Genomic DNA, 84870 nt, shown 5'->3' with positions numbered 1-84870 from the left:
GTCGTCGTCGAAGCCCACGATCATGTGGAGCTCGGCGATGGTCTCGTCGTCCAGCTCGATCGAGCGGAGCGTGTGGGGCATGGTGCGGGCGGCGTCTGCGATGATCGCCGCGTCGCGGGCGTCGGTCTTGCCCTCGCCGGGATAGAGGTCGGCGATCCGCCGCATCGTCAGGCCGGGCAGATAGGCGACCTCGCAGCCTGCGGCGCGGGCGACGGCCAGCGGCAGGGCGCCGATCGAGGCGGGCTGATCGACCACGACCAGAACCCGGCCGTACTTCGCCGTGAGCTTGTCGAGCATGGCCCGCATCTTCGGCTCGCTGTTGGGCAGCGGCTTGTCGATGACGTTCTTGCCGTCCGGCGTGAGGCCGGTGGCGTGGTGTTCGCCCTTGCCGACGTCCAGGCCGAGGAAGACGGCCACGTCGCGGGTGTCGATCACTTCACTCCTCCTGGGAGGGTTCGTTATTCCCGGCCAAGGTGCGGCACCGACATCCGGCAACCACGTTACGAAGAGCGTTGCCGGCAAACCGGCGCTCTTGCCCCTATTAGCGATCTACCGGCGCCTCCCGGCCCGGTGACACCACCCCCCGGGTCATGGTCGACAGGGGGCAAAAGTCATGCCGGGCCAGAAGGCCGGGAGCCTCATGATCGAGGCCGTCTAGAAGGTAACGGGGGGGACCGGGTGTCGGCCGACACCCCGGCCCGCACCCCGGCCGACACGGCGAACGGGGGTCCGCAGCCGCCGTCAGCGCACTCCGGGGGGCGACGGGAGCGGGTCCGGCGGGTCGACTACCGCGCCGGCGTGGGCGTACGGCGGCCCAGGGGGACCCAGCGTACGGAACCGCTCGGGAGGAAGGCCGGCCGGTGGGTGACGAACCCGTCGCAGACCGGGGCGGTCACGTCACGAACCGCCGGGGCGGTCACCTCACGGACCGCCGAGGTGGTCACCTCACGGACCGCGAGGTGGTCAACCGGCCCCCCGCACCAGGGCGTCCGTCCCGAGGCCGCTGGCCCGCCGCCCCGGTGTGACGTGCGACAGCCTGCGCAGCGCCGCCTCCGTTCCGGTGCCCGGGGCGGGCAGGTACACCGTCATCCGCACCGCGATGCGGCGGGTGAAGTCCAGTGTGGCGCGCTCGAAGTGGAGGTCGCCGACGGCCGGGTGGGTGAGCACCTCGGGTCCGCAGGAGTCCTCCAGCACCTCGTGCCGCTCCCACAGTCGCTCGAACAGCGGGCTGACGGCGCGGAGTTCGTCCACCAGCGCGGGAATCGCCGCGTCCTGGACATGCGGTGCGGCCTGGCCGCGGAAGCGGGCGACGACGCTCGGGGCGATCTCCTCCCAGTGCGGGTGGGCGGCCCGCACGTGGTCGCTGGTGAAGAACTCGCGCAGGAGGTTGTAGGGCCGACGGCCCGCGGGGAGGTCGCGACCGGGGCCCGCACCGAGGAGGTCGCCGTCGCGCTCCCCGCCCATGCCGAGCAGCGTCTCGGCCGCCGCGTTGGCCACCACGACGTTCCACGCGTGATCGGCGATGTACGCCGGGTTGGGCCACCAGTTGTCGACGAACGGGCGCATGGCCCCGGCCTCCGGCGGAGCCTGCGGCAACGGCGGTTCGGCCGGCACCCCGGCGAGCCGACGCAGGTACAGCCGCTGGTTCTCGCCGAGGAGCAGCACCCGGGCGATGGAGTCCAGCACCTCGCCCGACACGTTCTCGGCGCGGCCCTGTTCGATCCACGTGTACCAGGAGACGCCCACCCCGGCGAGCAGGGCGACCTCCTCGCGCCGCAGTCCCGGCGTCCGGCGCCGGCCGGCGACCGGCAGTCCCACCTGGGCCGGGGACACCTCGGCCCGCCGCGCCACGAGGAAGCGGCCGAGTTCGCGGAGCTGAGGAGGCGTCACGCGCCTCGTCGAAGCGCCGTTGCTCATCGGGTGCGGTCCCCTTCCGTGGCGGTGACGGAGCACGGGGGACGCGTCGACCGATGCGGCTCCCCCGTGCCGTGTTCACCCCAACAACCGCGCTTCCGGGTTTGTTTCCGCCGCGGGACCTGCTCGTCCCGCGGCGGAACCGGACAGCGGCAGCGGCGGGGTGCGCGCCCGGACAGTGGAGGGCAGCGCCCCCGCCCGGAGGATGCTCCACGCCTCCCCGCCACTCGGCGTCCTGCCGTGTCCCCGGTGAACCCCGGACCGACCGGGTGTCAGTGGAAGAAGTGGCGCGTCCCCGTGAAGTACATCGTCACGCCGGCCTTCTTCGCGGCCTCGACGACCTGCTCGTCGCGGACCGAGCCGCCGGGCTGGACCACGGCCTTCACGCCGGCCTCGGTGAGGATCTCCAGGCCGTCGGGGAAGGGGAAGAACGCGTCCGAGGCGGCGAAGGAACCGGCGGCGCGCTCGGCCCCGGCCCGTTCGACGGCCAGCTTCGCGGAGTCGACGCGGTTGACCTGGCCCATGCCGACGCCGACGGAGGCGCCGTCCTTGGCGAGCAGGATCGCGTTGGACTTCACCGCGCGGCAGGCCCGCCAGGCGAAGGCCAGGTCGGCGAGGTCGGACTCGCCGAGCGCCTCACCGGTGGCCAGCGTCCACTGCGCCGGGTCGTCGCCGTCGGCCTGGAGGCGGTCGGTGACCTGGAGCAGGACGCCGCCGTCGATCGGCTTGACCTCGACGGGCGCGGCCAGGGCGCCGGGGGCGCGCAGGACGCGGATGTTCTTCTTCCTCGTGAGGGCCTCCAGCGCGCCCTCCTCGTAGTCCGGCGCGACGATGACCTCGGTGAAGATCTCCGCCACCTGCTCGGCCATCTCCCGGGACACCGGGCGGTTGACCGCGATCACCCCGCCGAAGGCCGACAGCGGGTCGCAGGCGTGCGCCTTGCGGTGCGCCTCGGCGACGTCGGCGCCGGTCGCGATGCCGCACGGGTTGGCGTGCTTGATGATCGCGACCGCGGGCTCGTCGTGGTCGTACGCGGCACGGAGCGCGGCGTCCGTGTCCGTGTAGTTGTTGTACGACATCTCCTTGCCGTGCAGCTGCTCGGCCTCGGCGAGGCCGCCCGTGCCGGAGACGTACAGCGCGGCCGGCTGGTGCGGGTTCTCGCCGTAGCGGAGGGTGTTCTTGCGCTCCCAGGTGGCGCCGAGGAAGTCGGGGAACCGCCCCGCGGCGGAGCCGCTGTCGGCCGCAGCGTCGACGGGGGCGTAGTCGGAGGCGAACCAGCTCGCGACGGCGACGTCGTAGGCGGCCGTGTGCTGGAACGCCTCGGCGGCGAGCCGCTTGCGGGCGGTGAGGTCGAAGCCGCCGTCACGGACCGCGGCGAGGACGTCGCCGTACCGGCCGGCGCTGGTCACCACGGCGACGGAGGGGTGGTTCTTGGCGGCGGCGCGCACCATCGACGGGCCGCCGATGTCGATCTGCTCCACGCACTCGTCGGGCGTCGCGCCCGAGGCGACGGTCTCCCGGAACGGGTACAGGTTGACGACCACCAGGTCGAACGGCTCCACGCCCAGCTCGCCGAGCTGCTCCCGGTGGGAGTCCAGGCGCAGGTCGGCGAGGATGCCGGCGTGCACCTTGGGGTGCAGTGTCTTGACGCGGCCGTCCAGGCACTCGGGGAAGCCGGTGAGCTCCTCGACCTTGGTCACGGGGACGCCCGCGGCGGCGATCCTCGCGGCGGTGGACCCGGTGGAGACGAGCTCCACCCCGGCCTCGTGCAGGCCGCGCGCGAGGTCTTCGAGGCCGGTCTTGTCGTAGACGGAGACGAGCGCCCGTCGGATGGCCCGCTTGTTGCTCTCGGCGGTCACTGGATAACTACCTTTCGTCCCTCAATGCGATAGCCGTTGCGGGCGAGCCGCCCCACGACCTCGACGAGCAGCCTTCGCTCGACGTCCTTGATGCGCTCGTGCAGAGCGCTCTCGTCGTCCCCGTCCCGGATCTCCACCACGCCCTGCGCGATGATCGGACCGGTGTCGACGCCGTCGTCGACGAAGTGGACGGTGCAGCCGGTGACCTTGGCGCCGTAGGCGAGCGCGTCCCGCACCCCGTGGGCACCCGGGAAACTGGGCAGCAGCGCGGGGTGGGTGTTGACGAACCGTCCCCCGAAGCGGGCGAGGAACTCCTTGCCGACGATCTTCATGAAGCCCGCGGACACCACCAGGTCGGGCTCGTGGGCGGCGACGGCCTCGGCGAGCGCCGCGTCCCACGCCTCCCTGCTCGGGTGGTCCCGCACACGGCACACGAAGGTCGGCAGCCCGGCCCGCTCGGCGCGGGCCAGTCCCTCGATCCCGGCCCGGTCGGCGCCCACGGCCACGACCTCGGCCCCGTACGCCTCCGCCCCGGTGGCGGCGATCCCGTCGAGGAGTGCCTGGAGGTTCGTACCGGATCCGGAGACCAGCACGACGAGACGCCGGGGGCGTTCGGCCACGGGCTCGGCAGCCACGGTGGGGCCCTTTCTCGGGGAGCGTCTGCACGGTCGACGGCACAGCGCTTTGTTCATTCCTACGAATGCTTCGGGCCTCCGGATACGGGGAAGCCTACGAAGCGGCCGACCGTCAGCAACGATACCGGCACACCGGACGGCCCCCGCGGGACGGGGGCGTGGCCGGAAGGTAGCGTCTGGGAAGAGCTGATCCGGGAACGCCTGGGGCACACAGGAAACCCCGCAACGGGGGAACGCCACCCGCGCGCCGAGCGTTCACGGAGAGACGGACCCGGGCCGGAGTGCCGACGGGCACGCTCCAGCTCAGTCGTAGTCGATACGCCGTGCGCGGCCCCCAGCGCCGCACCACGCCGTACTTCATTAAGGGGAAGACGCTCACTTGATGCCGGACCGCAGCCCGCGACTCCTCACGTTCCCCACGTTCCCCCAGCAGTCGCCGCAGGGAGGGGAGCGTGGCGCCGTGCTGCTGCGGGAGCGCCCCTCCTCCCCGCCCGACGCGCCCCGGGGCGGGGGCGACGGCGACGACGGGCGCCGCGACTCCCGGGGCGGTCGGGACTCCGGGGGTTCCCACCAGGACAACCCGTTCGCGCCGCCGCCGGAGGGCGCTCCCGACCAGCCCTGGCAGCCCCGGCACCCGTCCGACGACGAGGGCCGCGACGACTCCCGCGGCGACGGCGGGCGTTCGCTGTGGGGGCGGCAGTGGAGCGACCGGCAGCCCGGCCGTTCCTCCGGCGGTTTCGGTGACCGGCCGCGCGGCCCGGAGAACCAGGGCGGCGGCCCGCAGGGCCCGTCCGGCATGCGCTGGGACCCGACCGACCCGGCCCAGCGCCGGGCGCGCTACGCCCTGCTGTCCGGCATGTGGGCCTTCTTCTTCGCCCTGTTCAGCTGGCCGTACGTCGCCCTGCTGCTGGGCTCCCTCGCCCTGTACTGGGGCATCAGCGCGCTGCGCGCGAAGCCCCGCTCCGGCGACCAGGACTCGACAGCCGCGGAGCCGCCCAAGGGCCGCCCGCAGACCACGGCCGCGGTGAGCGGCCTGGTCACGGCCTCACTGGCGCTCGCCCTGGTGGCCGCCTCCTTCACGGCACAGCTCGTCTACCGCGACTACTACACGTGCACCAACGACGCCCTCACCGAGGTCGCCAAGGAATCCTGCAACGAGCTCCTGCCGGACCAGCTGCGCGGGCTGCTGGGCCTGGAGGAGTGACGAGGCCAGGCGTCACGGCGTCAGGCGCCAGGACGTAGGGCGTCAGGAGGGCAGGCGGCACGGCGGCGTTCAGGCGTCAGGCGTACGCGCCAGGGCGTAGGGCGTCACGAGGTCAGGCGGAACGGCGTCAGGACGTGAGGTGCGAGGGCCTCCGACTCTCGGCCGCTCGTGGGCCGACGGGTCGCCGGCAGCGCCCACGCCCGGAGGCGTTCGACCCCGCCCTCGCCGGCCCTCCCCCGCCGGCTCTCGCCGGCTTCCTCGGCTTCCGCTAGCTCCCCGTGCCGTCCGGGGCTTCCCCGGGGCCCGACGTGTCCGAGGGAGCCGCAGGTGCTGCGGGAGGTGCGGGGGTTTCGGGGGCTCCGGGGTGCGGAAGCTCCGAGGGGGTCGGCGGGTACGAGAGGTCCGAGGCGTTCGAGGTGTCGGTGCCCGGCCGGGCTGCGGGACGCGGACGAGAGGGCGGCGGCGCCTGGCGCACCGGGGCCGTGTCGGACAGGGGGTTCGCGGGGACGGCACGGTCCGTGGCCGGTGTGCCCCAGGAACCGGAGCCGGTGCTGCCCGTGTCCAGGACACCCCCTGAGCCGGGGACGGCCCGCCCGGCGTCAGCGGCGTCGTCGGTGCGGGGTGAGGCGGGGGCCCGGTCCGTGCCGGAGGCCCGGCCGACGCTCCCGGGGGCCGACGGAATCCAGTCACCCGGGGACTGGACCCGGGACGGGTCCGGGGAGGGGAGTGGGTGCGCCTCCTCCCCGTACGGCAGGAGAACGGCGTCCTCCCACAGCCGCGCCTCCCGGTCCTTCGCGGTCACGGCGGTTCCGTGGGCGGTCGTCCTGTCGGCGTCGGACGGGCTCCGCGACCACGGCATCCGGAACGTGCGCCGGCCCGTGCGGCTCCGCTCGTCCGTGAGGGACTCCTGTGGGGTCCCGGTCCGCGGCCTGCCGATCCGGGGGCTGCTCGGCGCCTCCTCCGCTCTGGCGGCGCGCGGTGTACGGCCCCGCCAGGCCCGAACGGCCAGTGCCGTCACGCTCCCCACCAGTCCGGTCCACAGCAGGGCCGCCCCTCCGGCCTGCCACCACACGGGACCGAAACGGGAGAGCCGGTCCGTACCCAGTGGGCCACCCGCGAGGGCGGCGAGCACCGCGACCAGGAACCCGCAGAGCGCGGCCGCGAGCAGGGCAACGCCCACCGTCCACCGCACCGAGCGGACCCCGGCGGGCCCGTCCGCCGGCCGGGCCGCCGCACCCACCGTCCCGTGCGCCGCCGTGGACGACTGCTTCAACTGTTTGGACTGCCGGGACTGCTGGGAGTACTGGGACTGCCAGGACTGCTGGGAGTGCTGGGACTGCTTGGACTGCTTGGACTGCTGGGAGAGCCTCGTGTGGATCGCGGGCTCAGGTGACTCACCGGGGGCGCGCTCCGACGCCCGCACGCCGGCGGGCCCAGCCGCGTCCCGTCCGACGTACCACCCCGTCACCACCCCGGCGGTGAGGGGCACGGCCCCGGCCGCCCAGTTCAGCCAGGTGCCCGCCCCCGGGTCCGGAACCGCCGCCAGCAGCGGGAACGGCGGCAGCAGCGGCACCGGGGCGGAGGAGAGCGGCGTCACGGCGGCCCCCGCGCCGAGCAGGAACCCCGGGCCGAGGGCGTACGCCGCGGCCCACACAGCGGCGTTCGGCACCAGAGTGACCGCGAGCAGCAGCACCGCGAACCGGCCCGACCAGCCCTCGGTCACCCGCAGCAGCGCGCCCTGGGTCTCGGAGCCGTGCAGGGCCAGGGACACCGTCAGCAACAGGGCACCGCCCGCCACCAGGACGGCCGTCCCGGAACCGGCCGCCCGCGCGGCGACGCCGAGGCGCCCGTCCGGCCCGAGGACGAGATGACGCACCCGCCGGGGCACCACCGCCCCCAGCGCCCGCGCCGGCGGGCCGCTCGGACTGCCGTAGGCGGACCACACCCCCGCGCCCGCCGCCAGCACCGCGACCACGGGCACGCACAGCGCCACCGACTCCCACCGCGGCCCGAGCCCGCCGGCCCCGGCGTACAGCGCGGCCGGGGCGGCGACGGCGAGGTATCCGAAGACGACGCCCGCCCAGGCAGTCCGGCCGGGCACGAGGGGGGCCTCGGCGTCGGCGTCGTGGTCGGTGGCGTCCCGGGCCGCCCGGTGCAGCAACCACACCGGGAGCGCGAGCAGCAGCAGCGGGGGGAGTCCCACGGGGGCCGGGACCCCGGTGAGCGTGTCGGTGCGGACCAGGTCGGCCCCGTGGGCCAGCAGCCACAGCGCCGCCGCAGTGTGCAGGGCACCGTCGGGGCCGCTGTCCGGGTAGGGCGAACTGATCCACAGCAGCATCACGAGCACGGCGAACGCGGCGAGCCCCAGCCCGGCCGCGAGGGCGCCCCCGAGCATCCCACCGGCGAAGCCGGGCGAACGGTCCCGCAGCCGGTGGAGCAGCCGGACCCGCGGGGAGTGACGAGCAGTGGAGTGGATCACGCCCGCCATGCTCCCAACGACACGCGCTTTTCCGTCGTAACGGGCGAAGCCCGGCTGTGTCGCTCAATATACGTTTATGTCATTTTTCGTACGGAGGGATGGCGCCCCGTGCCGCGAAGTCCTGCCGCCCCACTTCCCGCCCCCGAGGAACGCCGACGCCTGCGTGTGTCCGGCTCCCTGACCCAGGCTCAGCTCGCCGCCCGTCTGGGCGTCAGCCGGGAGACCGTGCGCGGGTGGGAGTCCGGCCGCACGACCCCGCGCGGCCGGAAGCGCCGGCAGTACGCGAGCCTGCTCGCCGACCTGGCGGAGCGGTTCCGGCCGGAACCCGCGCTCACCTCCCCCGCCGCTTCGGACGGTTCGGGTGCATCGATGGCCGCGGGTGCGCCGGGTACGCCATCCGCTGCGGGTGCGCCGGACGCGGTGTCCGCTGCGGGTGCGCCGGGTGCTGCGGGCACAACCAGTGCCGCGAACACCACCCGCATTGCGGGTGTCGCAGGTGTCGCGGGTGTCGCGGGTGTCGCAGGTGCTGCCCCTGCTCCAAGCGGCACGGAGGCACCCGGAGTCGCGCCCGGTGACCATCGTCAGAGCGACCCGGTCGGCCGCGAGAGCGGGATGAACGGCGAGGACGGCGAGGACGGCGAGGGCTACCTGGACGGTGGGAGCAGCAGGAACGAGGAGGGGGCCACTCCGCGGGGGACACGGAAAGCACGCCAGTCCCGGAAGGACCGGCAGGACCGGCAGGACCGGAGGAACCGGAAGGGTCGACGCGGACGGGGCAGGCGCGAGGACGGGGAAGGGACGGAGGAAACCGGCGCGTCCAGCGGAGCGGTGACGGTACGTCCGGAGCAACCGGAACCGGCTGTCCTCGCAGCCGGCCGCAATGCCGGACCCGGCCGGCCCGGTCGAGGGCCCACACCCGCCTCGGAGCCCCGGTCGGACGGTGAGCGGAGCACCAGCAGTCTGACGAAGTCCGGTGCCGGTGACCGTACGTATTCCGGTGGCCCACCGAACACCGGTGACCCAACGGATACGGGTCACCCAACGGATACCGGTGGCAGGACGGGGACCAGCCGCGGGGCGGACCCCGGACCCGCCGGAGAGAGCGGTGCCGGAAGAGCAGTGGTCGCCGACGGCGCGGAGACCGCCGACGGGACCGGGTGGACGGAGCCGGAGGGGAATCGAGGACCGGGCCGTCTGCAGGACCCCGTGGTGGTGGAGCCGGACCCCGGTCCCGGCACCACCGGGGACGCGGAGCGGAACCCGCACGGGCTGACGCCCGCTCAGGCCTTCGACGCCCTGTACGCCTTCTGCGCCCCCGCCCTCGTCCGGCAGACGTACCTGCTCACCGGCCGCCGCGAACTGGCCCGCGAGTCCGTGGAACGCGCGTTCCAGCTGGCCTGGGAACGCTGGCCCGAAGTGGCCCGCGACCGCGACCCGGCGGGCTGGGTGCGCGCCTCCGCGTACGAGTGGGCGCTCTCGCCCTGGCACCGTTTCCGGCCCCGTTACCGGCACCCCGAACCGCCCCCCTCCGACGCGGCCGACCGCGCGTTGATGGACGCCCTGATGGCGCTGCCCGCCCCGCACCGCCGCACCCTCGTGCTGTACGACGGCGTCGGCCTGGACCTGCCCGAGACGGCCGCGGAGACCGAGGCGAGCACGCCCGCGGCGGCCAACCGGCTGCTGCACGCCCGTGAGACCGTGGCGCAGCGGCTCCCCGAACTGGCCGATCCGCGGGCGCTGCACGACCGGCTGGCCGAACTCGCCTCCGCCGAGCGACTGCGGGCCGCCCAGCCGCCCGCGGTGCGCGACGGCAGCGAGCGCAGGGCCCGCTTCTGGACCCGGGCCGCCATCGCCTTCACGGTCGCTCTGATCGGCACCACCGCGCTGACCCTGCGCACCGCCCCCACCCACTACGAGCCGCCGGTGCCGCCGGGCGAGACGGTGCAGGGCGTCCCGCCGCACGTGGCCCCGGGCCCGCTGTCGGACAAGCAGCAGAAGCTGCGCAGCAAGCTGCGCAAGGAACTGCTCCACGGCCCCGAACGGCTGGCCCCGCAGTCACGGTGACCCCGGGTCCCGGGTTTCGGAGTGCGGGGCCCGGCGTCCGGCGTCCGGGGTCCGGCGTCCGGAGTCCCGGAGTCCCGGAGTCCCGGGGTCCCGGGGTCCCGGGGTCTCGGCCGCACGGTGCCGGGAACGACGGTGGGCCCGTCCTCCCGAGAGGGGGACGGGCCCAGCCGTGTTGTCCTGCCGCGGGTCAGCCCGCGAGGATCTCCCGGGCCAGCTTGGCCGTCTCGGTCGGCGTCTTGCCGACCTTGACGCCGGCGGCCTCGAGGGCCTCCTTCTTGGCCTGGGCGGTGCCGGAGGAGCCGGAGACGATGGCGCCGGCGTGGCCCATGGTCTTGCCCTCGGGCGCGGTGAAGCCCGCGACGTAGCCGACGACCGGCTTGGTCACGTTCTCCTTGATGAAGGCCGCGGCCCGCTCCTCGGCGTCGCCGCCGATCTCACCGATCATGACGATCAGGTCGGTGTCGGGGTCGTCCTGGAACGCCTTCAGCGCGTCGATGTGGGTGGTGCCGATGATCGGGTCACCACCGATACCGACGCAGGTCGAGAAGCCGATGTCGCGCAGCTCGTACATCATCTGGTACGTCAGCGTGCCGGACTTCGAGACCAGGCCGATGCGGCCCGGCTTGGTGATGTCGGCCGGGATGATGCCGGCGTTCGACTGACCGGGCGTGATCAGACCGGGGCAGTTCGGACCGATGATGCGGGTCTTGTTGCCCTTCTTGCCGGCGTACGCCCAGAAGGCGGCGGTGTCGTGGACCGCGACGCCCTCGGTGATGACCACCGCGAGCGGGATCTCGGCGCCGATCGCCTCGATGACCGCGTCCTTGGTGAACTTCTCCGGGACGAAGATGACCGTGACGTCGGCGCCGGTCTTCTCGATGGCGTCCTTCACGGAGCCGAAGACGGGTACCTCGGTGCCGTCGAAGTCGACGCTGGTGCCCGCCTTGCGGGGGTTCACGCCGCCGACGACGTTGGTGCCCGAGGCCAGCATGCGCCGGGTGTGCTTCTGGCCCTCGGAGCCGGTCATGCCCTGGACGATGACCTTGGATTCCTTGGTGAGGAAGATAGCCATGGTGTTCTGTGACCTCGTCCCTTACTTCGCGGCAGCAGCCAGCTCGGCGGCCTTGTCGGCCGCGCCGTCCATGGTGTCCACGCGCTGCACGAGCGGGTGGTTGCGGTCGTCGAGGATCTTCCGACCGAGCTCGGCGTTGTTGCCGTCGAGACGGACGACCAGCGGCTTGGTGACCTCTTCGCCCTTGCCCTCGAGGAGCTCCAGCGCCTGCACGATGCCGTTGGCCACGGCGTCGCAGGCGGTGATGCCGCCGAAGACGTTGACGAAGACAGACTTGACGTCCGGGTCGCCGAGGATGATCTCCAGGCCGTTGGCCATGACCTCGGCCGAGGCACCGCCGCCGATGTCGAGGAAGTTGGCGGGCTTGACGCCCTTGTGCGCCTCACCGGCGTAGGCGACGACGTCCAGGGTGCTCATGACGAGACCCGCGCCGTTGCCGATGATGCCGACCTCGCCGTCCAGCTTGACGTAGTTGAGGTTCTTCTCCTTGGCGGCGGCCTCGAGCGGGTCGGCGGCGGCCTTGTCCTGGAGCTCCTCGAACTCGGGGTGGCGGAACTCGGCGTTGTCGTCGAGGGACACCTTGCCGTCGAGGGCGATGACCTTGCCGGAGGCGACCTTGGCCAGCGGGTTCACCTCGACGAGGAGGGCGTCCTCCTTGACGAAGACGTCCCACAGGGTCACCAGGACGTCGGCGACCTGGTCCGCGACCTCGGCCGGGAACTTCGCGGCGGCCGCGATCTCCTGGGCCTTGGCCTTGTCCACACCGTCGATGGCGTCGATCGCGATCTTGGCGACGGCCTCGGGGCGGCTGGCCGCGACCTCCTCGATGTCCATGCCGCCCTCGACGGAGGCGATGGAGAGGAAGGTGCGGTTGGCGCGGTCGAGGAGGAAGGAGACGTAGTACTCCTCGACGATCTCCGGAGCGGTCTCGGCGATCATCACCTTGTGGACCGTGTGGCCCTTGATGTCCATGCCGAGGATGTCCGTCGCGCGAGCAACGGCCTCGTCCGGGGTGGCGGCCAGCTTGACGCCGCCCGCCTTGCCTCGACCACCGACCTTCACCTGAGCCTTGACGACCGACTTGCCGCCCAGACGCTCGGTGATCTCGCGCGCCGCCTCAGGCGTGTCGATGACTTCACCGGCCAGCACCGGTACACCGTGCTTGGCGAAGAGGTCCCTCGCCTGGTACTCGAACAGGTCCACGCGCTTCCGTCCCTATCAGTGATCTCGCGGTTCGTTGGATGCGTGGGCGTGCCGCGAAGGGCAACGTGACGTCCGCTCTGTCACAAGGGAGGCGCACACGGTGTCCGAGCGCGCGGCATGTCCGCCTCGCAGGTTATCCCCGCATCCCTGGCCACCCTAAATCGCGGGTCACACGTGAGCGGTGATACCTGTCACATGATGCCATTCTGTACGGCACGCGGTGCCGCCGGCGAGGGGCCCCACCGGGCTGGGGTTGACCCGGTGAGGCCCGCTGTACAACCCGGAGGCGGCGGTGGATCCCCGCCCTCCGGGGTGCCGGGGACTCGGCACCCACCCCAATGGGAACCGTTCACCCCGTCCGCGGGACCCCGGCCCGACGGGTTCCGATGGCTTCGGCCGTTCGGGCTCCGGTGTCTCGCGGAACTCTTTGTTACCCGAAAGCCAGCCCCGCATCGCGTCAGGGGCCGGCGCGCGACTGCGGGAGAGCCTCGAAGGAGCCCGACCCTGCCGACCGTCCCGGCACTCTGACAGAAGAAGCCCGCGAGGGAGGGAGCGGTGCGGGAGGAGGGAGCGGTGCGGGAGGGGGAGCGGTACGGGGAAGGGAGGGCACGGAAGCGTTCGGCGCCGCGGGGAGGGTGGGGCGCGGAAGCGTGTGCGGCAGCGGCAGGGGCAGGGGTAGGGGTAGGGGCGGGCAGGGGCGGTGGAGGGTGTACGCGCCGGATGGTGCTGGGGCGGGGCGGTGTCGGCGGGACGTCGTGGCGCCGGCCGGTCGGTACTTCCTCGGGTGTGGATGCTGCCGGGCTCGGGTGGCGCCGGGGACGGTGCCGGTGACTCCCGGCGGGACGGCGGGACGGCGGCTCGGCAGGACGGCAGGACAGCGGGACGGCGGGACGGCGGGACGGCGGCTCGGCAGGACGGCAGGACAGCGGGACGGCGGGACGGCGGGACTTCTGTACGGGGCGGTCACCCCGGTTCTCCGGTCACTCGACGAGTCCTCACGCCGTGGCGGACACGCGCTACCACCCCGCCACCTCGGCCCCGGTCGACAGCCGGGCACGCTCTCTTCCGTCCGGACCCGCCCTCGGCCGACGCTCGTGCTTCCCGGTCCGGTCCCCTCATCCGTCGGGCTGCCTCCCAGGTCCGGCCCCGTTCCCCGTCCGACGCCGTTCCCCGTCCGGGTCCGCGCCCGGTTCGGATCCGCGTCCGGTCCGGTTCCGCGAGTGGTCCTACGCAGTCCGCCGTGGGGGAGGAACCCGGTTCCTGGGCGACGTCGTCCCGGCGCACCCGAGGACGACTCCGCCCGGCCGGGTCACCGCACGGACTCCGGTCACGGAGAACCCACCGCGTCCGGTATCGGGAGGGGCCGCTTCTCGATGGCCGCGGCCATCACGTCGGGGAAGAGGTCCGGGGTGCAGGCGAAGGCGGGCGTGCCCAGGGCGGCCAGGGCCGCCGCGTGCTCCCGGTCGTAGGCGGGCGCCCCCTCGTCGGAGAGCGCGAGCAGCGTCACGAACTGCACCCCCGACGCCTTCATCGCCGCCACCCGCTTGAGCATCTCGTCACGGATCCCGCCCTCGTAGAGGTCGCTGATCAGCACCACCACCGTCTCCGCCGGCCGTGTGATCCGCGACTGGCAGTACGCCAGGGCCCGGTTGATGTCCGTACCGCCGCCCAACCGGGTACCGAACAGCACGTCGACGGGGTCGTCGAGTCGGTCGGTGAGGTCGACGACCGCCGTGTCGAAGACGATCAGTCGGGTGTGAACCGCCCGCATCGAGGCCAGGACCGCGCCGAACACCGATGCGTGGACGACCGAGGCCGCCATGGACCCCGACTGGTCGACGCACAGGATGATCTCCTTGCGCGCCGACTGGGCGGCCCGGCCGTGGCCGACGAGGCGGTCGGGGACCACCGTGCCGTGTTCCGGCAGGTAGTGCCTGAGGTTCGCGGCGATGGTGCGGTTCCAGTCGATGTCGCGGTGGCGCGGCCGGCGTGTGCGGGCACTGCGGTCGAGCGCACCGGTCACCGTGGCCCGCGTCCGGGTCGCGAGGCGTTGCTCCAGTTCGGCGACGACCTTGCGGACCACCGCCCGGGCCGTCTCCCGCGTGGTGTCCGGCATGGCCTTCTCCAGCGACAGCAGGGTGCCGACGAGATGCACGTCCGCCTCCACCGCCTCCAACATCTCCGGTTCCAGCAGAAGGGAGGCGAGGCCCAGCCGGTCCATGGCGTCACGCTGCATGACCTGGACGACGGGGGTCGGGAAGTAGGAACGGATGTCGCCCAGCCAGCGCGCCACCGACGGTGCCGACGCGCCGAGCCCCGCCGCCCGGTCGTGGCCCACCCGCGGTGCCTCGCCCGTGCCGTACAGGGCGGCGAGCGCACCGTCCATGGCGCTGTCCTGGCCGGACAACGGATATCCGGTGCCGTCCGCGACGTGTCCGCCCAGCACCAGCCGCCACCTCCGCAGCCGCTCGTCCGCGGGGTCCTCGTGCGCTTCCATCGGGACTCTCCCTTCTGCCGGTCATCGCCGGTCCACCGTCCTGCGGTCCTGCGGGTTCCGTAGGTCATGCAGGTCCTACCGGTCCTGCCGGTCTCGCTGCGGGCCGCACGTCATGGCGTCACGCCCGCCGGCTCCGCGCGCGGGTCCTCGCCGCACGTGCCGCGCCCGACGCCCTCGCCGTCCGCGCCGCGCCCGCGTCCACCTCCTTCACCGTGCCTGCGTCCGCCCTCTTCACCGTGCCTGCGTCCACCCTCTTCGTCGCCCGGGCCGGGACTGCCGAGGAGCAGTCGGACGACCGGGAGCACGGCGTCGGCCCGTCCCCGGTCGAGGCCCGGTGTGCGCCCCGGAACAGCCGGTCCGGCCCCGGCAGCGGCCGAGCGGGCGGATGCTCCCGGACCGCGTCGGGCGAGTTCGCCGAGCGTGCGGCGTACTCCCGGCTCGTAGGCCGAGAACGTCCGTCTCAGCAGGGGCAGGACATCGGTGAACGCCTCCGCCGGCACGCCGGTCAGCCAGCTGTCGACGAGGGTGCGCAACCCTTCGTCATGGACGAGGAGCATGCCGCCGCCGGAGCCGCCGCCCAGGAAGCCCTCGATCCACCCGGCGGCACCGGTCGGAGGTGTGCCCGGGGACAACACGAGGCCCATCAGCCGTGCCGCCTCGCCGGACTCCAGGGCACCGCCGTCCAGCAGCAGACGAACCGCCCGCCCGCGGAGGAGGCCGGGCACGGCGTCCCTCCCCGAGAGTGTCCGCAGCACCGCCTGCCAGCGTCCGCGCAGGTCGCCGTGGCCCGGCGCGGCCCCTTCCCCGAGCAGGCCGAGCGCGCTCTGCACCGCTTCCAGATGGCCCCGCATCTCCTCGGCGGCGTCGGCGTCCAGGGCGTTGCAGGCCGGGGGCAGGCCGACGAAGACGCGCTCGGCGAGCCCCGCGGCGACCCCGGCCAGCGCCGCCGTGTCCGTGCCGCGGACGTCCCCGTAGCGCAGAGCGCGCACCAGCGCGGGCAGCGCCTGGGCGAGGTGGCCGACGTCCGTGTCGAGTGCGGCCCGGTCGGTCAGGACCCGCATCACCGTGGGCAACGCGTCGGGCAGTCCGGCGAGGAGGCACTGCTCGGCGAGACGGGTCACCTCGGCCAGCCCACGCGTGGCGACCGCGTCGGCCTCGGCCTTGGCACTCGCGGCGGCGAGCACGGTCGTCCCCCACATCCCGGCCTCGGCGACGCGCACGGACAGCTCGGGCTCCCAGCGCAGCCGCCAGCTCTCGCGGAAGGTGCCCGTGCTCCCGCGCGAGGCCGTCGGTTCGCCCCACCCGACACCGAGCAGCCGCAGCCGGTGCAGCATCCTGCTGCGGCCCGCGTCGGTGTCCTTGCGCAGATCGAGTTCCAGCTCGCGGACGGCCGCCTCGGGTTTCAGCCGCAGCCGTCGCTGGCTCCGGGTGAGGTCGCGTTGCAGCGGCACGGCGGGGGCCGCGGGCGGGACCGCGCCCAGCACGTCCCCGACGACCAGCCGGTCGTGCACCAGGGCCAGCGGTATGTCGGAGCCGTCGCACAGCACGGCCCGCACGGCGTCGGTGGTCTCGCTCAGGCCGGCCAGCGGCCGGCCGCGCATCGCCGCCAGGGCCCCAGCCAGCCGCGCGGCCTCGATGACGTGCGCGGTGGACACGATCCGGTCCTCGGCCCTCAGCAGACCGGCCACTTTGGTCATCCAGCGCTCAACCGGGCGGTCCTGGGCTGCGAACAGGTGTCCGTACCACCCCGGCGCATCGATGCCGGCCCCGTATCCGCTGCTCCGGGACAGCCTGCGGTGGGTCCACGGGATCCAGGTGAGGTCCACCTTCGTCCGGGGCAGCCCCTTCAGCAGGGCCCGGTCGGCGGCGACGGTGGTTCTCCGGCGCAGGGCGGGCACGTGCCATGCCCCGCACACCACGGCCACGTCGTCCCCGGCCTCCCGCCGGGCCGCCCGGATGCTCAGCCGCATGTGTGCCTCGCGCAGGAGGTCCCGGTCGTGTCCGCCGCTGCCGTGGGTCTCCCGCAGGGCCGTCATCGCCTCCTCGAGTGCGGTGAACGGCGCGAAGGGGTCCCCCTCGCTTCCGGTGCGGTGCCCGACGACGTCCTCCCACCACCGTTCGGCGTCGTCATACCCGGCGGCGCGGGCCAGCTCGCCCAGCGGATCGATACGTACTCGGTCCCCGGGGACCGTCTCTCCGTCCGGGCCGGGCCTGCTCCGCCCGGTCCCTCCGCCGCTGTCCCCGCCCGGGCCGGCGGCGTCCTCGCCGATCTCCCCGCCTCCCCCGTCCTCACGCTCCTCCGCGTCCACGTCCGCGTCCGCGTCGCTCCCGTCGTTCCTCTCGTTCTTCTCGTTCCAGTTCTTCGTGCTCTTCTCGCTCCTGTTCTTCCCGTTCCTGTCCTTCCCGTTCCTGTCCTTTCCGTTCTTGTTCCTCTCGGCCGCCTGGTCCTCGCTGCCGCCCCGGTCACCGGCCTCCTCCCGGCCGTCCGTACGGTCCTCCTCGTCGGCATCCCACGCCAGGGTGTGGGCGGCCGGCAGGTCGATGAAGCGGACGGGTACGCCGTGTTCCAGGGCCCACCGCAGAGCCACCCACTCCGGGGAGAACTCGGCCAGCGGCCAGAACACCGACCGCCCGGGCCCGTCCACGGCATGGGCCAGCAACGCGACCGGCGGGCGCATGTCCGGGTCAGCGGCCAGCGGGAGCAACGGGTCTGCCTCGGGCGGTCCCTCGATCAGGACGACGGCGGGCCGGGCCGCCTCCAAGGCCGCGCGCACCGCTCGCGCCGACCCCGGTCCGTGGTGCCGGACGCCCAGCAGCAAGGGTCCCGCTCCCGACCGGCCGAGGCCCTGCCCGTCGAGGCCCGGTCGGTCGAGACGCGGTCGCTTGAGGCCCTGTCGGCCGCCGCCCGTCATCCCGCCCCCCGACAGCCTGTCATCCCGCCGCCCATCGGTGTGTTCGCGCCCGACGGGGCGGCCGGGTGACGGCGTTCGGCGCGGGTGCCGCCGCTCATGCGCCGACCTCCCGGCATGCGCGGTAGAAGTCCTTCCAGCCGTCCCGTTCGCGGATCACGGTCTCCAGGTACTCCTGCCAGACGACCCGGTCGGCCGCCGGGTCGCGCACGACGGCGCCGAGCAGGCCCGCCGCCACGTCGCCGGCCCGCAGCACCCCGTCGCCGAAGTGGGCCGACAGGGCGAGCCCGTTGGTGACGACGGAGATGGCCTCCGCTGTGGACAGGGTGCCGCTGGGCGACTTGAGCTTCGTGCGGCCGTCGGTGGTGACCCCGTCGCGCAGTTCGCGGAAGACGGTGACGACCCGGCGGATCTCGTCGATGCCGTCGGGCATCAGCGGCAGGTCGAGGGAGCGTCCGATCTGGTCCACCCGCCGCGCGACGATGCCGACCTCCTCCTCGGGTGTGCCCGGGAGCGGCAGCACGACGGTGTTGAACCGCCTGCGCAAGGCACTGGACAGGTCGTTGACGCCGCGGTCGCGGTCGTTGGCGGTGGCGATGAGGTTGAAGCCGCGGACCGCCTGCACCTCCTCGCCCAGCTCCGGTATCGGCAACGTCTTCTCGGAGAGGATCGTGAGGAGACTGTCCTGCACATCGGCCGGGATGCGGGTCAGTTCCTCGACCCGGACGGTGGCGCCCCGCGTCATCGCGCGCATCACGGGGCCGGCCACGAGGGCGTCACGGCCGGGTCCGTGGGCGAGGAGCCGGGCGTAGTTCCAGCCGTAGCGGAGGGCTTCCTCCGGTGTGCCGGCGGTGCCCTGTACCAGCAGGGTCGAGTCGCCGCTGATCGCCGCGGCCAGGTGCTCCGACACCCAGGTCTTCGCCGTGCCGGGCACGCCGAGGAGCAGCAGCGCACGGTCCGTGGCGAGGGTGGTCACCGCGACCTCCACGATGCGCCGCGGACCCACGTACTTGGGGGTGATCACCATGCCGTCGGGCAGGGTGCCGCCGAGGAGGTAGGTGGCGACGGCCCACGGCGAGAGCCGCCAGTTCGCCGGCCGGGGGCGGTCGTCCTGGGCGGCCAGCGCGGCGAGTTCACCGGCGAAGGCGTCCTCCGCGTGGGGTCGCAGCACCGGCGTCGGCGGGTCCGGTGCCGAGGCGGGGTCACCGGATGCCGGGCCACTGCGTGTCGGGGCGGCGGGGAACGCGTCGGTGCGCGTGTGCGTTCCCAGGGGTGCGGCGCTGTTCCGGCGCGGGGCGCCGGACGTCGGTTCAACGGGTGTGGACATGGCTGAGTCGTCCCCCTCCAGCTCGGCCGGTTCGGATCTGTCACCACCGTGCACCACGCCACTGACAATCGCCCCGGCCTGTGGACAGTCCCGTGCACCACCTGTGGACAACCTCGCTTCTGGACCAAGCTCCCTATCAGGTCATGTTCCGCCCGGCCGGAGCCATGAGAACAGGTCCCGGCGACCGGACAGAACAACGGGGGGACAACCCAGCAGGGCGTCAGTCAGTGGCTGGGCCACGATCACCGGAACCTGAGTATCAGCATCAATGTCAGTGGTGGTGCGTACGGTCGGGTGCATGAGTCAGCAGGAGGTGAACCGCACCGCTAATCGGCGGGCTGCACTGGTTTCTGACCAGGCATCGGGGCCGATCGGCGGTGAACCGGACGCGTCCGGTGCATGGGCGGACACGGGGTGGTCGGACGACGGTGTGGTGTGGGGGCTGTACGGAGGGACGGAGCCCGGCGGCAGCGCGCAGCACCGGACGGCCGTCGACGTGGGGGCCGTCGCCGCGCCCGCGTACCGGTGCAGTTGCCCGAGCCGCAGTGAACCGTGCCGGCACGCGGCGGGTCTGCTGACGCTGTGGTCCGCGGGCGAGGGGGCGGTGCCGCGGGCGGATGCGCCGGGCTGGGCGGCGCGTTGGGCGGCGGACCGGCGCGGCCGGGAGAGTGGGCGGGGCACGGGTGCCACGGAGGGCGGAACTAGCGCGAAGGGCACGAGCGCCACGGACAGCGGGGGTGTCACCGAGGGCGGGAGCACCACGGAGGGCCGGGCTGTCGCGGCGGGGCCGGCCGATCCGGAGGCGGCGCGGCGCAGGGCTCAGCGGCGGGCGGAGCGCGTCACGGCGGGGGTCACGGAGCTGGAGCAGCGGCTGGCGGACCTGGTGCGCGGTGGTCTGGCCGCCGTCGAACAGGCAGGGTCCGGCCTGTGGGAGGAGACGGCGGCCCGCATGGTCGACGCCCAGGCACCGGGACTGGCCGCCCGGGTGCGGGAGCTGGCGGCGATACCGGGTGCCGGGCCGCAGTGGCCGGTGCGGCTGCTGGAGGAGTGCGCGCTGCTCCACCTCCTCGTCCGGGGCTGGCTTCGGCGGGAACTGTTGCCCGACGGCCTCGCGGCGACGGTCCGCTCCCGCGTGGGCCTGCCCACGTCGGCGGACGGGCCGGGGATGCGCGACCGCTGGCTGGTGCTCGCCCGGTACGACACGGCGGACGCCCGCCTGACGACGCGTCGGATCTGGGTCCACGGCATCGCGTCGGGCCGCACGGCCCTGCTCCTCTCCTACGGTGCGGCCGGCCGGGCGCCGGAACTGTCGCTTCCGGTGGGGCCGGCCCTGGACGCGGAGCTGGCCCCCTATCCGGGCGCGGGTCAGCTGCGGGCCGCGCTGCGCGAGCGGTTCGGGTCCCCCGAACCGACGACTGCACGGCCCCCGGGCGTCACCACGGCCGGGGCGGCCCGTCGGTACGGCGATGCGCTGCGGGACGACCCGTGGCTGGACGGGGTGCCGGTGGCCCTGGACCGGGTGGTTCCGGTCCCGGACGGCACCGGCTGGCAGCTCGCGGACGCCGACGCCGACACCGCCCTGCCGCTCACCCCTGCGGCATGCTCCCGCTCCGGGCTGTGGCGGCTGGTGTCCTTGGCAGGCGGGACGCCGGTGCGGGTCTTCGGGGAGTACGGCCACCAGGGATTCACTCCTTTGGCGGCATGGCCGGAGGGGCCCGGTGAGGTGGTCCCGTTGTGCTGACCCCGCCCTTTTCCGGCATGCACTCCCGGCCCATGCGCCTCAGGCATGGCACGCGCCACACGGGACACCCGGCACCCGTGAGTCTTCGACCGCTCCGGGACATCCGACGGAAGGGAAGCTCATGAGCAGGATCGCCGCCGCCGCGGACCCGGCCGGCCGCCCGACCGGTGCCCCGGCCGGGTCCCCCGCCCGGCTCTACGCCGACGAGGTTGGGGCGTCCGGGCCCGGTGGAGTGTCCTCGGCATCGCCCGCCGCTCCCGCCCCCGGGCCGGAAGCCTGGGACGCACTCGTCACCACCGCTCTCCTGGGGACCGACCGTCGCACGCCACCGGGCGTCCCACCCGGGCCGGCGGCACCGGCGGCCCTGCTCGACGCGGCAGCCGAGGCCACCCTGGGGCGGCGTGCCGGTCTGCTGCCCGTCAGGGCGGCCGAGCGGCCCTGGCCCGCGCCGCCGGACCCCCGGCCCGTACTGCCCCCGGCGGCCACCCGGCGCCTCGAAACGCTCCTGTCCGACCGTCCAAGCCCTTCCGGGGGCCGCCGCGGGGCCGCACCCGACCTGCGGGAACTCCTTCCCCAGTGGCTCGCCGCCGCGAACGACCGGGGCTTCGCGGCACCGCCCGCCCTCCTCCCCGCCCTGCTGGACGCCGCACGGGGACGGACGGACCTGCGCCCGGCGGCGCTGCGTTTCGCCGGCCCCCGTGCGCTGTGGCTGGCACGGCTCAACCCCGACTGGCGTTTCGCCCTGCGCGCGACACCGGGCGGAGCACTCGCCCGGTCGGGCCCCGAAGGTCCTGCGGGGTACCAACGGTTGTGGCAGGAGGGCTTGTTCGCGGAACGCGTCGCACTGCTCGCCACGCTGCGCTCCCGGCGGCCGGCCGCCGCTAGGGCCCTGCTGGCCGGAACCTGGAGCACGGAACGGGCGGAGGACCGCCTGATGTTCCTGGACTCGCTGCGCACCGGGCTCGGACCCGACGACGAAGAGTTCCTCGAACAGGCTCTCGGCGACCGCAGCCGCAACGTCCGGGCGACGGCGGCCGACCTGCTGTCGGCCCTGCCGGGGTCGGCGTTCGCGGGCCGGATGGCCGTGCGGGCGGCGGCCTGCGTGGCCATGGACCACACCCGGGACACGCCGACGATCGTCGTGGAGGCGCCCCACGCGTGCGACGCGGGCATGGAACGCGACGGCATCACTGCCAAGGCACCCGCCGGGCGGGGCGAACGGTCCTGGTGGCTCGGCCGGTTGGTGGAGTCGGCACCGCTCGCCACCTGGCCGCACCGGCTCGGCGGGCGGACCCCGCGGGAGATCGTGCAGCTGCCGGTGGCCGACGACTGGCAGGGGGAACTGCACGCGGCCTGGTGCCGTGCAGCGGTACGGCAGCGGGACCCCGACTGGTCACGGGCCCTGCTGGGCGACCCCTCGGCACCGGAGGCAGGCGGCCCGGGGGCGGTGTCGCTGGCCGAGCGCGCCCGGCTGCTCGCCGCCTTGCCCCCGGACGAACGGGCCGCGTGGGTGGCCGGGTTCATCGAGACCCACGGCCTGTCGGAGGCGTTCCAGCTGCTCGGGGTCTGCGCGGTCCCGTGGCACGAGCCGCTGGGGCGTGCGGTGGTCGACGCACTCGACATCGCCCGGGACGCGGGAAGCTACCCCTGGAGCTTCAGCGGGGTCATGGGGTTGGCCGAACGCTGCCTCGACCCCGGCGAAGCCGACCGGCTCGACGCGCTGCCGGCGATGCCGGACGAGTCCGAGGACGCTTCCCCGGGAGCCGGTGGTTACTGGACGGAGGCGTTCCAGCGGCTGGTCACCACGCTGCGCCTGCGGGCGGCGATGCTGCGGGAGCTGGGTCCGCCGCGGCCTGCCCCACCCGCGCCGGCCTCGCAGACGGGCGGCGCGCCGTGAACCGGCCACGGGGCGCACAAGCCGACGGGCCGCACGCCGAAGCCGCCCGCCGAGCACCGCTTCCGCCGGGGACGCCCGGCAGGACGCCCCCACCCGGCTCGGGAGGGCGCGGAGGGCCGGAGGAAGGGACCTCCGCGGACGACGTCGCCGGTGCCCCGACCGGCTCCGGGACCGTTCATCCGGTCCGGGGGCTACGCCTCGGCGGGCTGCCGTGCGTGCGCGCGCACCCAGTCCACGATGGATGCCGTCGTCGCGCCCGGGGTGAAGATCTCCGCGACGCCCTTCTCCTTCAGCGGGGCGATGTCCGCCTCAGGGATGATGCCGCCGCCGAACACCAGGATGTCCGCCGCGTCGCGCTCCCGGAGCCGCTCGATCACGGCGGCGAAGAGCGTGTTGTGCGCACCGGAGAGGATCGACAGCCCGATGGCGTCGGCGTCCTCCTGGATCGCGGTGTCGACGATCTGCTCGGGGGTCTGGTGGAGCCCGGTGTAGATGACCTCCATACCGGCGTCCCGCAGCGCCCGCGCGATCACCTTGGCCCCGCGATCGTGGCCGTCGAGCCCCGGCTTGGCCACCACCACGCGGATCGGACCGGCTGCCACACCCATCACTGCCTCCATGAACCGACTACATCCATCCGTACCGACAAGTACCGCACACATCCGCCATGCCGTACACCTCACGCACGTCGCGCTGATCGCACCGGTCGCGTGTGCCGCACGTGCCTCCGCCCGCTGCGCCGGGCGCACGACCGGGACACGGACGCCCCGGCCGAGCCCGGCCGGGGAGTGAACGAACGTTATCGCCAGCATCCCGCAACCGGCCGTTTCACGGTGCGGAGCGAGGGGGAAATCACACACAGGGACACGTTCACCGCGCAGCGTTCCCGAGCCGCCGGCTCCGGACTCCACGTGCTCGTGCGACACGCGGGCATCAGTGGGAACATGCGCATAAGGGATCCGCGACGAGGTCGCCGCCGTATCGCGACCGTCCGACGCGACGCGTGCGCGCTGCGTCGGCCCTGGTCGTCGCGTCTCCCCATGAGGGCACACGGGGGACACGGCTGTCCTTCCGCGTGCCGACAGGAGGTCGGCCCATGAAGGTCACCCAGGCAGCTCTCCCTCTGCTTCCGCTGTGCCGGCGTCTTCTGCCGACCCGGCTCGCGGATCTCTCCCTGGCCCTGTTGAAAGCCACCGCCCTGGAGCTCGCGATCCTCGCGGGCCACCTCCTCCTGTATCCCGCCGGCATCGTGCAGGAGCGCCGGGACGCACGCCCCGCCCTGCCGGCCCCCGAGGGCACCGCACAGCTGCCGGTCGAAGCCAAGCCGCCGGTCGTCCTGCTGCACGGGTTCATCGACAACCGCTCGGTGTTCCTCCTGCTGCGGCGCAGTCTCGCCCAGCACGGCAGGCAGCAGATCGAGTCGCTCAACTACTCCCCGCTCACGTGCGACATCCGCACCGCCGCCGAACTGCTGGGCCGCCACATAGAGGAGGTGTGCGAGCGCACCGGCAGCGACCGGGTCGACGTGGTCGGGCACAGCCTCGGCGGTCTCATCGCCCGGTACTACGTGCAACGGCTGGGGGGCGACACCCGGGTGCGCACCCTGGTCACGCTCGGCACCCCGCACTCCGGCACGCGTGTCGCCCCGCTCGCCAACGCGCACCCCATCGTGCGCCAGATGCGTCCCGGCTCGGAGGTGCTCGAGGAACTCACCCGGCCCGCGCCGGGCTGCCGCACCCGGTTCGTCGCCTTCTGGAGCGACCTGGACCACATCATGGACCCGCTGGAGACGGCCTGCATCGAGCACCCGGACCTGACGGTGGACAACGTGCGGGTGAGCGGCGTGGGACACCTCGCCCTGCCCGTGCACCCGGCCGTGGCGACCGGCATCCGGGAGGCCCTGGACACCGCGCAGCCGGGAGAACCGACGGCGGGCCGGGCCGGCAGCACGACGGTGGCCTGACGTCGGCTTCGGCTTCCCCTCTGCTTTTTTAGGTCTCGTGCTGCTTCGTTCGCTCCCGCGCTGTTCCGGCTGCTCCGACGGCGGGCCGAGGCCGACCGGTACAGGACCGCACACAGCACCTCACACGGGACCGCGTCGCACCGGAGTGCACCGGAGTGCATCGGAGTCGCACCGGCACAGGACCGCACGGGGATGGCACAGGGATGGCACCGAACCGGGGGCGGGCCGGTGCCGAACCGGGGGCGGACCGGTGCCGAACCGGGGTCGGACCGGTGCCGAACTGGGTCGGACCGGCGGCGTCGGACCGGCACAGGGCCCCACGTCGGACAGGGGCGGACAGGGACGGACCGGCCTCGACCCGGCGCGGGACCACACCCCGGTCGCGCCCCGGTCTCATGCCGGCCCCACCCGGACCTGACGCCGACCACTTGACGCTCCGCACCCCGGGCGCCCGACACGCCCGAGGCACATGCCACCCGGCGGTGGCATCCCGTCCGGCCCGGCGTTCGGACAACAACCGCCCCGTAGGGCCGACTTGTCACCACCGACACCACCCTCGACTCGAACGTATTTCGAACGCAGAGCCAAGACCTCGTGTGGGCGCCGCCAAAACGCAACCGAATGCCCGTTTCCTGCGAGCCTGAAACCTGCGGAAGATTGTCGCGCCCGCATACCGCCGGGTACAGTCGCCGCACTGCTCTGGCAGCCACCGTTGTCGAGGCGAAAGAGAAGTTGGTGAACGACCGTCACCCGTCGGGGACCATCCCCCCGGCTCCGGCTTCCGACGCCACCTCGGTGCCCTACGCGCCGTACGGCACGCAGGAGGGCCAGTACGGCGACTTCACCACGTACGGCGGCTACGACGCCACCGGTTTTGCCTCCGCACCCCCTGCCACCGGCACTTTCGCCACCGATCCGCTCTTCGGTGACCTGCCCGGTGCAGGTCCCGTGGCGGACGTCTACGACACGGGTCAGTGGACCGGCGAGGCCCAGGGCAACGGCTCCTACGACGCCTACGCGGCCCAGCACTACGCCGCCTACGACACGGGCCTCCACGACACGACCGGCTGGGCCACCGGCGGGCAGCAGACGGCCGTGATCCCGACGCAGGCCGACGCCCCCGACACCAGCGGCCAGTGGGACGCCTCCACCTGGCTGCAGCCCGACCCGGCCGGGTTCCCCTCCTCCGACGGGACCCAGCAGTGGGACTGGGGTACGCAGACCTTCGACTCCGGCGCCTACGACGCCACCCAGTGGAACTCCGACGGCACCCCGACCGGTGCGTCCGACCCCTACGGGACGCAGACCGATCCCTACGGGACGCAGACCGATCCCTACGGGACGCAGACCGATCCCTACGGGACGCAGGCCGAGAACCACGGGACACAGGCCGAGGGCTACGGGACACAGGCCGAGGGCTACGACGAGCAGGCCACTGCCCCCTACGAGCAGTCCGGCACCACGCGGTTCCCCGAGGACGAGCCGGACGGCGACTCCGGCACCACGTACCCGGAGGACGGTCCGGGCGACACCGGTGAACTGCCCGCCGTGAGCCTGCTGGACGACCAGGAGGAGGTCGCCCCGGCGCCGCTCCCCCGCACCGGCTCCCGGAGCGGCAACCGCTCCCGCCGCCGCACCCCCCCGAAGCGGTCCGCGCTGCTCACGGTCGCCGTGCCGTCGGTGTGCGTCATGGGAGTGGCCGGCGTCGCCGCGGCCTCGGTCGTCGATCTGAGCGGGGAGACGGGCGGCCAGGAGAAGAACACCACCGCGGCGGACGCCCAGCCGGTGCAACCGTCCGCCGCCAACATCAAGCTGGACACCCAGCTGAAGAGTCTCACCGCCGGGGCCGACGACTTCGCCGACCGGGCCAGTCGCACGCAGGAACGCATCGACCTCGAGGCCCAGCAGGAGGCCGACCGCAAGCGCGCCGCCCAGGAGGCCGCCCGCAAGGAGCGGCTGCGCCCCAAGTTCGCGCTCCCGGTGGCCCTGCACGGACTCAGCGCCTTCTACGGCCAGGCGGGCACCAACTGGATGTCGGTGCACACCGGCATCGACTTCCCCGTGCCGTACGGCTCGACCGTGATGGCCGCGACGGACGGCACCGTCCGCACGCAGTTCAACGTCAGTTACGGCAACATGATGATCGTGACGGCGAAGGACGGCACGGAGACCTGGTACTGCCACCTCTCCAGCTACAAGGTCGCCCCGGGCACGACCGTGAAGGCCGGCGACCCCATCGCGTTCTCCGGCAACTCGGGCAAGTCCACCGGCCCGCACCTGCACTTCGAGGTCCGGCCCGGCGGCGGCTCCACGATCGACCCGCTCGCCTGGCTGCGCAGCCACGGCCTCAACCCGTCGTGACGCACTGACCCACCGCTCGTCGCCCCTCCCGGCCCCGTGGACCCCGCCGCACCGGCGACGCCCACGGGCCGTTCCTCCGCCGGGACCCGCCTACAGCTTCTCCACCGGCGCGTACCGCAGCAGCAGCCGCTTGGGCTTGGTGTCACCGAAGTCGATGGTCGCCTCGGCGTTGGCGCCGGTGCCCTTGACTCCGACCACGGTGCCGAGCCCGAACTGGTCGTGCGTGACGCGGTCCCCGACGGCCAGCGACACCACCGGCTTCTCCGCCGTCCGCCGGGTGGCGAACCCGGACGCACCCGAGGCCGACGAACGCGACCGCGACGAGGACAGCGACGCCGCGATCCCCGACGCCGGACCGGAGGAGGCCGGTGCGCTCGACCCGGTGCGCTTCCACTCCAGGTGCGCGGCCGGGATCTCCTCCAGGAACCGCGAGGGCGGGTTGTAGGACGGCTGCCCCCACGCGCTGCGCAGGGTCGAGCGGGTGAGGTACAGCCGCTCCCGCGCACGCGTGATGCCGACGTAGGCCAGGCGCCGCTCCTCCTCCAGCTCCTTGGTCTCGCCGAGGGCGCGCATGTGCGGGAACACGCCGTCCTCCATGCCGGTGAGGAAGACCACCGGGAACTCCAGGCCCTTGGCGGTGTGCAGGGTCATCAGGGTGATGACGCCCGAGCCGTCCTCGTCCTCGTCGGGGATCTGGTCGGAGTCGGCGACCAGGGCGACCTGCTCCAGGAAGTCGGCCAGGGTTCCGGTCTCCCCCTCGGCGCGCTCCTGCTCGAACTCCAGGGCCACCGCGGCGAGTTCCTGGAGGTTCTCGATCCTGGTCTCGTCCTGCGGGTCGGTGGACGCCTGCAACTCCGCGAGGTAGCCGGTCCGTTCGAGGACCGCCTCCAGCACAGTGGCGGGGCCGGCGCCGGACTCGACGACCGTGCGCAGGTCCTCCATCAGCGTGTTGAACCGCTTCACGGCGTTCGAGGAGCGCGCGGCCATGCCGTACGCCTCGTCGACGCGCTTGAGCGCCTGCGGGAAGCTGATCTTCTCCCGCTGGGAGAGGGCGTCGATCATGGCCTCGGCACGGTCGCCGATGCCCCGCTTGGGCACGTTGAGGATGCGGCGCAGCGGCACCGAGTCCTCGGGGTTGGCGAGCACCCGCAGGTAGGCCAGGACGTCCCGGACCTCCTTGCGCTCGTAGAAGCGGACCCCGCCGACGACCTTGTAGGGCAGCCCGACGCGGATGAAGACCTCTTCGAAGACACGGGACTGGGCGTTGGTGCGGTAGAAGACCGCGACGTCGCCCGCCTTGGCCTCGCCGGCGTCCGTGAGCCGGTCTATCTCGTCGGCGACGAACTGCGCCTCGTCGTGCTCGGTGTCGGCGACGTACCCGGTGATCCGCGCGCCCGCGCCAGCGTTGGTCCACAGGTTCTTCGGGCGGCGGGACTCGTTGCGCTCGATGACCGCGTTGGCCGCGCTGAGGATGGTCTGCGTGGAGCGGTAGTTCTGCTCCAGCAGGATCGTCGTCGCGTCCGGGTAGTCCTCCTCGAACTGGAGGATGTTGCGGATCGTCGCGCCGCGGAAGGCGTAGATCGACTGGTCGGCGTCGCCCACCACGCACAGCTCGGCCGGGGGGACCTCGGCCTCGGGCGGCACGTCGACGGGGTGCTCCGAAGTGCCGACGAGTTCGCGGACCAGGGCGTACTGGGCGTGGTTGGTGTCCTGGTACTCGTCGACCAGGACGTGCCGGAAGCGGCGACGGTAGTGGTCGGCGACGTCCGGGAAGGCACGCAGCAGGTTGACCGTGGTCATGATCAGGTCGTCGAAGTCCAGCGCGTTCGCCTCGCGCAGCCGGGACTGGTAGAGCGCGTACGCCTGGGCGAGGGTCTTCTCGAAGCCGTCGGCGGCCTGGGCGGCGAAGTCCTCCTCGTCGATCAGCTCGTTCTTCAGGTTGCTGATCTTCGCGCTGAAGGACTTGGGCGGGTACCGCTTGGGGTCGAGGTCCAGGTCGCGGCAGACCAGCGCCATCAGACGCTTGGAGTCGGCGGCGTCGTAGATCGAGAACGACGAGGTGAAGCCCAGCTTCTTGCTCTCCCGGCGCAGGATGCGCACGCAGGCGCTGTGGAACGTCATGACCCACATTGCGTTCGCCCGGGGCCCGACGAGCTGCTCGACGCGCTCCTTCATCTCGCCCGCGGCCTTGTTGGTGAACGTGATCGCGAGGATCTGGCCCGGGTGGACGCCCCGCTCTCCGAGCAGGTGGGCGATGCGGTGGGTGAGCACCCGGGTCTTGCCGGAACCGGCACCGGCCACGATGAGCAGGGGCGAGCCGGAGTGCACCACGGCGGCGCGCTGGTTGTCGTTGAGCCCCTCCAGGAGGGCGGCGGAGTCCACCACCGGGCGGGGGGCGCCGTCCCGGTAGTAGGCGTCACGGTCCGGCGGCACGTCGAACTTCCCGCCGAACAGGTCGTCCGGAACCGACTCCGGTCCGTGCTCGTCCTCGGGCGGCGGCGGGGGCTCGTCCACGGGGCCGCGCTGGGCCTGGAGGTCCGTCAGGAAGCTGTCGTCAAAGAGGCTGCTCATCGCTCTCCGAGTCTAGGCCGCCCCACCGACAGCCCGGGGCCGCCCCGGGAACATCACGCCGTTCCGCCGCCCGCCCCGAGGCCCACCGTCCGCCCCCACGGTGCCCGGACATCCACGCACCCTGCAGTGTCGCGCGGTCACCAACGGTGACCACATCGATCAGGTCACGAAAATGTATCGGGCATATCACCCATCAACCTTCACAAGGGCCACATCAGTTGGCTACGGTGCGGGCGGGCCGCTCGTCCCCCGTCGGCGAACCTCGCCGGCTCGCGCGGCCCCCGCCGAGTCCGTCACTGTCCGTCAGGGCAGCCGGAGCCGGGGTTCCACCGAGACCATGGGTGAATCGGCCCACTCCCCCGCGGAGCGGCCGTAGGGCAACCCTTCCGAAGCACCCGCCCGAACCCTCCCCCAGTGCCGGCACGGCCTGGGCGGGGACCCCCGCCGTTCACCGGTGGGCGGAGTTCTGGAAGGAGTCGCCTCCCTTGGCGTCGCACCGCAAGTCGCGCACCCCGGGCACGCGCGTGGCAGGCATACGCACCCCTGCTCTGGCCACCGCGGCCCTCACCTCCGTGGCCCTGCTGTCCCAGACGGCCGACGCCGCTCCGGCCGACGACGGCAAGCCCAGCCTGGAAGAGGTCGAGAAGAAGGTCGGCGACCTCTACCGCCAGGCCGAGTCGGCGACCGAGAAGTACAACGCCGCCAAGGAGAAGACCGCCAAGCAGCGCGAACGCGTCGACACCCTCCTCGACGACGTGGCCCGGCGCACCCAGAAGCTGAACGACGCGCGGGAGCAACTGGGGTCCTACGCCGCCGCCCAGTACCGTACCGGCGCCGGCGTCCCCGACACCGCCACCTTCCTGCTCGCCGACTCGCCACAGGACTTCTTCGACCGCAGCCGGCACATGGACCGGATGACCGGCCGCCAGAAGCAGGCGGTCGACGACTACGTCACCGAGCAGTCCGAGACGATGAAGAAGCGCCAGGAGGCCACCGAGAGCCTGGCCACGCTCACCGAGTCGCAGAACGACCTGAAGACGGCCAAGGCCACCGTCCAGAAGAAGCTCGCCGACGCCCGCGAGCTGATGTCGAAGCTGACCGCCGAGGAGAAGGCCCGGCTGGCGGCGATCGAGAAGAAGAAGCAGGAGGAGGCTGCCCGCAAGGCCGCCGAACTCGCCGAGCAGCAGGCCGAGCGACAGCAGGCCCAGGAGGAAGCCCAGCCGGACAGCGGGGGCCAGGGGGCCTCCGGTTCCTCGGGCGCCTCGGGCTCCGCCACCGCCCCTCCGGCGTCGTCCGACTCCGGGTACGCCACCAAGGCCGAGAAGGCCCTCGCGTTCGCCCGCGCCCAGATCGGCAAGCCGTACGTCTGGGGTGCCACCGGCCCCGGCTCCTACGACTGCTCCGGCCTGACCCAGGCCGCGTGGAAGGCCGCCGGCGTGGTCCTCCCGCGCACCACCTACGACCAGGTCAAGGCCGGGACGACCGTCCCCCTGTCCCAGGCGCAGCCCGGTGACCTCGTCTTCTTCTACGACGACATCACCCATGTGGGCCTCTACATCGGCAACGGCAAGATGATCCACGCCCCGAAGCCCGGCACCTTCGTCCGCGAGGAGTCGGTGTTCTACGACGGCGAGTCGTCCATCCACAGCGTGGTGCGTCCCGCCTGACCCACGTGGCCTGACACCCGGCCTGACACACGTGGCCTGACGCACGTGGCCTGACACACCTGGCCTGACGAGCCCCGGGCCTCGGGCCGCCCAGGCCCGGTGCGCCACGGTCCGGTCCGCTACGGCCGGGCGGCGGGCGTTCCGTCACCCACGCGCGCCCCGGCGATCACCGCACGGTGTGCTCTTCTAGCATTCCGCCCATGCCCCGCGCCTCTGCCTCCCCTGTCCGCGCCTGGTGGGCGCAGCGTTCACCCGCGGCCGGAGCCGCCGTGATGGCCACCGGCATCGTGTCGGTCGCGTTGCGCCTGGCGGGCTATGAGGTCCTCTCGCGCGTCACCCTGGTGCTGGCCTGTGCCGCGTGGTTGGGGCTGGCGGCGGAGTTCGTCCTGCGACTGGTGCGGGAGCGCGAACGCTGGGTCGCCGAAGCGGCGACGCCGGGCGCGCTCACGGCCGTCGCCGCCACGACGGTGATCGGCACCGGGTTCGCCGCCCTGGACCTGCTCCGTCTCGCCGGTGCGATGCTGGCGCTGGCCACCGTGCTCTGGCCGGTGCTGCTCGTCCTGGTCGTCAGCCGCTGGCAGCCGCGCATGCCCGGAGCGGTCTTCCTGTGCTGTGTGGCCACGGAAGGACTCGCCCTCCTCGGCGCCACGCTCGCCGCCGCCGAGTCGGCGGCCTGGCTCGCGCGTGCGGCCATGGTGCTGTTCTGGTTCGGGCTGGTGCTCTACGCGCTCGCCCTGTTCCACTTCGACTGGCGGCAGGTGTTCGAGGGGGCGGGCGACCACTGGATCGCCGGGGGCGCACTCGCCATCTCCGGGCTCGCCGGCGCGCGACTGCTCACCGCCGACAGCCCGCAGCTGTACCTGTGGAACGAGGACGGCAGCGGCGTGCTGCGGTTCGCGACCGTGAGCCTGCTGGTCCTGGACCTCGCCTGGTACGTGGTGCTGCTCGTCGCCGAGATCGTGCGGCCCCGGCTGGGCTACGACACCCGGCGCTGGTCGACCGTGTTCCCCCTGGGCATGACGGCGGCGGCGACGCTGACCGCGTCCGCCGCCGTCGGCGCCCCGTGGCTGAAGCACCTGGGGCACGTGCTGGTGTGGGTGGCGGTGGCCGTGTGGCTGGTGGTCGCCGCCGGGGCCGTCGGCTCCGCGCGGTCGGCGTGGGCCTCGTCGCCCGCGCGGGAGGCGATCAGGTCCAGAGGACGGCGATGAAGATGTTCGCCGTGGTCAGCAGACCCACCAGGCCGAACAGGCCCTTGTCCACCTTCTCGTCGTCCCGCTTCACGTAGACCAGCCCCAGGATCACGATCAGCAGCGCGAGCTTGATACCGATCTTCATGTGGTTGACGGTGTGGTCCTGGGCCTCGTTGAGGCCGACCAGGATGACACCGGTCACCAGCATCGTCACCGCGCCGTGCAGCATCGCGGGACTGAAGCGGGCGGTGCCCTCGCCCATCGCCTTCATCTGGGTGAGGAAGCCGCCCAGGAGCGACGCGATGCCGATGATGTGCAGGCCGACAAAGAGGTGGATGAGTACGTCCATGAGGCCGGAGCCTAGCCAGACCGGTCACGGCTCCCTGCACCGGGCCGGTGCAGCAGGGCGGGGACGCGGCCCGGGGTCGCGGCCCCTGGTCGCACAGCGGGGGTCGCGGGGCGGGATCGCAGGGCTTGATCGCGGGGCCGGGGTCGCCGGGGGCGGAACCGCCAGGCGGGATCCGGTCGCGGTGCCGGAGCGATCGCGGTGCGGCGAGGCAGCCGGGGCGGCCGGGGCACAGAGCGGACCACATGGCCGGTCCCCCTCCGTCCTCTCCCCTCTGCCCCTGCCTCGTAGCAGCCGGGCCCGCGCGCGAGGGGCGTTGCCCGCATCGGTCAGTGGGCTCGGTGAAGGCGTCGGGGATGCGCAGGGATCGCGGTCACTCCGATCGTCCGCCGGTCCGTCGGCATCACTTCCGCGCAACAGAGGGGTGGTCCCGCCCGGCGGGCCTAACGTTCTTGCACCAGGTGACCGGCGCATCACCGCCACCCGTACCGGGGGCGGCGCCGGACACCACCGCCGAGAAGGTCCGGCGGCGGCCCGCTCCCCCTGTGCACACCGCCGCCGGACGCCCGGAACGGATCAGCTCCGCTTGCCTCGAACCGGCCCGCGTCCCCAGAACCGGCCCGCGAGGACCACAGAACCGGCCGCCCGCGTCCCGCGCGCCACCGGCTGCGGTCCTCGCGGGCCGGGTGCGGAGTCACGGGCGTGGAGCGCGGCAGCGGCAGCGGCAGCGGCAGCCAACGGGCGCGGCTGGGTGACGGAAACGGGCGCCCTCGGCGTTCCGGCCTCCCAAGCCGCCGCCGGACCGCCTGCGCGGAGTCGTACGGCGAGGGCGCGGACGGACGTGGCGTGTACCCGCTCGGACCAGCCCACGCGGTGGTGGCGCGCGGCTCAGACCAGCCGGCGCGCCGTCGCCCAGCGGGTCAGCTCGTGCCGGTTCGACAGCTGCAGCTTGCGCAGGACCGCCGAGACATGCGACTCGACCGTCTTCACCGAGATGAACAACTGCTTGGCGATCTCCTTGTAGGCGTATCCCCGGGCGATGAGCCGCAGCACCTCGCGCTCCCGCTGGGTGAGGCGGTCGAGGTCCTCGTCGACCGGTGGGGCGTCCGTGGAGGCGAAAGCGTCCAGAACGAAGCCGGCCAGGCGCGGTGAGAAGACGGCGTCGCCCTCCTGGACGCGGAAGATGGAGTCGACGAGGTCGGTGCCGGTGATCGTCTTGGTGACGTAGCCGCGGGCTCCGCCCCGGATGACACCGATCACGTCCTCGGCCGCGTCCGACACGGACAGGGCGAGGAAGCGGACGGGCTGCTCGGTGTCGCCCATCAACGGGGCACAGCGCCGCAGCACTTCGACGCCGCCGCCCCCGGGCAGGTGCACGTCGAGCAGCACCACCTCGGGCCGGGTGGCCGTGATCACCGTGACCGCCTGGTCGACGTCGGCGGCCTCGCCGACGACCTCGACACCGGTCTGCTCGGTCTGCCCGATCTCGGCCTGGACACCGGTGCGGAACATGCGGTGGTCGTCGACCAGCACGACCCGCACGTGGCGCTGCCCCGCAGCGTCGGCCGGTGACGCGGCCCCGGTCGCCTCCGCCGCCTCCGCCGGTCCCGTCGACGGGTTCGCCTCGCTCGGCTCGCTCATGCCTTCTCCGCCCTCTCCATCTCCAGCTCGACCTCCGTGCCGCCGTCCGGCACCGCGCGCAGGCGCGCCGTGCCGCCGTTGCGTTCCATGCGGCCGATGATCGACTCTCTGACGCCCATGCGATCGGCGGGTATCGCGTCGAGGTCGAAGCCCGGGCCGCGGTCCCGTACGGACACGAACACCGTTCTCCCCTCGACCTCGGCGTAGACCTGCACGGCACCCCCCTCGCCACCGTACTTGGCGGCGTTGACCATCGCCTCGCGCGCGGCCTGCATCTGCGCACCGATCCGCTCGTCGAGGGGGCAGTCCCCCACGACGACGACCTCCAGGGGAACACCGTGCTGGTCTTCCACCTCGGCGGCGTTGCGCTTCACGGCCTCGGCGAGGGTGGTGGGCTCCTCGTCCTCGTCCTTGCCGTTGCCCTCCGGCTTGTAGAGCCAGGCACGCAGGTCGCGTTCCTGTGCACGGGCGAGGCGGCGGACCTCTCCGGGACTCTCGGCGTTCCGCTGGATCAGCGTGAGGGTGTGCAGCACCGAGTCGTGGACGTGGGCGGCGACTTCCGCCCGTTCCTGGGCCCGGATCCGCATCAGCCGTTCCTCGGACAGGTCCTGGGTCATGCGCACGAGGTAGGGCCCGGCGAGCAGCGTGATGCCGACGAGGACCGCGAGCGCCGCCTGGAGCACCGGACCGAGGTGGGCACCCGAGCCCTGGAGGACGAATATGCCCGAGACGCCCGCCGTCACCAGCAGGACACCGGCGCCGGCGCGCAGCAGGGTGACCGTACGCCGACGGCGCCCCACCTCGACCCAGCGGGCCCGGCGGGCATTGTCGGCCTGCCGCCAGACCAGGGCTACGCCGGCCCCGGCCAGGACGGTCGGCCAGAGGTAGGCGCGGGCGCCATTGGTGAGATCCACGCTGCCCACGAAGACCATCGCCACGACGACCATGAGGAGCAGGGCGACGATCTGACCCTTGTCCGGTCTGCGCGTGACCAGTCTGCGGCGGCCGTCCGGCGAGACCTCGGTGGCGACCAGGGAGGGCGGCCGGTGCGCCTCCACCCCGCCGACGCCGAGGGGGACGAAGAACCAGAAGGCGGCGTACAACAGCGCGCCGAGGCCGTCGGCCATGAACAGGCCGACGAAGACGAGCCGGACCCAGACCACGGGCAGCCCGAGGTGACCGGCCAGCCCCCGCGCCACTCCTCCGAGCCAGCGACCGTCGCTGCTGCGGTAGAGCTTGCGCGGCGGCCTCGGCTCGACGACTGGCGCTGCTGCGGCTTCCGACATGTCAATGATGGTCACACGCTCGTCGGTGCGGGGGCATCAGGGTAGGTCCCCGAGACTCCCCTGATCTCCGGGTGCGGCGGCCCCTTGGCGTCCCCCGGGCTCCCATCGGGGTCGAAATCAGGGTCGGACCAGGGTCGTCCCGACTGCCGTCGGGACGGCTCGCCCGTCACCATGGACGCATGACAGATCACCAGCACGCCGCGACGGGTCCGGGACCCGGCTCCGGCCCGCGCCCCTCCCCGGGCGCCGGGCCGCAGGATGCCGCGTCCGCCGCGGATGCGCCCCGTGCGCCCGGGCCCACGGGTGTGCGCGGCAGGAGAGGGAGGCCCGAGGGCGACGGTCCGACCGCCCCTCCGGGCCACGCGGCCGGACGGGCCGCCGGCCCCGCCTCCCCACCGGCAGCGGAGGGGGCCGGGCCGCCGCACCGTTTCCGCCGCGACCGCGACCACAAGCTGCTCGGTGGTGTCTGTTCCGGCCTCGGCCGGCAGTGCGACATGGACCCGGTCATTTTCCGGATCACCCTCGCCGTGCTCTCCGCGACCGGCGGGGTAGGACTCATCTTCTACGGCTTCGCCTGGCTCCTCGTCCCGTACGAGGACGAGGAGGAGAACGAGGTCCGCAGGCTGCTGACCGGCCGGGTCGACGGCCACGCCCTGGCCGCCGTCCTCTTCGCCCTGGTCGGCTGCGGTGTCTTCCTCACCATGCTGAACAACGGCGACGTGCTGAGTTTCGCCGTCATACTGTCCATCCTGCTGGCCGGCGCGGGGTACTGGTCCCGGCACCGCGGCGCCCCGGGCCCGGACCCCTTGGCAGCGCAGGCGGTCGCGGACGCCCCACCGGAGCCGCAGGCACCTCCGGTGGTCACCACCTACCCGTCCTGGTGGCGCGATCCGATCGTCAAGGATGGCCGGCACGTCGGTGCCACCGGCTACCTGTGGGGCCCGTGGGGCGCGGGCGCCCACGACGTCACCGCGGGCGTGTCGTTCGGTCTCGCCCCCAACCTGCACAAGTCCCCCGACCTTCCGCCGCAGCCCCCGAAGCAGCGGGGGCCCCGATGGATCGGCGGCTGGATCTTCCTGCTCGCCCTGCTCGCAGCAGGTGTGGGCACGGGCCTGACCTGGCAAGGGCACCCCCTCGGCACGAGCCTGCAGACGGGCCTGGCCGCCGCGCTCGCCGTCTTCGGCCTCGGCATTGCCGTCAGCGCGTTCCTGGGTCGTACCGGGGCGGGATCCATCATCCTGGCCGTCATCACGGCCGGGCTGCTGGCAGGGGCGTCCGCCGTGCCCAAGGACATCGGCACGGACTGGATGCGCACCACCTGGGAGCCCGCCTCGGTCGCACAGATACGCCCGGCCTACGACCTGGGCACCGGCACGGGCACGCTGGACCTGTCGGGCGTCCGGGTGCCCGAGGGGAGGACGGTGTCGACCCGGGCGGACATCGGAGTGGGGCGCGTCCACGTGATCGTGCCCGACGACGTGACCGTGCGGCTGACCGTCGAGGTGGGCATCGGCGACATTCAGCTCCCCGGGGAAAAGAAGCAGGACGTCGACGTGGCTCCGGGCAAGCGCGAGGAGGTCACTCTCGATCCGCCCGCCGGCGTCAGGAAGGGGGGCACCCTGGAGCTGGATCTCCAGGTCGGTGCCGGACAGGCGGAGGTCAGCCGTGCCACGTCATGAGTTCCAGCCGGGCAAGTTGATCGCCGGTGCCAGCCTGGTCGCGGCAGCGACCCTCTTCCTCGGAGACGCGGGCGGAGCCTGGGACACACCCTGGTTCGTGTTGTTCCCCGTCGTCGGGGGCGGCTTGTTCCTGGCCGGCTCCGTGGCCCTGGTGACCGGCCGGATACGGCGCCGCCGCCCTACGGCCGGCACCGGTCCGGGCGTCGACGCCCCACCTCCCGGACGGCCCGCTCGCGGGTGACCTGCCCTCCGGTTGCCCGCCCCACCGGGTCACCCGGCGACATCCCGGCCGGTGTCCGCCGCAGGGAGGCGACCCGGTCGCAGATGTCCGCGAGTCAGGTGTGGTCGGCGGATCCGCGCCTGCGTCGCGCCCGGAGAGCGGCGTCCAGAGAGAGGACGGGTGCGCCGGCCAGCACGAGGGGGATCCACGCCATCATGTAGGGGAGGTCGTTGCCGTAGTAATAGGGGTCAGAGGCCCAGCTCACCGTCAGCCACAGGCTCAGGGAGATCAACACGCCGCCCAGCGCGGCGAGGCGAGTGAGGAGGCCGACGAGGACTCCCAGGCCGACGGCCAGTTCTCCGAAGGCGATGGCGTAGCCGAAGCCCACCGGGTTCTTCAGGGAGAGGTCGATCAGGGTGGGGATGGCGGAGGAGTCGCGGACCGCCCGCATCATGTCGCCGATCGATCCTGCGCCCGAGTCCTTCAGGAAGGCACTGTCCGTGAGCTTGTCCAGCCCCGCGTACACGAAGGTGACGCCCAGGAAGATCCGGAGGGGGAGGAGTGCGTAACGGGTGGCCGTGTCCCGCCAGTCACCGCCGCGGTCCAGGTGGGGGGAGTACGTTTCCGTGCGCCTGCCGTGAGTCATCGCTGCCTGCCACCTCTCGCCGCCTGTCGAGACCCCCTCAACAGACCATACGTACGACAATCCACCACGGCTCAACCCTGACCGCCCAGTATTGATGGGAGATCAACAGCAAACCGACAGGTCCACGCGCCACGAGCAGGGATGGTGGCGAGGGCCCGAAACGAGGGCGGACGGGGCCGCGAACAGAGCTACGGCACCGGTCCACCAGCGAGTTCGGGCGGGCCCGGGGACCGGATCCCCGCCCAGTGCCTCACCGGGCCCGCTCGGCCGACTCGGCCGACCCGTGCTCGCCCCGGAAGGCCACGCCCCGCCTCACCTCTCCCCGCTCCCGAGCCCACGAACCGAGTGGCGCAAGGGCCGGTGCGGGCAAGGACGGGTGCGGGCAGGCTGAGCCGGGCCGGGCAGCGGCGGGTGATCCCAGGTGGCGTGTTCGGGGGCTCGGCCCCGGTCAGTCCGTCACGTCGATCGCGTAGCGGTTCGTCTCCACGCCCGCTGCCGTCACCACCTGGACCTCCACCCGGCCGGGCTCCACCTCCGCCGGGACCGGCACGGTGAGCAGGGTGTCCGTCGGGTTGTCGAAGCCTCCCGTGACCGGCACCAGAGGTACGTGCACGTTCACGGCGCCCACCCGGACGACCATCCGGGACAGCCGCTCGGCGCCCTGGGAACCCGGTGGCACGAAGCCGGTGCCGCGGATCTCGATGTCGTCCCCGGTCCGGATCGGCGCGTCCAGAGCCCCCGCCTCACGGGCCCGGACGACCGAGAGGATCACCGGCCGTCCGACCTCGGCGTACTTCCCGGCGAGATACGTCGCCGCAGACACCAGCACGACCGCCGCCAGCCCCCACGGCAGGTCCGGCAACTGGTCCGGGCGGCGGGCCAGCCGTACCGCCGCGAACACCAGGGCCACCGCGCTGATCACCACGTACTGGATGTCCGCGAAGCTGCCCCGTCCCGCGTCGTCGGTCAGGAGGTCCGCCGCCCGGGGCCGGTCCGCGCGCACCTTCTGCAACCGCTGTCCCAGAACCCGCAGCCCGATCACCCGCCGGACCAGTACGGCGATGCCGCACACCACGGCGAGGACGGTGACCACACCGGCCCCGCGGGCGAGTTCGAGTCCCGCTATCAGCGCGTCCCGTTCCGCGGGGCCGGACGCGGCCGCCAGTCGGCCCGCGAGGACCAGTACCGCGTAGGCGAGGAACAGCACCCAGGCCGCTGCCACGGCACGGGACGTGGAGAGACGGTTGTCCTCGCCGATCACCGGGGCCAGTGCCCCGCCACGCGCCCGGTGGAACCACGACGCGGCGGAGAGCGTCCCGGCCACCACCAGCGCGGCCAGCAGCCCGGCCGAGCGTGCGCCGGTCCACCCGGCACCGATCGCCGTCAGCGCCTGGACCAGGAGCAGCACGACGACCCCGGCCCACACCGTCACGACCGTCCGGTGCCACAGCCGCGCCAGCCAGGCCGCGCCCTCGGCACGGCTGCGCTGGGCGACCAGCTCGGCGGCCTGCGTCAACTCCTCGGACACCCACTGCCGGGAGGCCGACGCCGAGTGCGCCACCGCGGCCGGCAGCCCCTGACCGGCGGCGAACTCGTCGCGGCGCAGCAGGAACGCCGCGACCGCGCGCCGGTGCCCCTCACGCGCGCCGTGCGGGCAGTCCCCGCAGGTGCAGCCGCCGTCGTGCGCGCCGGGGTCCACGCCGCCCTCTCTCGCCTCCTGCACCGCCACGCCCGAAGCCCGCCTCTCCCGCACCCGCGTTCCCACGCCCTCCCGCCGCCCGGTGCAACTCCCCGGCGACGACAGCGAATTGTGCCCTACAACACGGCTCGATCGTTCAGCAGGTGTGGTCAACAAGGGTGAATCTCAGGGCGCGATGTTGACCCGTCGGGCAGTGGCCCCGGCAGCCGTCCGACGGACGGGCCCACCCCACTCGTCGGCGTCGCGGACAGTGAGCGACTCAACCGGCAGGTCAGGCGCCCGGCGCCGCCGTCCGTCCGGTGCACACCCGGGCCCGGGACCAACCGAACGGAACCGGGCCAGCCGAAAAGGCACGGGACCCGGCCGCCCCCTCGGAGTCTCCACAGACTCCGAGAGATCCGTGCCCTTGCCCCTCCCACCGATCCGTGGCCCTGCCCCTCCCACCGATCCGTGGCCCTGTCTGATGTGTGGCCCTGCCGCTCCCACGATCCCGGCCCCGCCGCTCCCGCAGCCCCGTGATCCTCCGCAGATCGGCGGCCCGCCATTCCCGCGGACCCGTGCCGCCCCGCAGACATCCGGCCCCGCATCCGGCCCCGCATTCGGCCCCCGGCGCGCCGCAGCTCCGTGACCCGCCTCCCTCGCCTCCACCGCCACTGCCACCGCCACCGCCGCCGCAACAGGTCCGGCTCGCTGCGGCTGATGTCCTGCCACAGTGGCTGGTAGTTGATCCAGGCCACCAGGTCTCCGCCGACCTGCTCCCGGGTCGCCACCGCCTGCCGGTGGTCGATGTGGACCGGCCTGCCCGCGGCCTGCGCCATGAGCTGGACCTGGGCGGACCGCTCCATCGACAGGAACCACCAGGCCGCCGCGTCCACCGAGTCACCGGCCGTCAGCAGCCCGTGGTTGCGCAGCACCAGCGCCTTGTGGGAGCCCAGGACGGACGCGATGCGCCGAGCCTCCTCGGCGTCGACCGTGACGCCGCTGTAGGCGTCGTACAGCGCGTGGTCCTCGTAGAAGGCGCAGCTCTCCTGGCTGAGCGGCTCCAGCAGGTCGCCGAGGGCGGCGAGCGCGCGGCCGTGCACCGAGTGGCAGTGGGCGACGGCGACGACGTCCGGCCGGGCCGTGTGGACCTGGGCGTGGACGGTGAACGCCGCCTGGTTGACGTGGTGTCCGCCCTCGACGACCTGGCCGTCCCGGTTGGCGAGGACGAGGTCGCTCACGGTGACGTGGCGGAAGGGCATCCCGAACGGATTGACCCAGAAGCAGTCGCTGTACTCGGGATCGCGTGCGGTGATGTGTCCCGAGACGCCGTCCTCGAAGCCGAACCGGCCGAACAGCCGGAGGGCACCCGCCAGCCGCTCCTTGCGGTGCCGGCGTTCGTCCTCGACCGACTCGTGCATCGGCGGCATGGCGAAGCGCAGCCTGTCGGTTCGCAGTGGCGGGGGCGGTGTGGGCCCGTGCATGAGTCCTCCGCGGGGGTGTACGTACGGGGCGGAAGGTACCGTCGGGGCGCCGCGCACGACAGATCTGTTCCGTGAAGATGCGGCGCGCGGCGCGACCGGGAGGAATCGCGCGGGCGTGATCCGGAGCAATGCAGACGGCAGGTGTCCGGTATTCGGGGCACGCTCTGGGCATGACGACGAACTGGGAGGCTTTCGCCACCGCCGAACCCGGCCTGGCGAGGACCGTCGAGGCACGCTTCGGCGCCCACACCCACCATGTCCTGGCCACGCTGCGCAAGGACGGCTCGCCCCGCACCAGCGGACTGGAGGTGCGCTTCCTCGGCGGCGAGCTGTGGCTCGGCATGATGCCGGGCTCGCTCAAAGCACGGGACCTGCGACGGGACCCGCGTTTCGCCCTCCAGGCGAATCCCGGGGAGGGCACCACCATGGGAGGCGGCGACGTCCGCGTCTCCGGCCGGGCCGTCGAGGTCGAGGACGCGGAGAGCATGGCCGCGTACCGCGAAGAGGTGGAACCGCCGGAGCCGTTCCACCTCTTCCGCACCGAGTTGACGGAGGTCGTACGGACCTGGGTGGAGGACGAGACGTACCTCGTCCTCCAGGTCTGGAGGCCCGGAGCGCCGGTGCGCACGCTCAGACGGACCTGAGCCCGTGGGGGCTCACTCCCACTCGATGGTCCCCGGCGGCTTGGAGGTCACGTCGAGGACGACCCGGTTGACGTCGCGCACCTCGTTGGTGATGCGGGTGGAGATCTTGCCGAGGACGTCGTACGGCAGGCGCGACCAGTCGGCGGTCATGGCGTCCTCCGAGGACACCGGGCGCAGGACGATCGGGTGGCCGTAGGTCCGGCCGTCGCCCTGGACGCCGACGCTGCGGACGTCCGCGAGCAGGACGACCGGGCACTGCCAGATGTCGCGGTCGAGGCCGGCCGCGGAGAGCTCCTCGCGGGCGATGGCGTCGGCCTCGCGGAGCAGGTCCAGCCGCTCCTTGGTGACCTCGCCGACGATCCGGATGCCGAGGCCGGGGCCGGGGAACGGCTGGCGCTGGACGATCTCGTCCGGCAGGCCGAGTTCCTGGCCGACCATCCGCACCTCGTCCTTGAACAGCTGGCGCAGCGGCTCGATCAGCTTGAACTCGAGGTCATCGGGCAGCCCGCCGACGTTGTGGTGCGACTTGATGTTGGCGGTGCCGGTGCCGCCACCGGACTCGACGACGTCCGGGTACAGGGTGCCCTGGACCAGGAACTCGACGGCAGGGCCCTCGTCGGCGACGATCTCGGCCTGGGCCTGCTCGAAGACCCGGATGAACTCGCGGCCGATGATCTTCCGCTTCTCCTCGGGGTCGGACACGCCCTTGAGCGCGGTGAGGAACCGCTCGCTCGCGTCCACCACCTTCAGCTGCACGCCGGTCGCGGCGACGAAGTCCTTCTCGACCTGCTCGGTCTCGCCCTTGCGCATCAGGCCGTGGTCGACGTAGACGCAGGTCAGCTGGGAGCCGATGGCCTTCTGCACCAGGGCGGCGGCGACCGCGGAGTCCACACCTCCGGACAGTCCGCAGATGGCCCGCTTGTCGCCGACCTGCTCGCGGATGGCCGCGACCTGCTCCTCGATGACGTTGCCGGTGGTCCAGTCGGGGGTCAGGCCCGCGCCCCGGTACAGGAAGTGCTCCAGCACCTGCTGCCCGTGCGTGGAGTGCATCACCTCGGGGTGGTACTGGACGCCGTAGAGCTTCTTCTCGTCGTTCTCGAACGCGGCGACGGGCACGACGTCCGTGGAGGCGGTCACGGTGAAGCCCTCGGGGGCGGCCGAGCAGGCGTCGCCGTGGGACATCCACACCGCCTGCTCGGCGGGCGTGCCCTCGAAGAGGGTGGAGGAGGCCTTGGAGACGTGCAGCTCCGTGCGGCCGTACTCGCGGGCCCCGGTGTTGTCCACCTGGCCGCCGAGGCTCTGGGCCATCAGCTGGAAGCCGTAGCACATGCCGAAGACGGGGACACCGGCCTCGAACAGCGCCGGGTCGACGGTCGGGGCACCCTTCTCGTACACGGACGAGGGGCCTCCGGAGAGGATGATCGCCGCGGGGTTCCTGGCGATGATCTCCTCGACCGGCATGGTGCTCGGCACGATCTCGCTGTAGACCCGCGCCTCGCGGACGCGACGGGCGATGAGCTGGGCGTACTGCGCGCCGAAGTCGACGACCAGAACGGTGTCGGGCGCGGGGGCAGCGGGAGTCGCTGAGGACACGGAGTGCCTTCCGGCGGTGGGGCGGGAGCTTGTGCGTCCCGATTCTACCGGGGGGCGCGCGGGGGGCCGTCCGGCCCCGTCTCATCATCCGGTCGGGGTTGGACGCGCGGACGCGGCGGGGCATACTGGCCCCCATGCTCACGCACCCGACCTTCCTCTTTACCTATGGCACCCGGCCCGCCGGCTGCCATGGTCGTGCTGCTTGAGCATCTGACAAGCGACTTCCCAGGCGCCCCGGGCCGACAAGGCCCGGGGCGTCTGTGTTCGTCCGGGTCCTGTCGCTCCGGGCACCGCGTCCCGTACCGCGAGGAGCCCTCATGTCCGCCGCCACTGCCACGACCGCCGCCGTCACCACCGGGTCCGCCACCGGTCCCGCCACCGCAACCAGTCCCTCCGGCCAGGCCGCCCCTGCCCCGGCCACCCCGGCCCGTCCGGCCTCTTCGTCCCCCGAGAGGACCGGCGCCCGCACCTCCGAGGCCGCCGAGCTGATCACCGGCGCGCGGGAGCGGATCGACGCCCTCGACGACCGGATCATCGGCCTGGTGCAGGAACGGATGGCCGTCTCGGCCGTCATCCAGAAGGAGCGGATCGCCTCCGGCGGGCGACGGGTGAACCTGTCCCGCGAGATGGAGGTCCTCGCCCACTTCCGGGACGCGCTGGGCAAGCCGGGCACCGCCCTGGCCATGACGCTGCTGGAGCTCTGCCGGGGCCGGATCTGACGTTCGCGGCACAGACGTACGCATCCTTCTCACCCGTACGGCGCGTGACCGCCGGTGAAGCCGCTTCGTTGGAACCGATGTCCGTGCCAGCCAGGGGCGGGCCCGAAAGAACCACGCGTGGCTCGCCGGAGCGATGAGACGTACGGATCGTGCCGTGCGTCGTGGGACCTCGCTCCGGACAAGTGACCGGACGGCAGGGGACAGCAGCCCGGTCACCCAAGAGAACGGTCGGCTCCGGGGACGCCCGGAGCCGACCGGCGGACTTCGTCCGGGTCCGGATCGGAAGGCAGCGGGGCGGCACGCTCGAGGACGATGCGTACGCGCCCACGTCCCCCGCAGACAACCGCATGGCCCTGCGCCGACGCACGACCGGTGACCGCCGGACCCCGCCGGGACCCCACACCCGGCGCGCGCTCCCGCCGGACTCCCGGATCACGGCGGCCCCAGGGCGTTCGAAACCCGCGGCGCCACCCCCCGGCGCCGCTCACGGGCACCGGCGCGGCCCTGACGCCGGTGCTGACCATGGAAGGGCCCCGCGGCTCCGCCTCGACCCGAGGCCCCACGGGGCCCTTCGTCCGCCCGGGCACGGGCACGGGCACGCATGGACGTGGACGGACGTGGACGGGCATGAGCTGGTCGGGCCGCACGGGGACCGGACGGAGTGGACACGGCCCCCGAGGACGGACACGACACCGGGCACCGACACGACCACGGTTACCGGCGCGGCGCGCGCGTCGTCTTCCCGCGGACACGGCAGGCCGCCCCGCCTCTCCGCGCACGCCGCCTCCGCTCCGGCATCTCGTGCGCGGTACTCAGCCCCCGAGGCGGCGCGCGTGATCCACGTCACACAGCAATCTGTGCTTGACGGGACAACCATCCATGGGGCTCAGCGATCGAACCTTCCGAAGCCACGGGCCCCGTCCGGGGCCGTCGGAGGACCTGCGCTCGGAGGGGGGCGCAGGTCCTCACCTTTTGCACAGCCTTGCCCCCTCCATTCCGGCCCCGACCGCCCCCCATTTCTTCATTTCTTCGGCGGCACCGTCGGCATCCCCAGGAACGGCAGCTTCAGCGCGCCGAACGCGTCCGCCGGCACCGCCGGGGACTTCGGCTCGACCGGCTGGAGACGCCGGTAGGGCTCCTCCTGCCCGGGACGCGGGTCGGCCTCACCCTTGTTGGGCCAGTACGACATGGCCCGCTCGGCCTGGGCGGTGATGGTCAGCGACGGGTTCACGCCCAGGTTGGCGGAGACCGCGGCCCCGTCCACCACGGAGATGCCGGGGTGGCCGTGGAGCCGGTGGTAGGGGTCGATCACCCCGGTGTCCGGGGAAGCACCGATCGGACAGCCGCCCAGGAAGTGGGCGGTGAGCGGCATCCCGGTGAGTTCGCCCACGTTGGAGCCCGGGAAGCCGTTGATCTCGGCCGCCAGCGCGGACGCTCCCTCGGTGGCCGCCTTGATCTGCTTGGGGTTCGGAGCCCCGTGCCCCTGGCGGGCGGTGAGCAGCCCCTTGCCGATGCCGGACGGCTTGAGCCGCGTCGTCAGGGAGTTGTCCAGCGACTGCATCACCAGGGCGATGATGGTTCGCTCGGACCAGCGCCGGTTGGACAGCGACCGCACGGTGAGCACCGGGTGACGTGCGGCGTTGCCCAGCCAGCCCAGGACCCGGGCGGCGCCGGAACCACTGCTGCCCGCGTAGGGCACCTGGAGGATCGACAGGGCGCCCATCGAGTTGGAGCCGTAGCCGTAGCGGACCGGCTCGATGTGGGTGTTCTCGTCGGGGTGGATGGACGACGTGATGGCGACCCCGCGGGTGAAGTCGGCCCGGGGCGCGCCGGTCGCCCTGCGGTAGCGGCGGTTGTCGGTCTGGGCGCCGACCAGGGCCTCGGAGTTGGTGCGGGTGAGTTCGCCCAGCCTGTCCGAGAGGTGCGGGAGCCGGCCGGTCTCCTTCATGCGGTGCAGCAGCGTCTGGGTGCCGTAGGTGCCCGCGGCGAGGACGACCCGGCGCGCCCGGAAGGTCCGGCCGCGGCCCTTGCGGCGCCGGCCGGTCGGCACGGTGGCCACGGCGAAACCGCCGTGCCCGTCCTCCGTCACCGCGACGGCCGTCGTCATCGGATGGACGACGGCGCCGGCCTTCTCGGCGAGGTGGAGGTAGTTCTCGTTCAGGGTGTTCTTCGCGCCGTGCCGGCAGCCGGTCATGCACTCGCCGCACTCGGCACAGGCCCGGCGCGAGGGTCCCACCCCGCCGAAGTACGGGTCGGGGACCTCCTGGCCGGGTGCGGCCTTCACGGTCCCGTCCGCGTCCTCGCCGTCGCCGAAGAAGACGCCGACCGGCGCCATGTGGAAGGTGTCCCCCACGCCCATCCGCTCGGCCGCGGCCTTCAGGTGGACGTCGGAGGGGGTCACCGTCCGGTTCAGACGGACCCCGAGCATGCGCCGGGCCTGGTCGTAGTAGGGCTTCAGCTCCTCCTGCCAGTCGGTGATGTCCCGCCACTGCGGGTCCTCGAAGAAGGGCTTCGGCGGTACGTACAGGGTGTTGGCGTAGTTGAGGGAACCGCCGCCCACGCCCGCACCGGCCAGCACCATCACGTTGCCCAGGAGGTGGATGCGCTGGATGCCGTACATGCCCAGTTTGGGAGCCCACAGGTAGTTCTTCAGGTCCCAGGAGTTCTTCGGCAGGGTCTCCCTGGTCCAGCGGCGGCCGGCCTCCAGGACACCGACGCGGTACCCCTTCTCGGTCAGGCGCAGCGCCGACACGGACCCGCCGAAGCCGGAGCCCACGACGAGGACGTCGTAGTCGTACGCGTGCTCGCGCTCAGGAGCAGGGGCCGGGGCCGGGGCCGGGGCAGGGACAGGCTCGGAGGCAGGGGCCGGGTCGGAGGCACGGTCCGGGCCGGGGGCGCCGCGAGGGCCTGGCGGGTCCGCGGGGGCGTCCTGCGCGGGAACGTCCTGCGCGGGGGCGTTCTGCGCGGGGGCCGCCGGGGCGTCGGGCGCCGGGGCGTCCTGGGCGGTGGCGTCGGCGGCGTACCGGGTGGTGTCTGCGGGCCCGGGGGCGGAGTGGTCCTGGGACACGTGCTCTCCTCGTCGAAAGCCGGCCGGCGGCGGGACGGGCCCGCCGCCGGAGTGGTGCGGGAACGGGCTCAGCGGAACCGGAACGCCTTCATCAGACGCAGGCTCCGGCTCATGAACGCCGCGTACTGCGCGTCGTCCATGCCGAGCGAGGGAGCCATCGGCAGCAGCCGCTGGTGGGCGACGGTCTGGGACTCGGTGTACTTGTGGATGCCCTCGGAGCCGTGCCGGCGGCCGAGTCCGGACTCCTTCATGCCGCCCATGGGCGCCTGGACGCTGCCGTACGCGGAGGCGTACCCCTCGTTGATGTTCACGGTCCCGGTGCGCAGCCGCGCGGCGATGTCCCGGCCGCGCCGGGTGTTCGTCGTCCAGACCGAGGAGTTCAGGCCGTACGGGGTGGAGTTGACGCGCTCGACCGCCTCGTCGTCGGTACGGAAGCGGTAGACGGAGACGACCGGGCCGAAGGTCTCCTCCTCGCACAGGGTCATGCCCTGGGTGACGCCTTCGAGGATGGTCGGCTCGTAGAAGAAGGGGCCGATGTCCGGCCGGGCCACCCCGCCCGCGACCACGGTCGCGCCCCGGGCGACGGCGTCGTCCACGTGCCGGGTCACCGTCTCCAGCTGGTGCCCGCTGACCAGCGAGCCCATGTCCGCGCCGTAGGCGAGGGAACTGCCCAGCCGCATCGCGCGGGTCCGGGCGGCGAAGCGCTCCAGGAAGGTGTCGGCGATCGACTCGTGGACGTACAGCCGCTCGATGGAGATGCACAGCTGGCCCGCCGAGGAGAAGCAGGCGCGGACCGCACCGGCCGCCGCCTTCTCGATGTCGGCGTCCTCCAGGACCACCATGGCGTTCTTGCCGCCCAGTTCGAGGGAGACGCCGACGAGACGGTCCGCGGCGACGGTGGCGACCTCGCGGCCCGTGCGGGTGGAGCCGGTGAAGGAGACGTAGTCGCCGCGCTTGACGACCTCCGGGCCGACGACCGGGCCGAGACCGATGACGGCCTGGAGCACGTCCGCGGGCAGTCCGGCCTCGATCAGCAGGTCACGCGCCCACAGCGCGGTCAGGCAGGACTCGGTGTCGGGCTTCATGACCACCGCGTTGCCGGCCACCAGCGCGGGCAGCGCGTCGCCGACGGACAGTTCGAGAGGGTAGTTCCAGGGGACGATCTGGCCGATCACGCCGCGCGGGTGCCGCAGCTCGGTGACCTTGGTGAGCGCCGGGACGGCCCCCGCGCGACGTTTGGGCCGCAGGTACGCGGCGGCCCGGCGGCCGTAGTGGCGCGCGGCGACGGCCACCGCCTGGACCTCCTCGTGGGCGTGCAGCCGGGCCTTGCCGGTCTCCAGCTGGATGAGGTCGAGCACCTCGGCCTGGCGTTCCAGGACCAGGTCGTGGAAGCGCAGCAGGACGGCGGCCCGCTGCCGGACCGGTGTCATCGCCCACGCGGCCTGGGCGGCCCGGGCCGTCTCGAAGGCCAGCGCGACGTCCTCCGGCGTCGACTCGGGCAGGTCGGCCAGCTTCTCACCGGTGAACGGGGTGTGGTTGACGGTGCGCCCCGACCCGACGACGCCCTTGGTGAGCCGGGCGACCAGGTCCGGCGTGACCACGTCGGCGGCGGTGCGGACACCCTCGGGGGCGGGGGCGAGGGGATTGGTGCCGGTCGTTTCCCGGGTCTGCGCGTCGGTCATGTGCCGCAGGGTATGCCGGGGCGCCCACTTTGTGTACCCGTCGGTAACAGATTCACCGACCGCTCACATGCCGCCAGTGAACGCTGGCAACAAAGCCCCTGATCAGGGCATTGGCCACGGCGACGGCCCGACCCGCACGGCCCGGTCTCAACTCGGTCACGGAACCTCCCGGCCGGTCCGGAGCAGGTGGGGAGTGCGGTCCGGACGCGGTCGCGTGACGCGGGGCCCGGTCAGGGGCGGGTGACGTCCAGGTTCTCGATGACGGTCTTCGCCACGTCCCGCCCGCGCTCCGTGAAGTCGCCCTTGCCCGGGTAGCCGACGATCAGCTTGTACATGTCGCCCGCGGAGGTCCGGTAGTAGAAGATCCGCATCTCGCGGGGGAGCGGGTTCCGGGAGTCGTCGGTGGTGTAGACGACGGTGTTCTCGGCCGCCTTGCCGCCCTGATGGGTGAGGTTCGGCCGGGGGTCGGTCTTCGGGCCGGACGGGATGCCGAGCTTGTAGTTGCCGCGTTCCTTGAACTGGGCGTCGTCGTCGTACATCTCCGCGTCCGCGGAGCCCGCGATGTCGTTGCCGGTGTCGGTCTTCTTCTCCAGGGAGAGGTTGACCCAGATGCTGCCGCTCCAGTCGGTGTACCGGACCCAGTGGTCGGTGTCGTTGGAGTCCTCGTCCGGCACGGACCGCTGGTAGCCGTCCGGCACGGCCAGGCTCACCGCGAGGGCCTTCTCCTCCCGGGTCTTCCAACCGTCCGGCAGCGGCCCCGCGAAGGGGTCGGCGATCACCAGGTAGGCGGCCACCGCACCCGCGACCACGGCCGCGCCCAGCCCGAGCAGCGCCTTGCGGCCGAGCCGGATCCCCTTGCCGCCCACTCCGGGAACCGGCACGTTCACGATCTGGGTGGGCACCGGTGGCGCCGGCGGCTCCGCGGCTGCCTCCAGCAGGGCACGGACCCGGGCCGCGTTCGGCCGCCGCGACGGGTCCTTGTCCAGCAGTGCGTTGATGACCTCGGCCAGCGGCCCCTGGGCGGCGGCCGGGGGCGCCGGTGTCGCGTTGAGCACCGACTGGAGGGTGGCCGGCGTGTTGCTGCGGCGGAACGGCGACACGCCCTCCGTGGCCGCGTAGAGCACGACACCGAGCGACCAGAGGTCGGAGGCGGGGCCGGGACGCTGGCCCAGCACCCGTTCCGGCGCGATGTACTCGGGCGAACCGACGAAGCCGCCGGTGTCGGTCAGGTTGGTCTCGCCCTCGATCTGGGCGATGCCGAAATCGGTGAGGACGACCCGGTCGTACCGGCCGAGCATCACGTTGTCCGGCTTGACGTCCCGGTGCAGGATGCCCGCGGCATGAGCGGCCTCCAGGGCGCCGAGCACCTCCAGACCGACGCGGGCCGCCTCGCGCGGCGCGAGGGTGCCCTCCTCCTGCAACACCGCGCCCAGGGAGCGGCCCTGGACGAGTTCCATCACGATCCACGGCTGTCCGTCGACGACCGCGACGTCATGGACGTTGACGACCGCCGGGTGGTCGAGCCGGGCCGCGGCACGCGCCTCGCGCCGCATCCGCTCGAAGGCGTTGGCACGTTCGCGGTCGGGAAGATGGTCGGGAACGCGGGGCTCCTTGACGGCGACCTCCCGGTCCACCGTCTCGTCCTTGGCCCGCCACACGGTGCCCATGCCACCGTGCCCCAGTTTGCCGAGCAGCCGATACCGGCCCGCGATGACCCGCCCCGCTCCGGGGTCCTGCGACGACGGCGACTGCGGCGACGCCTGCGGCCCGGACCGGGGATCACCCTGCACCGGGAACGACGGGCGTTCCTCGGCAGGGCGCGCCGGGTGGTTCTGCGCGGGGGGTGCGGGGTGCCCCTGCGGGCGCCCCTCCGCCGGGCCGTGCTGCTGCGAAGGGACGATCTCGGTCGGCGCCGCGTACGGGTTGCCGGGGTGCGGCACGGCCGACGGCGGGTGCGGGATCGGCGGTTGCAGATCAAAACTCGTCGGTTCGTCGGCGCCGTTGCGGGGCCCCCCGTTGCTGCTCATGGTCCATCCATATCGCGCCGGGCCCCCACGGTTCCACAGCGGGCCGGGTCCGGTCACAGACCCGTGACCCAGGGCGCGGCATATATCCCGTTTGCATCCATACGGTGCCTACGGCCGCGCCCGACCGGGACGGGGTGGGGCGGGGAGGGCCGGGGTGGCGAGGCACCGGAGGGCCGGGGGGCGGTGGGGGCCGGGGCCCCGGAGGGGCTGGCCTTCGGAGAGGTGGCCGTCGGAGGAACGGACCTGAGGGCCGGTTGCCGGGTCACCGCATCATCGGGCCGCCGCCTCACCGGGCCGCCGCCTCACCGGGTCGGAGGAGCCGATCACGGTCCGACGCCGGGTGCAGGGGGCGGGGCAGCCGCCCGGACGGTCACGGCGGGCGGGCGCGTCACGGCGGGCTGGGGCAGCGCGGCGGGCTGGGGCAGCGCGGCGGGCTGGGGCAGCGCGGCGCGGGAACGGGAAAACGTTTGCGCGGACGCGGACGTGGACGCGGAGGGGAAGCGCGGCGCCGGCGGGGAGGTCGCGAGGGAAACCCCCCTGAGCGCCGCGCGCGAGGGTGCGGCGGGAGCGTCCGCCCGGGTGGCCTCCGGGCGATCCGGCGCCCGTCCCGTGCCCGTCGTCCCGGGCGTCGGACGCGCGGACGTCTCCGGTGCCGTACTCCCGGAGTCCCCGGCATCCCCCGGCTGTCCGGTGCCCTTCCGGTCCCCGGGTGCGGTGCCCGCGGGGCTGTCGGGGCCTTCGTGTTCGGTGCCCGTGCGGGGGGCCGGGGCAGTGGCCGTGGTGGACCGGGAGCCCGGGGCGGTGGGCGCCGGGGCTTCCGGTGACGTGGTGGACGGAGGCAACCCTCCGCCGCCGTCATGCTTCATGAGCAGCGCCGCCGCCGAGACACCGGCCACCGCCATGGCGGCGACCGCCAGCACCGCCACCAGCCGGCTCCGCGCGGGCGGCCCGGCCGGGCGGCTCCCGTCGGACGGGGGTGGCCGGAGCCCGCCGTCGTGAGCCCCGGCGTCCCGTCGTCCCCGCCCCCGACGGCGTCGCGGTGCGTGGCCTGGAAACGGCCCATCGAGCGGCGGCACGTCCGGGGTGCGCCCCGTCTCACGGAAGACCCGCAGCATGCGTTCCGCCGCGTCCGCGTCCAGCCGCCGGTCGGGCTCGCGCTCCAGCAACCCGTGGACGACGGGCAGGATCGGACCGGCCTGCGCGGGCGGCCGCACCTCGTCGACCACGACCGCGTGGAGGACGCCGCCGAGCGAGTCGCGCCGGAAGGGCGACTCGCCGCTGAGCACCGTGCAGAGCAACGCGCCCAGCGACCACAGGTCGGACTCCGGGCCGGTCCTCGCTCCGGCCATGCGTTCGGGCGCGGTGTACTCGGGCGAGCCGACGAAGGAGCCGTGCTCGGTGAGCGTCGTGGCGCCCGCGACCCGGGCGATGCCGAAGTCGGTCAGGACGACGCGGTCGGTTCCGTTCTCCAGCAGGACGTTGGCCGGTTTGAGGTCCCGGTGCAGCACCCCGGCCGTGTGCGCGGCGCGGAGCGCCCCCAGTAGATCGATGCCGATGCGGGCGGCTTCGTCCGCATCGACCGGCCCGTCCCGGGCGACCCGTTCGGCGAGCGAGACGCCGTCGATCAGCTCCAGCACGATGTAGGGACGGTCGTCGTCCTCGACGACGTCGTGGACGACCGTGATGTGCGGGTGGCTCAACTGCGCCAGCGCGCGGGCCTCGCGCAGGGTGCGATCCCGCTGCTTGCGGGCTTCCGCGGCCGAGAGCGTCTCGTCCACGGGGAGTTCCTTGACGGCGACCTCCCGGCCGAGCAGTTCGTCGGTCGCCCGCCACACCACGCCCATGCCACCGCGCCCGAGCCTCTCCTCCAACCGGTAACGGCCCGCGATCACACGGGCGTTGTGTCGAGCGTTGCCGTTGCCAGACGCCCCCTCGGTCCCCATGCGCCCATCATGCCCCACCGGATGTCTCCCCTCCGGTACGGCGATTCGGCCAAGCGGGAGACGTCTCCGCAGGTGCGGAGGGCACATGTGGATGGCAGGCGTGGGGTGCGGGTGCGAGAGGCAGGTGCGAGGTACACGTGCCTGGTGGAGGTACATGGGGCAGGTACATGGGGCAGGCGCCCCGACCGTGTGCCCCGTGCGAGTGCCGGACGCGTGTGCCCGGTCCGCCGCCGTAGGGGTGCGGGTGCTCAGAGCCCGGTGCCCGGTGCCCGGTGCCCGGTGCCCGGTGCGGAGATCATGTGGACGGGCCGGCGCAGTGAGCGTCGGCGATCCGCCGTGACGGACGGCCGTGGACGTCGGTTGTCATCGGCTGGCCGCGGATCGTCGTCCGGACTCCGACGGGAGGGGCCGGGCCGGCCGACCACGGTCCGCCGCTCCCCCTCCCGCCCACTCGTCAGCGCTCGCGCCAGCCCTTGAGCACCGTCTCGAATTGCTCCCGGGTGGTGTCCCAGTCCTCGGCGGGCCCCGCCATGTAGAGGGCGTACTCGGCACCGTCCCGCGCCACGTACATCTGGTCGACCGCCCGGTAGGGACCGGGGAACTCCGTGTCCTTGGGCAGCGCCGTCCAGGTGTACTCCAGCCGGGCGGCCTCGCGGTCCCGGTAGAGAAGGCGCCGCAGTTCCATCCGCCGGTAGTCGACCAGCCGTTGGCCTATCTGCTGGTCCAGGTCGCTCAGGTGCGCGTAGGGGTCGTCGAAGTCGGGTGAGTCGTCGACGGCGATGCGCAGGAAGTGCTTGCCGCCGTCGGGTGTGTAATCCACCTGGCGGTTGTCTCCGTCCGGCACGACACGCTTCCAGTCGGCGCCCGGCAGGACGACGCTGAACCCGTAGGGGTCGGTGCGGCGCACCCAGCCCGCCGGGAGGCCGCCCGACGAGTCCGTCTCCTCCGGAGTTTCGGCCGCCGGGGAGGCGGACGACGCGGCGGACGCCCCGCCGCCCGGCCGGCCGTCGTCGCCCCGCTGCTGCAGGACCACCGCGGTGCCGCCGCCGACGATCGCGGCCAGCGCGACCACCAGCGCCACCATGCGCCGCCGCCCTCCTCGGCCGCCGCGGGGGCCTGCGGTGCCGAGGGCACCCGTGGACTGCCCGACGGTGTGCCCCACGGCCTGCGGGCCGCCGCCGGAGCCCGGACGCGGTGCCGGCACGCCTGCTGGAGGGGTGGGGGCGGGGGTGGGAACGGTCGTGGCGCGAGGGGAGGCCGGCGCCGGCACGACGGTGTCCGGCCTCGTGTCGCCCGCCGACGTTCCCCGCACCGCGCGCCCCGGCATTGTGGGCGGGGCGACGGGCCGTGTCGGGACGTACGCCTGGGCGATGTCCGGCCGCCGGCCCTCCGCGGCGTCGGCGAGCATCTCCTCGGCGCGTTCGACGTCGGGCCGGGCGGCCGGATCCTTGCGGAGGAGGGCGGCGATCACCGGGACGAGGGGCCCGGCGTGGCGCGGTTCGTCGACGTCCTCCTCGACGATCGCCTGCATGGTCGTCAGCGGCGAGGTCCGCCGGAACGGCGACGTGCCCTCCACCGCCGTGTACAGCGTCGCCCCGAGGGCCCACAGGTCGGAGGCGGGACCGGGATCGTGGCCGCGGACCCGCTCCGGCGCCAGGTAGTCGACGGAGCCGACGACCTCACCGGTCCGGGTGATGGCCGTGTCCCCATCGATCTGCGCGATGCCGAAGTCGGTGAGCAGCACCCGGCTGTCCCGGGCGAGCAGGACGTTGCCGGGCTTCACGTCCCGGTGCAGCACACCCGCCCGGTGCGCGGCGCGCAGAGCCCGCAGCACCCACAGGCCGATGCGGGCCGCCTCCCGGGGTTCGACACGCCCCTGTTCCTCGACGGCGTCGGCGAGCGACCGTCCCTCGACCAACTCCATGACGATCCACGGCCGGCCGTCGTGCTCCAGGACATCGTGCACGGTGACGACGGCCGAGTGGTTGATACGGGCGGCGGCCCGTGCCTCGGCGCGGGTGCGGGCCAGCAGCATGGTCCGCTCACTGTCGGAGACGTAGAGCGCCGCGGTCAACTCCTTGATGGCGACCGACCGGTGCAGCACCTCGTCGTGCGCCCGCCACACCCGGCCCATGCCACCGTTGCCGATGGCCTCACCGAGCCGGTAACGGCCCGCGACGAGTCGGCCCTGCATCTGATTCACGTTGCCCCGCAATGCTCTTGACAGGGTCAGCGTAAGGATCTAGCCACTTTCTGGGAACCGACGAGGTGCCATGGAGACCGCACTGTGATGGTTGTCGCGATATGCCTCACCAGGCAACCTCGGCGCGGCGAAATGCATCCGCCGCACCTCCTTCCACGGCCGGCCGTCAGTCCGTGAACACCGGCTCCCGAGCACCGGTCCGTGGGCGGCCTCCCCCTGGGACTCCGGCCCGTGGCGCTGCCCCATGCGCATCGGTCCCCGTCCGCCATGCGCATCGGTTCACGCCGGTTCGCATCGGTCCACGTCGGTCCGCGTAGGTCCATGGACCTCGGTGGGCATCGGTCCGGGGGGTGGCCGTGCAGGCATCGGCGACCGGTGAGCAACGGCCCGTGAGGAGCGGGCCCGCCCGTGAGGAGGGGGCCCGTGAGCAACGGCCCGTCTGGGTCCGTCCGAGAACGTCAGTCCGTGATCCGGTACGTCGCCGAGGCCTGCTCGAAGTGCCGTGTCACCTCGTCGCGCTCGCCCTCGGGGCCGCGCACCTGGACGACGTGGTACCGGCCGTCGATCAACACCGCGAGGTTGCGGACGTACAGGTCCTCACCGCTCGATCCGGTCCAGGTGAACTGCCCCTCGGCCATGCTCCGTCCGCCCACCTCGATGCTTTTCAGCCCGGTCGACGTGGCCCAGCTGGAGTCCCGGTACGGCTGGAGTTCCCGCTCGGCGTCCCGCTGGTAGGCCATCGGGTCGCTGCCGTACCGGGCCGCACTGTCCCGCCCCGGTACGACGATGAGCTCGAAGTCGCCCTTGGAGTAGACGACCTGCCCGCTGCCGTTCTTCGCGGTGCGCGTCCAGCCCTCGGCCACGGCGATCCGGAAGCCCTCGGGATCCTTGCGCAACGTGAAGCCCTCGGCCACCTCGGGGCCCGTGGTCTGGGTCTCCGTCGAGGGCGCCGACTCCTTGTCGCCGTCCGCTCCCCCGCCCTTCGCGCCGCCGTCCGTGTCCTCGTCCTTGCCGTCGTCCCTTCCGTCGTCCGACGGCTGTGGCGGGCCCGGTGTCGCGCCGACGGCGCCGGTGCGGTCGGTCGCCGCTCCGCCGGTGTCCTCACCCGCCTTCGGCATGAAGAGCATCGCGTAGGCGATGGCCGCGGCCATCCCGAGGAGTACCAGGAGGAGCAGCGTGCGCCCCAGGCGTCGGGGGGAGCCGGACTTCTCCCGGCTCCGCCTGTGCCGCGCCTGCTGGGCGGGCAGCCCGGCGCGCCGTCTGCGCACCAGTTCACCCCGGCGCCTGATGACCGGCAGCCGCCGGGCGTCCACCGGCGGTGCGGTGATGACGTTGACGCCCGCCTCCGGTTCCGGCGCCGACCGGACCAACGAACGCAGCCAGCCGCGCAGTTCCTCGACGTCACTGCGCTCGGTGGGGTCCTGACGCAGCAGGGACTCGACCACCGGCCGGAGCGGCCCGCACTCCTCGGCGAACGCCGGCGGTTCCGCGCACACCATCTGCACCAGTTCCGCCGTCGACTCCTCCGGGTAGGGGGCGTGCCCCTGCACCGCCCGGAACAGCAGCGCGCCCAGCGCCCACAGGTCCGTCGCCGGACCGATCGGGGCGGCCAACTGCCAGTTCTCGTGCACCGGACCGGCCTGTTCGGGCGCCCACCGCTCCGTCACCGGTCCGACCACGGCCATCCGGGCCTGACGCGCCCGCTCCGCGGCCAGCGCGGTGGTGGGCCCACGGTGGGCGGGAGTACGGGCCACGAGGTCGTCCCAGCGGGCCGTGTCCGGTGCCGCGCCGGCCTCCGGGGCTCCGGCGGCCGGGCCGAGGGCCGGAGCGGGTGCGGCTCCGGCGTCCAGGGCACCGCGCCCCGGCCCGGCACCGTGGTCGCCGGAGACGGGTGCCACGCCGCTGTCCCCGCCGGTACCGGGGACGCCGGCACCGGGACGGGGGGCGGCCCCGTGCCAACCCGTGGCGCCGACACCGTACGGGTCCGCTATCTGTCCCGGCGGGGCGGCGCCACCCGTCGCGGGGGCGGCGCCGGCCTCGGGTGCGGGCCGGGCACCGGGCAGCGCGGCCCTGCTCGTCTGCTGTGCCTCCTGCACCCGGGCGGCGGCCCGGGCACCCGCGCGGTAGGCGGCGATGGCACCGGCGCGGGCCGCCCGCACGTCCCCCGCCCGGTCCAGGGGCCGCGGGGCGGTGGCGGAGGGGAGTCCGTGAGCCGGATCGGCACCGGCAGCGGGGAGCCGACCCGCCCGCGCCTCGATGGCGGCCCGCCGCGCGGCGTCGGGGTCCGTGCCGGGAGGAGGTCCGAGGGCGGGGTCGGCGGAGAACCCGGGCGGCCACGACGATCCGCCGTCCGGTCCACGCCCCGCACCGTGGTCCTGCCCCGTCCGCCGCCCGGAACCCGGCACACCCGGCACACCCGATGCTCCGGGAGCACCCGGACGTCCCGAACCGCCGGGACCGCCGCCGGGGTGCATCGGTGCGCCCTGGGGCGTCACCTGTGTCAGGCCGTGCGGCATTCCTCCGTCGCCGGTGACGGGTGTCCCTGTCACCGGAGCCCCTGCCACGGGAGCCCCCGGGACGGGAGGGCCGGCGGCCGGTCCGGCGAACGTCCCCCCGGGTCCCTCCGGCCGCGGCCCGGCCGGACCGGGATACTGCCCCGCCTGGGGGTCGTCCGCCTCGGCCTGCGGGACCGGGTCGTAACCGCACAGCGCCTCTTCCGCCGCCCCCACCGCCAGGCCGGTGAGCATCACCCGGCCGTCGTCGCAGACCAGCACGGTGCGGGCGGTGATGTTCCGGTGCACCCAACCGTGGGCGTGCAACACCCGCAGCGCCATCAGGACGTCGGCGGCCACTTCCGCCGCCCGGTACGGCGACAGGGGCTTCTCCGCCAGCAGGGCGGACAGCGGACGGGCGGGCACCAGCTCACTGACGACCCACAGCGAACCGCCCTCCGCGAACACGTCGAAGACCTGGTCCAGCCGTGGGTGGTCGGGTATCGCGGCAGCGGCCTGCGCAGCCTCGACCGCCCGTCGCACCACCGGATCCGCCGGCCGGCGCGTGCCGGTGCGTGCGGAGGAGCGCCCGGCAGGACGTCGTGCCCCGCCGTCACGGGCGGTGAAACCGTCGGGCAGCCCCTCGGCATCGAGCACTTCCGCCTCGACGACCTCGGGCAACGGGACCTGCCGGACCAGCACTTCCTGCCCGCTGTAGGTGTCGAAGGCGCGCGTCTCGGTCAGTTCGTACTCGTCGGAGGGCGGCAGCGGCAGGCGGTAGCGGTCGGCGAGTACACGTCCCGCGTAGTCGTCCACGATGCCTCCCCCGGCGTTACGGTCGGTCAATTCCGTTCGTACGGCGGACCATTCCCGCTGCGTACGGTCCGCAAGCACTCACGATACGTGCCGGAGGCAACCCGCAGAGCGCGGATGCCACATCTCACTGCCCACCACGAGAGCAGTTCATGCACCGGAACGCCCCGTGAACTGTCCCCGCAGTCGCCCGGTCGTCGCAAGGGCCGTCACCGGGGCGCCCCGGTCCACGCCGTGCGCCCGTGTCACGACTTCCGGGTCGCGCCTCCTGGTCACGCCTCCCGGGGCAGGACTACCGAGCAGGACTGTCGGGGCACGACGACAGCCCGTGCCGGCCGCTGCGACGCGGACACCGTGTCAGGACTTGGGCTCGAACGACTCCGTGAGGGTCCGCCACGTCGTCTCACGACGGTCACCGTCCCAGTCGTCGGCCTTCGCGGTGTACATCAGCGCATAGCCGACCCGGCCGTCGACCACGAAGCCCCGGTCGATGGTGCGGTACTTCGTGCCGCCCTCTGAGTACGTGAATTCCCAGTCGGCGGCGTTCCAGCCGCGGTAGTCCACCTTCTCTATGCGTATCTGCCGGTACTGCGAACGCCGCATGAAGCGTTCCTGGTTCTTCCAGTCGGCCACGGGGTCGCTCTTCGGCGTGGACGTCCAGGCGACGAGCAGCTTCTGGCCGTCGGGCCCGGTGAACCGGTCGCCCGCGGCACCCGTCGACACGTACTTCCACCCTGCCGGCAGCCCGATCGAATAGCCCTGCTTGCCCTGGTGGGTCTGGTCCACCGAGACATCACCGTCGTCGTCGCCCGCCCCGTCCTCCTTCCCGTCCTCGGCATCGGAGTCGTCCTCGTCCTGGCCGGCTCCCGGGGCATCGTCCCCGTCGTCGGAGTCTCCGTTCGCGTCCCCTGAGGAACCGCCTGGCTCGGCGGTGTCACCCTCGTCCCCCTTGGTGTCGCCGCTGGGGGTCGCCCCGGCCACCGTGCTGTCCCCCGTGCCGCCCTTGGCGTCACTGCTGCCCTCGTTACCGCCGAGGGTCAGAGCGAGGACGGTGCCGAGCACCGCGAGCGCCACGACCACGGCGATGATGATCAGCGTCCGTCGCGGCACGACGTCGGTCAGCGGCGCCCGGCGCACCGGCGTCGGCGGCAGATCCGGCGGCGTCATCACGGGCCACCCCGAACTCCGCGCCTCCGCCCCGTCCTTGGTCGGCCCCGCACCACCGGTCACGCGCCCATCACCCCTTGCCGACGCCGACGGCGGAGCAGAGGCGGAAGGTGAAGAGGAAGCTGAGGAGAAGGGAGACGAGGTCGAGGACGCAGGCGAGGAGGGACCGCCGGCGGAAGCGTGGGACGCGGCGGAGGGGGAGGCGGAGGACGAACCCGCCGACGCGGCAAGTGCGGTACGGGCGGATGATGCGGCCGACGTGCCCGGGGTGGACGCCGTCCCGGCTGCCGTCCCGGACACGGGTCCGCCCGGCTCCCGGGGCCCCGGCACGGTGCCCGGTCCCGACGTGCCCGAACCTTCAGGGGACTTGGTGCGCCCTGCGAGGGCGGCACCGGCCGCCCCGGCCGCGGCAGCCGCCTTGCGCATGGAACTGAAGGCGCCCCGCAGCCGCTCACCGGGTTCTTCCCGGTCACCGCCTCGTCCTCCGGGCTGCTCGGGCAACGGAACGACCTTGGTCGCGTCCGCCGGTTCGGCCTCGCCTCGGGGCTCAGGTGCGTGGATGACCGAGTTCAGCATGGCCCGCGCTCCGGCGTCGTCGAGCCGTTGGGCGGGGTCCTTGGTCAGCAGCCCGTGGATGACGTCCCGAAGAGGGCCGGCGTTCTTCGGCTCTTCGAGCGGCTCCGTCATCACCGCGGTGAGCGTGGCGATCGCGGACCCCTTGTCGTACGGGGGCGCCCCTTCCACCGCGGCGTACAGCAGTCCGCCGAGCGACCAGAGATCGGCGGCCGGACCCGGCTTGTGGCCGCGGGCCCGTTCCGGAGAGATGTAGGAGGGGGCGCCGACCAGCATGCCGGTGGACGTGATGGACGGGTCGCCCTCGACCTGCGCGATGCCGAAGTCGGTGAGCACGACCCGGCCGTCCTCGGCGATCAGCACGTTGGACGGCTTCACGTCCCGGTGCAGAATGCCCTGGCGGTGTGCGGACCGCAGGACGTCCAGCACGGCGAGACCCACCTCGGCGGCCCGCTTGGGCTCCAGCAGGCCGTCCTCGCGGATGACCTCGGCGAGCGACTTGCCCTCGACGAGTTCCATGACGATCCACGGCCGGTCGTCCTCCTGGACCACGTCGAAGACGGTCACGGCGCTGTTGTTGCGGATCCTCGCGATCGCCTTGGCCTCGCGCAGCGTCCGCGTGATCAGCCGGCGCTTCTCCTCCTCGTCGATGTTCGACGGGAAGCGGAGTTCCTTGACGGCGACGGTCCGGCCCAGGGTCTCGTCCTCGGCGCGCCACACCGTCCCCATGCCGCCGCGGCCGAGCACATCTCCCAGCCGGTATCGCCCGGCGAGGAGGCGTGCGCTCTTGTCCTGACGAGATGTCCCCGCCCGCTCCGGCTCCGACATGCGTCCCCTCATGCAACCCGCCCTGACAGAGCCTTCATTGTCCCTCACCCGACAAGTGCCCAACGCCCAGGGTGTCTCGGCGCGGGCCTCCGGCCCCAGAGGATCACGGCCCCGGATGAAGGCCGCGTAAAGACGCCTTGCATGATGTGCATCCACCAGGGAGGAGCCGGGATGCCGTCGCTGCGCACACTACTGGCCGTCCCCGTGTCGTTGGTCCTGCTGGCGATGGCGCCGGCCGCCTCGTCGGCACCGGCGGACCCGCCCACGGACGCGCTTCTCCCCCTGCTGGTCACCGAGGGGGAGGTGCCCGCCGCGGCCCTCCTGGCCAAGGAGGGCCGCGGGTACCGCTATGCCGACGCCGGCCCCGGTGTGGCGCGGTCCGACCACTTCCGCGCCGGGAGCATCACCAAGACGTTCGTCGCGACCGTGGTGCTCCAACTGGCCGAGGAGCACCGCCTGTCCCTGTCCGACACCGTGGAGGAGCACCTGCCGGGTCTGGTGCGGGGAGCGGGCAACGACGGCCGCGCACTGACCCTGCGTTCCCTGCTCAACCACACCAGCGGTCTCCACGACTTCTCCGCCGACACCCGCGGGACCGTCCCTCTCACTCCTCGTCAGTCCATACGCCTGGCCCTCACCCACCCTCCGGCCGATCACGGCCACTACTCCTACTCGAACACGAACTACGTGCTGCTCGGCGAGGTCGTCGAGCAGGTCACCGGTCGCTCCTACGCCGACGAGGCCGAGCAGCGCATCATCGCTCCGCTGCGTCTGACGGGCACCTCCTTCCCGGGATCCCGCACCTCCCTTCCCGACCCGCACGGCCGGGCCTACGCCGCCGACGGGACCGACGTGGCCGAACTCGACCCGCGGGTGGCCGGAGCCGCGGGCGAGCTGGTCACCACGCTCGCCGATCTCGACCGCTTCTACTCGGCCCTGCTCGGCGGTGAGTTGCTGCACCCGCACTGGCTGCGCGAGATGCTCGACACCCGTGCCGCACACGGCTCGTACGGACTGGGCCTGTTCCCGCAGGAGCTTCCGTGCGGCACCACGGTGTGGGGACACAACGGCCGAATATCCGGCAGCTATGTGCGCACCGCGGCCACCGTCGACGGCCGGCGTGTCCTCACACTCCGGGTGAACACGGACGCCATAGCCGATCCCGGTCTCGAGCCCGCGGTGCTCGCTGCCGAGTTCTGCCCCCGCACCTCCTAGAACGCCCCGGCTCCGAACGGAGATCCCGGATTGCATCGCTCGTTCGAGTGAACCGCTGATCCCGTCATCCGGCGCCGCCCGCAACGCCGTCACCCGGGCACCGTGAAACCACCGGCCCCGAGGCTCCAGCAGCGGGAAGGGCTCCCAGCCCTCACCCAGATCCGCGGACAGGACGCGCCGAGCCCTTCCACCCGGACCTGCGGACGGAGCGCACGACGCCCGTCAAACCAGACCCGCGGACAGAGCGCACGGCACCCCTCGCCCCGACCCGCGGACAGACCGCACGGCCCGCCCCCTCACCCACCCCTCCGGGCAGGCGCACCTCACCAGGGCGTCGGCGCCGGCCCGAGCCGCTATCGGGGGACGATGTCCGGCGCACCCAGCCGTGCCGCGTCCGCCGTGAGGTCGTCGGGCTGCCGCTGCGACTCCCGTTCGGCCTCCACGCGCTTCTCGTAGTACTGCACCTCGCGCTCGACCTGGTCCTTGTCCCAGCCCAGGACCGGCGCCATCAGTTCCGCGGCCTCGCGGGCGCTGCGCGTGCCCCGGTCGAAGGTCTCGATGGAGATGCGGGTGCGGCGGGTCAGCACGTCGTCCAGGTGCCGCGCGCCCTCGTGCGAGGCGGCGTAGACGATCTCGGCGCGCAGGTAGTCGTCGGCAGCATGCAGGGGCTCGCCCAGGGCCGGGTCGGAGACGATGAGGTCCAGGACCTCCTGGGCCGCCGAGCCGTACCGGTTGAGCAGGTGCTCGACGCGTACGGGGTGCACCCCGGTCCGGGCGGCGATCCGCGCCCGCGCGTTCCACAACGCCCGGTAGCCCTCGGCGCCGAGCAGCGGCACGTCCTCCGTGACACAGTCGGCGACCCGCATGTCGAGTCCGTGCACCGCCTCGTCCACGGCGTCCTTGGCCATGACCCGGTAGGTCGTGTACTTGCCGCCCGCGACCACGACGAGTCCGGGCACGGGGTGGGCGACCGTGTGCTCGCGGGACAGCTTGCTGGTGGCGTCGGACTCACCGGCCAGCAGCGGCCGCAGACCGGCGTACACGCCCTGCACGTCGTCCCTGGTGAGCGGCACCGCGAGCACCGAGTTCACGCGCTCCAGGAGGTAGTCGATGTCGGCGCTGGACGCCGCCGGGTGGGCCTTGTCGAGGTCCCAGTCGGTGTCGGTGGTGCCGACGATCCAGTGACGGCCCCACGGGATGACGAACAGCACGGACTTCTCGGTGCGCAGGATGAGGCCGGTGGTGGAGTGGATCCGGTCCTTGGGGACGACCAGGTGGATGCCCTTGGAGGCCCGCACGTGGAACTGTCCGCGCTCGCCCACCATCGCCTGGGTGTCGTCGGTCCACACACCGGTGGCGTTGACGACCTGCTTGGCGCGGATCTCGTACTCACCGCCGCCCTCCAGGTCCTCGACCCGGGCGCCGACGACCCGTTCGCCCTCGCGGAGGAAGCCGGTGACCCGTGCGTGGTTGGCGGTCCGCGCCCCGTACGAGGCCGCGGTGCGCACCAGCATGGCCACGAAGCGGGCGTCGTCCACGCGTGCGTCGTAGTACTGCAGCGCGCCGACCAGGGCGTCCTTCTTCAGGCAGGGGGCCACCCGCAGGGCGTGACGGCGGGTCAGGTGCCGGTGCACCGGCAGTCCCCGCCCGTGCCCCCGGGCCATGGACATGGCGTCGTAGAGCGCCACGCCCGACCCGGCGTAGAGCCGCTCCCAGCCCTTGTGCTGCAACGGGTAGAGGAAGGGCACCGGCTTGACGAGGTGCGGGGCGAGCTTCTCCAGCAGGAGTCCCCGTTCCTTCAACGCCTCACGCACGAGGGTGAAGTCGAGCATCTCCAGATAGCGCAGCCCGCCGTGGATCAGCTTGCTGGACCGGCTGGACGTGCCGGACGCCCAGTCGCGCGCCTCGACGAGCCCCGTGGACAGACCGCGGGTCGCGGCGTCGAGCGCCGTGCCCGCTCCCACCACGCCTCCGCCGACCACCAGCACGTCCAGCTCGCGCTCGGCCATGGATGCGAGTGACTCGGCACGTTCCGCCGGCCCCAGTGTCGCTGTCCTCACTGCTGCCTCCCGCTCATCGGTCGCGTCGGCCGCACCCATCGGGCGAAGCCCGTTCCTTCCCCTCCCTCATGCCCAGATTCTGACCGCGTTGCCCGGCTTCAGCCACCACGGGCCGATGACCTGTGGACAACGCCAGAGGGACGACTCTCCGAAACTCAGTCGATCAATCCCGCATATCGGTCATATTTACTCCTAGTCTGACATTGCGCTCGCCCGTCCTGTCCACAGGGCTTGCGCACCTGTCCCACTTCGGCTATCGGGAAGGACGGTCCACGCCATGCCCGCAGATCTCGCCGTCATCGGTCTCGGCCCGTACGGCCTGCCGACGGCCCAGGCCGCCGTCGCCGCAGGCATCCCCACCATCGGCTACCGGACCGGCCCGGAGGCGGGCTCCCTCAGCCCCGCAGAGCTGCGCCGCATGCTCGCGCAGGGCTTCCGCGTGACCGCGAACCCCGCCGAGCTGGGCCGGGTGCGCACGGTCCTCATCTGTGCGCCCGCCCCGCGGGGTGCCGACGGCGAGCCGGACCTGTCCCAGGTGGAGGCCGCCGTCCGCACCCTCGCTCCCCGGCTGCGCCCCCACACCACGGTGATCGTGGAATCACCCGTGGTGCCGGGCACGACGGAGGGGTTCCTCCGGCCGCTCCTGGAGCAGGGGTCGAGGCTGCGCGCCGGCCGCGACTTCCACCTCGCCCACTCCCCCAGCCGGGTCGACCCGGGCAACCGCGACTTCACGCCCGCCAACACCCCCAAGGTCATCGGCGGCCTCACCCCGGCCTGCACCGAGTCCGCCGCCGCCTTCTACGGCCGGCTGACCGACAAGGTCGTGCGGGCCCGCGGGCTCCGGGAGGCGGAGACCGTACAGCTGCTGGAGAGCACCTTCCGGCACGTGAACATCGCCCTCGTCAACGAGATGGCCGTCCTGTGCCACGACCTCGGCGTGGACTTCTGGGACGTCATCCGCTGCGCGGAGACCAAGCCCTTCGGCTTCCAGGCGTTCCGCCCCGGCCCGGGCGTCGGGGGGCACGCCGTCCCGCAGAGCCTCGCCACCACGACCGGCCGCACCCTGCGGATGGCCGAGCTGGCCCAGCAGGTCAACAACGGGATGCCCGGTTACGTCGTGCAGCGTGCCGCCGCTCTCCTCAACGAGCACGGCAAGTCCGCGCGCGGTGCGCGGGTGCTGCTGCTCGGGGTCACCTACAAGGCCGACCTGGCGGACCAGCAGGGCAGCCCCGCCCGGGAGATCGCGGTCCGGCTGATGGAGCTGGGGGCGTCGGTCAGCTACCACGACCCCCATGTCCCCTCGTGGAGCGTGCTCGACCGCCCCGTCCCCCGAGCCGACTCCCTCTACGAGGCGGCGGCCGACGCGGACCTGACGATCCTGCTCCAGCAGCACCGCACCTACGACCTCCAGGGACTGTCGGTGAAGGCCCAGCTGCTGCTGGACACGCGCGGCGCGACCCCGACGGGGGCGGCGCACCGGCTGTGACAGGGGCGCACGGCGACCCGCGCGCCGCCGACCGCGCCTGCCGCCCGCACCGCCCCGGACCTGCGGGAAAGACCCGGAAGGGGCAGGGGACGGACCGGTGGACACCTCCGCCCGGACGCAGAAGGCCGGTCGCCCCGGTAGGGGGCGACCGGCCTTCGTGGCGTCGGTGCGGCGAACGCGCTCCGTGATTACCGCTTGTGCTCCGAATCCGCGACCGTGACCTCGACGCGCTGGAACTCCTTGAGCTCGCTGTACCCCGTGGTCGCCATGGCGCGGCGCAGCGCACCGAAGAAGTTCATGGAGCCGTCCGGCGTGTGCGAGGGGCCGGTGAGGATCTCCTCGATGGTGCCGACCGTGCCCAGGTCGACCTTCTTGCCCCGCGGCAGCTCCTCGTTGACGGCCTCCATGCCCCAGTGGTGGCCCTTGCCGGGGCCGTCGGTCGCCCGCGCGAGCGGAGAACCCATCATCACCGAGTCGGCGCCGCAGGCGATCGCCTTGGGCAGGTCGCCGGACCAGCCGACGCCGCCGTCCGCGATGACGTGCACGTACCGGCCGCCGGACTCGTCCATGTAGTCGCGGCGGGCCGCGGCCACGTCGGCGACGGCCGTGGCCATCGGCACCTGGATGCCCAGCACGTTGCGCGTGGTGTGCGCGGCGCCGCCGCCGAAGCCGACGAGGACACCCGCCGCCCCGGTGCGCATCAGGTGCAGGGCGGCCGTGTAGGTGGCGCAGCCGCCGACGATCACGGGCACGTCGAGTTCGTAGATGAACTGCTTGAGGTTCAGCGGCTCGTGCGAGCTGGAGACGTGCTCCGCCGAGACGGTCGTCCCGCGGATGACGAAGATGTCGACGCCCGCGTCCACGACGGCCTTGGAGAACTGGGCGGTGCGCTGCGGGGAGAGCGCGGCGGCGGTCACGACGCCGGAGTCGCGCACCTCCTTGATGCGCTGCCCGATCAGCTCCTCCTTGATGGGGGCCGCGTAGATCTCCTGCAGGCGGCGGGTCGCCGTGTCCGCGTCGAGGCCGACGATCTCGTCGAGCAGCGGCTGCGGGTCCTCGTGGCGCGTCCACAGGCCCTCGAGGTTGAGCACGCCGAGGCCGCCGAGCTCGCCGATGCGGATCGCCGTGGCCGGCGACACGACGGAGTCCATGGGGGCGGCCAGGAACGGCAGCTCGAAACGGTAGGCGTCGATCTGCCAGGCGATCGAGACCTCCTTCGGGTCCCGCGTACGGCGGCTGGGGACGACGGCGATGTCGTCGAAGGCGTACGCCCGGCGGCCGCGCTTGCCGCGCCCGATCTCGATCTCAGTCACGTCTGTGGCCTTTCCCTGATGCGTTGCAGCGCCTTCCAGTATCCCCGACGGTGACGACGGCCACCGACCCGGACGTACGGCGAGGGTGGCCCCGGTCCATCGGGGCCGCCCTCGGAAGACGGCTGCTACTGGCGGCTGTAGTTCGGCGCTTCGACCGTCATCTGGATGTCGTGCGGGTGGCTCTCCTTGAGGCCCGCGGAGGTGATCCGGACGAAGCGGCCCTTCGTCTCCATCTCACCGATGGTCGCGGCGCCCACGTAGCCCATCGTCTGGCGCAGACCGCCGACGAGCTGGTGCAGCACGTTGGCCAGCGGGCCCCGGTAGGGCACCTGGCCCTCGATGCCCTCGGGCACGAGCTTGTCGTCGGAGGCGACCTCGGCCTGGAAGTAGCGGTCCTTCGAGTACGACCGGCCCTGTCCCCGGGACTGCATGGCGCCCAGAGAGCCCATGCCGCGGTACGACTTGAACTGCTTGCCGTTGATGAACTGCAGCTCGCCGGGGGACTCCTCGCAGCCCGCGAGGAGGCTGCCCAGCATCACGGTGTCGGCGCCCGCGGCGAGCGCCTTGCCGATGTCGCCGGAGTACTGCAGTCCGCCGTCGCCGATCAGCGGGACGCCCGCCGCGCGCGCCGCGAGGGACGCCTCGTAGATGGCCGTGACCTGCGGGACGCCGATGCCCGCGACGACCCGGGTGGTGCAGATCGAGCCGGGACCGACACCCACCTTGATGCCGTCGACACCGGCGTCGATCAGCGCCTGGGCGCCGTCGCGCGTGGCCACGTTGCCGCCGATCACGTCGACACCGACGCTCGACTTGATCTTCGCCATCCAGCTGAGGGCGTTGCTGTTGTGGCCGTGCGAGGTGTCGACGACCAGGAAGTCCACACCGGCCTCGGCGAGTGCCTGGGCCCGCTCCAGCGCCTCGGGGCTGGCACCCACGGCGGCGCCGACGATGAGGCGGCCCTCCGCGTCCTTGGCGGCGTGGGGGTACTGCTCGGCCTTCACGAAGTCCTTGACCGTGATCAGGCCCTTGAGGACACCCGCGTCGTCGACCAGGGGAAGCTTCTCGATCTTGTGGCGGCGCAGCAGCTCCATGGCCTCGACGCCGGAGATGCCGACGTGCCCGGTGACCAGCGGCATCGGGGTCATGACCTCGCGCACCTCACGGGAACGGTCGGTCTCGAAGGCCATGTCGCGGTTGGTGACAATGCCCAGCAGCCTCTTGTTGCCGTCGGTGACCGGGACACCGCTGATGCGGAACTTCGCGCACAGGGCGTCGGCCTCGGCGAGCGTGGCGTCCGGGTGGATGGTGATGGGGTCGGTGACCATGCCGGACTCGGAGCGCTTCACCAGGTCGACCTGGTTGGCCTGGTCCTCGACGGAGAGGTTGCGGTGAAGCACGCCGACGCCGCCCTGACGGGCCATGGCGATCGCCATGCGGGACTCGGTGACCTTGTCCATCGCGGCCGAGAGCAGGGGGATGTTCACCCGGACGTTGCGGGAGACGCGGGACGAGGTGTCGACCGCGTTGGGGAGCACCTCGGACGCGCCCGGCAGCAGCAGCACGTCGTCGTAGGTCAGCCCGAGTGTCGCGAATTTCTCGGGCACTCCGTCGACGTTGGCAGTCATGACACCTTCCCCAAATGGCCTTGATCGGTGCGGATGCCCATGCTAACGGGAAGGACGGGTGGCTCATTCCACGATCAAGCAGGGCTCAGGTCTTCGTATGTTCGTACGGGTGCGTTCCGCTGCCCGTTCAGGGGCCGAAGAGGCGGCCGGCGGTTCGTGGTTACTGCTCGGCCAGGGCGCGCAGTCTGCTGAGTGCACGATGCTGGGCGACCCGGACCGCGCCGGGTGACATTCCCAACATCTGGCCGGTCTCCTCCGCCGTGAGGCCGACCGCGATACGCAGCAGGAGCAGCTCGCGCTGGTTCTCGGGCAGGTTGGCCAGCAGTTTCTTGGCCCATTCGGCGTCGCTGCTGAGCAGTGCGCGCTCCTCGGGCCCCAGCGAGTCGTCGGGACGCTCGGGCATCTCGTCCGAGGGCACGACCGTCGAGCCGGGGTGGCGCATGGCGGCGCGCTGGAGGTCGGCGACCTTGTGCGCGGCGATGGCGAAGACGAACGCCTCGAAGGGGCGCCCGGTGTCCTTGTAGCGGGGCAGCGCGAGCAGCACCGCGACGCAGACCTCCTGGGCGAGGTCCTCGACGAAGTGCCGGGCGTCGCCCGGGAGGCGGGACAGCCGGGTGCGGCAGTAGCGCAGGGCCAGGGGGTGGACGTGCGCCAGCAGGTCATGGGTGGCCTGCTCGTCGCCGTCGACCGCGCGATGGACGAGCGCACCGATCGCCCCTTGGGCAGTGCCCGCCTCGTCGTCGCGCATCGGTCCATGGTGCCTTGCGGCCGACGGGTCCGCGGCACCGCGTCCCTGGTTGTGCACCGAAGCGTTATGAGCAGGTGCGCCGAAACTCATCCCCTGCGCCCTCCCCTTCCGCTCGACCGACCCGTCCCCGAGGAACTCCACACCTCAAGGATGCGTCATCCGCGGCGAAACGAGCAGCGGGCACCCGTCGGGTGCCGTCCCCGCCCTGGTGGGGCGCCGTTGCGGGGGGTGCGTCGCGGCACGTTCGGGAAGCGCCGGGACCTGTCGTCCGGATCGGCCCGGCGCCGCGGGACCCCGGTCTCCTCCGGCCCGGCCGCCCTCGCCGCGGGAGCGGCGGGCCGGCTGCCGCGCCGGAGGCGCCACCGGTCTTCGGTGACCGCGGGTGCGTGCCGTGCGGGCACGGGCCGCGCGGGGGCATCGACGTGCCCCCGCTCGCCGGTCGCCGTCCGGTGCCGGGCACCGCGTCCGGTCCGATCCGAAGGACAGGCCCTAGCGCACCAGACCCCACCGGAATCCGAGCGCCACCGCGTGGGCCCGGTCCGAGGCGCCCAGCTTCTTGAACAGGCGCCGCGCGTGCGTCTTCACGGTGTCCTCGGAGAGGAACAGCTCACGGCCGATCTCCGCGTTGGAGCGGCCGTGACTCATGCCCTCCAGGACCTGGATCTCCCGCGCGGTGAGCGTGGGGGCGGCCCCCATCTCGGCGGAGCGCAGCCGCCGCGGGGCGAGCCGCCAGGTCGGGTCGGCGAGAGCCTGCGTGACGGTCGCGCGCAGTTCTGCGCGGGAGGCGTCCTTGTGCAGGTAACCGCGCGCCCCGGCGGCGACGGCGAGCGCCACGCCGTCGAGGTCCTCGGCCACGGTGAGCATGATGATGCGCGCACCGGGGTCAGCGGACAGCAGCCGCCGGACCGTCTCGACGCCGCCCAGGCCGGGCATGCGTACGTCCATCAGAATCAGGTCCGAGCGGTCGGCGCCCCAGCGGCGGAGGACTTCCTCGCCGTTGGCCGCCGTCGTCACGCGCTCCACGCCGGGCACGGTCGCAACCGCGCGGCGAAGCGCCTCTCGGGCAAGCGGGGAGTCGTCGCAGACGAGGACGGAAGTCATGGCCGCCCTCCGCAGCTGATGCGCGTCACCTTGAGCCTCCAGGCTGGTACGAAATCGTCACCTGTGCGGTCGACCGTCTCGGACGCCCGCCCGAGCGCTTGTTCCTTCAACCGCCTCGCACTCTCAACGACGGTCACTCGAAAGAGTTACGGGGCCGTCTGCCACCTTCGGCACTCTACGTGAGGACGCGGACACGGTGCAGACATGCGCGCAGACCCTCCACGATTCATCACAACCCGTGCACCATTTAGACCCTTTTCTTCCCTCTTGTTGGTGTCTGCGACTAGATTCGCAATGAGTCATATTTTCATCTCCTTGGATCGTAGTTGTACGGTCGTGGACACCGGATCCGCCCAGAACGGCTACAAGGGGTCACGCAATGGCAGATTTCTCCCGCCTTCCCGGACCGAACGCGGACCTGTGGGACTGGCAGCTCCTGGCTGCGTGCCGCGGGGTGGACAGCTCCCTCTTCTTCCACCCCGAGGGCGAGCGCGGTGCGGCGCGAAGCGCTCGCGAGAACTCGGCCAAGGAGGTCTGCATGAGGTGCCCGGTGCGCGCCGAGTGCGCGGCCCACGCGCTGGCGGTACGCGAACCGTACGGCGTGTGGGGCGGACTGACCGAGGACGAGCGCGAAGAACTGATGGGACGGGCGCGGCACCGACTGGTGTCGGCGTCGGCCGGCAGCGGCGGACACGCCGCCTCGAACAACTGAAGGAACGTTTCTCCGCAAGGGGCACGCAGGTGCCCTTGTTTTGTCGCTGGAGGTGATGGTGGAGGTGATCGGTGGGAGTGGCCGACTGAGGTGATCGGCGGAGGTGATCGGCGGAGGTGATCACCTCACGGTCCGCGCAGGTCGGTCGCGCGACCCCGGGAACACGGGCGGACCCGCGCCGTCCGCTACCGGGCGGCCGCCCGCGCGAGGTGGTCGAGCGTCGCGGCGACCGCCGGGACCTGGGCGAGGTCCGGAAGCGTGAGCGCGACGATCTCACGTCGCACGGCGGGTTCCAGGCGGACCGTGCACACGCCCCTGGGCCGGACGGACTCCACGGCCAGCTGCGGCAGGACCGCCACGCCCAGTCCGGCGCCCACCAGCCCGGCGACGGCCGGGTAGTCGTCGGTGGCGAAGTCGATGCGCGGGGTGAAGCCGGCTGTCTCGCACACCTCCACCAGCTGCCCGCGGCAGCGCGGGCAGCCCGCGATCCACGGTTCGTCGGCGAGCTCGCCGATGGCGACGGATTCCGCACGCGCGAGCCGGTGCCGTTCCGGCACCAGGCCCACCAGCCGGTCCGACAGCAGCGGCCGGACGACGAGGTCGTCCCACTCCTCGGCCCCCGCGGCCCCCTCGTAGCGGAACGCGAGGGCCACGTCGCAGTCGCCGTCCCGCAGCAGTCCGACGGAGCGGGGCGGCTCCGCCTCCTCCAGGGACACCCGGGTGCCGGGGTGCGCGTCGCGCAGCGCGGCCAGCGCCGCCGGCACCAGGGTGGAGCTGCCGCTGGGGAAGGACACCAGCCGCACGCGCCCGGCCCGCAGCCCGGCGATGGCCGCGACTTCCTCCTCGGCGGCGGTGAGCCCGGCGAGGATCCCGGCCGCGTGCCGCACCAGCGCCTCTCCGGCCTGGGTCAGGCGCATCTCGCGACCGCTGCGGACGAGCAGCGGGGTGCCGACGGACGTCTCCAGGGCCTTCATCTGCTGGCTGACGGCGGGCTGGGTGCAGCCCAGCTCGCGGGCCGCCGCGGAAAAGGAACCGCTGACGGACACGGCGCGCAGCACGCGGAGGTGGCGGGCTTCGATCACACCGCCAAGGATAAGCGAGCCTTTGATGTCCGGGCCCATACTCCGTCGACGCTTTTAGCTCCGTCGCCTACCGTGCGGTCATGCGGCTTCTCTCTGTGAACCTGGGACGCCCCCGTCCCGTCCCCTACACGTCCCAACCCGAGGGGGTGACCGGCATCGACAAACGACCGGTGGACGGGCCCGTCCGGGTGTCCGCCCCCGGCCCCAAGGGCGTCGGGGGCAGCGGGCTGGCCGGGGACGCGGTGTGCGAGACCCGGCACCACGGCGGAGACGACCAGGCCGTCTACGCGATGGCCCGGGAGGACCTCGACGCGTGGGAACGCGCCCTGGGGCGGACGCTGCCCAACGGCTGCTTCGGCGAGAACCTGACCACCGAGGGCATCGAGGTGTCCGGCGCGCTGATCGGCGAGCGCTGGGCCATCGGCGACGAGGTGGTCCTGGAGGTCACGAGCGGCCGCATCCCGTGCCGCACCTTCCAGGGCCATCTGGGTGAGAAGGGCTGGGTGAAACGGTTCACCGAGCGGGGAGCGCCGGGTGCGTACCTGCGCGTCGTGCGCTCCGGTGACGTACGGGCGGGTGACCCGGTGCGTGTCGTGCACCGGCCCGGTCACGAGGTGACGGTCGCCCTCCAGTTCCGGGCGATGACGACGGACCGGACCCTGCTCCCGAGACTGTTGGCGGCGGGACCGGCGCTTCATCCGGAGTCGCTGGCGGCCGCACGGGCCCACGTGGAGAGGATCGAACGGTCCGAGAGGCTGGGGGAACCTGAGGGATACGGGGGGTCCGACGGGTCCGGAGGGTCCGAGGGAGACGGTGGGCCCCGGAACGCGGAGAAGTCGGCGACCGTGCCGTCAGGCTGACGGCACGACGGCACGTCGGCACGTCGGCGGAGGGCCGACAGCGGACGCCTGACAGCGCACAGCGGACGGCTGACGGCTGACGGCTGACGGCTGACGCCGTCATACGGCGGTGTACGGTCGCCCGTCGGATACGGCCAGTCAGCCGCGCCACCAACCTGCCGAACAGCACACCTAAGGGGAAACCCCGGACAGCGGGCGGGGGTTGTCTCCGGGGTGAGTGGGGGCAGTTCCCCGATGTTCGGCGGGCCATGATCCACGACGCTCGTTGCATGCCTTCTTTCCCGATCCCGAGCGCAGTGCCGAGCGGAGAGGTTCCGCCCGGCACCACCCGTGACCGCTTCCGCCGGAAGCACCCTGTCGCCATGCTGAGTTCGCTGGTCACCGCCTTCGCAGTGGCCGTCGGCACCCTGCTCGCCCGGTGGTGGACGGACACCGCGGTGAGCACGGTGGGCCGGGAGACCATCGACAACGCCCTCGCGATACCGCCGCCGGCCGAGTCGGCTTTCGACGGCACGCGGTTCTCCGGTGACCGTGTACCGATGCGGTACGTCGGCTTCCGGGGAGACCGGGCCGTGGTCGACGACGGCACCCTACGGCCGAATCGGCAGACCTACGACGAACTGATACGTCCGCATCTGCGGAACGCCTCGACCGCGCGCACCCACGCTGCACACGGCTGAGGAGGCCGAGCCCCGTGCACCGCACGAGGCGGGGGCAGCGCACGAGGCGGGGGCAGCGCACGAGGCGGGGGCAGCGCACGAGGCGGGGGCAGCGCACGAGGCGGGGGCAGCGCACGAGGCGGGGGCAGCGAGCGGACGGCTTGCCTCCGGGTAACTAGTCTTGCGCCATGACAACGGCTCTGATTACGGGTTCGACGGCAGGTATCGGTGCCGCGTTCGCGCGGCGGCTGGCGGCCGACGGACATGACCTGGTGCTGGTGGCCCGCGACATCGCCCGGCTGCGGGAGCAGGCGACCGAGCTGCACGACCTGCACGGCATCGAGGCCGAGGTGCTCTCGGCCGACCTGGCGGAGGACAAGGGCATCGAGGCGGTCGCCGACCGTCTCGGGGACCGTAAGAACCCCGTCGACCTGCTGATCAACAACGCCGGTTTCGGCAACAAGGGCCGGTACTTGGACGTCTCCATGGCCGACGAGCTGAGGATGATCAAGGTGCACTGCGAGGCCGTGCTGCGCCTGACGTCGGCGGCGGCCGAAGCGATGCGCGAACGTGGGCGCGGGGGCGTGGTCAACGTGGCCTCCGTGGCGGCGTTCGTACCCCGCGGCACCTACGGGGCGTCGAAGGCGTGGGTCGTGCAGTTCACCCAGGGCGCGGCCAAGGATCTGGCCGGCAGCGGGGTGCGCCTGATGGCCCTGTGCCCGGGGTTCGTGCGCACCGAGTTCCACGAGCGCGCCGGGATGGGGACGGACAGCATCCCCAACTGGATGTGGCTGGACGCCGACAAGGTGGCCGAGGCGGGGCTGGCGGACCTGGCCCGCGGCAAGGCGGTGTCCATCCCCGATCCGCGCTACAAGGCGCTGATGGGAGCGGCGAAGCTGGTCCCGCGCGGCATGCTCGGCGGGCTCACCTCCCGTACGGGGCGCAAGTACGGCCCGCAGTAGACGGGGCCTGAGCGCGGGGAGCCGCCGGCCCGGGCGGTGAAGCGTGCCGGGAACGGCGGCAGCAGTCCGGTCCGGTATCCAGACCTTGGCGCCGACCCCGGAGCCGGAGGCCGCCCTCGGGCACCGGGGCCCGTACCGCCGCCTGACCGGTGCCGAAGCCGGAGGGGTACCGAACCCCGACAGGCGCCGGAGCCGAAGCCGCAAGAGTGCCGGAACCAGACCGGCACGCCGGAAGGGTGCCGCAGCCGGAGCGCACCGCGCCGGCTGCTCGGACACCTCGAAGCCGGGGCCGTCCGGGTTTCGGGTGGAGCCGGGGCCGTCCGGATGCCCCGGGAAGCCGGTGAGCTGGTGCCGTCCGGGCGCCCGGCAAGGCGGCACCGGAGTCGGCCCGGCGGGTGCCGGATCGCCGTGTCCGCGCCGGTACCGGTGCCGGTCGGCCGCCTTCCGGACGGTCGGTGCCCGACGGGCGTGCCCGTAGACAGTGGGTGCCGACGGGCGCCTGCCTGGCGGACAGTAGGTGCCCCGACCGCGACCGGCGCCTTCCCATGGGCGGTAGGCGCCCGTGCCGTCGTCCGCAGGGTCCCGTGCCGTCGTCCGCAGGGTCCCGTGCCGTCATCCGCGGGGTTTCCGGGCCGTCGTCCGGGCGGTCGCTCCCGCCGTGCCCGCTCGGCGAAGCGATGTGGCGACGGTGGTCCGGTGCGAAAATGAGGTGCGGCTCGTGACCAGAACCGGACCCGGACCCGGACCCGACACGCAGGGGGGGCCGGAGGTGAACGTGATGACCTTCGTCCAGCTCATCGACTGCCGGACCAACCGCTTCGACGACATCAACCGGCTCATGGACCAGTGGGTCGAGCAGTCCAAGGGGCGGCGGACGGCGACGCACGCGGTGGTCGGCAAGGACCGCGCGGACGCGTCGCACGTCATCGAGATCGTGGAGTTCCCGTCGTACGAGGAGGCGATGCGCAACTCGCGGCTGCCGGAGACCGACCGGATCTTCCGGGAGATGGTGGCGCTGTGCGACGGGACACCGACGTTCACCAACCTGGACGTCGTGCGGGACGCGCAGCTGCACACCGCTACCGCACGGAGGTTCTTCGAGGTGCTGGCCGGTGACGGCGACCTCTCCCCGATGGCCGGGATGGTCGCCGAGCACTACTACGACCACGATCCGGCCAACGAGCAGGACGTGATCGGGCTGGATCACCTGCGGCGCGAGATGGACGTGTGGCGGGACGGGTTCGACTTCGTCCTCCGCGTCGAGGACCAGTTCGCCGAGGGCGACCGGGTGTGCACGCGATGGTCCTGGGAGGGAAAGCAGAAGGGCGAGTTCCTGGGCATCCCCGCCACGGGGAGGAAGGCGGCCATGACGGGGACGACCGTCTTCCGCTTCGACGACCGCGGCCGGATCGCCGAGGGCTGGTGGCAGTACGACCGACTGGGGCTGCTGGCGCGACTCGGTGCCCTGGAGCCCACGGACCTCTGAGCCGGGCGCAGGCCGCGCTCGGGCCACGGCGGCCACCCGCCCCCGCCGGTCGCGTGGGCAGGGCACGGGAAAGCCCCCGCTCCCTGACGGACAGCGGGGGCTTCACCGATCAGGCGGTGCCTCAGTGGGCGTGGCCGTGGCCGTGGCCCGCGGCGGCCGGCTCCTCCTCTTCCTTCTTCTCGACGACCAGGGTCTCGGTCGTGAGGAGGAGGGAGGCGATGGAGGCGGCGTTCTCCAGGGCGGAGCGGGTGACCTTGACCGGGTCGATGACGCCGGCCTTGATCAGGTCGCCGTACTCGCCGGTGGCGGCGTTGTAGCCGCTGCCCTTCTCCAGCTCGGCGACCTTGGAGACGATCACGTAGCCCTCGAGGCCGGCGTTCTCGGCGATCCAACGCAGCGGCTCGACGGCGGCCTTGCGGACCACGGAGACACCGGTGGCCTCGTCGTCGGTCTTGTCGAGGTTGCCCTCGAGGACCTTGACGGCGTGGACCAGCGCGGAGCCACCACCGGAGACGATGCCCTCCTCGACCGCGGCGCGGGTCGCGGAGATGGCGTCCTCCAGGCGGTGCTTCTTCTCCTTGAGCTCCACCTCGGTGGCGGCGCCGACCTTGATCACGCACACGCCGCCGGCCAGCTTCGCGAGGCGCTCCTGGAGCTTCTCGCGGTCCCAGTCGGAGTCGGTGGTCTCGATCTCGGCCTTGATCTGGGCGACGCGACCGGTCACGTCCTCCTTGTTGCCACCGCCGTCGACGATCGTGGTGTCGTCCTTGGTGACAGTGACGCGGCGGGCGGAGCCGAGCACGTCCAGGCCGACCTGGTCCAGCTTGAGGCCGACCTCCTCGGAGACGACCGTGGCGCCGGTGAGGACGGCCATGTCCTGCAGCATCGCCTTGCGGCGGTCACCGAAGCCGGGGGCCTTCACGGCGACGGCGTTGAAGGTGCCGCGGATCTTGTTGACGACCAGGGTCGACAGGGCCTCGCCCTCGACGTCCTCGGCGATGATCAGCAGCGGCTTGGAGGAGTTGGCCTGGATGACCTTCTCCAGCAGCGGCAGCAGGTCGGCGATGGCACCGATCTTGCCCTGCGTGATCAGGATGTACGGGTCGTCGAGGACGGCCTCCATACGCTCCTGGTCGGTGACGAAGTAGGGCGACAGGTAGCCCTTGTCGAAGGCCATGCCCTCGGTGAAGTCGAGCTCCAGGCCGAAGGTGTTGGACTCCTCGACGGTGATGACACCGTCCTTGCCGACCTTGTCCATGGCCTCGGCGATGAGCTCGCCGACCTGCTGGTCCTGGGCGGACAGCGCGGCCACGGCGGCGATGTCGGACTTCTCGTCGATCGGGCGGGCCGACGCGAGCAGGTCCTCCGAGACCGCGGCGACGGCCGCGTCGATGCCCTTCTTCAGGGCGGCCGGAGAGGCACCGGCGGCGACGTTCTTCAGACCCTCGCGGACCAGGGCCTGGGCGAGCACGGTGGCGGTGGTGGTGCCGTCACCAGCGATGTCGTTGGTCTTGGTCGCCACCTCCTTCACCAGCTGCGCGCCGAGGTTCTCGTACGGGTCCTCGATCTCGACCTCGCGGGCGATCGTGACACCGTCGTTGGTGATGGTGGGGGCGCCGAACTTCTTGTCGATGACGACGTTGCGGCCGCGGGGGCCGATCGTCACCTTCACCGTGTCGGCCAGCTTGTTGACGCCGCGCTCGAGGGCGCGACGGGCGTCCTCGTCGAACTTCAGGATCTTCGCCATGGCAGCGGGAGCCCTCTCGGAAATCTGGATGACAACACTGCGCCCCGGGCGCCCGGCTTCTCAGCGATGGCGGGGGCCAGGGGCGCAGTTCGAGCAAATGTGCTTCGAGGTGGCTTACTTCTCGACGATCGCGAGGACGTCGCGAGCCGAGAGGACGAGGTACTCCTCGCCGTTGTACTTCACCTCGGTGCCGCCGTACTTGCTGTAGAGCACGACATCGCCGACCTTCACGTCGAGCTCGACGCGCTTGCCGTCCTCGATCCGGCCCGGGCCGATGGCCAGGACGACGCCCTCCTGGGGCTTCTCCTTGGCGGTGTCCGGAATGACCAGGCCCGAAGCCGTGGTCTGCTCGGCGTCGAGCGGCTGGACCACGATGCGGTCCTCGAGCGGCTTGATGGCAACCTTGGAGCTGGCGGTCGTCACGATCCGACCTCCCCCTTCGGAGATCTCACGGGGTTAACTGTCTGAGGTGGCGACCAGGTCGATCCGTCGTCGCGGGTGCCGGACCTGCCCGTCGCGTTGTTGGCACTCTCCAGGGGGGAGTGCCAGACCCGAGACTATGACCGCGATTAGCACTCGGTCAAGCGGAGTGCCAATTACGTGCCCGCGCGTCGGGGCGGGCGCGCCCTCCGCACCCGTGCTCAGCCGCTTCCGGCGGCCCGGCCGGCGGGCGGTGGGGCGGACGTGTCGCGGTGCGCGCCGGCGGACGGTGGCCCGGTGGCGTCCCAGTGGTCCTCCAGGGAGGCCACCGTCAGGCCGCGCCCGTCCAGCTCGGTCAGGAGCCGTTCCGTGCGCTCCCGGAGGGACGGGGTCGGCAGGCCGTCCGACGGGACGCGGATGATGTCGCCGGGGCGCGGCTCGCGCGGCCCGCGGGCGTCGGCGAGGGTGCCGTCCGGCCGCACGGTGGCGCTCCACAGGACCACCGCGGCGATCCCGCAGTCGGCGGCGGCGCGCAGCGTCGTGGTGTCGTACGTGCCGTGGGGCGGGCGGAGGAAGCGGGCCCGGACACCGAAGCGGGTCCGGAGTTTGCGTTGCTGGCCGCAGATTTCGGCACGCTGGCCGGCGTAGGGCAGGCCCCGCAGGGAGGGGTGGTCCAGGGTGTGGTTCTGCAGGCCGGCGCCGACCGCCCGCAGCCGGGCGAAGTGGCCGTATCCGGGACCGGCCACGGTGTCGGTGAGGAACAGGGTGACCGGGAGACGGCGTCGGCGGATCAGGTCGATGAGGCCGGGATCCCGCCCCGCACCGTCGTCGTAGGTCAGGAAGACGACCTGCTCGCGCGTCGGGAGGCGGTCGATCACCGGCGGAAGCCGGTCCCCCGCCGGTGCCTCCCGCCGCTCACCCGCCGACCCGCTCCCTCCGCTTCCTCCGCTCCCTCCGCTCGCGGCACCGGCCGCACCGGCCGCACCCGCCTCCGCGCCGTCCCCGGCACCCGCCTCCGCCTCCGCCCCCGTCGGCGCGCCGGCGCCCGGACCGGCTCCGGCACCGGCCTCCGCCCCGGGGCCGTCACGACCTCCGGTGGCCCCTTCGGCACCGGAACCGGGGCCGTCACGGCTGCCCTTCCCGGGCTGGGCGGAACCGTCGGCGTGCCCCGCGGAACCGTCGGCGTGCCGCGCGGGGGCGCCCGGCGGTCCCGCGGCGGGGGTGCCGCAGGCCGCGAGAGTGGTGAACAGGGCGGCGGCGCCGGCGGCCAGGAGGCGGAGCCTGGGCGCCGGGCCCCGCCTCACAGGTAGTCCTCCAGGCGCCCCACCGCGTAGCCCTCGGCCGTGACCTTGTCGAGGAAGCGGCGGATCATGTCGGGCATCGTGCCCTTCCAGTCGCCCTGCCCCCGGAAGTGGCTGAGGACGATGTCGCCGGGGCGGAGCTTGCGGTCCCACTCGCGGTAGTCCCACCGGTCGGCGAACACCTCCTCGTTCCACAGGGGAACGTGCGTGATGCCGCAGGACTTGGCGACGCGCAGGGTGTCCTTGTTGTAGTTGCCGAAGGGCGGCCGGAACAGGACGGGGCGTTCGCCGTACCGCTTCTCGATCACCCGTTGCATGCCGCAGATCTCGCGCTTCTGCTGCTCGTAGGAGAGTTTCGGCAGGTAGGGGTGGTGGAGGGTGTGGTTGTGCAGGCCGACGCCCTGGTCCTGCATCTTCTCGAAGTAGGCGTAGTCGTCCTTGACGACGTAGTCGCTCAGGAAGGCGGTGTACGGGATCCGCAGTTCCTTCATCATCCGCAGGAACTCCGGGTCCTTCTCGGCACCGTCGTCGATGGTGAGGAAGACGACCTTCTGCCGGGTCGGGACCGTGGTGAAGACCGGGGGGAGGTCCAGGCGCCGGTGACCCTCCACCTCGAAGCCCTTGCGGGTGGTGATCGTCGGTTTGCGCGCGGGGGGCGCCGGGGCGGCGAGGGGCACCTGCTTCAGGCCCCAGCTGCGGGCCGCGGCGGCGCGCGCCGCTTGGCGGGCGTGGAGCTTGTCGGCATAGGAGTCGAGGGCGCGGGCCGGGGGCGCGTTCAGGGGCTGTTGGCCGCCCGCTCCCTCCACCTCGGTGGCGGCGCCCTGGCCGCAGCCCGCGGCGAGGGCGGCGAGGGCGAGACCCGCGAGACCGATCCGTTTCCTGCCGGAGGGCCGCCGCTTCCCGCAAAGCGCCCCGCTTTTGTCATTTTGTCCTACTACTCGCATGGTGCCGGATCCTCGCAGCCCGTCCCGCGGGACCCCGTCCGACACCGCGGCGGGACGCGCACGGTCCACCGACTGGCCCACAATGACCCGGTGAACGACCTCGCCCCGCTCCTCACCCCCGAAGGCCGCGCCCTCCTCGACGAGGTGCGCGCCACCTCCCCCGCGCAGGAACTCGCCGTGGCCACCCGGCTGCGCCGCACCCACCCGGCGGAACTGGTGTCGGCCGCACTCGCCCAGGCACGACTGCGGCAACGGGCGGTGGCGAAGTTCGGGGAGCGGGACGCCGCCCGGATGTTCTTCACGCCGAACGGCGTCGAGCAGTCGACCCGGGCGAGCGTGGCGGCGTACCGGGCGCGACGCTTCGTGGAACGGGGCGTGACCTCGGTGGCGGACCTGTGCTGCGGCATCGGCGGGGACGCGATCGCGCTGGCCCGCGCCGGGATCCGGGTCCTGGCGGTGGACCGGGACCCGTTCACCGCGGCGGTGGCACGGGCGAACGCCGAGGCCCTGGGGCTCGACGGCCTGATCGAGGTGCGGCAGGCGGATGTCGCCGAGGTCGCCACCGGGGGGTACGACGCCGTCTTCGTCGACCCGGCCCGGCGAGGCGGACGGGGCCGCGTCTTCGACCCCGAGGCGTACTCGCCCCCGTTGTCCTGGGCCGTCGGGGCGGCCCGCGCGGCACGGCTCGCCGCCGCCCTCAAGGTCGCGCCGGGCATCCCGCACGAGGCCGTCCCCGAGGACTTCGCCGCCGAGTGGATCTCGGACGGCGGCGACGTGAAGGAGGCCGTGCTGTGGTGCGGCCCCGAGCAGCGGGTGCCCCCGGGCCGGGTCCTGGCGACGCTGCTGCCCGGGCCGCGCACGCTCGTCTCCCGCGGCCTGCCCGACCCGGCGGTGCGCCCGCCCGGCCGGTACCTGTACGAGCCCGACGGCGCGGTCGTCCGGGCCCATCTGGTCGCTGAGGTCGCCCAGGAACTCGACGGCGGGCTCCTCGACCCGACCATCGCGTACGTCACCGCCGACACCCACCGCCCGACGCCGTACGCCACCGCCTACGAGATCACCGACCGCCTGCCGTTCAACGCCAAGAAGCTGAAGGCACTCCTGCGGGAGCGCCGGGTCGGCACGCTCACCGTGAAGAAGCGCGGCTCGGCGGTGGAGCCGGAGGAACTGCGCCGCAAGGTCCTGCCCAAGCCGCACGGCAGCGCCGCCGTCACGGTCTTCCTGACCCGCGTCGCGGGCGCCCCGACGATGCTGCTGGGCCACCCGGTGACGTGACCTCCGCCGCGTCCTCGGGCCACCCGGTGACGTGACCGCCGGCCGTCACGCGCCGGGGCCCGCGCCCTCCCCCCGTCTCCCCCCGGTGCCGGGCCCCCGCCGAGCCGGCAGCGCGCCCTCACCGTCCCGCCCCCTTCCCGGGCACCGGAACCGCCGGGCCGGGCCCGCGCCCTCCTCCCCCGGCGCCGGGACAGCCACCGAGCCGGCCTACCCGCCCGTCTCCTCCGCCCGTCGGAGCAGCATCCGCCGTTCCCGTTCGTTGCGGGTGAGGGCGGCGGCCCGCGTGAACTCGGCGCGGGCCTCGTCGGTGCGGCCCAGGCGGGCCAGCAGGTCGCCGCGCACGCTCGGCAGCAGGTGGTAGTCCCGCAGCGCCGCCGCACCGGTCAGGGCGTCCACCAGGGGGAGCGCGGCGGCCGGGCCCTCGGCCATGGACACGGCGACCGCGCGGTTGAGTTCGACGACCGGCGAGGGCGCCCGGGCGGCGAGCACCCCGTAGAGGGTGGCGATCCGGGCCCAGTCGGTGTCCTCGTAGCGGAGCGCGTGGGCGTGGCAGGCCGCGATGGCGGCCTGGAGGGCGTACGGCCCCGGTACCCCGCCGGCGGCGGCCTCCGCGCGGCCGAGGGCGGTGACGCCCCGGGCGATGAGCAGACGGTTCCAGCGGGACCGGTTCTGGTCCTTGAGCAGGACCGGCTCGCCGTCCGGGCCGGTGCGGGCGGCGGCGCGGGCGGACTGGAACTCCAGCAGGGCGGTCAGTCCGTGCACCTCCGGTTCGTCGGGCATCAGCCCGGTCAGTACGCGGGCCAGCCGCAGGGCGTCCTCGCACAGCGCGGGGCGCAGCCAGTCGTCGCCGGCCGTGGCGGCGTACCCCTCGTTGAAGATCAGGTAGATGACGTCCAGGACCGAGCCGAGGCGGGCCTCGCGGTCCGGGCCGCGGGGCACCTCGAAGGCGATGTTCCGGGTCGCGAGCGTGCGTTTCGCGCGGACGATGCGCTGGGCGACCGTCGGCTCCGGCACCAGGAACGCCCGGGCGATCTCGGCCGTCGTCAGACCGCCGAGCAGGCGCAGGGTGAGGGCGGTCCGGGCCTCCGCGGAGAGCACGGGGTGGCAGGCGGTGAAGACCAGCCGGAGGAGGTCGTCATCGATGGCGTCCGGGTCTGCGGGCTCCTCGGGCGGCACCGCGGCCGGGAGGTCCCTGCCGATCTCCGCCAGCTTGCGGGCGTAGGTCTCGCGGCGCCGGACCAGGTCGACGGCGCGGCGGCGGGCGGCGGTCGTCAGCCAGGCGCCGGGGTTGTCGGGCACGCCGTCGGACGGCCACCGTTCCAGCGCGGCGACGAGGGCGTCCTGGGCGAGTTCCTCGGCGATGCCGACGTCCCGGACGATCCGGGCCGCCCCGGCGACCACCCGGGGGAACTCCATGCGGAAGACGGCGTCGATGGTCCGCGCGGTGTCGTCGACCGGTGCGGTGCCCACGCTCGGGGCGGTACCGGCGCGCGGCGCGGTCGCGGCGGACCCGGCGGTCTCCGTCCCCGTGGGGCCGGTGGGTTCCGTCCCCGTGGACCCGGCGGCATCGGCAGGCCCGGCGGCATCGACGGGCCCGGCGGGGTCCGGCTGCCCCGGGGGACGGGCACCGGCCGGCCCGCCGGTTCCGTCGCCGCTTGCCTTGCCGCTTCCGCCGTCACGGGGGCCTCGGGTGGGCTGCGGTGTCACAACCCACCATCAGACACCGGTACGGCCGCCGGGCCAAACAGGCGAGGCGCACGGGGCCGGGACGACCGGTCGGGCCGCACGAGGCGGAGGAGGCGGCAGGGAAGGCGAAGGAGGCGGCAGGTGAGGCGGACGAGGCAGGTGAGGCGGGGCGGGCTGCCCCGCACGGGCCGGCTCCGCCGCGTGCGGCCCAGCCGCGCGCCCCGCCCCCAGCCGCCTCCGGCTCAGCCCTCGACGACCTCGCGCACCTCGCAGGTCACCGTCCAGTGCGGCTCGTGGACCTTCAGGAACCGCTTCGTCCACTCGATCGCCTCGGCCCGGTCCTTGGCCTGCAGCAGGGCGTACCCGCCGACGACCTCCTTGCTCTCGGTGAACGGCCCGTCGGTGACGGACAGTTCGCCGCCCTCGTAGTGCACCCTGGCGCCCTGGGCGGTGGGGGTCAGCCCGGCGGTGTCCAGGAGGACGCCCGCCTGGGTCATCTCCTCGATCAGCTCACCCATGCGCTGCATCAGCTCCGGGCTCGGGCCCTCGGCGGGGGCGTTGTCCTCGTCGATCCGGATCATGGAGAGGTAACGCGGCATGGTGACTCCTCGTGTCGTGCGGACCGGGTCCTTCCCGGCCTCTCACCCCTGCGTCGAACGGACGACGCCGGAATCGACACGCCTCCCGGAAATTCTCCGGAGTTTTTCGCGCGACCGCCCACGGACGTCGGGCGCCCGCGCGTTCGAGGCCGCGGCCAGGTCCCCGCACGTAAAGGATCGCGGTGCTAGCTCCAAGGCCGTGAAGTTTGCGGCTGGGGCGTGTCGTCAAGGGCCTGCGGGCGCGAGGATTTCGATGCCGGTGGTGGCTTTGTAGCTGGTCCGGTCGATGCGGGGGCCTCGGG

55 protein-coding genes and 3 pseudogenes are annotated in these 84870 nt (G+C 73.1%); 20 read left to right on the top strand and 38 right to left on the bottom strand.

Features of this window, described 5'->3' with window-relative positions:
* From AC02VZ_RS22610 to purN, 4 genes are all read right to left on the bottom strand, one after another.
* Positions 1 to 435 (bottom strand): IS110 family transposase (locus AC02VZ_RS22610; RefSeq protein ID WP_476476247.1); only part of this gene is annotated, 435 nt, incomplete at its 3' end.
* Positions 436 to 963: 528 nt separating this feature from the next.
* Positions 964 to 1917, bottom strand: coding sequence for a helix-turn-helix domain-containing protein (locus AC02VZ_RS22605; RefSeq protein ID WP_476476246.1), 954 nt, complete (start codon positions 1915 to 1917; stop codon positions 964 to 966).
* A 269-nt stretch (positions 1918 to 2186) separates the two neighbouring features.
* Entirely contained in the window at positions 2187 to 3773 is a 1587-nt protein-coding gene (gene purH / locus AC02VZ_RS22600) for a bifunctional phosphoribosylaminoimidazolecarboxamide formyltransferase/IMP cyclohydrolase (RefSeq protein ID WP_432057681.1), read from the bottom strand.
* Complete coding sequence (gene purN, locus AC02VZ_RS22595) at positions 3770 to 4408, bottom strand: phosphoribosylglycinamide formyltransferase (protein WP_362090750.1); 639 nt, start codon at positions 4406 to 4408, stop codon at positions 3770 to 3772. Before purN ends, purH begins: the two co-directional genes overlap by 4 nt.
* A gap of 382 nt (positions 4409 to 4790) precedes the next feature.
* Here purN and AC02VZ_RS22590 point away from each other — a divergent pair, with 382 nt between their 5' ends.
* Positions 4791 to 5612: a hypothetical protein gene (locus tag AC02VZ_RS22590; RefSeq protein ID WP_432057682.1), complete on the top strand. Its 822-nt coding sequence runs from the start codon at positions 4791 to 4793 to the stop codon at positions 5610 to 5612.
* 268 nt (positions 5613 to 5880) lie between these two features.
* On the opposite strand, the gene AC02VZ_RS22585 is transcribed toward AC02VZ_RS22590, so the two are convergent.
* Positions 5881 to 8100: a cell division protein PerM gene (locus AC02VZ_RS22585; protein ID WP_476476245.1), complete on the bottom strand. Its 2220-nt coding sequence runs from the start codon at positions 8098 to 8100 to the stop codon at positions 5881 to 5883.
* On the opposite strand from AC02VZ_RS22585, the pseudogene AC02VZ_RS22580 reads away from it, so the two are divergent.
* Both AC02VZ_RS22580 and AC02VZ_RS22575 read left to right on the top strand, forming a co-directional pair.
* A pseudogene (locus AC02VZ_RS22580) lies at positions 8044 to 8304 on the top strand (hypothetical protein); the annotation flags it as partial. The gene AC02VZ_RS22585 and the pseudogene AC02VZ_RS22580 sit on opposite strands and share 57 nt — an antisense overlap.
* A 747-nt stretch (positions 8305 to 9051) precedes the next feature.
* A complete protein-coding gene (locus AC02VZ_RS22575) occupies positions 9052 to 10155 on the top strand; it encodes a SigE family RNA polymerase sigma factor (RefSeq protein ID WP_476476249.1) in 1104 nt (367 codons plus the stop codon).
* Positions 10156 to 10342: 187 nt separating this feature from the next.
* On the opposite strand, the gene sucD is transcribed toward AC02VZ_RS22575, so the two are convergent.
* From sucD to AC02VZ_RS22550, 5 genes are all read right to left on the bottom strand, one after another.
* Positions 10343 to 11227 carry a succinate--CoA ligase subunit alpha gene (sucD, locus tag AC02VZ_RS22570; RefSeq protein ID WP_476476244.1) on the bottom strand — a complete coding sequence of 295 codons (885 nt, stop codon included), beginning with the start codon at positions 11225 to 11227 and terminating at the stop codon, positions 10343 to 10345.
* Between the two features lie 21 nt (positions 11228 to 11248).
* Complete coding sequence (sucC, locus tag AC02VZ_RS22565) at positions 11249 to 12430, bottom strand: ADP-forming succinate--CoA ligase subunit beta (protein ID WP_432057684.1); 1182 nt, start codon at positions 12428 to 12430, stop codon at positions 11249 to 11251.
* 1327 nt (positions 12431 to 13757) lie between these two features.
* The gene (locus AC02VZ_RS22560) at positions 13758 to 14927 is read right to left on the bottom strand and encodes a VWA domain-containing protein (RefSeq protein ID WP_476476243.1); all 1170 of its coding nucleotides are present in this window, start codon (positions 14925 to 14927) and stop codon (positions 13758 to 13760) included.
* Positions 14928 to 15037: 110 nt separating this feature from the next.
* Positions 15038 to 17746 (bottom strand): DUF5682 family protein, encoded by a 2709-nt coding sequence (locus tag AC02VZ_RS22555; protein ID WP_476476242.1) that lies wholly within the window; start codon positions 17744 to 17746, stop codon positions 15038 to 15040.
* 187 nt (positions 17747 to 17933) lie between these two features.
* Positions 17934 to 19163: an ATP-binding protein gene (locus AC02VZ_RS22550; protein ID WP_476476241.1), complete on the bottom strand. Its 1230-nt coding sequence runs from the start codon at positions 19161 to 19163 to the stop codon at positions 17934 to 17936.
* A gap of 298 nt (positions 19164 to 19461) precedes the next feature.
* On the opposite strand from AC02VZ_RS22550, the gene AC02VZ_RS22545 reads away from it, so the two are divergent.
* Both AC02VZ_RS22545 and AC02VZ_RS22540 read left to right on the top strand, forming a co-directional pair.
* Entirely contained in the window at positions 19462 to 20904 is a 1443-nt protein-coding gene (locus AC02VZ_RS22545) for an SWIM zinc finger family protein (protein WP_476476240.1), read from the top strand.
* Positions 20905 to 21034: 130 nt separating this feature from the next.
* Positions 21035 to 22801, top strand: a complete 1767-nt coding sequence (locus AC02VZ_RS22540) for a DUF5691 domain-containing protein (RefSeq protein ID WP_476476248.1) — start codon at positions 21035 to 21037, stop codon at positions 22799 to 22801.
* A 191-nt stretch (positions 22802 to 22992) separates the two neighbouring features.
* Here AC02VZ_RS22540 and AC02VZ_RS22535 read toward each other — a convergent pair whose 3' ends face one another.
* Positions 22993 to 23409 carry a cobalamin B12-binding domain-containing protein gene (locus tag AC02VZ_RS22535; protein ID WP_432055075.1) on the bottom strand — a complete coding sequence of 139 codons (417 nt, stop codon included), beginning with the start codon at positions 23407 to 23409 and terminating at the stop codon, positions 22993 to 22995.
* A gap of 488 nt (positions 23410 to 23897) precedes the next feature.
* Between AC02VZ_RS22535 and AC02VZ_RS22530 the strand changes: the two genes are divergently transcribed.
* Entirely contained in the window at positions 23898 to 24764 is an 867-nt protein-coding gene (locus tag AC02VZ_RS22530; RefSeq protein ID WP_432055067.1) for an esterase/lipase family protein, read from the top strand.
* 735 nt (positions 24765 to 25499) lie between these two features.
* Positions 25500 to 27125 carry a peptidoglycan DD-metalloendopeptidase family protein gene (locus tag AC02VZ_RS22525; protein ID WP_432055066.1) on the top strand — a complete coding sequence of 542 codons (1626 nt, stop codon included), beginning with the start codon at positions 25500 to 25502 and terminating at the stop codon, positions 27123 to 27125.
* Positions 27126 to 27215: 90 nt separating this feature from the next.
* On the opposite strand, the gene pcrA is transcribed toward AC02VZ_RS22525, so the two are convergent.
* Positions 27216 to 29696 (bottom strand): DNA helicase PcrA, encoded by a 2481-nt coding sequence (gene pcrA / locus AC02VZ_RS22520; protein WP_476476239.1) that lies wholly within the window; start codon positions 29694 to 29696, stop codon positions 27216 to 27218.
* Positions 29697 to 30181: 485 nt separating this feature from the next.
* Between pcrA and AC02VZ_RS22515 the strand changes: the two genes are divergently transcribed.
* Together AC02VZ_RS22515 and AC02VZ_RS22510 are read left to right on the top strand one after the other, a co-directional pair.
* Positions 30182 to 31363: a C40 family peptidase gene (locus AC02VZ_RS22515; protein ID WP_476476238.1), complete on the top strand. Its 1182-nt coding sequence runs from the start codon at positions 30182 to 30184 to the stop codon at positions 31361 to 31363.
* Between the two features lie 200 nt (positions 31364 to 31563).
* Positions 31564 to 32571, top strand: coding sequence for a tellurite resistance/C4-dicarboxylate transporter family protein (locus tag AC02VZ_RS22510; protein ID WP_476476237.1), 1008 nt, complete (start codon positions 31564 to 31566; stop codon positions 32569 to 32571).
* Here the strand turns inward: AC02VZ_RS22510 and AC02VZ_RS22505 are convergent.
* From AC02VZ_RS22505 to AC02VZ_RS22495, 3 genes are all read right to left on the bottom strand, one after another.
* Entirely contained in the window at positions 32549 to 32902 is a 354-nt protein-coding gene (locus AC02VZ_RS22505; protein ID WP_432055062.1) for a hypothetical protein, read from the bottom strand. The two genes, AC02VZ_RS22510 and AC02VZ_RS22505, sit on opposite strands and share 23 nt — an antisense overlap.
* A gap of 885 nt (positions 32903 to 33787) precedes the next feature.
* Positions 33788 to 34540, bottom strand: a complete 753-nt coding sequence (locus AC02VZ_RS22500; RefSeq protein ID WP_432055061.1) for a LuxR C-terminal-related transcriptional regulator — start codon at positions 34538 to 34540, stop codon at positions 33788 to 33790.
* The gene (locus tag AC02VZ_RS22495; protein ID WP_432055074.1) at positions 34537 to 35826 is read right to left on the bottom strand and encodes an ATP-binding protein; all 1290 of its coding nucleotides are present in this window, start codon (positions 35824 to 35826) and stop codon (positions 34537 to 34539) included. Before AC02VZ_RS22495 ends, AC02VZ_RS22500 begins: the two co-directional genes overlap by 4 nt.
* A gap of 179 nt (positions 35827 to 36005) precedes the next feature.
* Between AC02VZ_RS22495 and AC02VZ_RS22490 the strand changes: the two genes are divergently transcribed.
* On the top strand, positions 36006 to 37505 hold the full coding sequence (locus tag AC02VZ_RS22490; protein WP_432055060.1) for a PspC domain-containing protein: 1500 nt from the start codon (positions 36006 to 36008) through the stop codon (positions 37503 to 37505).
* Positions 37506 to 37840: 335 nt separating this feature from the next.
* Here AC02VZ_RS22490 and AC02VZ_RS22485 read toward each other — a convergent pair whose 3' ends face one another.
* The 3 genes and pseudogenes from AC02VZ_RS22485 to AC02VZ_RS22475 form a co-directional block, all read right to left on the bottom strand.
* A complete protein-coding gene (locus AC02VZ_RS22485; protein ID WP_432055059.1) occupies positions 37841 to 38371 on the bottom strand; it encodes a DoxX family protein in 531 nt (176 codons plus the stop codon).
* 448 nt (positions 38372 to 38819) lie between these two features.
* On the bottom strand, positions 38820 to 40100 hold the full coding sequence (locus AC02VZ_RS22480) for a hypothetical protein (RefSeq protein ID WP_432055058.1): 1281 nt from the start codon (positions 40098 to 40100) through the stop codon (positions 38820 to 38822).
* Between the two features lie 644 nt (positions 40101 to 40744).
* Positions 40745 to 41533 (bottom strand): annotated as a pseudogene (locus AC02VZ_RS22475) (class II aldolase/adducin family protein); the annotation flags it as partial.
* A gap of 170 nt (positions 41534 to 41703) precedes the next feature.
* Here AC02VZ_RS22475 and AC02VZ_RS22470 point away from each other — a divergent pair.
* Positions 41704 to 42177 carry a pyridoxamine 5'-phosphate oxidase family protein gene (locus tag AC02VZ_RS22470; protein WP_432055057.1) on the top strand — a complete coding sequence of 158 codons (474 nt, stop codon included), beginning with the start codon at positions 41704 to 41706 and terminating at the stop codon, positions 42175 to 42177.
* Between the two features lie 12 nt (positions 42178 to 42189).
* On the opposite strand, the gene guaA is transcribed toward AC02VZ_RS22470, so the two are convergent.
* On the bottom strand, positions 42190 to 43770 hold the full coding sequence (gene guaA / locus AC02VZ_RS22465; RefSeq protein WP_432055056.1) for a glutamine-hydrolyzing GMP synthase: 1581 nt from the start codon (positions 43768 to 43770) through the stop codon (positions 42190 to 42192).
* Positions 43771 to 44087: 317 nt separating this feature from the next.
* Between guaA and AC02VZ_RS22460 the strand changes: the two genes are divergently transcribed.
* Positions 44088 to 44489 carry a chorismate mutase gene (locus AC02VZ_RS22460; RefSeq protein ID WP_432055055.1) on the top strand — a complete coding sequence of 134 codons (402 nt, stop codon included), beginning with the start codon at positions 44088 to 44090 and terminating at the stop codon, positions 44487 to 44489.
* Positions 44490 to 45510: 1021 nt separating this feature from the next.
* Here the strand turns inward: AC02VZ_RS22460 and AC02VZ_RS22455 are convergent.
* The 7 genes from AC02VZ_RS22455 to AC02VZ_RS22425 all read right to left on the bottom strand — a co-directional run bounded on the left by AC02VZ_RS22455 (position 45511) and on the right by AC02VZ_RS22425 (position 61284).
* Positions 45511 to 47265, bottom strand: coding sequence for a GMC oxidoreductase (locus AC02VZ_RS22455; RefSeq protein WP_432055073.1), 1755 nt, complete (start codon positions 47263 to 47265; stop codon positions 45511 to 45513).
* A gap of 359 nt (positions 47266 to 47624) precedes the next feature.
* On the bottom strand, positions 47625 to 49238 hold the full coding sequence (locus tag AC02VZ_RS22450; protein WP_432055054.1) for a succinic semialdehyde dehydrogenase: 1614 nt from the start codon (positions 49236 to 49238) through the stop codon (positions 47625 to 47627).
* 230 nt (positions 49239 to 49468) lie between these two features.
* The gene (locus tag AC02VZ_RS22445) at positions 49469 to 51265 is read right to left on the bottom strand and encodes a serine/threonine-protein kinase (protein WP_432055053.1); all 1797 of its coding nucleotides are present in this window, start codon (positions 51263 to 51265) and stop codon (positions 49469 to 49471) included.
* 323 nt (positions 51266 to 51588) lie between these two features.
* Complete coding sequence (locus AC02VZ_RS22440; protein WP_432055052.1) at positions 51589 to 53208, bottom strand: serine/threonine-protein kinase; 1620 nt, start codon at positions 53206 to 53208, stop codon at positions 51589 to 51591.
* 454 nt (positions 53209 to 53662) lie between these two features.
* Positions 53663 to 55402 carry a serine/threonine-protein kinase gene (locus AC02VZ_RS22435; protein ID WP_432055051.1) on the bottom strand — a complete coding sequence of 580 codons (1740 nt, stop codon included), beginning with the start codon at positions 55400 to 55402 and terminating at the stop codon, positions 53663 to 53665.
* Positions 55403 to 55869: 467 nt separating this feature from the next.
* Positions 55870 to 58749 carry a protein kinase gene (locus AC02VZ_RS22430; protein WP_432055050.1) on the bottom strand — a complete coding sequence of 960 codons (2880 nt, stop codon included), beginning with the start codon at positions 58747 to 58749 and terminating at the stop codon, positions 55870 to 55872.
* A 324-nt stretch (positions 58750 to 59073) separates the two neighbouring features.
* Positions 59074 to 61284, bottom strand: a complete 2211-nt coding sequence (locus AC02VZ_RS22425) for a serine/threonine-protein kinase (protein WP_476476236.1) — start codon at positions 61282 to 61284, stop codon at positions 59074 to 59076.
* Between the two features lie 171 nt (positions 61285 to 61455).
* On the opposite strand from AC02VZ_RS22425, the gene AC02VZ_RS22420 reads away from it, so the two are divergent.
* Positions 61456 to 62499, top strand: coding sequence for a serine hydrolase domain-containing protein (locus tag AC02VZ_RS22420; RefSeq protein ID WP_476476235.1), 1044 nt, complete (start codon positions 61456 to 61458; stop codon positions 62497 to 62499).
* Positions 62500 to 62852: 353 nt separating this feature from the next.
* On the opposite strand, the gene AC02VZ_RS22415 is transcribed toward AC02VZ_RS22420, so the two are convergent.
* The gene (locus tag AC02VZ_RS22415; protein ID WP_432055047.1) at positions 62853 to 64559 is read right to left on the bottom strand and encodes a glycerol-3-phosphate dehydrogenase/oxidase; all 1707 of its coding nucleotides are present in this window, start codon (positions 64557 to 64559) and stop codon (positions 62853 to 62855) included.
* Between the two features lie 277 nt (positions 64560 to 64836).
* On the opposite strand from AC02VZ_RS22415, the gene AC02VZ_RS22410 reads away from it, so the two are divergent.
* Complete coding sequence (locus AC02VZ_RS22410) at positions 64837 to 66045, top strand: nucleotide sugar dehydrogenase (protein ID WP_476476234.1); 1209 nt, start codon at positions 64837 to 64839, stop codon at positions 66043 to 66045.
* 188 nt (positions 66046 to 66233) lie between these two features.
* On the opposite strand, the gene AC02VZ_RS22405 is transcribed toward AC02VZ_RS22410, so the two are convergent.
* The 4 genes from AC02VZ_RS22405 to AC02VZ_RS22390 form a co-directional block, all read right to left on the bottom strand.
* Entirely contained in the window at positions 66234 to 67358 is a 1125-nt protein-coding gene (locus AC02VZ_RS22405; RefSeq protein WP_432055045.1) for a GuaB3 family IMP dehydrogenase-related protein, read from the bottom strand.
* A gap of 125 nt (positions 67359 to 67483) precedes the next feature.
* Positions 67484 to 68986 carry an IMP dehydrogenase gene (gene guaB / locus AC02VZ_RS22400; RefSeq protein ID WP_476476233.1) on the bottom strand — a complete coding sequence of 501 codons (1503 nt, stop codon included), beginning with the start codon at positions 68984 to 68986 and terminating at the stop codon, positions 67484 to 67486.
* A gap of 160 nt (positions 68987 to 69146) precedes the next feature.
* The gene (locus AC02VZ_RS22395; protein ID WP_476476232.1) at positions 69147 to 69734 is read right to left on the bottom strand and encodes a sigma-70 family RNA polymerase sigma factor; all 588 of its coding nucleotides are present in this window, start codon (positions 69732 to 69734) and stop codon (positions 69147 to 69149) included.
* A gap of 489 nt (positions 69735 to 70223) precedes the next feature.
* The gene (locus tag AC02VZ_RS22390) at positions 70224 to 70835 is read right to left on the bottom strand and encodes a response regulator transcription factor (protein ID WP_003948568.1); all 612 of its coding nucleotides are present in this window, start codon (positions 70833 to 70835) and stop codon (positions 70224 to 70226) included.
* Positions 70836 to 71214: 379 nt separating this feature from the next.
* On the opposite strand from AC02VZ_RS22390, the gene AC02VZ_RS22385 reads away from it, so the two are divergent.
* A complete protein-coding gene (locus tag AC02VZ_RS22385) occupies positions 71215 to 71547 on the top strand; it encodes a WhiB family transcriptional regulator (protein WP_432055042.1) in 333 nt (110 codons plus the stop codon).
* A gap of 185 nt (positions 71548 to 71732) precedes the next feature.
* Here the strand turns inward: AC02VZ_RS22385 and AC02VZ_RS22380 are convergent, their stop codons facing one another.
* Positions 71733 to 72629 (bottom strand): LysR family transcriptional regulator, encoded by an 897-nt coding sequence (locus AC02VZ_RS22380; protein WP_476476231.1) that lies wholly within the window; start codon positions 72627 to 72629, stop codon positions 71733 to 71735.
* A gap of 80 nt (positions 72630 to 72709) precedes the next feature.
* On the opposite strand from AC02VZ_RS22380, the gene AC02VZ_RS22375 reads away from it, so the two are divergent.
* The 4 genes from AC02VZ_RS22375 to AC02VZ_RS22360 all read left to right on the top strand — a co-directional run bounded on the left by AC02VZ_RS22375 (position 72710) and on the right by AC02VZ_RS22360 (position 76596).
* The gene (locus AC02VZ_RS22375; protein ID WP_432055040.1) at positions 72710 to 73489 is read left to right on the top strand and encodes an MOSC domain-containing protein; all 780 of its coding nucleotides are present in this window, start codon (positions 72710 to 72712) and stop codon (positions 73487 to 73489) included.
* A 362-nt stretch (positions 73490 to 73851) separates the two neighbouring features.
* Positions 73852 to 74169, top strand: coding sequence for a hypothetical protein (locus AC02VZ_RS22370; RefSeq protein ID WP_432055039.1), 318 nt, complete (start codon positions 73852 to 73854; stop codon positions 74167 to 74169).
* 167 nt (positions 74170 to 74336) lie between these two features.
* Positions 74337 to 75110 (top strand): SDR family NAD(P)-dependent oxidoreductase, encoded by a 774-nt coding sequence (locus tag AC02VZ_RS22365; protein WP_432055038.1) that lies wholly within the window; start codon positions 74337 to 74339, stop codon positions 75108 to 75110.
* Positions 75111 to 75888: 778 nt separating this feature from the next.
* A complete protein-coding gene (locus AC02VZ_RS22360; RefSeq protein ID WP_432055037.1) occupies positions 75889 to 76596 on the top strand; it encodes an ester cyclase in 708 nt (235 codons plus the stop codon).
* Positions 76597 to 76717: 121 nt separating this feature from the next.
* Here the strand turns inward: AC02VZ_RS22360 and groL are convergent, their stop codons facing one another.
* The 4 genes and pseudogenes from groL to AC02VZ_RS22340 all read right to left on the bottom strand — a co-directional run bounded on the left by groL (position 76718) and on the right by AC02VZ_RS22340 (position 81008).
* Positions 76718 to 78343, bottom strand: coding sequence for a chaperonin GroEL (gene groL, locus AC02VZ_RS22355; protein WP_362090668.1), 1626 nt, complete (start codon positions 78341 to 78343; stop codon positions 76718 to 76720).
* Positions 78344 to 78457: 114 nt separating this feature from the next.
* Positions 78458 to 78766 (bottom strand): co-chaperone GroES, encoded by a 309-nt coding sequence (gene groES / locus AC02VZ_RS22350; RefSeq protein ID WP_073932713.1) that lies wholly within the window; start codon positions 78764 to 78766, stop codon positions 78458 to 78460.
* A gap of 218 nt (positions 78767 to 78984) precedes the next feature.
* Positions 78985 to 79695, bottom strand: a pseudogene (locus AC02VZ_RS22345) (polysaccharide deacetylase family protein); the annotation flags it as partial.
* A 368-nt stretch (positions 79696 to 80063) separates the two neighbouring features.
* A complete protein-coding gene (locus AC02VZ_RS22340) occupies positions 80064 to 81008 on the bottom strand; it encodes a polysaccharide deacetylase family protein (protein ID WP_432055036.1) in 945 nt (314 codons plus the stop codon).
* 90 nt (positions 81009 to 81098) lie between these two features.
* Between AC02VZ_RS22340 and AC02VZ_RS22335 the strand changes: the two genes are divergently transcribed.
* Entirely contained in the window at positions 81099 to 82283 is a 1185-nt protein-coding gene (locus AC02VZ_RS22335) for a THUMP-like domain-containing protein (protein WP_476476230.1), read from the top strand.
* 207 nt (positions 82284 to 82490) lie between these two features.
* On the opposite strand, the gene AC02VZ_RS22330 is transcribed toward AC02VZ_RS22335, so the two are convergent.
* On the bottom strand, positions 82491 to 83699 hold the full coding sequence (locus AC02VZ_RS22330) for an RNA polymerase sigma factor (protein ID WP_432055072.1): 1209 nt from the start codon (positions 83697 to 83699) through the stop codon (positions 82491 to 82493).
* 512 nt (positions 83700 to 84211) lie between these two features.
* Positions 84212 to 84568 carry a YciI family protein gene (locus AC02VZ_RS22325; protein ID WP_476476229.1) on the bottom strand — a complete coding sequence of 119 codons (357 nt, stop codon included), beginning with the start codon at positions 84566 to 84568 and terminating at the stop codon, positions 84212 to 84214.
* Positions 84569 to 84870 lie beyond the last annotated feature (302 nt).

Source organism: Streptomyces sp. 3-6, assembly GCF_056323165.1.
Note: the sequence above shows the minus strand (reverse complement) of the source record. Positions and strands in the feature narration are given on the sequence as shown.

Coding starts and splice junctions, on each gene's coding strand:
- AC02VZ_RS22605 (WP_476476246.1), bottom strand. CDS start 1,917: ATGAGCAACGGCGCTTCGACGAGGCGCGTGACGCCTCCTCAGCTCCGC.
- AC02VZ_RS22590 (WP_432057682.1), top strand. CDS start 4,791: ATGCCGGACCGCAGCCCGCGACTCCTCACGTTCCCCACGTTCCCCCAG.
- AC02VZ_RS22585 (WP_476476245.1), bottom strand. CDS start 8,100: ATGGCGGGCGTGATCCACTCCACTGCTCGTCACTCCCCGCGGGTCCGG.
- sucD (WP_476476244.1), bottom strand. CDS start 11,227: ATGGCTATCTTCCTCACCAAGGAATCCAAGGTCATCGTCCAGGGCATG.
- AC02VZ_RS22560 (WP_476476243.1), bottom strand. CDS start 14,927: ATGGAAGCGCACGAGGACCCCGCGGACGAGCGGCTGCGGAGGTGGCGG.
- AC02VZ_RS22550 (WP_476476241.1), bottom strand. CDS start 19,163: ATGTCCACACCCGTTGAACCGACGTCCGGCGCCCCGCGCCGGAACAGC.
- AC02VZ_RS22545 (WP_476476240.1), top strand. CDS start 19,462: ATGAGTCAGCAGGAGGTGAACCGCACCGCTAATCGGCGGGCTGCACTG.
- AC02VZ_RS22535 (WP_432055075.1), bottom strand. CDS start 23,409: ATGGGTGTGGCAGCCGGTCCGATCCGCGTGGTGGTGGCCAAGCCGGGG.
- AC02VZ_RS22530 (WP_432055067.1), top strand. CDS start 23,898: ATGAAGGTCACCCAGGCAGCTCTCCCTCTGCTTCCGCTGTGCCGGCGT.
- pcrA (WP_476476239.1), bottom strand. CDS start 29,696: ATGAGCAGCCTCTTTGACGACAGCTTCCTGACGGACCTCCAGGCCCAG.
- AC02VZ_RS22510 (WP_476476237.1), top strand. CDS start 31,564: ATGCCCCGCGCCTCTGCCTCCCCTGTCCGCGCCTGGTGGGCGCAGCGT.
- AC02VZ_RS22505 (WP_432055062.1), bottom strand. CDS start 32,902: ATGGACGTACTCATCCACCTCTTTGTCGGCCTGCACATCATCGGCATC.
- AC02VZ_RS22500 (WP_432055061.1), bottom strand. CDS start 34,540: ATGAGCGAGCCGAGCGAGGCGAACCCGTCGACGGGACCGGCGGAGGCG.
- AC02VZ_RS22495 (WP_432055074.1), bottom strand. CDS start 35,826: ATGTCGGAAGCCGCAGCAGCGCCAGTCGTCGAGCCGAGGCCGCCGCGC.
- AC02VZ_RS22490 (WP_432055060.1), top strand. CDS start 36,006: ATGACAGATCACCAGCACGCCGCGACGGGTCCGGGACCCGGCTCCGGC.
- AC02VZ_RS22485 (WP_432055059.1), bottom strand. CDS start 38,371: ATGACTCACGGCAGGCGCACGGAAACGTACTCCCCCCACCTGGACCGC.
- AC02VZ_RS22470 (WP_432055057.1), top strand. CDS start 41,704: ATGACGACGAACTGGGAGGCTTTCGCCACCGCCGAACCCGGCCTGGCG.
- AC02VZ_RS22460 (WP_432055055.1), top strand. CDS start 44,088: ATGTCCGCCGCCACTGCCACGACCGCCGCCGTCACCACCGGGTCCGCC.
- AC02VZ_RS22450 (WP_432055054.1), bottom strand. CDS start 49,238: ATGACCGACGCGCAGACCCGGGAAACGACCGGCACCAATCCCCTCGCC.
- AC02VZ_RS22445 (WP_432055053.1), bottom strand. CDS start 51,265: ATGAGCAGCAACGGGGGGCCCCGCAACGGCGCCGACGAACCGACGAGT.
- AC02VZ_RS22440 (WP_432055052.1), bottom strand. CDS start 53,208: ATGGGGACCGAGGGGGCGTCTGGCAACGGCAACGCTCGACACAACGCC.
- AC02VZ_RS22435 (WP_432055051.1), bottom strand. CDS start 55,402: ATGCAGGGCCGACTCGTCGCGGGCCGTTACCGGCTCGGTGAGGCCATC.
- AC02VZ_RS22425 (WP_476476236.1), bottom strand. CDS start 61,284: ATGTCGGAGCCGGAGCGGGCGGGGACATCTCGTCAGGACAAGAGCGCA.
- AC02VZ_RS22420 (WP_476476235.1), top strand. CDS start 61,456: ATGCCGTCGCTGCGCACACTACTGGCCGTCCCCGTGTCGTTGGTCCTG.
- AC02VZ_RS22410 (WP_476476234.1), top strand. CDS start 64,837: ATGCCCGCAGATCTCGCCGTCATCGGTCTCGGCCCGTACGGCCTGCCG.
- guaB (WP_476476233.1), bottom strand. CDS start 68,986: ATGACTGCCAACGTCGACGGAGTGCCCGAGAAATTCGCGACACTCGGG.
- AC02VZ_RS22395 (WP_476476232.1), bottom strand. CDS start 69,734: ATGCGCGACGACGAGGCGGGCACTGCCCAAGGGGCGATCGGTGCGCTC.
- AC02VZ_RS22390 (WP_003948568.1), bottom strand. CDS start 70,835: ATGACTTCCGTCCTCGTCTGCGACGACTCCCCGCTTGCCCGAGAGGCG.
- AC02VZ_RS22385 (WP_432055042.1), top strand. CDS start 71,215: ATGGCAGATTTCTCCCGCCTTCCCGGACCGAACGCGGACCTGTGGGAC.
- AC02VZ_RS22375 (WP_432055040.1), top strand. CDS start 72,710: ATGCGGCTTCTCTCTGTGAACCTGGGACGCCCCCGTCCCGTCCCCTAC.
- AC02VZ_RS22370 (WP_432055039.1), top strand. CDS start 73,852: ATGCTGAGTTCGCTGGTCACCGCCTTCGCAGTGGCCGTCGGCACCCTG.
- AC02VZ_RS22365 (WP_432055038.1), top strand. CDS start 74,337: ATGACAACGGCTCTGATTACGGGTTCGACGGCAGGTATCGGTGCCGCG.
- AC02VZ_RS22360 (WP_432055037.1), top strand. CDS start 75,889: ATGACCTTCGTCCAGCTCATCGACTGCCGGACCAACCGCTTCGACGAC.
- groL (WP_362090668.1), bottom strand. CDS start 78,343: ATGGCGAAGATCCTGAAGTTCGACGAGGACGCCCGTCGCGCCCTCGAG.
- AC02VZ_RS22340 (WP_432055036.1), bottom strand. CDS start 81,008: ATGCGAGTAGTAGGACAAAATGACAAAAGCGGGGCGCTTTGCGGGAAG.
- AC02VZ_RS22330 (WP_432055072.1), bottom strand. CDS start 83,699: ATGGAGTTCCCCCGGGTGGTCGCCGGGGCGGCCCGGATCGTCCGGGAC.
- AC02VZ_RS22325 (WP_476476229.1), bottom strand. CDS start 84,568: ATGCCGCGTTACCTCTCCATGATCCGGATCGACGAGGACAACGCCCCC.